Source organism: Paraliomyxa miuraensis (assembly GCF_026337845.1).
Lineage (GTDB): Bacteria > Myxococcota_A > Polyangia > Nannocystales > Nannocystaceae > Paraliomyxa > Paraliomyxa miuraensis.
The window spans coordinates 346,030-461,372 of sequence record NZ_JAOVZF010000159.1; the positions used below are offsets into that span (position 1 = coordinate 346,030).

89 protein-coding genes, 1 other RNA gene and 1 riboswitch (2 of these 91 only partly in view) are annotated in these 115,343 nt (G+C 70.5%); of the genes, 40 read left to right on the forward strand and 50 right to left on the reverse strand.

Annotated elements, in window-relative coordinates:
- Both OEB96_RS32630 and OEB96_RS32635 read left to right on the forward strand, forming a co-directional pair.
- Nucleotides 1-568: the 3' end of a HEAT repeat domain-containing protein gene (locus tag OEB96_RS32630; protein WP_266220742.1), read on the forward strand. It extends 1,181 nt beyond the left edge of the window; 568 of the gene's 1,749 nt are visible here — the last part of the coding sequence; its start codon lies off the left edge, out of view; the stop codon is at nucleotides 566-568.
- A 145-nt stretch (nucleotides 569-713) separates the two neighbouring features.
- Nucleotides 714-2,675 carry a hypothetical protein gene (locus OEB96_RS32635; RefSeq protein ID WP_266220743.1) on the forward strand — a complete coding sequence of 654 codons (1,962 nt, stop codon included), beginning with the start codon at nucleotides 714-716 and terminating at the stop codon, nucleotides 2,673-2,675.
- A 39-nt stretch (nucleotides 2,676-2,714) separates the two neighbouring features.
- Here the strand turns inward: OEB96_RS32635 and OEB96_RS32640 are convergent, their stop codons facing one another.
- On the reverse strand, nucleotides 2,715-3,410 hold the full coding sequence (locus tag OEB96_RS32640; RefSeq protein WP_266220744.1) for a hypothetical protein: 696 nt from the start codon (nucleotides 3,408-3,410) through the stop codon (nucleotides 2,715-2,717).
- Nucleotides 3,411-3,456: 46 nt separating this feature from the next.
- On the opposite strand from OEB96_RS32640, the gene OEB96_RS32645 reads away from it, so the two are divergent.
- Nucleotides 3,457-4,683 (forward strand): MFS transporter, encoded by a 1,227-nt coding sequence (locus tag OEB96_RS32645; RefSeq protein WP_266220745.1) that lies wholly within the window; start codon nucleotides 3,457-3,459, stop codon nucleotides 4,681-4,683.
- Between the two features lie 44 nt (nucleotides 4,684-4,727).
- A complete protein-coding gene (locus OEB96_RS32650) occupies nucleotides 4,728-7,346 on the forward strand; it encodes a hybrid sensor histidine kinase/response regulator (protein ID WP_266220746.1) in 2,619 nt (872 codons plus the stop codon).
- On the opposite strand, the gene OEB96_RS32655 is transcribed toward OEB96_RS32650, so the two are convergent.
- Entirely contained in the window at nucleotides 7,332-8,264 is a 933-nt protein-coding gene (locus OEB96_RS32655) for an AraC family transcriptional regulator (protein ID WP_266220747.1), read from the reverse strand. The two genes, OEB96_RS32650 and OEB96_RS32655, sit on opposite strands and share 15 nt — an antisense overlap.
- Nucleotides 8,265-8,387: 123 nt before the next feature.
- On the opposite strand from OEB96_RS32655, the gene OEB96_RS32660 reads away from it, so the two are divergent.
- Nucleotides 8,388-9,569: a C45 family autoproteolytic acyltransferase/hydolase gene (locus OEB96_RS32660; protein WP_266220748.1), complete on the forward strand. Its 1,182-nt coding sequence runs from the start codon at nucleotides 8,388-8,390 to the stop codon at nucleotides 9,567-9,569.
- Nucleotides 9,570-9,622: 53 nt separating this feature from the next.
- The gene (locus OEB96_RS32665; protein WP_266220749.1) at nucleotides 9,623-11,011 is read left to right on the forward strand and encodes an APC family permease; all 1,389 of its coding nucleotides are present in this window, start codon (nucleotides 9,623-9,625) and stop codon (nucleotides 11,009-11,011) included.
- A 3-nt stretch (nucleotides 11,012-11,014) separates the two neighbouring features.
- On the opposite strand, the gene OEB96_RS32670 is transcribed toward OEB96_RS32665, so the two are convergent.
- Nucleotides 11,015-12,595, reverse strand: coding sequence for an AMP-binding protein (locus OEB96_RS32670; RefSeq protein ID WP_266220750.1), 1,581 nt, complete (start codon nucleotides 12,593-12,595; stop codon nucleotides 11,015-11,017).
- Nucleotides 12,595-13,509 (reverse strand): undecaprenyl-diphosphate phosphatase, encoded by a 915-nt coding sequence (locus tag OEB96_RS32675; RefSeq protein ID WP_266220751.1) that lies wholly within the window; start codon nucleotides 13,507-13,509, stop codon nucleotides 12,595-12,597. The genes OEB96_RS32670 and OEB96_RS32675 overlap by 1 nt, the downstream gene beginning before the upstream one ends.
- A gap of 97 nt (nucleotides 13,510-13,606) precedes the next feature.
- Between OEB96_RS32675 and OEB96_RS32680 the strand changes: the two genes are divergently transcribed.
- The 4 genes from OEB96_RS32680 (at nucleotide 13,607) to OEB96_RS32695 (ending at nucleotide 18,128) form a co-directional block, all read left to right on the forward strand.
- Entirely contained in the window at nucleotides 13,607-13,936 is a 330-nt protein-coding gene (locus tag OEB96_RS32680; RefSeq protein ID WP_266220752.1) for a DUF2489 domain-containing protein, read from the forward strand.
- A 286-nt stretch (nucleotides 13,937-14,222) separates the two neighbouring features.
- Nucleotides 14,223-15,632, forward strand: coding sequence for a GTPase HflX (hflX, locus tag OEB96_RS32685; protein WP_266220753.1), 1,410 nt, complete (start codon nucleotides 14,223-14,225; stop codon nucleotides 15,630-15,632).
- Complete coding sequence (locus tag OEB96_RS32690; RefSeq protein WP_266220754.1) at nucleotides 15,632-17,266, forward strand: ATP-binding cassette domain-containing protein; 1,635 nt, start codon at nucleotides 15,632-15,634, stop codon at nucleotides 17,264-17,266. The genes hflX (OEB96_RS32685) and OEB96_RS32690 overlap by 1 nt, the downstream gene beginning before the upstream one ends.
- 13 nt (nucleotides 17,267-17,279) lie before the next feature.
- Entirely contained in the window at nucleotides 17,280-18,128 is an 849-nt protein-coding gene (locus OEB96_RS32695) for a helix-turn-helix domain-containing protein (protein WP_266220755.1), read from the forward strand.
- Nucleotides 18,129-18,166: 38 nt separating this feature from the next.
- On the opposite strand, the gene OEB96_RS32700 is transcribed toward OEB96_RS32695, so the two are convergent.
- The 5 genes from OEB96_RS32700 to OEB96_RS32720 form a co-directional block, all read right to left on the reverse strand.
- A complete protein-coding gene (locus OEB96_RS32700) occupies nucleotides 18,167-26,743 on the reverse strand; it encodes a sacsin N-terminal ATP-binding-like domain-containing protein (protein ID WP_266220756.1) in 8,577 nt (2,858 codons plus the stop codon).
- A 109-nt stretch (nucleotides 26,744-26,852) separates the two neighbouring features.
- On the reverse strand, nucleotides 26,853-28,808 hold the full coding sequence (hflX, locus tag OEB96_RS32705) for a GTPase HflX (RefSeq protein ID WP_266220757.1): 1,956 nt from the start codon (nucleotides 28,806-28,808) through the stop codon (nucleotides 26,853-26,855).
- The gene (locus OEB96_RS32710) at nucleotides 28,805-30,535 is read right to left on the reverse strand and encodes a response regulator (RefSeq protein ID WP_266220758.1); all 1,731 of its coding nucleotides are present in this window, start codon (nucleotides 30,533-30,535) and stop codon (nucleotides 28,805-28,807) included. The genes hflX (OEB96_RS32705) and OEB96_RS32710 overlap by 4 nt, the downstream gene beginning before the upstream one ends.
- 66 nt (nucleotides 30,536-30,601) lie before the next feature.
- The gene (locus OEB96_RS32715; protein WP_266220759.1) at nucleotides 30,602-31,531 is read right to left on the reverse strand and encodes an anti-sigma factor family protein; all 930 of its coding nucleotides are present in this window, start codon (nucleotides 31,529-31,531) and stop codon (nucleotides 30,602-30,604) included.
- The gene (locus OEB96_RS32720) at nucleotides 31,528-32,220 is read right to left on the reverse strand and encodes a sigma-70 family RNA polymerase sigma factor (RefSeq protein WP_266220760.1); all 693 of its coding nucleotides are present in this window, start codon (nucleotides 32,218-32,220) and stop codon (nucleotides 31,528-31,530) included. Before OEB96_RS32720 ends, OEB96_RS32715 begins: the two co-directional genes overlap by 4 nt.
- Nucleotides 32,221-32,470: 250 nt before the next feature.
- On the opposite strand from OEB96_RS32720, the gene purB reads away from it, so the two are divergent.
- Nucleotides 32,471-33,898, forward strand: a complete 1,428-nt coding sequence (gene purB, locus OEB96_RS32725) for an adenylosuccinate lyase (protein WP_266220761.1) — start codon at nucleotides 32,471-32,473, stop codon at nucleotides 33,896-33,898.
- Nucleotides 33,899-34,010: 112 nt separating this feature from the next.
- Nucleotides 34,011-35,114 carry a hypothetical protein gene (locus tag OEB96_RS32730; protein WP_266220762.1) on the forward strand — a complete coding sequence of 368 codons (1,104 nt, stop codon included), beginning with the start codon at nucleotides 34,011-34,013 and terminating at the stop codon, nucleotides 35,112-35,114.
- 52 nt (nucleotides 35,115-35,166) lie between these two features.
- On the opposite strand, the gene OEB96_RS32735 is transcribed toward OEB96_RS32730, so the two are convergent.
- Genes OEB96_RS32735 through OEB96_RS32760 form a run of 6 tightly spaced genes read right to left on the reverse strand, consistent with a single transcriptional unit; the run spans nucleotide 35,167 to nucleotide 41,908 of the window.
- Nucleotides 35,167-35,940: an ABC transporter ATP-binding protein gene (locus OEB96_RS32735; protein WP_323137458.1), complete on the reverse strand. Its 774-nt coding sequence runs from the start codon at nucleotides 35,938-35,940 to the stop codon at nucleotides 35,167-35,169.
- Nucleotides 35,937-36,938: a FecCD family ABC transporter permease gene (locus tag OEB96_RS32740; protein ID WP_266220763.1), complete on the reverse strand. Its 1,002-nt coding sequence runs from the start codon at nucleotides 36,936-36,938 to the stop codon at nucleotides 35,937-35,939. Before OEB96_RS32740 ends, OEB96_RS32735 begins: the two co-directional genes overlap by 4 nt.
- Nucleotides 36,935-37,822: an ABC transporter substrate-binding protein gene (locus OEB96_RS32745; RefSeq protein WP_266220764.1), complete on the reverse strand. Its 888-nt coding sequence runs from the start codon at nucleotides 37,820-37,822 to the stop codon at nucleotides 36,935-36,937. Before OEB96_RS32745 ends, OEB96_RS32740 begins: the two co-directional genes overlap by 4 nt.
- Nucleotides 37,819-38,532, reverse strand: coding sequence for a cell surface protein (locus OEB96_RS32750; protein WP_266220765.1), 714 nt, complete (start codon nucleotides 38,530-38,532; stop codon nucleotides 37,819-37,821). The genes OEB96_RS32745 and OEB96_RS32750 overlap by 4 nt, the downstream gene beginning before the upstream one ends.
- Nucleotides 38,529-39,764 (reverse strand): YncE family protein, encoded by a 1,236-nt coding sequence (locus OEB96_RS32755; protein WP_266220766.1) that lies wholly within the window; start codon nucleotides 39,762-39,764, stop codon nucleotides 38,529-38,531. The genes OEB96_RS32750 and OEB96_RS32755 overlap by 4 nt, the downstream gene beginning before the upstream one ends.
- The gene (locus OEB96_RS32760; protein WP_266220767.1) at nucleotides 39,761-41,908 is read right to left on the reverse strand and encodes a TonB-dependent receptor plug domain-containing protein; all 2,148 of its coding nucleotides are present in this window, start codon (nucleotides 41,906-41,908) and stop codon (nucleotides 39,761-39,763) included. The genes OEB96_RS32755 and OEB96_RS32760 overlap by 4 nt, the downstream gene beginning before the upstream one ends.
- A gap of 47 nt (nucleotides 41,909-41,955) precedes the next feature.
- A riboswitch (cobalamin riboswitch) is annotated at nucleotides 41,956-42,078 on the reverse strand.
- A gap of 256 nt (nucleotides 42,079-42,334) precedes the next feature.
- Here OEB96_RS32760 and OEB96_RS32765 point away from each other — a divergent pair.
- The 13 genes from OEB96_RS32765 to OEB96_RS32825 all read left to right on the forward strand — a co-directional run bounded on the left by OEB96_RS32765 (nucleotide 42,335) and on the right by OEB96_RS32825 (nucleotide 55,614).
- Entirely contained in the window at nucleotides 42,335-42,766 is a 432-nt protein-coding gene (locus tag OEB96_RS32765) for a tellurite resistance TerB family protein (protein WP_266220768.1), read from the forward strand.
- A gap of 46 nt (nucleotides 42,767-42,812) precedes the next feature.
- The gene (locus tag OEB96_RS32770; protein WP_266220769.1) at nucleotides 42,813-44,165 is read left to right on the forward strand and encodes a leucine-rich repeat domain-containing protein; all 1,353 of its coding nucleotides are present in this window, start codon (nucleotides 42,813-42,815) and stop codon (nucleotides 44,163-44,165) included.
- Between the two features lie 142 nt (nucleotides 44,166-44,307).
- On the forward strand, nucleotides 44,308-44,883 hold the full coding sequence (rpoZ, locus tag OEB96_RS46470; RefSeq protein ID WP_323137459.1) for a DNA-directed RNA polymerase subunit omega: 576 nt from the start codon (nucleotides 44,308-44,310) through the stop codon (nucleotides 44,881-44,883).
- Nucleotides 44,884-44,888: 5 nt separating this feature from the next.
- The gene (locus OEB96_RS32780; RefSeq protein WP_266220770.1) at nucleotides 44,889-45,191 is read left to right on the forward strand and encodes a hypothetical protein; all 303 of its coding nucleotides are present in this window, start codon (nucleotides 44,889-44,891) and stop codon (nucleotides 45,189-45,191) included.
- Complete coding sequence (locus OEB96_RS32785) at nucleotides 45,188-46,711, forward strand: acetyl-CoA carboxylase biotin carboxylase subunit (protein WP_266220771.1); 1,524 nt, start codon at nucleotides 45,188-45,190, stop codon at nucleotides 46,709-46,711. The genes OEB96_RS32780 and OEB96_RS32785 overlap by 4 nt, the downstream gene beginning before the upstream one ends.
- 110 nt (nucleotides 46,712-46,821) lie before the next feature.
- Nucleotides 46,822-48,450, forward strand: coding sequence for a CTP synthase (locus OEB96_RS32790; RefSeq protein ID WP_266220772.1), 1,629 nt, complete (start codon nucleotides 46,822-46,824; stop codon nucleotides 48,448-48,450).
- 216 nt (nucleotides 48,451-48,666) lie between these two features.
- A complete protein-coding gene (gene rpoN, locus OEB96_RS32795) occupies nucleotides 48,667-50,151 on the forward strand; it encodes an RNA polymerase factor sigma-54 (protein WP_266220773.1) in 1,485 nt (494 codons plus the stop codon).
- Between the two features lie 98 nt (nucleotides 50,152-50,249).
- The gene (hprK, locus tag OEB96_RS32800) at nucleotides 50,250-51,287 is read left to right on the forward strand and encodes an HPr(Ser) kinase/phosphatase (protein WP_266220774.1); all 1,038 of its coding nucleotides are present in this window, start codon (nucleotides 50,250-50,252) and stop codon (nucleotides 51,285-51,287) included.
- Nucleotides 51,287-52,135, forward strand: coding sequence for an RNase adapter RapZ (gene rapZ / locus OEB96_RS32805; RefSeq protein ID WP_266220775.1), 849 nt, complete (start codon nucleotides 51,287-51,289; stop codon nucleotides 52,133-52,135). The genes hprK and rapZ overlap by 1 nt, the downstream gene beginning before the upstream one ends.
- Nucleotides 52,132-52,650 (forward strand): PTS sugar transporter subunit IIA, encoded by a 519-nt coding sequence (locus OEB96_RS32810; RefSeq protein ID WP_266220776.1) that lies wholly within the window; start codon nucleotides 52,132-52,134, stop codon nucleotides 52,648-52,650. The genes rapZ and OEB96_RS32810 overlap by 4 nt, the downstream gene beginning before the upstream one ends.
- Entirely contained in the window at nucleotides 52,647-52,922 is a 276-nt protein-coding gene (locus tag OEB96_RS32815; RefSeq protein WP_266220777.1) for an HPr family phosphocarrier protein, read from the forward strand. The genes OEB96_RS32810 and OEB96_RS32815 overlap by 4 nt, the downstream gene beginning before the upstream one ends.
- On the forward strand, nucleotides 52,919-54,742 hold the full coding sequence (gene ptsP, locus OEB96_RS32820; RefSeq protein WP_266220778.1) for a phosphoenolpyruvate--protein phosphotransferase: 1,824 nt from the start codon (nucleotides 52,919-52,921) through the stop codon (nucleotides 54,740-54,742). The genes OEB96_RS32815 and ptsP overlap by 4 nt, the downstream gene beginning before the upstream one ends.
- Nucleotides 54,739-55,614, forward strand: a complete 876-nt coding sequence (locus OEB96_RS32825; protein ID WP_266220779.1) for an alpha/beta fold hydrolase — start codon at nucleotides 54,739-54,741, stop codon at nucleotides 55,612-55,614. The genes ptsP and OEB96_RS32825 overlap by 4 nt, the downstream gene beginning before the upstream one ends.
- Nucleotides 55,615-55,620: 6 nt before the next feature.
- Here the strand turns inward: OEB96_RS32825 and OEB96_RS32830 are convergent, their stop codons facing one another.
- Nucleotides 55,621-57,441: a CRTAC1 family protein gene (locus OEB96_RS32830; protein ID WP_266220780.1), complete on the reverse strand. Its 1,821-nt coding sequence runs from the start codon at nucleotides 57,439-57,441 to the stop codon at nucleotides 55,621-55,623.
- 21 nt (nucleotides 57,442-57,462) lie between these two features.
- A complete protein-coding gene (locus OEB96_RS32835) occupies nucleotides 57,463-59,202 on the reverse strand; it encodes a hypothetical protein (RefSeq protein ID WP_266220781.1) in 1,740 nt (579 codons plus the stop codon).
- Nucleotides 59,203-59,395: 193 nt separating this feature from the next.
- Here OEB96_RS32835 and OEB96_RS32840 point away from each other — a divergent pair, with 193 nt between their 5' ends.
- The 4 genes from OEB96_RS32840 (at nucleotide 59,396) to OEB96_RS32855 (ending at nucleotide 65,264) form a co-directional block, all read left to right on the forward strand.
- On the forward strand, nucleotides 59,396-62,473 hold the full coding sequence (locus tag OEB96_RS32840) for a hypothetical protein (RefSeq protein WP_266220782.1): 3,078 nt from the start codon (nucleotides 59,396-59,398) through the stop codon (nucleotides 62,471-62,473).
- A 155-nt stretch (nucleotides 62,474-62,628) separates the two neighbouring features.
- A complete protein-coding gene (locus OEB96_RS32845; protein ID WP_266220783.1) occupies nucleotides 62,629-63,336 on the forward strand; it encodes a hypothetical protein in 708 nt (235 codons plus the stop codon).
- Nucleotides 63,333-63,944 (forward strand): CDP-diacylglycerol--glycerol-3-phosphate 3-phosphatidyltransferase, encoded by a 612-nt coding sequence (gene pgsA / locus OEB96_RS32850; protein ID WP_266220784.1) that lies wholly within the window; start codon nucleotides 63,333-63,335, stop codon nucleotides 63,942-63,944. The genes OEB96_RS32845 and pgsA overlap by 4 nt, the downstream gene beginning before the upstream one ends.
- Nucleotides 63,945-63,971: 27 nt before the next feature.
- Nucleotides 63,972-65,264 (forward strand): chorismate-binding protein, encoded by a 1,293-nt coding sequence (locus OEB96_RS32855; protein WP_266220785.1) that lies wholly within the window; start codon nucleotides 63,972-63,974, stop codon nucleotides 65,262-65,264.
- Here OEB96_RS32855 and OEB96_RS32860 read toward each other — a convergent pair.
- From OEB96_RS32860 to OEB96_RS32895, 8 genes are all read right to left on the reverse strand, one after another.
- Nucleotides 65,261-65,968: a crotonase/enoyl-CoA hydratase family protein gene (locus OEB96_RS32860; protein WP_266220786.1), complete on the reverse strand. Its 708-nt coding sequence runs from the start codon at nucleotides 65,966-65,968 to the stop codon at nucleotides 65,261-65,263. The genes OEB96_RS32855 and OEB96_RS32860 overlap by 4 nt on opposite strands.
- A gap of 24 nt (nucleotides 65,969-65,992) precedes the next feature.
- Nucleotides 65,993-66,706: a signal peptidase II gene (gene lspA, locus OEB96_RS32865; protein WP_266220787.1), complete on the reverse strand. Its 714-nt coding sequence runs from the start codon at nucleotides 66,704-66,706 to the stop codon at nucleotides 65,993-65,995.
- Nucleotides 66,707-66,779: 73 nt separating this feature from the next.
- Entirely contained in the window at nucleotides 66,780-67,670 is an 891-nt protein-coding gene (locus OEB96_RS32870; protein ID WP_266220788.1) for a prolipoprotein diacylglyceryl transferase, read from the reverse strand.
- A gap of 68 nt (nucleotides 67,671-67,738) precedes the next feature.
- Nucleotides 67,739-68,689 (reverse strand): hypothetical protein, encoded by a 951-nt coding sequence (locus OEB96_RS32875; RefSeq protein ID WP_266220789.1) that lies wholly within the window; start codon nucleotides 68,687-68,689, stop codon nucleotides 67,739-67,741.
- Between the two features lie 146 nt (nucleotides 68,690-68,835).
- Nucleotides 68,836-69,720: an NAD-dependent epimerase/dehydratase family protein gene (locus OEB96_RS32880; RefSeq protein ID WP_266220885.1), complete on the reverse strand. Its 885-nt coding sequence runs from the start codon at nucleotides 69,718-69,720 to the stop codon at nucleotides 68,836-68,838.
- 5 nt (nucleotides 69,721-69,725) lie between these two features.
- Nucleotides 69,726-70,082: a hypothetical protein gene (locus OEB96_RS32885; protein ID WP_266220790.1), complete on the reverse strand. Its 357-nt coding sequence runs from the start codon at nucleotides 70,080-70,082 to the stop codon at nucleotides 69,726-69,728.
- Nucleotides 70,083-70,318: 236 nt separating this feature from the next.
- Nucleotides 70,319-70,618, reverse strand: a complete 300-nt coding sequence (locus OEB96_RS32890) for a Rho termination factor N-terminal domain-containing protein (RefSeq protein WP_266220791.1) — start codon at nucleotides 70,616-70,618, stop codon at nucleotides 70,319-70,321.
- A 44-nt stretch (nucleotides 70,619-70,662) separates the two neighbouring features.
- The gene (locus tag OEB96_RS32895) at nucleotides 70,663-71,289 is read right to left on the reverse strand and encodes a DUF4142 domain-containing protein (RefSeq protein ID WP_266220792.1); all 627 of its coding nucleotides are present in this window, start codon (nucleotides 71,287-71,289) and stop codon (nucleotides 70,663-70,665) included.
- Between the two features lie 200 nt (nucleotides 71,290-71,489).
- Here OEB96_RS32895 and OEB96_RS32900 point away from each other — a divergent pair, with 200 nt between their 5' ends.
- Nucleotides 71,490-71,675, forward strand: a complete 186-nt coding sequence (locus OEB96_RS32900) for a hypothetical protein (RefSeq protein ID WP_266220793.1) — start codon at nucleotides 71,490-71,492, stop codon at nucleotides 71,673-71,675.
- An 86-nt stretch (nucleotides 71,676-71,761) separates the two neighbouring features.
- Nucleotides 71,762-72,727 carry a hypothetical protein gene (locus OEB96_RS32905; protein ID WP_266220794.1) on the forward strand — a complete coding sequence of 322 codons (966 nt, stop codon included), beginning with the start codon at nucleotides 71,762-71,764 and terminating at the stop codon, nucleotides 72,725-72,727.
- 23 nt (nucleotides 72,728-72,750) lie between these two features.
- Here OEB96_RS32905 and OEB96_RS32910 read toward each other — a convergent pair whose 3' ends face one another.
- A complete protein-coding gene (locus OEB96_RS32910; RefSeq protein ID WP_266220795.1) occupies nucleotides 72,751-74,958 on the reverse strand; it encodes an amylo-alpha-1,6-glucosidase in 2,208 nt (735 codons plus the stop codon).
- Nucleotides 74,955-76,172, reverse strand: coding sequence for a glycosyltransferase family 4 protein (locus OEB96_RS32915; RefSeq protein WP_266220796.1), 1,218 nt, complete (start codon nucleotides 76,170-76,172; stop codon nucleotides 74,955-74,957). Before OEB96_RS32915 ends, OEB96_RS32910 begins: the two co-directional genes overlap by 4 nt.
- 313 nt (nucleotides 76,173-76,485) lie before the next feature.
- On the opposite strand from OEB96_RS32915, the gene OEB96_RS32920 reads away from it, so the two are divergent.
- Nucleotides 76,486-77,058: a DUF1003 domain-containing protein gene (locus OEB96_RS32920; protein WP_266220797.1), complete on the forward strand. Its 573-nt coding sequence runs from the start codon at nucleotides 76,486-76,488 to the stop codon at nucleotides 77,056-77,058.
- A gap of 63 nt (nucleotides 77,059-77,121) precedes the next feature.
- Here the strand turns inward: OEB96_RS32920 and OEB96_RS32925 are convergent, their stop codons facing one another.
- Nucleotides 77,122-80,619, reverse strand: a complete 3,498-nt coding sequence (locus OEB96_RS32925; RefSeq protein ID WP_266220798.1) for a nitric oxide synthase oxygenase — start codon at nucleotides 80,617-80,619, stop codon at nucleotides 77,122-77,124.
- A 427-nt stretch (nucleotides 80,620-81,046) separates the two neighbouring features.
- On the opposite strand from OEB96_RS32925, the gene OEB96_RS32930 reads away from it, so the two are divergent.
- From OEB96_RS32930 to dusA, 3 genes are read left to right on the forward strand one after another with little or no spacing between them, the layout of a single operon-like run.
- Complete coding sequence (locus tag OEB96_RS32930) at nucleotides 81,047-81,529, forward strand: globin domain-containing protein (protein WP_266220799.1); 483 nt, start codon at nucleotides 81,047-81,049, stop codon at nucleotides 81,527-81,529.
- 21 nt (nucleotides 81,530-81,550) lie between these two features.
- Entirely contained in the window at nucleotides 81,551-84,343 is a 2,793-nt protein-coding gene (locus tag OEB96_RS32935; RefSeq protein ID WP_266220800.1) for a hypothetical protein, read from the forward strand.
- The gene (gene dusA / locus OEB96_RS32940) at nucleotides 84,340-85,383 is read left to right on the forward strand and encodes a tRNA dihydrouridine(20/20a) synthase DusA (RefSeq protein ID WP_266220801.1); all 1,044 of its coding nucleotides are present in this window, start codon (nucleotides 84,340-84,342) and stop codon (nucleotides 85,381-85,383) included. The genes OEB96_RS32935 and dusA overlap by 4 nt, the downstream gene beginning before the upstream one ends.
- A 312-nt stretch (nucleotides 85,384-85,695) precedes the next feature.
- Here dusA and tyrS read toward each other — a convergent pair whose 3' ends face one another.
- From tyrS to prfA, 3 genes are read right to left on the reverse strand one after another with little or no spacing between them, the layout of a single operon-like run.
- On the reverse strand, nucleotides 85,696-86,982 hold the full coding sequence (gene tyrS / locus OEB96_RS32945; protein WP_266220802.1) for a tyrosine--tRNA ligase: 1,287 nt from the start codon (nucleotides 86,980-86,982) through the stop codon (nucleotides 85,696-85,698).
- Between the two features lie 47 nt (nucleotides 86,983-87,029).
- The gene (locus OEB96_RS32950) at nucleotides 87,030-87,374 is read right to left on the reverse strand and encodes a cell division protein ZapA (RefSeq protein ID WP_266220803.1); all 345 of its coding nucleotides are present in this window, start codon (nucleotides 87,372-87,374) and stop codon (nucleotides 87,030-87,032) included.
- Nucleotides 87,371-88,435, reverse strand: coding sequence for a peptide chain release factor 1 (gene prfA / locus OEB96_RS32955; protein WP_266220804.1), 1,065 nt, complete (start codon nucleotides 88,433-88,435; stop codon nucleotides 87,371-87,373). Before prfA ends, OEB96_RS32950 begins: the two co-directional genes overlap by 4 nt.
- Nucleotides 88,436-88,746: 311 nt before the next feature.
- On the opposite strand from prfA, the gene OEB96_RS32960 reads away from it, so the two are divergent.
- Nucleotides 88,747-90,186 (forward strand): hypothetical protein, encoded by a 1,440-nt coding sequence (locus OEB96_RS32960; RefSeq protein WP_266220805.1) that lies wholly within the window; start codon nucleotides 88,747-88,749, stop codon nucleotides 90,184-90,186.
- A 70-nt stretch (nucleotides 90,187-90,256) separates the two neighbouring features.
- On the opposite strand, the gene OEB96_RS32965 is transcribed toward OEB96_RS32960, so the two are convergent.
- Both OEB96_RS32965 and nth read right to left on the reverse strand, forming a co-directional pair.
- Nucleotides 90,257-90,943: a uracil-DNA glycosylase gene (locus OEB96_RS32965; RefSeq protein WP_266220806.1), complete on the reverse strand. Its 687-nt coding sequence runs from the start codon at nucleotides 90,941-90,943 to the stop codon at nucleotides 90,257-90,259.
- A gap of 13 nt (nucleotides 90,944-90,956) precedes the next feature.
- Nucleotides 90,957-91,586, reverse strand: coding sequence for an endonuclease III (gene nth / locus OEB96_RS32970; RefSeq protein WP_266220807.1), 630 nt, complete (start codon nucleotides 91,584-91,586; stop codon nucleotides 90,957-90,959).
- Between the two features lie 293 nt (nucleotides 91,587-91,879).
- Here nth and OEB96_RS32975 point away from each other — a divergent pair, with 293 nt between their 5' ends.
- The gene (locus OEB96_RS32975; RefSeq protein ID WP_266220808.1) at nucleotides 91,880-92,533 is read left to right on the forward strand and encodes a UPF0158 family protein; all 654 of its coding nucleotides are present in this window, start codon (nucleotides 91,880-91,882) and stop codon (nucleotides 92,531-92,533) included.
- The gene (locus OEB96_RS32980; RefSeq protein WP_266220809.1) at nucleotides 92,530-93,492 is read left to right on the forward strand and encodes a DUF429 domain-containing protein; all 963 of its coding nucleotides are present in this window, start codon (nucleotides 92,530-92,532) and stop codon (nucleotides 93,490-93,492) included. The genes OEB96_RS32975 and OEB96_RS32980 overlap by 4 nt, the downstream gene beginning before the upstream one ends.
- 25 nt (nucleotides 93,493-93,517) lie before the next feature.
- On the opposite strand, the gene OEB96_RS32985 is transcribed toward OEB96_RS32980, so the two are convergent.
- Nucleotides 93,518-94,456, reverse strand: a complete 939-nt coding sequence (locus tag OEB96_RS32985; protein WP_266220810.1) for a PEGA domain-containing protein — start codon at nucleotides 94,454-94,456, stop codon at nucleotides 93,518-93,520.
- Nucleotides 94,457-94,700: 244 nt separating this feature from the next.
- Between OEB96_RS32985 and OEB96_RS32990 the strand changes: the two genes are divergently transcribed.
- Nucleotides 94,701-97,595, forward strand: a complete 2,895-nt coding sequence (locus OEB96_RS32990) for a protein kinase family protein (RefSeq protein WP_266220811.1) — start codon at nucleotides 94,701-94,703, stop codon at nucleotides 97,593-97,595.
- Nucleotides 97,596-97,608: 13 nt separating this feature from the next.
- Here the strand turns inward: OEB96_RS32990 and thpR are convergent, their stop codons facing one another.
- Complete coding sequence (gene thpR / locus OEB96_RS32995; protein ID WP_266220812.1) at nucleotides 97,609-98,157, reverse strand: RNA 2',3'-cyclic phosphodiesterase; 549 nt, start codon at nucleotides 98,155-98,157, stop codon at nucleotides 97,609-97,611.
- 77 nt (nucleotides 98,158-98,234) lie between these two features.
- Nucleotides 98,235-100,454, reverse strand: coding sequence for a prolyl oligopeptidase family serine peptidase (locus OEB96_RS33000; RefSeq protein ID WP_266220813.1), 2,220 nt, complete (start codon nucleotides 100,452-100,454; stop codon nucleotides 98,235-98,237).
- A 164-nt stretch (nucleotides 100,455-100,618) separates the two neighbouring features.
- Here OEB96_RS33000 and OEB96_RS33005 point away from each other — a divergent pair, with 164 nt between their 5' ends.
- Nucleotides 100,619-102,139 carry an RCC1 domain-containing protein gene (locus tag OEB96_RS33005; RefSeq protein ID WP_266220814.1) on the forward strand — a complete coding sequence of 507 codons (1,521 nt, stop codon included), beginning with the start codon at nucleotides 100,619-100,621 and terminating at the stop codon, nucleotides 102,137-102,139.
- 10 nt (nucleotides 102,140-102,149) lie between these two features.
- Here the strand turns inward: OEB96_RS33005 and OEB96_RS33010 are convergent, their stop codons facing one another.
- The 14 genes from OEB96_RS33010 to nadB all read right to left on the reverse strand — a co-directional run.
- Nucleotides 102,150-102,698 (reverse strand): response regulator transcription factor, encoded by a 549-nt coding sequence (locus OEB96_RS33010; protein WP_266220815.1) that lies wholly within the window; start codon nucleotides 102,696-102,698, stop codon nucleotides 102,150-102,152.
- An 8-nt stretch (nucleotides 102,699-102,706) separates the two neighbouring features.
- Nucleotides 102,707-104,026 carry a HAMP domain-containing histidine kinase gene (locus tag OEB96_RS33015; protein WP_266220816.1) on the reverse strand — a complete coding sequence of 440 codons (1,320 nt, stop codon included), beginning with the start codon at nucleotides 104,024-104,026 and terminating at the stop codon, nucleotides 102,707-102,709.
- A 66-nt stretch (nucleotides 104,027-104,092) separates the two neighbouring features.
- Nucleotides 104,093-104,270, reverse strand: a non-coding RNA gene (gene ssrS, locus OEB96_RS33020) — 6S RNA.
- 111 nt (nucleotides 104,271-104,381) lie between these two features.
- Nucleotides 104,382-104,969 carry a NuoI/complex I 23 kDa subunit family protein gene (locus tag OEB96_RS33025; protein ID WP_266220817.1) on the reverse strand — a complete coding sequence of 196 codons (588 nt, stop codon included), beginning with the start codon at nucleotides 104,967-104,969 and terminating at the stop codon, nucleotides 104,382-104,384.
- A gap of 41 nt (nucleotides 104,970-105,010) precedes the next feature.
- Nucleotides 105,011-106,855 (reverse strand): complex I subunit 1/NuoH family protein, encoded by a 1,845-nt coding sequence (locus tag OEB96_RS33030; RefSeq protein ID WP_323137460.1) that lies wholly within the window; start codon nucleotides 106,853-106,855, stop codon nucleotides 105,011-105,013.
- Between the two features lie 38 nt (nucleotides 106,856-106,893).
- The gene (locus OEB96_RS33035) at nucleotides 106,894-108,660 is read right to left on the reverse strand and encodes a 2Fe-2S iron-sulfur cluster-binding protein (protein ID WP_266220818.1); all 1,767 of its coding nucleotides are present in this window, start codon (nucleotides 108,658-108,660) and stop codon (nucleotides 106,894-106,896) included.
- Between the two features lie 2 nt (nucleotides 108,661-108,662).
- Complete coding sequence (locus OEB96_RS33040; RefSeq protein ID WP_266220819.1) at nucleotides 108,663-109,985, reverse strand: NADH-quinone oxidoreductase subunit D; 1,323 nt, start codon at nucleotides 109,983-109,985, stop codon at nucleotides 108,663-108,665.
- Nucleotides 109,986-110,000: 15 nt separating this feature from the next.
- Complete coding sequence (locus OEB96_RS33045; protein WP_266220820.1) at nucleotides 110,001-110,549, reverse strand: NADH-quinone oxidoreductase subunit C; 549 nt, start codon at nucleotides 110,547-110,549, stop codon at nucleotides 110,001-110,003.
- Between the two features lie 74 nt (nucleotides 110,550-110,623).
- Nucleotides 110,624-111,214 (reverse strand): NADH-quinone oxidoreductase subunit B, encoded by a 591-nt coding sequence (locus tag OEB96_RS33050; RefSeq protein ID WP_266220821.1) that lies wholly within the window; start codon nucleotides 111,212-111,214, stop codon nucleotides 110,624-110,626.
- Nucleotides 111,215-111,271: 57 nt separating this feature from the next.
- Complete coding sequence (locus tag OEB96_RS33055; RefSeq protein ID WP_266220822.1) at nucleotides 111,272-111,676, reverse strand: NADH-quinone oxidoreductase subunit A; 405 nt, start codon at nucleotides 111,674-111,676, stop codon at nucleotides 111,272-111,274.
- A 114-nt stretch (nucleotides 111,677-111,790) separates the two neighbouring features.
- Nucleotides 111,791-112,315, reverse strand: a complete 525-nt coding sequence (locus OEB96_RS33060; RefSeq protein ID WP_266220823.1) for a macro domain-containing protein — start codon at nucleotides 112,313-112,315, stop codon at nucleotides 111,791-111,793.
- A gap of 101 nt (nucleotides 112,316-112,416) precedes the next feature.
- Nucleotides 112,417-112,914 carry a CarD family transcriptional regulator gene (locus OEB96_RS33065; RefSeq protein ID WP_266220824.1) on the reverse strand — a complete coding sequence of 166 codons (498 nt, stop codon included), beginning with the start codon at nucleotides 112,912-112,914 and terminating at the stop codon, nucleotides 112,417-112,419.
- Nucleotides 112,915-113,144: 230 nt separating this feature from the next.
- Nucleotides 113,145-113,807: a hypothetical protein gene (locus tag OEB96_RS33070; protein ID WP_266220825.1), complete on the reverse strand. Its 663-nt coding sequence runs from the start codon at nucleotides 113,805-113,807 to the stop codon at nucleotides 113,145-113,147.
- Nucleotides 113,804-115,343: the 3' portion of an L-aspartate oxidase gene (gene nadB, locus OEB96_RS33075; protein ID WP_266220826.1), read on the reverse strand. 71 nt of this gene lie beyond the right edge of the window; the window shows 1,540 of its 1,611 coding nt (coding positions 72-1,611); its start codon lies beyond the right edge, outside the window; it ends in the stop codon at nucleotides 113,804-113,806. Before nadB ends, OEB96_RS33070 begins: the two co-directional genes overlap by 4 nt.

A 115,343-nucleotide genomic window follows, 5' to 3' on the forward strand; every position in this document is an offset into this window, starting at 1 on the left:
CAAGAACGGGGTCTACGCCCAGGATGCGGTCGACAACTCCGACTTCGTCTACGAGGTCCGCTGGGAGTCGGCGCGCTTCGGCGTCCAGGCGGCCGGGGCCGAGGGCGTCGGCGCGATCAAGGCGGCGATCGCCGAGGCGTCCAAGGACGCCAACGTGGCCAAGAACACCAAGAGCTGGGAGACCGGGATCGCGACGCTCGAGAAGTGTGCCACCGACGCTGCCTGCTACCAGAGCGTGCTCGACGATCCCAACGGCGACTGGTTCGCCCGCGAGATCGCGGCGCTCAACCTTGCGCGCATGTCCATGGGCGACGAGAAGGTGGCCGAGTCGATCTCCAAGGCGTTCAAGGTTCGCAACCCCGATGCTCGCGCCACCATGGCGTGGCTGGCCGGGCACGTGATGCAGGGCAAGCCGTGCGCCAAGTGTGCCGACGAGTTCGAGCGGATCCTCGACGACGAGAAGGACTCGCGGCCGCCCAAGGAGTACCAGCTCTCGGTGCTGATGGCTCGCTACGCGATGGGCAAGCTGCGGCCCACCACCGCCAAGGGCGGGGGTGGGGGCGGCTGAGCCCGCTACGCTCGATCGACGCTCCTCGATCCGCGCCCTGGCGCTTCCCCTGTGAAGCATGCCAGGGCGCGTGTTCGTGTGCGGCGCGATATCGCCACCGATTGGTTTGAGTCCCGGCGAGCCCACGGGCTACGCTCGCCGGGTCATGCATCGCATCGATGGGCTTGCTCGCATCGCTTCACTGTTGGTCGGCGTCGCTGCGCTGCTCGGGTGCCCCGGCAGTCCGATCGTTCCTTCCGACACCGAGTCGGGCACCACCGACGAGCCCACCAGCACCGGCCCCGGCGAGGTGTGCACGCCGGGGCAGGACCAGCCGTGTGCGTGTCCCGACGGTACCGACGGCACCATGACCTGCCGGCTCGATGGCTCGGGCTTCGACGCGTGCGAGTGCGAGGGGGGGACGATCGACGAGGGAACCACCACCTCGGACACCACCACCTCGGAGGACACCACCGGGACCACCGGGCCGGACGTGGAGTGCATGACCGACGAGGACTGCGCGGGCCTCTCCGTGCAGGAGTGCGAGGTGCCGGAGTGCGACGAGCGAGGCGTGTGCGTGCCCGCGCCGGCCCCCTTCGATACTCCGTGCGGGGACCCCACCGAGAACGCCTGCACTGCGCCCGACAGCTGCAACAACAGCGGCACCTGCCTGGACAACCACGTCGAGGAGGGGCTGGCCTGCGAGTGCCCCACGGGCTCGTGCACCTGCTCGGCCGGCGTGTGCGGCGAGTGCAACGTGCGGGCGGCCACCAACAACTTCACCACCATCCGCTCCATCGAGGGCTGGGAGCTGACCGGCAGCTGGGGGCTGCACCGCCAGGCCCCGCAGAGCGAGCTTCAGCCGGCCATGGAGTTCCCCGGCCAGGTGCTCGGCAGCAACGGCAACCGGGTCGCTCCCTTCCCGGGCAACGAGGTGGAGACCTCCTACGCTCGCACCGCGCCCACCGAGCTGCCCGCGGAGATCATCTTCCTCTCGTGGCACGTCGACCAGGGCGGCGGGGCGGCCGACAACAAGACGGTGCGGGTCTCGGTCGACGGCGGGGCCACCTGGGACACCCTGGCCGACTGCGCCGTCGATCCCGGCGTCCCGTTCTGCAGCTTCTCGATGGACCAGGACATCGGGGCGTTCTATCTCGTGCAGCTTCCGGTTCCTCCCGCGCTCCAGGGCCAGATGGGCATCGTGGAGTTCGGCTACGACACGGTCGACGCCTGCTGCGAGTTCGAGCGGGGCTGGTACATCGACTCGCTCAACGTCGCCACCGAGTGCCTGTGCGTGGCCGACTCCGACTGCGCCGCCTATGGCACCGCGTGCGGCACGGGCGTGTGTGCGATCTCGGGCGAGTGCGGGCTGACCGGCATGCCCGAGGGCACCGCCTGTGGGGATCCGTTCGAGAACGACTGCAACGGCGCCGATGGCTGCGACGGCGTGGGCTACTGCCGCGACAATCTGCAGGCCACCGGTCTGTCCTACTGCGGCGACTGCCCCGGCGGCCTGGGGTGCTCGTTCTGCGAGGACGGCCAGTGCCTCGACTGCCTGGCGTACACCGACTTCAGCGACTTCAGCGATCCGCTCGGCGTGGCCGGATGGAACGTGATCAGCCTGGTGGGCACCGCCGACTGGGGCCTCTACGACGGGGCCGGCCAGAGCTCCAGCAATGCCGCCGTGGCATTCCCCAACGCTCCGGTCTACGGGACCGACGGCAACCTCCAGATGCCCTATCCCGGGGATGAGACCGAGGACTCCCAGGTGATCACCTCCGTGGGTCTGGTCGGTCCCACGCTCACGTTCCTGTCGTGGAACGTCGACGAGGGGGCGTTCGTGGATGGCAAGCGGATCGAGCTGTCGGTCGACGGCGGCGCCACCTGGAACATGCTGGTCGATTGCCAGGGCGCGGGGGGGCAGCCGTTCTGCAACTTCGTGCCCGGGCCGCGGGCGGGCACCGACTGGGACATGATCAGCATCGACACGTCGACGTGGCAGGGCATGGCCGGTCAGCTGCGCTTCACCTACGAGACCCTGGACTCGTGCTGTGGGTTCGAGCAGGGCTGGTACATCGATGATCTGAGCTTTGCCGCGTTCTGTGCCGACGAGCCGTTCGGTCCGTGACGCGCGTGGGCGCGTTCCCCAGCGCTCGTGAGGCCATGCCTACAGCGAGCGCGATCGCGGAGCGTCCGTTGGCTCGGCGGGCGCTTGCTCGTCCTTGGCCGGTGGCTCGGGCTCGTCGGGCTCGTCGGGCGCTCGCGTGGCGGGCACCAGGCCCAGCATGCGCTCGGCTGCGCGCAGGTGGGCCGGGTCCACGCCCGCACGGCGAGCTTGCTCGATCCAACGCACGGCGTCTTGCTGGCTCTTTCGGGCGGCCTCGACCTTGGCGTCCACGATCGATCGCAGCATGGCCCGACGCGCGGCCACGGTCTGTTCGTCGGCATCCTCGGGCAGCTCGGCGAGGGCATCGAGGGTGGCCGGCTCGAGCGGCTCGGCGGTCGGGTGGTGAGCCATGGCCTCGCCCATGCGAGTGCGTGCGATCTCGTGGTAGCGGGTCCGAAGCGTGGCGAGGTCGGGGAACTCTTCGTCCTCGCACACCGCCATCGGCACGGGCAGGGGAGGGAGGCTCGGGTCGTCGAGGGGCTCGTCGCCCACGGGCATCAGGCTGCCGCGATGGGCGACGAGCACTCCATCGTCGCAGTGCAGGCTCACCCGGCTGGTGTTGGCCACGGAGCTGACCACGAGCGCGAGCAGCAGCGCCCCCGCAGCGATCACCAACAGGCGCCCGCGGCGCTCGACCATCAGGGCCGGCGCAGGGCCGTCGGACTCGAAGCGAGGGGCGGGGGGGCGATCGCTCACCTTGGGTGCACGATAGCAGAGGCCAGCGCGCTATCGTGCCGCTCGCGTGGTGGGCCGAACCCTCCCTCTACTGTTCGCCCTGTACTTCTGTCAGGGCCTGCCCGGCGGATTCCTGGCCAAGGCGCTGCCGGCGATCCTCCGGCAGGAGGGCCTGTCGCTCACCGCGGTGGGGTTTGCCGGGCTGCTCTCGCTGCCCTGGACGCTCAAGGTGGTGTGGGCTCCCCTGGTGGATCGTTTTGGCCATGCGGGCTTTGGGCGGCGCAAGAGCTGGCTGGTGCCCGCCCAGCTGGGCATGCTCGCGATCACGCTGGTGCTGGCCGGGGTCGATCCTCGCCAGAGCCTGACCACGGTGGCGCTGCTGTTCCTGGTGCTCAACGTGTTCGCGGCCACCCAGGACGTGGCGGTCGACGGCCTGGCCGTGGATCTGTTGCAGGATCAGCAGCTCGCGCCGGGCAACGCGGCGCAGGTCTCGGGCTTCAAGCTCGGCAACCTCGTGGGCGGCGGCGTGCTGCTGTCGGTGACGCTGTGGCTCGGCTGGTCGGGAGCGTTCGGGATCATGGCGGCGCTGCTGCTCGCATCGCTGGTGATGGTGCTGGGGTTCTCCGAGCCCCCGCGGCCGGTGGTGCCCACGTCGCTGCGGCAGGTGCTGCGCACGCTGTGGAGCGCCCTGCGGCGACGCGGCGCCTGGCCGTGGCTGTTCCTGGTGTTCGCCAAGTTCGGCGAGACGTTCGGCGGCGCCATGACCACCTCGATGCTCGTCGACAAGGGATTCTCGCTGCCGCTCATCGGAGTGGTCGACGGCACGGTGGGGAGCCTGGCCACCATCGCAGGCGCGGCGCTCGGAGGTGCGGTGGCGTGGCGTCGCGGGTGGGCGAGCCTGCTCGCGCTCGCGGCCACGGGGCAGGGCCTCGCGCTCGTGGCCCTCGGTCTCTACTCGATGTTCCCGGTCACGCCCGTGGGCTACGCGATCGTGGGTGGCCTCGAGAACGCATCGGGAGGCGCGGTGGCGGTGGCGGTGTTCCACCTCGCGATGTCGTGGCGCGAGGACGGGGCTGCGGCCGCGCAGTTCACCGTGGCGCAGGTGGTGTACATGAGCGGCTCGTTGCTGGCCTCGCCGCTGGCCGGGATCACGGCCGAGCGCGTGGGGTACTTGCCGGTGATGGTGGCGGGAGGGGTGATGACGCTGGCCCTGGCCGTGCTGGCGCGAGGCCCCGCGCGGAGGCTCGGAGCCGACCACGGTGGCCGGCCACTACCCAAGGTGCCGTCGACGTGAGAAGTAACGAGCGGCTCCGTCCCCGAGTCGGGCTCTTGCGGACGATGGACGCGTCATCCCCCAAGCCGTCGGCCCTGGGCCGGCTGCTCCTCCTGCCCCCCTGCCGCACCGAGGAGGAGCGCGTGCTCGCGATCACGCTGCGGACGCTCCTGTGGGCGTGCGTGGCGTGCTCGGTCGCGTCGATCCTCGCGTCCATGGTCCTGCCGCTGGGCATCGTTCGCGAGCGGGCGATGTGGGCCTGTCTCGGAGCGGAGACCATCGCGCTGGTGCTCCTCCATGCCGGGCGCGTGCGGGCCGCGGCGTGGACGTTCCTCGCCATGGTCATCACGACGGTGATCGTGCTGGTGCTCTCGTCGGGCGATGGCCATCGCAGCACGGCCTTCGATGGGCTGTTGCTGGCGGCGGTGCTCGGCGGGCTGCTGCTCGGCTGGCGCACCGGGGTCGTCCTGGGGGTGGTCCACGTGCTGGTGTTGACCCTGATGCTGATGGTCGAGCCGGGCGCGTGGGCGACGGAGGGCATCGGGGCCGAGTCGGACGAGGTCTCCTGGTTCGTTCGCTTGATCATGGACGTGCTGATCCTGGTGGCGCTGGGCCTGGGCCTGCGGCGCCTGCAGCACTCCCGCGACACGCTCGAGCGGCGCGTGAGCGAGCGGACCGCCGAGCTCGAGCGCGCGCGTGACGAGGCGCTGCGCGCAAGCCGAGCCAAGAGCGAGTTCCTGGCCAACATGAGCCACGAGATCCGCACCCCGATGAACGCGGTGATCGGCATGACGGGCCTGCTGCTCGACACCGAGCTCGACGCGCGTCAGCGCGGGTTCACCGAGGTCGTGCGCGGCAGCGGCGAGGCGATGCTCGAGCTCATCAACGACATCCTCGACTTCTCCAAGATCGAGGCCGGCGAGCTGCAGCTCGAGCATGCCCCGGTGCGGATCCGCGAGTGCGTGGCCAATGCGCTGGAGGTGCTGGCGCTGTCGGCCGCGAGCAAGGGGGTGGAGCTCTTGGCCCACGTCGACCCCGACGTGCCCGTGGCGATCTACGGCGACTCGATGCGCGTGCAGCAGACGCTGGCCAACCTCGTGGGCAATGCGGTCAAGTTCACCGAGCAGGGCGAGGTCGAGGTCCGGGTCCGGATGGCGGACGAGGGGGTCGAGATCGCCGTGCGGGACACGGGGATCGGAATCCCGGCCGAGGCCATTCCGCGGCTGTTCGGCGCGTTCACCCAGGCCGACGCCTCCACCACCCGGCGCTTCGGCGGAACCGGGCTGGGCCTGGCCATCTGCAAGCGGCTGGTCGAAGCCATGAACGGACGCATGTGGGTGGAGAGCACGGTGGGGGCGGGCTCCACGTTCCACGTGGTGCTCCCGGCCGAGCCCGCGCCCGCGGAGCGCCCGGCGTACCTCGAGCCCGGGCCGCGCTCGATGGCGGGGGTACGGGTGCTCGTGGTCGACGACAACGCGACCAGCCGCGAGGTCCTGCGCTTGCAGCTGCAATCGTGGGGGATGGTCGCCGTCCTCGCCGGGAGCGGCGAGGAGGCGCTGGCCTTGCTTCGCGATGGGGCCAGTGTCGGCTGTGTGGTGCTCGACATGCAGATGCCGGGCATGGATGGCTCGACGCTGACCGAGCGGATCCGGGAGCTCCCGGGCGGCCGTAGGCTCCCGCTGGTGATGCTCACCTCGCTCGGGCAGCTCGACCCAAGCGGCCGGATGCGCGAGATCAAGGCGTTCCTGACCAAGCCGGTCCGTCCCTCGCGCCTGTTCGACGTGCTGCTCTCGTTGGTCAAGGGCGCCGCCCCCCGGCGGTTCACCACGGGATCGATGCCGGCCGTGATCGATCCCAAGCGGCTCGACATCAGGATCCTCGTGGCCGAGGACAACGTCACCAACCAGCGGGTCGCTCGGCTCACGCTCGAGCGCCTGGGGTATCGCCCCGAGCTGGTCTCCAACGGCGAGGAGGCGATCGCGGCGCTCGGGCGGGTGGCCTACGACGTCGTGCTCATGGACGTGCACATGCCCGTGCTCGATGGTCTGCAGGCCACCCAGCGCATCCGGGCTCGGGGCGAGCTGAGGCAGCCGTACATCGCGGCGGTGACCGCCAACGCCACGGTGCGGGATCGCGAGACATGCCTGGCGGCGGGCATGGACGACTACGTGAGCAAGCCGTTTCGGCCCCGCGACCTGCGGCAGGTGCTCGAGCGCTACGCCGCGTCCGCTCGCCGGACGGCGGCGCACTCGGAGGCCGGCCCAGACCCCGCTCGTCCGGCCGAGGAGCCCGCGGCCGAGTCCGACGACGGCTTCGATCGCTCCGCGATCGATCGAATGCGATCGGAGATCCTGGGCACCGAGGATCTCGAGGAGCTCTCGGCCTTCCTCGACGATTGCATGCGCGACGTGGACGGAATGGTGACCAAGGCCGAGGGCGCCGACCGCGAAGGCGACCTGGTCGTGCTCGAGCGGATGGCCCACACGATCAAGTCCAACGCGGTGCTCGTGGGAGCCCGGCGCCTGTTCGCGCTGGCCAAGGCGCTCGAGCCCAGGGTCCAGCGCATGGCGGAGGACGAGCGCCACGCGGCCGTGGCCAAGCTACGCGCCGCGTTCGATGCCCACCGGCGCGTGGTGGATCGCGAGCGGGCGTCGTGGCGCCGGTGGCCGCTACAGCGTCCGTAGCGCGCGGTACTGGCTGGGGGTCAGGCCCATGTGCCGGGCAAAGGCCCGGCTGAAGCTCGGGTGATCGGCAAAGCCCACCGCAACGGCGATGTCGACGATGGGATCGGGGCGACTTCGTAGCATGCGCGCCGCGTGGCACAGCCGCAGCGTGCGGAGATAGGCGCCCGGGGTCATCCCCACCACGCGCTGGAATTGCCGCACGAAGTGGTACTTGGACAGCTCGGCGTGTGCGGCGAGGCGATCGAGCGCGGTCGGCTTGCCCGTGGAATCGTCACCGGAGTCGTCGGCATCCTCGGCGGACGCATCGGGTGGAAGCTCGCGGAGGTAGTCGAGCACCTGCGCGATCTTGCGGTGCCCGACCCGTGCGGTGGAGCGAAGCCGCGGCGCGCGGAGGTTGGAGAAGCCCTCGAACGCGGTGGCCAGGACCTCGCCGAGCGCGGCGTCGAGCTCGAGCGCCGTCGGTAGGTCGTCTCGAGAGGGCGCACCCCGTCGTCGTGCCCGGGCCTCCGCCGCACTGCGCATGAGGGCGAGCAGGTCGCTCATCGCCCGCCACAGCTCGCGTCGGCCCGGGGCGCGCAGGCTGGTGAACTCGGGCAAGGGATTGGGGGCGCCGCGCTCGCGGGCGAAGCGCTGAACCAGCTCGCGATCGACGTAGAGGCTGACGTACTCGATGTCGTCGCCGGAGGCATTGCCCGTGTGCACCTGCTGGGGGTTGAGCAGCACCACGTCGCCCTCGCGGAAGCGCTGGAGCTTGCCCGCCACGTGGCACTGCTCGTCACCCCGTAGCTGCGCCGACAGCAGGTACTCGTCGTGGAAGTGTGGACCGAGGGACGCACGACCCTCCGGGCCGTGGGCGTGGTAGAGCGAGAAGCCCTGGCCCGCGTAGAAGTCGCTGCCTCGCCGTCGAGGTCCCACCACCGGTGCACTCTAGCAGGTTGGCTCGAACGCGCGATGCCGGGTGCACTCACACGAGCGTCGCCGGGCTCGACCGTGATGCGGTTGGACGCGCTCGGCGTGCTGCTCGTGGCTATGATGGGGGCGGTGAGTGTCGCCGAGCCCAGCGAGCCAAGCGATCCCAACGATCCCAACGGTCGGGGGGGGCACCCCCTCGAACCCCTGCTCTTGTCCCAAGACCAGCCGCGTGCGCGTGGGCGGGCGCATGGCGAGCACTGGAGGCAGGCGATCCAGGAGCTGGCGGAGCTGCGCTGGGCCCTCATCGGGCGCGCTGGCCGTCTTGGTGGGCAGCACGAGGGACTTGCAGCCCGGCCGCACCTCGACGCGCTGCGGCAGCAGCTCCCCGCGCTGGCCGACGAGCTCGAGGGCATCGCCGAGGGCGCCGCTCTGGCTCCCGAGCGGGTGATGGCGCTGAACCAGCACGGCGACCCGGGCACCATCGTGCGTGCCTCCCCGGGTACCCCCGACGCGGGCGCGGCGACCTACGGGGATCCCGGCGGGGGTACGGTGATCTACTTCCATGGCGTGAGGGGACCGCTGCTCGGGCAGACCTGGGACCTGCACGCCGACGCCGAGCCCTACGTCCGCGTGCTCCGGATCGCGCCCGCCGGGGGCGACCGCGAGATCCTGTGCCCCACCGTCGCCGGTTGCCTGGGACTGGGTGGGATCTCCAGCCTGGGGGTCGCGGTGGCCATGACACCGCTCTACTGCCCCGACCGACGGGTGGGGGTGGTATGGCCGGCGATCGTGCGGGCCATGCTCGAGCAGCCCGACGCCCGGGCGGCCTACGAGCAGCTGCGGGCGCTGCCGCGCTCCGGGGCGCGCTACTGCGTGATGGCGGATGGCCACGACTACTACGGGGTCGAGGCCAGCGTGCAGCAGCCGGTGCTCACCCAGCTCGGACCTCGGGCCGCGCACCTGCACACCAACCACTGCTTCGATCCGGTGCTGCGCAAGCGCGAGTCGGTGCCGCGCAGCAGCTCGAGCTTCCATCGGCTCAACCTCGCGACCACGCTCTACGCCCAGCAGCGGCCGCGGGATGCCGAGGGCCTGTGGTCGCTGCTGCACACGCGCGACGGATCACCGGGCAGCCTGTGCATCGACCCGCCGGGGCCCGGGGCGGCGGCATCCTCCACGGCCACCTGCGCCGTGGTCATGATGCGGCTGCACGACGGCTGGGTTCGCATGGTGTCCGGCAGCGCGCATCGATCACCGCCGCTCGAGCTCGGGGTGGAGCGCTTCGTGGGGCAGCCCGGGCCCGTTCGCTGAGGCATCGGGCGCCGGGCCGGAGCCGTTCGCGGCTTTCTCGTATGCTGCGGCTGGTGTCGACCACGCCCGAGCCCGCGCCCGATCGATGGGGCGAGCGACTGCCCCGCAAGCTCGGGTTCTGGAGCGCCGCGGCGGTGCTCGTGGGGTCGACGATCGGCAGCGGGATCTTTCGGACGCCCGCCGTCGTGGCCGACCGGCTCGACGTGGTGTGGCTGTTCCTGCTGGCCTGGATCCTGGGAGGGCTGGTGTCGGTGGCCGGCGCGCTGGCCTACGCCGAGCTGGCGACCATGATGCCGCGCAGCGGGGGCATGTACGTGTACCTGCGGCAGGCATTCGGCAAGCCGTGGGCGTTCCTGTTCGGGTGGACGCAGCTGCTGGTGCTGCGCCCGGCCTCCTACGGCGCGATCTCCATCACCTGCAGCGAGTACCTGCTCCGCGTGCTCTCGGTCGACGGGTCCGTGGCGATCGTGGGGAGCATCAGCCGGGCCCAGGTGCTGGCCGGCGCGTTGCTGGTCATGGTCGGCGCGGTCAACTACCGCGGCATGGAGCGCGGCGCCTGGGTGCAGAACGTGAGCACGGTGCTCAAGGTGGGCGCGCTGCTCGTGCTGGTGGCGCTGGGCCTGTCGACGATCGGCACGCCGAGCGCCGCGGTGGAGGCCGCACCGGCGTCGGCCCCCTCGCTCTCCGTCGTCTCCGCGTTCGGGCTGGCCATGGTGCCGATCCTGTGGTCCTACGATGGCTGGGCCGACGTCGGGTTCGTCAGCGGCGAGGTCAAGGATCCGCAGCGCACGCTCCCGCGCGCGTTCCTCTCGGGGGCCACGATGGTCGCGGTGCTCTACCTGGCGGTCACGGTCGCCTACCTGCTCGTGATCCCGCTTGGGGCCATGCCGGGCAGCAAGCTCATCGCGGCCGACGTGGCCTCGGCCGTGGTGGGCCCGGTGGGCGTGGTGCTGGTGTCGGGGGCGGTGGCGCTGTCGACCTTCGGCACCCTCAACGGCACGATGATGACCGGCCCTCGGATCTTCTACGCGATGGCCGAGGACCGCCTGTTCTTTCGCCGCCTCGCCCGCGTGCAGCCGCGCTATGGCACCCCCGGGGGGGCGATCGTGCTGTCGGTGGTGCTCGGGGTGGTGTTCGTCTCGATCCGCAGCTTTGCGCAGCTGGTCGATCAGTTCGTGATCGGCATCTGGCCGTTCCACGTGCTGGGAGTGGCCGCCGTGTTCGTGCTGCGACGGCGCGAGCCGGAGGCGGACCGCCCCTACCGCGCGTGGGGGTATCCGTGGGTGCCCGCGCTGTTCCTGCTCGCCGCGGTGTTCCTGCTGGGGAACTATCTGCTGTCCGAGCCGCTGACGGTGCTGGCCAATGCGGCGGTGATGCTGGCGGGGGTACCGGTGTACTACGCGTGGACCCGGCGCACCGCGGCCGCTGCTGCACGAGGGTAGCGGCTACCCTGCGGCTGCATCCGGATCGTCCGGTCGGCGCAGCACCTGCACGAGGCGAGGCTTTTGGACCTTGCCCAGGGCGTTGCGCGGCAGCTCGTCCACCATCACCAGCTGGCGCGGCTTCTTGTAGTCGGCGAGGTGCTCGGCCACCCAGGCAACGAGCACCTCGGGCTCGGGTGGCGCCGGCAGCTCGGGCACGGGGACCACGGCCGCGGCGATGCGCTCGCCCCAGCGATGATCGGGCACCCCCACCACCGCGACCTCGCGCACGGCCGGGTGCTGGAGCAGCACCTCTTCGATCTCGGGCGCTGCGATCTTGAACCCGCCGCTCTTGATGATGTCGGTCGAGCGACGTCCCACGATCCGGAGGTAGCCATCGGGATCGGAGACCACCACGTCGCCGGTGCGGAACCATCCATCGGTGAACGCGGCCTCGGTGTCCCGCGGGCGCTTCCAGTAGCCCTGCATGAGGAACGGACCGCGGACCCACAGCTCGCCGAGCTCACCTCGGGCCACGTCGCGTCCGGCTTCGTCGACCACTCGCGCCTCGCAGCCGGGCACCGGCCTTCCCACCGAGCCCGGGCGGCGCTCGCCCTCGTAGGGGTTGCTCAGCGTGATGAGCGTCTCGGTCATGCCATAGCGCTCGAGGATCCGGTGGCCGGTGAGCGCCTCCCAGCGCTCGAGCATCGCGGGGCGCAGCGCGGCGCTCCCGGCCGTGTAGAGTCGCGCACGCGCCAGCACGGCCGCCGCTTCGGGGTGGCGCTCGACGTGCTCGAGCAGGCGGTCGTACATCGTGGGCACCCCCATGAACACGGTGGCGCCACGCTCCACGTCGGTCACGACCGTCGAGGGCTCGAAGCGGCGGTGCAGGAGCACCGTCATCCCGTGCAGGAGCGCGCCGTAGATCCCGATGCACAGGCCATGCACGTGGAACAGCGGCAGCGACAGCGACAGCACGTCGGCGCTCGACCAGCGCCACTGCGTGGTGAGGGCCCCGATGTTGCCGACCACCGCGCCGAGCGACAGGCGCACGCCCTTGCTGCGTCCGGTGGTACCGCTGGTGTAGACCAGCAGCGCCGTCTCGTCGTCGGCGAGCCCGGCGTTGGGCGGTGGTGCAGCGCTCGACGAGGGCAGCCGAGGCAAGGGAGCACCATCGGGCCCGTCGGGCTCGTCGGGCTCGGGGGGAGCGTCGGGATCCTCGGGGAGCAAGCGTCGAGCGCAGGAGGCGGGAAGCACGTCGAGGCGCTCGTCGGCCAGCGTGCGGTCGCACAGCAGCAGCGCGGCTCCGCTGTCGTCGATCACGTGCCGCAGCTCGGCCTCGCGATAGCGGGGATTGATGGGCACGCACACCAGGCCGGCACGGTGCAGCCCGAGCATCAGCGCCACCACCTCGGGGTGCCCCTCGGCCAGCACGGCCACGCGAGCACCTCGTGGCAGGCCATGGGCGTGCAGGGCCATGGCCCAGCGCTCCGCGTGCCGCAGCAGGTGCCGATGGTCGAGAGCGAGCGTCTCACCCACGACCGCGGCACGATCCGCGGGTCGGCCCTTGGTGGCCAGCAGCTGCTGCAGGGCGGGCGTGCCCATCACGCGCCCCACACGATCGCCGCGGTGCCCACGATCGCCAGGTAGATCACGAAGCCGTCGATGCGACCGCGGCGCACGAGCAGGAGCAACAGCCGCAGGCACGCCAGGCCGACCCCGAAGCTGACCACGAACCCCGCGGCGTAGGGCCACGGGTCGACGGGGCCGGTCTCCTGGCCGAGCTTGCGCAGCTCGAGCACGGTGGCCCCGAGGATCGCAGGGATGCTGATGAGGAACGAGAAGCGGGCCGCCGCCGAGCGCGACAGCCCCAGGCCCAGGCCGGCCGCGATCGTCGAGCCGCTGCGAGACACGCCCGGGAGCACCGCCACGAGCTGGGCCAGGCCCACCAGCAGGGCTTGGCGCGGCGAGGGTGGTGGAGGGGCGAGCTCCTCGCCAGCCTCGCTTCCGCGCCGAAAGGCGACGAACAGGATCGCGGCGGTCAGCAGCAGGCACCCGCCCACCAGCCGGGTGCTGCTCTCGACCACGAGGATCGCGTCCTCCACCCCGGGCACCAGCACCAGCGAGAGCGGCAGCGTGGCCAGCACCATCATCACCAGCGTCTGGCGGGCGGGCGATGGGGTCAGGGGCCGGAAGGGAACCGCCGCGAGCTCGAGCACGTCGCGGCGGTACATCCACAGCACCGCCAGCAGCGTGCCTCCATGGGCCACGATGCTGAAGCGGTGGCCGCCTGCCTCCGGGTCCACCTCGAAGAACGCCTGGCCGAGCGCGAGGTGACCCGAGGAGCTGACGGGGAGGAACTCGGTGGCGCCTTGCAGTGCGCCCAGGGCCACGGCCACCGGCAACGTGATGCCCGAGGCGGCCGCGGCGGGCTCGGAGGCCCACGCCGCGCCGGCCATGGCGATCGTGGTGAGCACGACGACGGCGAGCGCGGCGACGACGAGCGTCCGGTTCGGCATCGTCCGGCATCGTCGCCCAGTGAAGGGGGAGTGAGAAGGGGGCGCGCGTGCGTCGGCTCTCCCCGCCGTGCCTCCTCGGGAGTATGATCGGGAGCCGATGTCGGAGGTCTCGCCGTCCATCCGCATGCAGCTGTGCCTCGAGGACGTGCTGCGTGGTCGCGTGCCGCTGTTCGACGGCATCGAGGCGCTCCTGCGGCTCGCGCTGGAGCTACCCGCGCTGGCTGGCGACCGCGATCTCGCGCGGCTGACCGAGATGCTGGCCGAGGCCGAGCACCTGCCCGTCGGAGCCGAGCGAGCGCACTGGCAGGCCCAGGCCCTGCATCGCGTCGATCGAGAGCTGATGGCGCTCGAGCGTCGGCACCAGGACTCCGCGTTCTACTGCTGCCGACGACTGATGCAGACCCTGCAAGCGATGCCCCAGGGGTAGGAGCCTCGATCGTGATCTGGCAATTGATCCTTGCGACCCTCGTGATCGCGTGCCAAGCTCCGCGAAACTTCCTCCAGCCGGAGGACGCGTCATGGATCCCACGCAGTTCCGCTAGTCCCCCGACGTCGAGGTCACCCCTCGCATCGTCGATCACGCATCGGCCGCAGCATCGACGCGCATGAGCGTGTCGTGGCTTCGGCCCGGGCAAGGACTACTCGCGCCTGGTCGGGCCTGTCGAGTTCGCGCTTCGCGATCGGCAGCTCGGACCAGTGCCATCCGGAGCTGTATGAAATTCCAATCGACACCCATCGAAGAGCATCGAGAAGCACCCCTCGCCGACGAGGGGAGACTGGAAGCACTGGTCGCCCACTGGGCCCGGCGGCATGCGGGACCGACCGAGCCCGGCCGCGATGGCGAACCCGGCCAGAACCCCGGCCAGAACCCCGGCCAGAACCACGGCTACGTGGTCAGCGTGGGCGACTGGGTGGACGACACCCAACGCGATGCCCAGCTCGCCGAGATCCTCGCGCTGGTTCGCACCCAGGGCGATCGCGTGGTCGGGCACGAGACCCTGCGGCGCGCTCGACCGGATCCGCGGACATACCTCGGAACGGGTGCATCGCTCGAGATCGCCGCTCGAGCGGCCGAGCACGGGGCCGACCTCCTGGTGGTCGATGCCGAGCTGAGCCCCTCGCAGGCGCGCAATCTCGAGGACGCTACGGGTCTTGCGGTGATCGACCGCGAGGGGGTCATCCTCAACGTGTTCCTGCGCCACGCCAGGACGCGCAAGGCGAGGATCCAGGTCGAGATCGCCCACCTCGAGTACCTACGCCCACGGATCCGCGGCCTCGGGCTCGACATGGACCAGCAAGCGGGCGGCATGATGAAGGCTCGCGGTCCGGGTGAGACCGCCTCGGAGCTGCTGGCGCGGCAGCTCGACGACCGCCTCGTCGAGCTGCGCAAGCAGTTCGCTCGGCTCGCTCGGGCGGGAGAGGTCCAGCGCAAGCGACGGGAGGCCTGCGCCCGCATCGTGCTGGTGGGCTACACCAACGCCGGCAAGACCTCGCTGATGAATGCGCTCACCTCGGCCGACCTGTCCGCGCGTGACGTGCCGTTCGAAACGCTGGACACCACCTCTCGCTGCCTCACCCGCCATGGCGGCGACGTGATCGTGAGCGACACGGTGGGCTTCATTCGCCGGCTTCCCGAGCGCTTGCTCGCGAGCTTCGAGACCACGCTGGCGGAGCTCCGTGAGGCCTCGCTGGTGGTCGTGGTGGTCGACGTCTCGGATCCCGAGCACGAGCTGCACCTGCGCACGACCGAGGCCCAGATCGAGCGGCTCGGAGTGGGCGCGGTGCCCCGCTTCTACGTGCTCAACAAGATCGACCGCATCGATGCTGCGCCGGCCGAGGCGCACATGAGGCGCCTGAGCCACGGCCACGAGCACATGGCGGTGAGCAGCCATGATCGCGTGGCGATGCAAGGGCTGCGGGCGGCACTGATCGCCGCGGCTCGACGCGAGCACCACCGCGTGCGGCTGTTCCTGCCGTATGCGGCGAGCGAGGCGATGGCCCGGGCGTATGCCGAGTGCCGGGTGCTCGAGGCCGATGCGGTCGAGCGCGGCCTGGTGATGACGATCGAGGGCGAGCCCCACGTGATCGAGCAGGTTCGGCGTGCGGCGAAGGAGGTGCAGTGATGGGTGCTCCGCTGCTGGAAGCCCGGGGCCTGTGCGTGGACACCTGGGAGGGACGGCCGCTGTTTCGCGAGCTGAGCATGAGCTTCGGTCGCGATCGGGCGGCACTGGTGGGCCGCAACGGGGTGGGCAAGTCCACCCTGCTGCGGCTGCTGGCCGGCGAAGACGTGCCCGAGCGGGGCTCGTTGGTGCGCCGCGTGCAGCCGCTGCTGGTGCGGCAGCAGCTCGACGCCGAGGAGGTCGAGCGGGCGGCGGCGCGGCTGCGCGAGCGAGCGCTCGACGACGCCGTGGTGGCACGGGCCATCGCCCGGGACGCCGCCGAGGCCGGGCTGCCCGCGGGGCTGCCGGCCGTGCTCGAGCCCCGCCGTGGCGGACGGAGCGGCGGGGAGGCGCGCAAGCTGCTGCTCTTGTGGGCCAGGCACTCGGGGGCCGAGCTGCTGCTGCTCGACGAGCCCACCGAGGACCTCGACGAGGAGGGGATCGCATGGCTGTGTCGCTGGCTTCGAACCTGGCCGCACGGGGTGATCGTGGTCTCACACCACCGGGATCTGCTGCGGTGCTTCGAGGACTTCCTCGTGGTGGCCGAGTCCGGCTGCCGGCACGTCCGTGCCGAGTTCGATGCGCTCGTGCGCACGCTGCAGGACGAGGAGCAAGCCGCCCAGCAGCAGTACGCCCGCAACCTCGAGGTCCTCGCGCAGCAGGAGCGACGCGACGAGCGGATCCGTCGTCGTCGCGAGCGCAAGAAGAACGTGGGGCGCCTGCACGAGCTGCGCCGCTGTACGTCGCGGTGTCGGCTCAACGAAAAGCGCAGCTACGCGCAGGAGAGCCAGGCGCGCGTGGCCAAGATCCGGGACGCACGGATCGGGGCGGCGCGTGCATGGGCCAAGGCCACGCGACGGGCGCTGGCGGTCACCCTGCCGCTCGACCTCGCCTCGCCCGCGCTGCCCGAGCCCGACGGTCGGGCGATCGTGTCGCTCGAAGGCGTGAGCATGGCGATCGGTGGCGTGCGGCTGTGGTCGGGGCTCGATCTTGCGGTGGCACGCCAGCGGATCGCCGTCGTGGGTCCCAACGGCGCGGGCAAGACGACCCTGCTGCAGGTGATGCAGGGACGCACGTCGCCGACCGAGGGCGCGGCGAGGAGCCGACCGGAGCGGATCGGGGCGATCTCGCAGGGCGCCACCGAGTGGATCTCCGACCAGACCTTGCTGTCCCGGCTGCAGGAGGACGCCTCCGCATCGTCGTTGCACGCGCTGGCCGAGGTGGTGGTGGCCCATCGCTTCCCCCTCGCGCTGGCCGAGCGCCCGCTTTGGACCCTGAGCCCGGGCGAGCGGGTACGCGCGGCGCTGATCTGTCTGTTTCAGCGAGCGCCTCGGATCGAGCTGTTGGTGCTCGACGAGCCCACGTTCGGCCTCGACTTCGTCGGCATCGCGGCGCTGCAGCGGGCCCTCGCGGCATGGCCGGGCGGGCTGGTGGTCGCCAGCCATGATCGCGAGCTGCTCGAGGGGATCGGGGTCGAGCAGTGGCTTGCGCTCGATGGTCGAGGAGGGCTGTCGATGGTCGGCCCCGAGCGTGGCGTGAAAACGTCGTGCGGGGGCCAGGGCGAAGTTGGCCCCCCGGAGGCACTCGTGGACTGCTAGGATGGTCGTCGTCATGATCGGCAGTCAGGCCGAGCTGGGGCAGCTTGTGAAGCTGTGCCGTGAGCACCGTGGGCTCACGCAAGATCAGCTCGCCAGGGCGCTCGAGCTCAGCCGTACGGCCGTGGCCCACCTCGAGCAGGGACTGCGCCTGCCCGAGCCCACGGCGCTGCGAAGGCTGTGCGAGCACCTGGGACTGCCGAGGGTGCTCTGGGAGGGCTTCATCCCGCACGACAGCCTCTACGCGATGGCGGTGCACGTTCGCTGCCGCACCTACTTCACCGAGGGCAGCGAGCTGTCGGACGAAGAGGAGCGGCGGGTTCGTCTGGTCCACGCGATCCGCAGCGGAGAGCCGTGGCGAGACGGCAAGCACGTGGTCGAGGATCCACATGCGGCGTGTGCCAAGCGGCAGCGCAAGGCGTTTCCCGGGTTGTTCCTCAACCGCACCTTCGTGCCGGTGCCGCCCCCCGAGGGCGACGACGACCAGGGCGACGCCGAGTGGCCGAGCCTGCGGCTGTCGCGGGCCTATGCGGCCGAGGGCACCGCGTGCCGGGTCGTCACGCAGTTCCGGCGCAGCCGCAAGCTCCGCAAGACCAAGGGCCGCCCCGGCGTGGCCGATCAGCTCGCGACGCTAGTGCTGACCGATGCCCAGGTGTTCCCGGGCGTGGTGCTGGTCGACGACGTGGTCGATCGCGGATCGACCCTGCTCGCATGCGCCACGCGGCTGACCAAGCTGGGGTGGCGGGGCCAGGTCGACGCGCTGGTGGTCGCCTACACGCGCACGCGCAGCGAGGAGGCGCGCGACGGAAGTGCGATGATGCTCGGATGGGACGGCACCTGGGAGCACCCCGTGCGCTCCGGGTGAGGCGGATCGGGTCGCCCGGTCGCGGCTCGATCCTTCGCTCACCCGTCCCGCCCGTCGGCGGGCTTGACCCGATAGCCGGGGAGGCTCTCCACCAGCGCCAGTCCGTCGCGGATCAACGCCTGGATCCCCTCGGGGACCTCGTCGGTCAGCTCGTACTCTCCGCGGATCACCGCCAGCATCGGCTCGAGTCGGGTGGGATCGCCCAGCGCTCGCATGGCGCGTCGGCGCAGCTCGGTCAGCTCCTCGTGGGCCGGCAAGTGCGAAGGGCCTCGACCGTACGCCGCGTCGGCGATCCGCACGATCCTCCGCAGCGCCTCGCGCTCGCGATCGAGCTCGCTCCGCAGCGTGCGGTGCAGCGCATGCACGTGCTCGTCCACCGCGACCTCGCGCTCGGGGCCGGGCAGCACCGGAGTGCCCCAGCCGCCTCCGCTGGTCGGCACGGGGGGCCGCGCCACCGGCTGCAGCTCCACCGTGGGCGGGGCTGCCCCCTGCAGCGGTCTGACCGGCCCGCGAGGCCCCGTCGAGGCATCGAGCGGCAGCAAGCACGGCCCGCTGGCGGAGGGCACCACGGCCAGCGCAAACAGGTGGTCGGGCCGATCGGCGAAGCCCTCGTCGAGCATCCAGCCCGTGGCCACCATCGCGGGCACGCCCAGGTGCCGCAGCAGCTCCACCACGAGGATGTTGAGCTCGTAGCACACGCCGTAGCCCAGGGCGTGCTGGTCGGCGCTGGCGTGGAGCAGCGCGAGGTGGTGGTTGCCCGCTCCCGCCCGCAATTCCCGGGTCGCCCGCTCCACCGCGGGGCGCTCGCGGAATTCGAGGTCGTAGGCATAGTGCCGCTGCACGAATGCCTCGACGCGCCGTGCCTGCTCCCACGCGCCGCGCTCGGAGGACGCGTTGCGGGCCAGCCACTCCCGGACCGGCGCCGGCAGGCGCTCGCGCGGCACGGTGGGACCGGGCATGGGCAGCGAGGGGGCCCGATCCTCGGTGAGCACGGGCGGTCGCCGCAGGCCGACCTCGTAGCGGATCTTCACCGGCCCGCTCGCGTCCACGTCGACGACGGCACTGCCGGCGTAGAGCCGCCCGAGCGGGCGGACCACCGACGGGCTCGCCCCGACCACCTCGAGCCGAGTCACATCGCCGAACAGCGGGACGGGCAGCACGCTGCGCCCGGGCATCAAGGTGCCCGCAAACGCCACGGTGGCGCCGAGCGACTCGCCCTCGAACAGCGCGGGCATGGGGGGCAGCGGCTGCGGATGCCACTGCTGGGTGCTCGGCTCGAACGCCACCCCGAGCGTGTGCACCACGTAGCGGTGCGGTGACGGCAGCACGGGAGGCTGGTGCAGCATGCCCATGGGGACGCGACGGCCTGCCATCTCCCGCAGCGCTCGCCCGCGTACCCAGAGCTGGGGCCCGATGAAGCGAGCGGGGCTGAGCACGTTGGCCCCCGGAGTTGCCCATGCGGGGCGGGACTCGTCGATCGGCGCGTCGTCGGACAGTCCCAGGCGCCGGGCCAGGCGCTGCCAGAACCCGCTGCGCTCGTCGTCGCCCTCGGCCGACGTGGGCTCGCGCTCGGTGTCGTCGTCGTCGGCGAGGTCGAGCCACGACTCCACGGTGGGCCGCGGGCCGGGGAGCGGATCGATGGGACGATCCGCGGCCCGCGGTCGCTCGCTCGGCGTGGGGATCACGAACCGGTGCGATGAGGATGCTTCCGCATCGGGCTCGTGCTGGCTGCGGGCGGTGAGCTCGGCCAGCCTTGCTTCGAGCTCCTCGAGCGACGGCACGTCCTGCTCACCCGGCAACGGCGCAGGAGAGCGCGGGCCGCCCTCGGAGGGGGCCGGCTCCACCACCGCGAGCGGAGCCAAGAGTCCCGCCGGCACGTCGCTGAGCGACGTCGCCGACAAGAGCAGCGCCAGCGCCTCCGTCAACGCCTGGCTCGGCTCGCTCACGTCCACCGCGGCCAGCATGCGAGCCACCAGCGTACGCACCGCATGCTCCTCTTCTTCGGGCAAGCTCGCGAACATGCCCGGATCCCGCCAGCGGTCGAGCGAGCGGTCGCGCAGCTCGGGAAATCGCGCGCAGAGCCGGCGCTCGAGACCGTAGTCGAACAGCTCGCCCACACGCGCGGCCAGCCGCCCCTCGTACCCTCGCTCGGGCTCGGCCGCGATCGGAAAGTGCCGCTGATCGAGATAGTCGTCCATGCGCGCGCGGGTGCGCAGGCGCAGCAGGATCTCCACGATGTCGACCAGCTGCTCCTCTCCGGGCCCGTCGTAGAGGCAGGGCAGCAGGCCCTGGGCGAGCCCCGTGACCACGGCGTCGGGGTCGGTGAGCACCCGCGTGTCCACCAGCAGCGTCGAGGTTCCTGGATCGAACACCGCCACCGCGCGCCGCCGGGCCCGGCCGACGCCGGGGAGCACGTAGTCGACCTGCAGGCCGTCGCGGGCCCGAATCGGCCCCGAGCGCGCCAGCGTGGACAGCCTCGGCTCGTACACCCAGGCGTCGTCGGCCAGGTGCGTGCGCTGCAGCCGAACCCGAGGCAGCACCGCCAACAGGCCCCGCAGGCACGCTCGCAGCTCGCCCAGGCCCTCACCGTGCGCGGCGGTCTGGTCGAGGCCGGTCTCGGCCGCACGCACCTCGTAGCTCTCGCGCAGGCGTCGGATGCCGCAGCGTTCGAAGTATGCGTCGATCGAACTCCGCTCCTCCAGCGGTCCCAGGGTGGCGACGAAGAACGTCCCGACCTCCGCGAACATGGCCTCGAGGGTGGGCGCGTCGCTGCGCAGCACCAGCGGATCCTCGGGCGGTCGCAACCGCAGCGAGCCGTCGTCGTCGCCGCCGTGCTGACGGCACAGCACCACCCGGGCCGGCGGAGCGTCCGGCCGCTGGCCCAGCGCAGCGTAGGCCCGCTGCAGCATGCGAGGGAGCCCGGGCTCGCTCCCGAGCAGGGCTCGATCACCGTGCGCCTCGGCCTCCACGGCGAGCTCCTCGAGGAACGCCATCAGCACCGCAGGCGTGAGCCGATCGGTGATGCCGAACGAGCGGCACAGCGTGGGGCACTCTCGCCAACCGCGCTCCCAGTAGCCGCGGCGGGCCCCAAAGTGCTCGAGCGCGCGCAGCCCCAGCACCCGCTCGTGCGGGTGATACTCCCCGTCGTCGCTGCACACCCACGCGGTGTCGGTCAGCCGTCGGCGCAGCTCGGCGCCGTCGATCCAGCCCTCGGAGAGGCCTCGCTCGAGCCATGCGTACACGCGAAATGGCACCGGGATCCGGGCCTGGCTGCTGCGCTCGATGTGCGCGGTCACCTCGGGCAGCCTCACGTCGGCCGCGGTGCGGAATCCCAGCGCGGCGCACAGATCGTCGCCCAGGGCGCGGGCGATCGCGGGGGCCGGGTAGAGCTCGGGCGCCTCGCCCACGAGCGCTTGCACGTCCGTGGTCCAGCCGAACAGCTCGCTCGGCCGACGCGCCACGTCGTTGCCGTCGAGCACCCAGGCCACCTCGCGCAGCGGAAGCTCGGCCACGGTCTGTGCGGGGTGGGCCCGGTAGAGGTGGGCCACCAGCACCGCGAGCCCGGTGGCGGCCGCCACCGAGGCCACGCCGCCACGCATGACATCAGCCACCCAGGTGCGAGGAGGCGTCCGCGCCACGCCGAGCGCGATCAGCAGGCTCTCCGTGCTCGGCCCCAGGCGCGGGTGGGGCCGGGGATGGGTGGTGCCGAACACCGCCGCGGTTGCGGCGTCGAGCTCCCCCGGCGGCATCAGCAGCGTCGACGCCGGCACGAAGCGACCGTGGGACCCCTCCACCATCACCGCGCCCTCCCCCGACAGCAGCGCGTGGGCCCTGTGCGGCGCCAGCGGGGCCAGGGCGCGCGCGAGGTACTCCAGCAGGCGAGCCGCGCCCGGGCCATCGCCCACGGCGGCGGCCCGGCGATACGCGGGGGCGAGGTGATCGACCACCAGGTCGTCGACCGGTGGTCGGCCCACGCCGAGGTGACGCACCAGCAGGCCGAGGGTCGACTCGGGGAGCTCGGGATGCGGCGTCCAGTCGACGGGCAGCTGCGGAAGCTCGGGATCGATCACCAGCTGATCGGCGGGTCGCAAGGTCCCTCGATCGGTCGGGAACAGCGGCATCATGCGCAGCCGGGTGCGGGCATCGGCGTCGACGAACACCAGGGCCTCTCGATCCTGCAGCCAGGCGTAGAAGCGCCGCCGTCGCTCGTCGTCGTGGAGCACGGGATGGCGAGACAGCGGCGTGGGCTCGACCACCCCGGCCGCCAGCGCATCGAGCACGGCGGCCGGCTCGATCGCCGACAGGCTCGTCAGGTCGAGGAGCGCCTCGGCCATGGCGGGGTGGAGCAGTCGCTCGGCCAGCGGCGTGCCCATCACCAGCGCCACCGTGTCCGCGCCGGCCACCGCCAGCGGATGCACGCGCAGGTGCTCGGTGGCATCCACCCAGGGGCGCGGGGCGTGCTGTGGCCCGATGAACGCAGCCACGCGAGCCGCCGCGGCCGGCTCGCGCAGCCACGACGGCTGACGGGCCAGGGGCTCGCCCGGACGAGCCTCGGCCTCGACGAGCGTGGCCGCGAACGCCGGGGCCGACGCCGGAAGCAACAGCGGCGCCAGCCGCTGCAGCGAAGCCGACGCTCCCGGCTCGAGGGTCACGGCATCGAGCCGGGCTCGTGCGGTGGTGCCCGCAGGCAGCAGCTCGCCCAGCGAGGGGCTGAGGATCGCGTGCTCGGCCCGGATCACCCCGTTGGCCACGGTGGGCCAGATCGCGAGCCGCCCGAGCGCGGGGCTGCTGGGCGCGGCGCCCTCGCGTGGCAGCGGCGGGAAGCGATGGGCCAGCACCGAGGCCTGCTCGACGAGCACGGCGTGGATCCGGGCGAGCACCTCGGGTGTCTGCACGGCGGGTCGCTGCCCCCCGGAGGGGATCTCCGGCGCCCGTGCGAGGTGGTCGACCAGCGAGATCACCGACAGTCGCTCGCGACCGGTTGCCTCGATGATCGACTCGACCAGCGGCTGGGCCCAGTCGGCGAGCACCCGCACCCCGGCCGCGGCGAAGATCGGACGCACCGCATCGTCGCACGCAAACACCTCGGCACCCCGAGCGCCGCCGTGGGCATCGCCCAGCCGACCCAGGCGATCGTCTCGATCGGGGAACACCGCCGTGCCCGCCAGTCGCTGCACGAGCGTGCGGGAGAGCGTGGGGGCTCGCTGCGCGCAGTAGTGCAGCAGCCGCCCGAGCGCATCGGCGCCCCCGACCAACGCCAGCGCCTCGACAAGGTACGCCTGGCCCTCGAGCCGAGCCGAGAGTGCCTCCAGGTCCTCGACCAGCGTCGCGGCGTCGGCTCGTGCGAGGCGAGCATCGAGCTCGAGCTCGGCAACGGCCGCTCGGGTGATCGACTGCGGATCGACGAAGCGACGCCCGGGCCAGCCCACGTACAGGGCCCGCAGCGCGGGATCCTCGGCCAGCACCAGCGCATCGAGACGAGCGGGTCGGCCCTCGTCGTCCAGGAACAGCGGCACCTCGGCCAGCCGAGCCCGCAGCCGGGGAGCAATCGCATCCCGCTCGGCGCGCAGCACCTGCAGCACCGCGGACACCGAGGCCTCCGTGGGCTCGATGCGCAGCGGGGCCTCGGCCTCCGGAGCGAGCGCGTCCACCAGCGCGTCCAGCCCAACCTCTTCGCCGCCCATGCTACGCGCGTGCCGCCGGGCGAGCACCGAGGGGTGGAGCCACGGCACCCCGGCGAGCAGTGCGGCCACGGCGGGCGACGAGGGGATCCGTACGGCTCCCTCGCCCTGCAGCGGGCGCGGCGTGCCGGCGAGATCGGGCCAGATCGGGAGCTCGGCCAGCTCTCGCTGCATGCGCTCGGGGAGCTCGTCGCGCACGTGCTCGAGCAACCCGTGGAGCTGCTGGAGCTGCTCGGCCGTGAGCGAGGCGGCTCGTACCTTCAGGTCCGCGACCAGGGCCGCCAGTGAGAGCGTCGGCGTTCGAGCGCTCCGCAGCAGCGCCAGGGCGGGCTCGTCCTCCTCGAGCACGCAGATCGGCCGCGAGTGACCGTAGTAGTCGAGCAGCGCCTCGGCGACGCGGCTGGGCTCGAACCGCAGCACGCCCTTGCGGTCGCCGGGCTTCGCGGCGGCCCGGTGGTAGCGGCCATCCTGCGCCAGGAACACGGGGAGCCGCGCCGCCCGGCGCTGCATCGGGGCGGGCGCGTCCGCGAGCAAGCCGAGCGCCGCGCGAAGCCGCCCTGGGGTGCCGGGAAAGTCGGTCGCGCCGAGGTCCAGCAGCGGACCTTCGTGGCCGCCGAGGCGCGCCTCGAGCTCGAGCACCAGCTCGCGCACGGTCAGGCAACCAACCCCCAGGCGCTCGAGGAAGGCGGTGGCGGTGGCGCGGGCCGGATCCTCCGGATCGACGGCCGCGTCGTGCTCGGGGTGCACGAAGGCGCGCAGCCCCGCGTAGATCTCCCGCAGCGCGGGCTCGGCTCGCACGATCCCCGATCCCGGCCGATGAAGGGTCTGCTGCTCGGAGAGCACCAGCGGCAGGCTCCGGGCTCGCTGCAGCAGGCCCAGATCGACCAGTCGTCGTGGACCGGCGCCCGTGCGCCGCATCAACGCGCCCTCGAGGACCTCGTAGAGCGCCGCCAGGCGAGCCGGCGTCGGCTGCCGTACGAACGGCGGCGCCGTGGGATCCTCGTGGTGGGTGCCGTCGGGGTGCGAGCCCAGCACCTGCTCGAGGCCGGCCACCACGTCGGTCACGCTCAGGCTCCGGGTGCCGAGCACCATCGCCACGTCGACCGCTCGCCGGGGGAGCTCGCGATGGACGAGGTGACGCGGGCCGTCGGCAACGCGGGCCAGCTCGCCCTCGAACAACGCGGCCAGCTCGTCATCGGCCCGCAGCGCGGCGCCCGGAGGTTGGAGCGTGCCATCGTCGCAGGGCACGATCGCCAGCCCCGCGAACGCCTGGCGCAGGCCCGTCTCCAGGCGGCGAAAGATCGGCGAGCCGAGCTCGTCGGGCAGAGGAAGGACCTCGAGCAGCCCGGCGGCCACCCGCAGCTGCATCGCCTCCTCGAGCCCCTCGGTCAGCCGTGTCGCCAGGGCCGCCAGGCCTTCGGGGACCTTGCTGAGGATCCACTCGTTCCAGCGCGAGTCCTGGGTGATCCGCTCGCGATCGACCGGAACGTCGAAGTGCCCCTGCACGAAGAAGCGCAGCCCCGAGCGCTCTTCGGTGGGCAGGTAGCTATAGATGGTCGGCGTGTCCTCTTCGAGCGTTCGCGGGACTCCTTCGTCGTCGATGCGCAGCCCGACCATCACCCGCGTGCGGTCGGCCCGCCCGGGCGCTCGCGTGCCGCCCGAGTACACGTGCTCGGCATCGTGCACCGCATAGCCACGCACCCACCCCTCGGGCTCCTGGCGGATCCGCGAGATGCCGCGTGCGTCCGGCGGGAGCTCGTGGACCGCGTGGCGGGTCACCGCACCGGCTTCGTCGACCAGCTCGAGCTCGATCACATCGATGCGGCGCAGCGTGAACAGCACGATCGCATCGAGATCGCGGGCCTTGCCGAACAGCACCGCCGGAGAGCGCTGCGGATCGGCCGGGTTGCGCAGCGGCAGCACCAGCACGGTGCCGTCGGGCGGCACGTCCGCCGGGCGGGCCGACAGCGGCTTGGGGATCGACACGTCGGCGATCTCGAAGCGGTAGACGTCGGAGTAGATCCGAGGACGATCGGTGACCTCGTACACCGACTTGAAGCCCACCCCGAAGAATCCGATCTGCTGCTTGCGCTTGGTGGTCTGTCCGATCGACGTCACGCCGACCACGTCGCGCGTGTCGAACGGCTGGCCGTCGTGCCACAGCACGATGCGCCGAGGTTCGAAGCGCAGGCGAAAGCAGCGGGCCCCGGAGTCCTCCGCGTTCTGCAGCAGCTCCACCAAGAAGTGCCCAGGATCGGTATAGACCCGCTTGGAAAGCAGCTCCTCGGCGTTGGCCTGCGACACCGCCTTGGGGGCGCGTCCCAGCACCTCGAGCGTGCGCAAGGCCAGGTCCTCCAGCGTGGCCTCCAGCGCCGCCGCCGTCGGAGGCCCGTGCGCCGCCGCCTGCCGTCGCAGCGCGGCGATGCCAGGGGCCGACACCTGGGCGAGCTCGTCCACCGTGACCTCGTGCCCCCGACCCTCGCGCAGCGCCTCGGCGCAGCGCTCGGTCAGCGCCTGCACATGGGCATCACGAGCCTCCACGAAGTTGTGCTTGAGCGCGCGATCGACCAGGCACATCACCGACACCTGGGCGAGCGTGACGCGCTCGAGCACCGCGAGCAGCATGGCCTGGAGGTGCTTGCCTTGCACGGCGGAGAAGCGCCCCTCGCCGACGAGCGCCCGCAGCACGCGATCGACGGCCGTGTCCGGTTGCTCGAGCAGCATCTGCGCCACCCAGCCCTGCTCGGACGGCTGCGCCAGGAACCCGCGCTCGAGCAGCGCCCTGGCCAACCACGAGAGCGGCGCATGATCGCGGACGGCCGCGCAGGTCCGCAGCAGCACGCGTGGGTCCTCGCCGCGCTCGAGCGCCTGCCCGAGCCAGCGCAGCTGCTCGTCGAGCGGGAGAGAAGCGAACTGCGGCGTGGAGTCGGACATTCGGAGGTCCGACGATGGTACGACGTTCGCTTGGCCGGCCGGCCGCGCATCGGAAGGCGAGCCCCCTCGACCCCGACGCACGGGATGCTGCCAGGAGCCCGCGCTCGCGCTACGATCGCGGGCGGTGAGCCTCTTGCTCGTGTTCGCGTCGCTCGTCGCCCTCGTTCAAGGCGTGGCCTGGCTCGGGCCCCGTCGTGGCACGCCCCGCTCCGCGGCCGGGGCTGCGTTGAGCGTGCTGGGCGTGCTCGGCTTGGCCCTCGGTCTGCTGCTCGCGCTCGTCCCCGGGTTCTTCGGCTGACGCGGTGGCCGGAGCGAGCGCCTCGGTCGACGCCCCCGTTGCTGCTTCCAGGTAGGTCGCATGCTCGGGGCGCTCCACGCGCCCGCGCTCCCACAGGTGCGACTCGATCGCCTCCATCAGCTCCCGCGTGGTGCGCTTGTCCAGCGCGCTGACGAAGAATGCCCGATCGCCCCCCGTGAGGCTGGCGAAGTCCTCCACGGTCGGAGGGGTCGCGAGCGCATCGCACTTGTTGAGCACCACGAAGCGAGGGACTCGCCCCGCGCCGAGCTCGGCGAGCACGGCATCCACGGTCGCGACCTGCTGCTCGCGATCGGGATCGTTGGCATCGACCACGTGGAGCAGCAGATCGGCGTCGGCGATCTCCTCGAGCGTGGCCGAGAACGCCTGACGCAGCGCGGGCGGCAGCTCGCGAATGAAGCCCACCGTGTCGAGCAGCACGATCTCGCGGTCCATGGGGAAGCGGATCCTTCGCACGGTGGGGTCGAGCGTGGCGAACAGCTTGTTCTGCGCATCCACGGCGCTCCCCGTGACCGTGTTGAGCAGGGTGCTCTTGCCCGCGTTGGTGTAGCCCACGATCGCCACCACCGGCACTCGTGAGCGGCGACGCTGCGCGCGCTGTTGATCGCGTTGCTTGCGGAGCTGCACGAGCCGACGCTCGAGGTCGGCGATGCGATCCTTGGCGCGCCGCCGATCGATCTCGAGCTTGGTCTCACCGGGCCCGCGCCCCCCCACGCCGCCCATCAGACGCGACATCATGGTGCCCTTGCCGACCATCTTGGGCAGCAAGTAGCGCAGCTGGGCCAGCTCCACCTGCAGCTTGCCGTCGGAGCTGCGCGCGTGGTTGGCGAAGATGTCGAGGATCAACATCGTGCGATCGATGACCTTGAGATCCGTCTGTTCGGTGATGGTGCGCGCTTGCGATGCACTCAGCTCCGGATCGCACACGAGCAGCTCCACGTCTTGCTCGAGGGCTCGTACCAGTACCTGCCGCAGCTTGCCCGCTCCGAAGAAGCTGCGTGGATCGGGCTGGGGCCGCCGTTGTTCCACCAGCTCCACCAGCCCCAGGCCCGCGGTACGGCACAGCTCGCGCAGCTCCGCCTTGCGTGCGGTCGTGTGCTGCCCTCCGTCGTGGACCATCAGCACCATCGCGCGGGTGCCCTGGACCTCGGCTCGGGCCCGCGCGGTCGCGGCCTCGAGCTCCGACTCCAGCTCTCGTACGAACGGGAGGAGCGGAACCGGCAGGGTCGCCGCGTCGGCGTCGGAGGGCTGTTCCTCGTCGGCCCGAGCGAGGATGGCCAGCGGCGTGCGCGTCCACGTCCGCGTGCGAAAGGCGTCGCGGACGTCGGGAGGAGGCGGAGCCAGGCTGGCCAGATCCACCGCGATGCCGGCGGGACCGCGATGGATGGCGGCGACCAGGTCGAGGCGAAGCTTGGCGAGGTCGGCGAGCTCCTCACGGTCGAGGGGCTCGGGCACCAGGTGCGTGACCACCAGCCGAATGCCACGCAAGCGGCCGGCCACGCCGCGCACGCGCGAGAACTCGGGGAGCTCCAGGCTGTGCGCATCGCCCAGGATCACACGCGACACCCGGCCGCGGCGATCGATGAACAGCCCCACGCGACGACCGATCTCGTGGGCGAGGTCGAGCAAGTCACGGGCGAGCGCCGGGCTCACGACTTGATCGGCAGCGGTCGAGCGATCACCCAGCTTCTGGAGCTGGCGGACGTGGCTCGCCTTGAGGTTGGCGGTGTCGCCGTGGACTCGGTTCACGGGGTGGGCTGCCCGTCGAGCACGCGCAGGGCGACCGCAATGGCCTGCTGGGCGCGGAGCTCGTTGCTGCGACGAGACTCGAGCTCGGCTTGGGCCTGCTCGAGCTGCTGGCGGAGCTCGTCGCGCTCGGTGGACGCCGTACGCAATTGCTCGTGCGTGCGGGCGAGATCATCCTCGAGCGAGTCGATCTGAGCCTCGGACGTGGTGCGCATGCTCTCGGCCTCTCCGCGTGCGTTGGCGAGCTGACCGTTGAGCTGCCCGAGCTCGGCCCGCAGCGAGGCTTCGACCTCGGATGCTTCCGTCTGGATGCGCTCGCGCTCTGCGCGATGTTGTTCCTCTTCGAACTCGAGCTCGGCTTGGTGCTCGCGTGTGAGCGAGGCCAGTGCCTCGGCCTTGTCGGCAGCGACGGCCTGCTTGGTCTCCTCGAGCGTGCGTTCGGCCTCTTGCTTGACGCGCTCGATCTCGTCCCGAAGGCTCTGCGAGTCCGCGTGCAGGTCGGCGGCCTCCTGGGTCAGGAGCTCGGACTTGGTGTTCAGCTGCTCGAGCAGCTGCTTGGTCTCGTCGAGCTCCTGCCGAGTGGTGGCGAGGTCGGTCTCGGCGGACTCGAGCTCGCGGTGCAGCGCTGCGATCTTCCTTTGGCCGTTCTCCTCGGACTCCGCGAGCTGCGTCTCGAGCTCCTTGACCCGGCTCTGGATGCCTTCGAGCCGGGTCTTGAGGCCCTCCTCGCGCTTGAGCGCCGTCGAGCGGTCACGGTTGGCAACCTCGGATTGCTCGGCCGAGGTGATGACCTTCTCCTCGGCCGCGAGGAGCTGCGACTCGAGCTCGCCGATCTGGACCTGCAGCTCGCGGTTCTTGTGCTTGGCATCGAGCACCGAGCGCTCGGCGTTCTCGACCTCGTCCTTGAGGGCGAGGATCTCGCGCTTCTTGGCGTTGAGCTGGCTCTTGAGCTGGATGACCTCGCGTTGGATCTTGAATTCGCTGCTGCTCCCGCCGCTGTCGGTCGAGTCGGACTCGGGCTCTGGTGCGGCCTCGACCGCCGCCGAGCGTGGTCGCGGCGCAGGGGCGGGAGCAGGGGTGGACTTGGTCCGGCTCGGGATCGTCGGGATCGGCGACGAGCGGCGCGTGGGTTCGGGAGCGGGCTTGACGGGGGCCGGCTCGGGGGCGGGATCGTCGAGTATCCCGTCGAAGGAGAGCTCGACCTCGTCGGTCGCAGGCGCGGGAGGCTCCGCCTTCTCCTCCATGTCGGCGAATTCCTGCTCGAGGTCCGCCATCTCGAGCCGGTCGCTCGTGGGAGGCACGTCCTCTTCGAGTGCGATCTCGAGGTCGTCCGCGAGGGAGGAGGTGCCTCCCGCTTCGGTCAGCTCCATCAGACCACCGACCGCCGTGATCAGCTCGGCCTCGGTGAAGGGCAGCTTGAGATAGTCGTCGGCGTGCGTCTTGAGGTTGCGGTGCTGATCGAAGACGTCGGTGGAGACGTCCGAGGCATACATCACCAGGTGGATGGTGCGAGTCTCCTCGTTGCGACGCAGCTTGTTGCAGACGGAGAAGCCCGAGACATTGGGTAGCTCGACCCGCAGGAATATGATGTCGGGGGAGGCCGTCTTGGCCAGGTTCATCGCCTCCGAGGCGTCCTGGGTCGCGGTGAACTCGAACCCGAGAGGCGCCAGGGCGGTGCGAATGCTGGCGTTGGCGGCCTCGTCGGCATCGATGATCAGCGCGGATGGCACGGGGGCGAGACTATCGTTTCACTCCTGCCGAAACCAGCCCCGCGAGCGAGCGGAGAGCCGTTGGCTTCAGCCACCATCCAGGCGGGCTGCAAACCTGAGCAGCGGGGCGTAGTCTGGCTCATCCGGGTCGGCAGCGTGGGGTGCGTGGGGAAGGGTCGCCCCTCCTTCCAGGACCAAGCTGTGGGCAACCCCTCCCAGCTCGAATGACAGCACGGGGCGGCCCACGGCGTCACGATGCAGGTCGTACGATCGGCCGGAGTAGGCCAGGGCGGTTCCTCCTGCCACCCGAAAGGACGCCGTCGCGGGACGTTGGCGGTCGATCACGAGCTGACCGTCGGGGAGTCGATAGCGCAGGTGGGCGGCGGGGGGTTGATCGTCACCCGCGTGGTGCAGGCGTGCCCCGACCAGCTGCAGCTCGTGGGAAGCCTTCTGCGGCACCTGCACGCGAATGCCGACCTGGGGCTCGAGCTCGGCGATCGCGCGCATCACATCGTCGTCATCGTCATCGACCGAACCATGGCTGGCCTCGGCTCCGGGCACGATGGCTCCCGCCACACCAACGCCAGGACTCGCGGTCATCTCGGTGCCATCCGGAGTCACGATGCCTTCGCGCGCCATGAAGAACAGCGCGATGGCGACCGCTCCGGCGGGCACCATGATGAGACCCCCGCGACCCAGCTCCCGCATGCGAGCCCACAGACGGGCTCCCAAGCCCGGTGGAGCGCTCGCCGCGGCTTCGGCCGCGCGCTCGCGATCCACTTCGTCGAGACCGAGCAGGATCTTGGCGCGCAAGGCATGCGGCGCTGGATCGCGCTGGACGGCCTGCAAGGTCGCGCGTACCCAGGCCTGCTCGGACACTGCGGTGCGACAGCCCGCGCAGTCCTCGAGGTGGGCGGCGACCTGTTCCTGTTCTTGGTCGTTGAGCTCGCCGTCCACATAGGGCTGCAGGAGCCCTGCGACGTCCGAGCACTCGGAGCGGATGTCCTTCAGGCTCATGCGGTGCCTCGCTTGTTGCGATAGCTCTCGAGGTCGAGCGGGGCGCCCTCGTTCACGGAAGAGGATGGGTCGCGGCCCTTGGCCGGCGACTGGTTGTGGTTGCTGCGGGGAAGCGCCTCGTCGGGATCGAGCAGGCCGAGCTCGACGGCGTGATCTTGGAGGAGCTTGGCGAGGAGGCGGCGGCCGCGATAGATGCGGCTCATCACGGTGCCGATGGGGCAATCCATCACCTCGGCGATCTCCTTGTAGGCGAGACCCTCGAGATCGGCCAGCATCACCGCGGTGCGGTAGTCCTCGGGCACGGACTCGAGCGCAGCATGGATGCGCTCGCGGGTGACTCGTTGTCCGATTGCGGCCTCGGGGCCAGCGCCATGGGTGCCGGCCCTGGCGACGGCGGCCTCGGTACCGAGCGCGTTGAGCTGCGCCTCGAGGTCGTGTCGCGTGCTGCGGCGCCGGTTGTTGCGGTGGTAGCGGTTGATGAAGGTGTTGCGCAGGATCGTGAACAGCCAGGCCTTGATGCTGGTGCCCACCTTGAAGGTGTGCCAGAAGCGGTACGCCCGGACGAAGGTGTCCTGTACGAGATCCTCGGCCTCGGCCGGATTGCGGGTCAAGCGGAGCGCTGCCCCGTAGATCGAGTCGAGCTGAGGGAGGGCAATCTGTTCGAACTCCTGCCGTGCGGCTACGTTCATCGTCGTCGGAGCGCGGCTACCTGGGCGCTTGGGGCATTATTCCGCGCGTGACGATGGCGTGCTGTCGTTGTTCATCAAGTTCAATGATTTCCGTGGGTTGCTCCATTGCCGCAGGCTCGGCGGTGGTGAGGGTGGCGCCCGCTCGGGTGCGGCTATGCTGCGGCCCGCGGCGCGTCGCGGCGCCGCCGGAGCCGGTCCGTCGACGCGGATCATGCCCGACCCGCCGGTGATGAAGGAGCGAGGACCGACCATGGCCATCTATCAAAGCCCCCTGGCCACCCGATACGCCACTGCCGCGATGGTTGCCAACTTCGGCGACGAGCGGCGCGTGCTGCTCTGGCGAGACTTGTGGATCGCGCTGGCTCGAGCGGAGCAAGCCCTCGGCTTGCCGATCTCCGATGCACAGGTGCAGGCCCTGGTCGCCCATCGCGACGAGGTCGACCTCGCCCGTGTGGCGGAGCTCGAGGCCGAGCTTCGCCACGACGTGATGGCGCACGTGCGTCACTACGGAGAGCGGGTGGGCGCGGAGGCCGAGAAGATCATCCACCTCGGAGCGACGAGCTGCTTCGTGGCCGACAACGCCGAGCTGGTGATGATGCGCGATGGCCTGGAGCTGCTGATGGATCGCTTGTTCACGGTGCTCGAGCAGCTCGCTGCGTTCGCGCGGGTGCATCGTGACCTTCCCACGCTGGCGTACACCCACTTCCAGCCGGCGCAGCTGACCACGGTGGGCAAGCGCGCGTGTTTGTGGGCCCAGGACTTGGCGATGGACCTCGAGACGCTGCACGGTCTGTGCGGGCGCCTGCCGTTTCGTGGTGCCAAGGGCACGACGGGCACACAGGCGTCGTTCCTGGCGCTGTTCGATGGCGATCACGACAAGGTGCGCGCGCTCGACCGCATGATCTCGGAGGCGTTCGGCTTTCCGCGCTCGATTCCGGTGAGCGGTCAGACGTACCCGCGCAAGCTCGATACGTGGGTGATCTCGGCGCTGGCGGACGTGTGTGGATCGGCCGCGAAGCTGGCCAGCGACGTGCGATTGCTGGCGCACGAGCGTGAGGTGGAGGAGCCGTTCGGCTCGCAGCAGGTGGGCTCGTCGGCGATGGCGTACAAGCGCAATCCGATGCGCTGCGAGCGGATCTGCAGCCTGGCGCGCTTCGTCCACTCGCTGGCCACGAGCCCGCGCGAGACGCACGCCAACCAGTGGCTCGAGCGCACGCTCGACGACAGCGCCAACCGGCGCCTGGTCATCACCGAGGCGTTCCTGGCGACCGACGCGGTCGTCAACCTCCTGGCCGATGTGACGGCGGGTCTGGTGGTGAGTCCCGCGGTGGTTCGGGCCAACCTCGAGCGCGAGCTTCCGTTCATGGCCACCGAGAACGTGATCATGGCCGGCGTTCGGGCGGGACACAGTCGGCAAGATCTCCACGAGCGGGTGCGGGTGCACAGCCACGAGGCAGCCCGGCGCATGAAGGAGGAGGGGGCGGACAACGATCTGCTCGAGCGCATGCGCGGCGACGAGGCACTCGGACCGTTCGTGAGCGCCGAGATCCTCGAGCCCGCGGCCTACGTGGGGCGGTCGCCTCGGCAGGTGGACGAATTCCTGGCGGAGGTGATCGACCCGCTGCTCTCGCAGCACGCGGCACGCCGTGGGAGGTTCCGACCTCGCGTGAAGGTCTGAGCCAGGCGGCCAGCGATGCCCTCGTGCGGCGGAAGCTTCGTTTCCGTCGCACGGGCTTCGAATGCCCGCCCGGGTCCCCTATGTTTCGAACGAGGGGAGGGACGAGATGGTGATGGCCAAGGTCGGGACGGGACGAGCACTCGTGGTGGGCATGATGTTCGCGGGGGTTGGGTGCAACGTGGGCGGCGAGAGCGAGACCACGAGCTTCGACCCCACGGTGGCTTCGGCCACCATGGCCACGAGCGAGACGGAGACGGGCGGGACCGGCACGAGCGCCGGCACGAGCACCATGGGGGGTGTCACCGACGGGCTCGACTCGAGCTCGACGGCGGGGTTCGTGTTCGACGTGGGCACGGGCGTCGACGTGCCGGGTACCTGCAGCGCCGACGAAGGCTGCTTCTGCAATGCGGTCGATCTCCTGTTCGTGGTGGACAACTCGGGGTCGATGCAGATCCACCACGATCCGATCGTGGCTGCCTTCCCGCTGTTCGTCGATCAGATGATCAATGCGCTGCCACCCGGTACCGACTTGCACGTCGGGCTGACGCGCGCGACCGGGTTCTTCGATCCCGGCAATGCCGGAGGATGGGGTGGGCCGGCGTGCGAGGCGGCGATCACCGATGGTGTGTTCTTCCCGCCGACCGATGGTGACAACGGCATCAACGGTCAACAAGGGCGCCTCTTCGAGCACGACGGCATGCGCTACTTCGAGATCGATACGGATCAGGATCCCACGGCCCTGAGCACGTGGTTCGACGGGGCGCTCCAGGGAGCGATCGATGGCTCGGCGCCGCACTCCAACACGGAGACGGTGGTCGCGGGCGCAGCCTATCCGTTCCACCCCGCGAATTCGGGGCCCAACGCGGGGTTCTTGCGCACCAATGCCGTGCTGGTGCTGTTCTTGCTCTCGGACTCGCCCGATCTGACCCCGCCGGCGATTCCCACCGACGACTTCGTGCAGATGGTGCGAGACGCCAAGGCCGAGTGCGGCGGTGACGTGTGCGTGGTGACCTCGGGAGCGATCGCGGGGGCGTGCTACGACCAGCCGGGCAACACCAACACGAGGCTCTACGAGTTCATGAACGGGTTCGGCAAGCCTCCCGCGTCGTGGATCAGCCTCGAGTTCGGCATGACACCGATGTTCGGGAACGTGCTCGGCGATGCGCTGGCGGATGCGATTGCGACCACGTGTGACGAGATCGTCCCCGAGGGGTGATGGCGGCCGCAACGGCGGGCCGTGATGGTCCTGGGCGGCCGTGCAAGGAGGTTCATCGGCGTGGATGGAACGAGAGCCCGCCGGGGTGCTCGCGCACGTCCACGTCGAACACGGATCCGAGGATGTGTGCAGTGAGGACGTCGCGGGCGGGGCCATGGTGGTGGGCTCCGTCGGCGCCCACGCCCAGGCACACGGCATGGTCGGCATGGCGACGGGCGAGCTCGAGCTCGTGCAGGGCCAGCACGATCGCGGCCCCCTCGGCGGCGAGCTCGCGGCACAACGCGAGCAGGCGCAGCGCGTGGCCGACGTCGAGCGCGGTGGTGGGCTCGTCGAGCAGGAGGATCTGGGCGCCGGTGGCGAGCAAGCGCGCGAGCATGACGCGTTGGCGCTCTCCGCCGCTGAGGGTGGAGATGCGGCGCGTGGCGAGCTCGGTGGCCTGTACGCGGGCGAGTGCTTCGTCCACCCGATGCTGGTCGTGGCGATCGGGGCCGCGCCAGCGCGACAGGTGAGGGGCTCGACCGAGCATCACCAGCTGTCGCACGCGTAGATCGTGATAGAGCGAGGTGAGCTGCGGGAGATAGGCGAGCTGCTTGGCGCGATCGCGTGCGGGGAGCTCGTGCAAGGGGCGGGCATGGAGGCGGGTCTCGCCGTCGTCGGGCGCCCGCAGGCCCGCCAGGCAGCGCAGCAGGGTGCTCTTGCCGCTGCCGTTGGGTCCCACGAGGACCCAGACCTGGCCGCGGGCGATGGTCAGGTCGAGCTCGCGAAACAGCCAGCGGGCGGGGGGTCCGGGCACGCGGGCGCCGAGGCGATGGGCATGGAGGCTCATGGGTTGGCGTCGGTGCGGCGAAGCAGCCACAGGAAGAACGGTGCGCCGGCGAGGCTGGTGAGCGCACCGGGGGGGAGCACGACGTCGTGGATCGAGCGGTCGAGCACGTCGACCACGAGCAGCACGAGCGCACCGCCGAGCGCCGATGCCGGCAGCAGGCGGGCGTGCTCGGGTCCGCCGAGGCGCCGCGCCACGTGGGGGACCACCAGGCCCAAGAAGCCGATCACGCCGGCGAGGGCGGTGGCGGCTCCGGTGAGCAAGGCGACGCTCAGCAGGGCGAGCCGTTGCGTGCGAACGAGATCGACGCCGAGCGAGGCGGCGGTGTCGCGACCGAGCTGTAGCGCGTCGAGGTCGACGCGTAGCCACAGGCCCAACGCGAGCCCGGCGCCGAGCGGGAGCAAGGCGCCCTGCAAGTGCACCCAGCTGCGCCCCTCGAGGCTGCCCATCAGCCAGCGCACGACCTTGATCCCGAGGTCCCAGCGCTCGGTGTCGAGGGCCAAGAGCAAGGTGGTGAGGGCACCGGCCATTGCGCCCAAGGCGATGCCGGACAGCAGCAAGGTGGTGGCGTCGCTGCGATCGCGGGTGAGGCCCAGGAGCACCACGAGCACGCCGCCTGCGCCCACGGCCGCGAGGGTGGGGACGGCAAAGGTGCTGTGGACGTCGAGGCCGAGGGAGAAGCCCACCACGGCCAGCGCGGCCGCGCCTGCGCTGACGCCCAGCACTCCGGGCTCGGCCATGGGGTTGCGGAACAGCCCCTGCGTGACGGCTCCAGCGAAGCCGAGCGCGGCTCCGAGGAGCGCGGCGAGGAGCGAGCGGGGGAGCCGAAGGTCCCAGACCAGGGCGTCGAGGGTGGGAGGGGGCGGGGTCGGGGGGGAAGGCAGACCCAGGTGAATAGCGACGACCTCGAGGGCTTCGAGCGCACCGACGTGGCCGGGGCCGACGATCAGTGCGAGCCACACGAGGAGCACGAGCGCGAGCAGGAAGCCGGCCGCTCTCACGACGCGGCCTCGGGGTGCGCGGCGCGAAGGCGTGCGAGCGTGTCGAGCATGCCGGCGCCGGTGCTGTAGAGGTCACGAGAGGGGACGCCGATCACCATGCCGTCGCGAGCGGCTCGGGTGGCGCGCAGGCCCGGGCGAGCGGCGATCTCGGCCGTGGTCTCGGGGCAGCGCTCGGCGTCGCAGGGCACGACGAGCACGTCGGGATCCCAGGCGACGAGCTGCTCGACGCTGATCTGCAGGTGGCCGTGGCGTCCTTGTTCGGCCGGGAGGTTGCGATAGCCGGCCGCGGTGGCCACGTCGTCGAAGGTGGTGCCGGCGGCGGGCACGGAGCCCTCGTTCCAGCTCACCACGCGGGGGCGCTCGGTGGGGTGGAGGCGGAGCGTTGCCAGGCGCTCGTCGAACGCAGCGATCACGTGCTCTGCGGCCGCGGGGGTCTCGACGGCGGCGGCGATGGCCCGCACGTTGGCGCGGTAGTCGTCGAAGCCGTCGAAGCGCTCGAGCACCAGGGTGCGCAGGCCTGCGTGCTCGAGCAAGGTCCGGGTCTCGGCGGCGGTGAAGCTGGCGAGGATCACCAGGGTGGGCGCGAGGGCCAGCAGCGCGTCGCTGGTGCCGGCGGCTCGGGGGATCGGAGCGGGCCAGCGATCGACCACGCGGCTGTAGCGGGGGTCGTCGGCCATGGGGCTCACCGCGACGACATGCGCTCGAACCGATGGGCCGAGGTCCCAGAGCACCTCGTCGGCGAGCACGGTCTGGGAGGCGATGCGCAGCGAGCCGTCGTGGGCGCTGGCGGGCGAGGCCCGGCGCTCGCACGCCAGCAACGGGAGCACGCCGGTGGCGGCGAGCATGCGCCGTCGGGACCAGCGCGGCGGGGATGGAGGGCTCACGGGGCGACCCCCAGCACCGCGACGGCGTCGAGGTCGAAGCCTCCGGTGGGGCCCAGGCACCAGGTGTCCGAGTCGTAGTGCTCGGCGGTGCGATCGACCAGGCGTAGGTAGCGGATCTCGCTCAGGCCGAGCTCGGCGAGATCGAAGGCGTCGCCGCCCGCGGCAGTGGGGTCGAGCGCCGGCTCGGGGGTGGTGGCGAGCACGGGTCGAAGGCCCGCGCAGCCGTCGGGCGGGGTGGGGCCGCCGTCGGGCTCGCAGGGGAACGCGTGCCAGTCGTGCCCGTCCTCGCTCACGAGGACCTGCGCGGGCTCGATGAAGGTGATGGAGCCCGCCTCGAACGCGTTCTCGAACACGAGCAGGTCGGGGCCCGGGCCGTCGGTGGGCCAGGGGTCGTCGAACCACAGGGTGATCGAGCCGCCGCAGCCGAGCGAGGCGACGTCGGTGCTGCCCATGTCGATGCCGCCGCCGACGGGTGCACCGAGCACGATCTGGGGCATGGCATCGTGGCCGAACGAGACCTCCGGGGCGGGATCGAACGACTCCACGCAATCGGCGAAGGGATCGGCAGGCCCGGACTCCGGGCCACAGATGCCCTCGACGGGGGCCCGGTGGTCGTCGTGGAGGTCGGGATCGGTACAGGCGATGGTGATGAGCAGAGGGGACAGGCCGAGCCCTCCACCGCGAGCAACGAGGTGCCATCGTCGTTTCATGGGAGCGCCACCATGCTGTAGGGAGGAAGGCCGGTGGGAAGCGGACCGGCGATGACGCGGGGCGCGTCGCGGACGTCGAAGCGCCACAGCCCGGGAGCGTCGTGGCGGGTGCTGCCGTACCAGAGCTCGGAGCCCACGAGCTCGAGGGTGCGCTCGACGGAGTCGAAGCCGGCGGCGAAGGGCTCGGGGACGCGGGGCTCGTTGCCGTGCAGGTTCACGCGATGGAGGCGCACCTGCGAGAAGTCGGCGTCGTAGGCCGCGAGGTAGGCGAGCGTGCCGTCGTCGTCGACGTCGAAGGCCTGGGGCTGGAGGCGACCGGCGATGTCGGCTTCGGCCATGTCCTCGGGGGAGACGGCCCACTGGCGTCGGCCGGTCCGGAGGTCGATGCGCTCGATGCCGGTGCTCAGGGCGAGGATGGTGAGCCCGTCGGGGTCGGTGGGATCCCGGCGAAATTGTCGAACCCAGCCGCCGAGCAGCGGCAGGGCCTCGTACGGAGCGGTGCCGGGATCGAGATCCATGGCGCTCGGCTCGGAGGGATCGACGACGACCAGCACGTCGGGGCCGAGCGGATGGAAGCCGGGGTCGAGGCGCTGGGCGGTCACAAACAGGAGATCGCCGCAGCGCACGATGAGGCTGGCCTCGGGGTTGCCATCGTCGTCGGCGAAGCCGGAGAGGTCGACCTGGGCTCGGTCGGCACTGGTGGGGGGGGCGCCGAGCTCGAGCGCGCGCAAGGTGGGCTCGCCAAAGGTGGTGACCCACGCCCAGCCCCGCTCGTCGAACGCGACGGCGTGGGGATTGGCGCTGGGTACGGAGGAGGCGAGGGCATGCTGCGAGACGAGCGACCACGTGCTGGCGTCGAGGACGTCGAGGCGGTCGAGCTGATAGCGATGCACCAGCACCACGCGGTCGTCGTGGGCGAACGGGATCGCATCGGCGGAGCCCTCGGCGACGTCGGGCCGTACGGTGCCGTCGACGAGCTCGACCACCGTGAGCGCGCCCGTGACGAAGTCGGTGGTCGTGAGCAGTAGGCGCGTGGGCGAGGGCGGATCGAGCTCGCAAGGACCCGAGGGGGCGCGCCAGCCCGGAGGGACGTCGTCGCCGTCGACCTCCCACGAAGGCTCGAGGCCCGGGCCCGGAGCGGGGGCCTCGCAGGCCGCGAGCACGAGGTTTGCGACGAGCAGTGGTGGCCGCAGCAACCAGGGGGGCCGGCTCGACGGGCGCACCGGGCTCACGAGACCCGACCTCCCAGCTCGATGCGCACCGAGGCCCAGACGCTGCGGCCCGGGAGCGGATATCCGATGAAGTCCGCGATCGGCAGCAGGTGCGGACGGGCTCCCGCCACGGGCAGCGTGACGGTGGCGGTGCGCACGTCGAGCAGGTTGCGGACCTCCACGAGCAAGTGCACGCGGTCGTGGAGGTGCAGCTCGGCGCCGGCCCCTTGCAGTGCCCGCGGTGGGAGCTCGAGTCGCCCGGCGGTGTCGAGCACGGTGCCTGCGATCACGTCGACGGTATAGAGGACGCGGGGCTCGACGCGCAGGCCTCGGATCCGAAGGGAGCGCCCGGCGGTGACGCGCGCGAACAGCTCGTGTCGCGGTCGACCGGGGAGCGGCTGCCCGTGCTGCGCCGGATCGTCGGATCCATTGCGCGAGTCGAGCCAGGTGTAGTTGGCGTGGAGGGTGAGCCAGCGGTGGCGAGGGACCAGGGCGACCGCGCTCTCGAGCCCGCGGACCCTGGCGCTGGCCACGTTGACCGGGCGGGCGACCGCGCCCGCGCTGACCCACGAGATGAGATCCTCGCTCCACGTGGCGAACCCGGCCAGCTGAGCGTAGACGTCGAGCGCGGGGCGCTGGCGGTCGACGATCAGGCCGCCGTCGACGGCGTGGCCTCGCTCGGGGCGCAGGCCCTCGTTGCCCACCACGTACCCGCGGTCGCCGAACAGCTCGGCGAGGGTGGGGGGGCGAAAGTAGCGACCTCCGCTGGCACGCAGCTCGATGCCGGGCCACAGCCGCAGCCGGGTGCCGAGCCGCGGGGCCACGCCGAGCGCGAGCGCATCGGTGCCCTGGTCGTCCTGCTCGCCCCCGCCGGGCGGAGCGGCGAAGCGGCTGCTCAGACCGTCCACGCGGAGCACGGGCACGAGCAGCCAGCGATCGTGCAGCAGGAATTGCTCGAGCTGGATCCCGGCGCCCACCCCCAGTCGCGAGCGTCGGGCGTCACCGCTGGGTCCCACGGTGGGAGCGCGCTCGTCGACGGCGACGAACTCCGCGCGCTGGTCGGCGACGAGCCCCAGCCAGGCGTCCTTCCATAGCGGGAGCCGCAGCCGTGGCGAGACGTAGACGTCGAGCCCGTGCAGGCGCTGGTCGTCGATGGCCAGGCCGACCTCTCCCTCGGGGTCGAGGTAGCGCTGTCGCTGCAGGCCGAGCCCGGCGAGCCACTCGAGGCGCCCGCCGGGGCCACCGACCTCGAAGCGGCGCACGGAGGCCACGGTGCGCGCCTGCACGGTCGACAGGCGTACGTGGTGCGCCTGCGCGGCGGCGGGCCCGGGCACGCCCTGGTCGCGGTAGGACAGCAGCGGCTGCACGGCGATCCTCCACGGGCCGGCTCGATGATCGAGGCGCGCGTGCATGGCCACCCGGTCGTAGTCGTTGCCGGTGCGACGCAGGGTTTGGTCGTCGCCGGAGAGATCGGGGGTGCCGCCGTCGTCGGCGAACGGGAAGTCACCGGTGGCGCCGGCGTAGCCGACCGTGATGGCGCCGGCGCTGCGGCCCGATCGGGAGAGAGGGCCGCGGGCGGTCACCGTCGATTCCCGCGCCCCGAACGATCCACCGCCGGTCTGCAGCACCAGCCCGCGTCGCTGCCAGGCGGGCGCGCCCACGAGATCGATGGCACCACCGATCGCGGCGCTTCCGAACGCCACGGGGACGTGCCCGCGGTAGATCTCGACCCGGGCGAGGCCGTCGAGGGGGATCTGGCCGAGGTCGACCAGACCCGCGAGGCTGCTGCCGATCGGCACGCCATCGAGGAACACGGCGACCTGCTGGGGGCTGCTGCCGCGCAAGGAGACGGCGCCGAACTGTCCCAGGCCGCCGATCGAGCGCACGGTGGCGCCGGGAGTACGCGCGATCACTTCGGGGAGCCCATCGGTGGGACGGGTGCCGGGCTCGTGCTCGAGGTCGACGGCGGTGGCGAAGCCGGGGCTCGAGGCGTCGAGGCGTCGCTGGGCCTCGATGGGATCGTCGGACTCCGGGGCCTGCACGACCGTGCGATGGAGCGCGCGCTCGGGCTCCTCCGCAGAGGGCGGGGCGAGGAGCGCGGGCGGGACCGCGGGGCGGACGAAGGCGGATGTGGCGATCGCCGCAGCTTGGGCTGGCGTGAGCAAGAGGCGAGAGACTCCCGTCTCACCATCTGCCGAAAGCGCGCCGGCGTAGGTTTCCTGGCTCTCGGATCATCCTCGGGTGCGCCTTCCCATGAGTCGTCATGGTGGCGTGTTGCACCGTCGTCCCCGAATACAGTGGCGGGAGCCGCGTCGGCCTCGAACCGAGCTTCCCTCACACCCGCGGTGATCCCCTGGCCCATCGGGCCGGGAGGGTCGGGCGTTTGCCACCGGACGCGTCCTCGTTGTCAGAGAGCAGACGTCGTTGTCCCTCTCGGAGCTTCCGGGTGTCAAGGCATGATCTCCGGACAGGGCCAGCCGCGAGCGAGCCCGCGAGCCGAGCCCGCGAGCCGAGCCCGCGAGCACCGCGTCGCGCGGTCGGTGGCCGGGCCGACCGGAGTTGGGGTACCATCGCGCGGACCGGAGCCCTACATGCTCGATTTTCCCATCGGAGAGCTCATCACCCCCGAAGAGCAGGTCGCCGTGGCCCGCGCCGTAGCGATCATGGCGTCCCGCGACGATCAGGTCTCCGACAGCGAGCGGCACTTCGTCGAGGAGCTGATGGGGCAGATGATGCTGCTTCCGGAGGAGCGTGACGAGGTCCGCAAGGAGTTCTCGCAGCCGGGCGATCTCATGGAGGTGGCGCGGCAGGTCAAGCATCGCGAGGCCCGGATCTTCCTCTACTACCAAGCGGTCTGCGCGGCGATGGCGGACAACAAGCTGGTGGAGGGAGAACTCGACGCGTTGCTGCAGCTGGCCGAGGTGTTCCAGTTCCACCCGGAGACGTCCAAGCGCTTCATCCGGTGGGTGCAGGACAGCCTCGAGCTCCGCGAGCGGGGCCAGCAGATCCTGGTCGACATGTAGGGGCTCTCGAGGAGACGAGCCTGCCGGGAAGGGCCGCCGTTCGCACATGTCCGCCGGCTGGATCGAGACGCTGCGCCTGCTCGACGAGCGATCGGTGGAGTTTGCCACCATCGTCGCTCGCTTCCTCGCCCCGACCGACGTCTTCTTCGACGGCTTTGGGCAGGAGGTGCTCTACTTCGTGCACGATGGAGACCTCGAGCTCGAGGAGGGGCGCGAGGTCTGGACGACGCTCGTCGCCCGCTGCCACGGCATCGATCCGAGCCGTGTCCCGGCCCTGATCGTCCTCGGGTCGCTTCGCACCACGCGCTCGCTGGACTTCGGAGATCACATCCTGGGCATCGCCACGACTGGCGACCTCGAGTGTCGGGACTTCGTCTCCGACTTCGTGGCGCTCGCCGTGGCGGGCGACTTGCTCGTCGAGCGCTACTTCTGCTCTCGGGAGGGGCACGCAATCGTCAACGTCGCCGGCGCGACGAAGGCCCAGTACATCTTCGAGCCGGCTCATGGGGCCTATGTGCTCAACGCCGATCCATCGGCGATACTGCTCGACTCCGATCGGATCGATCCCGCGTGCTTGGACGCAGGCATGCTCCCCGGCCAGCGGTTCTTCGAGGCGCTGGAAGCCGGGAGGGATCCGTTCCTGATCGCCCCACCTGCCCCGCCGCACGACGTCGAACGAGCCGCCGCACTGTTGAAGGCGGCCCGATTTCGTTCCTACCGCTGTCTCGGGAGCGCCGAGGAGGCGCCCGACGAGCTCTGGTCGATGCCTCTGGTCGAGCTCGAGTTTCCCGAGGGCGGCGCTCCCTCACCCGAGATTGGCGGGCTCTCGTCGCTCCGGGTCCTGCGCGGCGGGCCCGGGTTCGTCGTACCCGAAGCGATCGGCTCGCTCACCGCGCTGGAGACGCTGCTCGTACCGCGGTCCACGGTGCCGCGTAGCATCGGAGCGTTGCCGTCGCTCCAGGTGCTCCACTGCGTGCTCGACGACGCTGGCGCGGACGCGGTGTCCGAGCTCGTCTCGCTCCGGGAGCTGGTCGTGGCGTGTGCATCCGACCTCCAGCGCTTGCCCCTGCTCACGCCGCTCGAGCACCTGCAGCGTCTGACGATTCGCGGAGCGCCGGGGCAGGCGCACGTACTCTCGGGCATGGGCCGGACGTCGGCGCAAGAGGTCGCCTTGCATGGCTTCGAGTTTGCGCACGGGGCCGAGCTGGAGGGCTTGTTCGCCGGGCTGGCCGAGGCGGAGCAGCTCCTCGTCGACGTTCGTGTTCGGGACGGCACGCTGCCACGGAGCCTGTTTGCGCTCGGCGACTCGATCCGTACGCTGACGATCGAAGTCGAGGCGTTCGCTCCGCCGACGATTCGGCGGCTCAAGTCCACGTTCGGCCGCAGCCTCCGCGGGTAGGCCGATCCTCGGCTCGCGCGGCCAAGTGGACGGCAGCCCAACGATCAAAATGGTCGTGAGTGGCAGGAATTGCGGGGCTGCGTGATGCGCGCGGCTCGCGGGCTTGCGCCGACGGGCGGGGGTGACCATACTCCGCGGCTTCATGGCACGCGTCACGGTCGAAGACTGCCTCGCTCGGGTCCCCAATCGGTTTGCCCTGACCATCTTGGCCTCGCGCCGGGCTCGCTCGCTGTCCGAGGGTCGCGGTCGCGCCATGGTCGAGTGCGACAACAAGGAAGGCGTGACGGCGCTGCGCGAGATCAGCTCGGACCGCGTGCGCTACAAGGAAGACGTAGCCAACACCATGGTCGACTTCATCGAGGAGCAGCGGCGCCAGCTCCGGGTGACGACCGGTGAGCACACCTTCCTCGAGGCCGCTTCGCTGCGTGCGCTCGAAGACGACGACATCGACGGCGACGACGGTGACGACGAGGACGACGACATCGAGGAGCTGCAGGCCGATCCCGAGGCCCTCAACAAGCAGGCCAAGAAGGTCACCGAGGACGACGAGGTCGAGGACGAGGACGAGGAGGAGGAAGGCGAGGAGGAGGAAGGCGAGAGCTCGGACGACGAGGACGCCGACTTCGGAGGAGACGAGGACGCCGACTTCGTGCCCGACGACGACGACCTGTCCGACGACTCCGAGGAGTCCGAGGAGTCCGAGGACGAGGAGGACTGAGCCGGGTGCGAGGGACCCGTGGGCCGTCGCGCTGCGCGGGGGCCACGTTCGGCCTCGTCGCATGGCTCGCGTCGCTGGGAGCGTGCGCGGATCGAGCCCCTCCCGCGGCATGGCCGCTGCCCGAGCCGCCCTCGCTGGCGCACCCGCTGCCCGCCAAGTCGGGGTCGCCCGTCGCGGTCGAGGACGATGCATCGGTCGGCTCGACGTCGTCGAGCGATGCATCGGCCCCCGAGGGCGCGCCCGTCGACGGCGCGGCCGAGCCATCGCAGCCCTCGGCGCATGGTTCTGGTAAACCTGCGCCCGGATGAGCGCGCCACCGTTTCGCAAGGTCCTCGTCGCCAATCGCGGGGAGATTGCCCGCCGCGTGTTCCGGACCTGCCGCGCGCACGGCATCGCCACCGTCGCGGTGTGGAGCGAGGCCGATCGCGGGGCGCCCCACGTGCTCGATGCCGACGAGGCCTACTGCATCGGAGCCCCGCCCGCGCGCGACAGCTACCTGGTGGGCGAGCGCATCATCGAGGTGGCGCTGCGCTCGGGGGCCGAGGCGATCCATCCGGGCTATGGCTTCCTCAGCGAGCGCGCCTCGTTTGCGGCCGCGTGCGAGGCCGCGGGGGTGGTGTTCGTGGGTCCCCCCGGGGCGGCGATGGACGTGATGGGCGACAAGGTCGCGGCTCGGCGCGCCATGATCGAGGCCAAGGTCCCCGTGGTGCCCGGGGTCGAGGACGTGCAGGACGTGGCGGCAGCCCGGTCGGCCGCGGCGGAGATCGGCTACCCCGTGATGGTCAAGGCCTCGGCCGGCGGCGGCGGCAAGGGCATGCGAGTGGTGCACGACCCCGCCAAGCTCGAGCGCGCGTTCGAGGCGGCGGCGCGCGAGGCAATGGCGTCGTTCGGCGACGACCGGATCTTCATCGAGCGCGCGGTGATGCGGGCGCGCCACGTGGAGATCCAGCTCATGGCCGACGCCCATGGCAACGTGGTGTACCTGGGCGAGCGCGACTGCTCGGTGCAGCGTCGCCACCAGAAGGTCATCGAGGAGTCCCCCTCGCCCAGCGCCCAGATGTCGGCGCGGGTCCGTGCGGCCATGGGCGAGGTTGCGGTGCGGGCGGCCCGGGCGGTGGGCTATCGCAGCGCCGGTACGGTCGAGTTCCTGTTCGAGGAGACCGACGATGGACCGCGCTTCTACTTCCTGGAGATGAACACCCGCCTGCAGGTCGAGCACCCGGTCACCGAGGCGATCACGGGACGCGACCTGGTCCTCGACCAGCTGCGCGTGGCGGCCGGGGAGCCCCTGGGGTACGCGCAGGAGGACGTGGAGCTGCGGGGCCACGCGATCGAGTGCCGGATCTACGCCGAGGATCCGTCCACGTTCCTGCCGCGGCCGGGCCCCGTGCACCGCGTGCGCTGGCCGCAGGGGGCGGGGGTCCGGATCGACGCGGCGGTCGACGATCGCAGCGAGGTCTCGAGCTACTACGATCCGATGATCGCCAAGCTCACCACGTGGGGCCCCGACCGTCCGGCCGCACTGGCCCGCATGCGGGCGGCGCTGCGCGACACGGTGCTCCTGGGCATCCCCACCAACATTCCGTTGCACCTGCGGATCCTCGGCGAGCCCGATTTCGTCGATGGGCGCTCGGTGAGCACCCGCTACCTCGACCTGCACCCCGAGCTGATGGAGCCTCGGGTGATGCCCGACGACGATCCTCGCCGACTCGCAGTGGCCGCGGCGGCGGCGGTGCGCGCTGCGACGAATTCGCGTCCAGCGGCGGCCGAGGCAGGGACCGTCGACGAGGGACGCGCGTGGCGGGAATCCGCGCGATGGCGCGGATAGGCGTGAACGTGGTAGCGTGCCCTCCCGGGTGCCAAGCCGCGGTCGGCGGAATTTGGCGGTGACGATCGCGATGCCCTCCCCACGGATGGCGCGACGAACGAAAGACGACAATGACATCCGGGAACAAGCGCACCAAGTTCATCTTCGTCACGGGGGGCGTGACGTCTTCGCTCGGCAAGGGCCTGTGTGCGGCCTCGATGGGGGCCCTGCTCGAGAATCGCGGGCTCAACATCGGTCTGCAGAAGCTCGACCCCTATCTCAACGTGGACCCGGGGACGATGAACCCCACCCAGCACGGTGAGGTGTTCGTGACCGACGATGGGGCCGAGACCGATCTCGATCTGGGTCACTACGAGCGGTTCGTGTCGCATCGCATGTCGCGGCACAGCAACTACACGTCGGGTCAGATCTACGAGTCGGTGATCCGCAAGGAGCGTCGAGGGGAGTACCTCGGCCAGACCGTGCAGGTGATCCCCCACGTCACCAACGAGATCAAGAGCTGCATCCTCGAGGCAGCCGAGGGGCTCGACCTGCTCATCGTGGAGATCGGGGGGACGGTCGGCGACATCGAGAGCCTGCCGTTCCTCGAGGCGATCCGACAGCTTCGCTTGCAGGTGGGCCGCGAGAACGCGGTGTTCGTGCACCTGACGCTCTTGCCCTACATTGCGACGGCGGGCGAGGTGAAGACCAAGCCCACGCAGCACTCGGTGATGAAGATGCGGGAGATCGGCATCCAGCCCGACATCCTGGTGTGTCGGGCCGATCGGCCGGTGACCCGCGCGGTGCGGGAGAAGATCGCGCTGTTCACCAACGTGGATCTCGACGCGGTGGTGCCGCTGCAGGATCTCGACACGATCTATCAGGTGCCGCTGTCGCTGCACGAGGCGGGCATGGACGACAAGCTCTGTGCGCTGCTCAACATCTGGACCCGCGAGCCCAAGCTCGGAGAGTGGCAGCGCATCGTCGAGACGCTGCGCTCGCCTCAGCAGCGGGTGCGCATCGCGATGGTCGGCAAGTACGTCGATCTGGCCGAGTCGTACAAGAGCCTGTCGGAGGCGCTCGTCCACGGCGGCATCGCCCACGGAGCGGCGGTCGACATCGCCTACGTCGATGCCGAGGAGATCGATCGCCGCGGGGCCGACAAGCTGCTGGCGGGCTTCTCGGGCATCCTGGTCCCGGGAGGCTTCGGACAGCGCGGCAGCGAGGGCAAGATCGAGGCGATCCGCTGGGCGCGCGAGGGTGGGGTGCCGTTCCTGGGCATCTGCCTGGGCATGCAGATGGCGGTGGTCGAGTACGCGCGCAACGTGGCGGGCCTTCCGGGAGCCGCCAGCGGCGAGTTCTCGCCCGACGCCGCCGTCAAGGTCATCGATCTGATGGACGAGCAGCAGGGAGTGAAGGACAAGGGCGGCACCATGCGGCTGGGTGCGTACCCCTGTGACCTGGTGCCCAAGTCGCTGGCGGCGCGGGTCTACGGGCGGACGAGCATCTCCGAGCGCCACCGACATCGCTACGAGTTCAACAACGCGTATCGCGAGCCGCTCGAGGCGGCGGGGCTGCGGCTCTCGGGGCTCTCGCCCGACGGCAGCCTGGTGGAGATGGTGGAGCTGCCGGGCGACGTGCACCCGTTCTTCATCGGCTGCCAGTTCCACCCCGAGTTCCGCAGCCGCCCCACCGCGCCGCACCCGTTGTTCGCGGCCTACATCTCGGCGGCGCTCGACCGCCTGCGCGAGCACGCCTGACGCTCCATTCCACGCCACGATCGCTCGGGTCGTGTGGGGGAGACTCGGGTCCGGGCGACCGCCGCGGACGCCGACGGGGTCGGCCGGGGCCGCTCGGCGGCCGTGCCGGTGGCCTCTGGCGTGACCCGATTGGCGCCCAATGGCCTTTGGCCAGCCCCTTGCAGGGGTGGTATCGTGAGTCGTACCCCCACTGCTTCGCGGGAGCCGATCGACGTCATGGCATTGAACATGCGGCAAGAGCTGCGAATGAGTCAGCAGCTCGTCATGACGCCTCAGCTCCAGCAGGCGATCAAGCTGCTGCAGCTGTCGCGGATGGAGCTCCAGGATCTCGTCCGGGGGGAGCTGCTCGAGAACCCCTTGCTCGACGACTCGATGGAGCTCGGCGGCGGCAGCGACGAGCCGGTGTCGTCGGTCGAGATGCAGGACAGCCTCGAGATGAACCGGGGGAGCGAGGTCGGCTCCGAGCAGAGCGACCATCAAGCCCAGGCCGAGCTCAAGGTCGATGACGGTCCCAAGGACAATTTCGACTGGGAGGCCTACCTCGAGAACAACAGCTATGCGCCCACTACGGGGCCCGGGGTGCGCCTCGACAACGAGGACATGCCGTCGCTCGAGGCCACCGCCTCGCGACCCGAGACCCTCGCCGAGCACCTCGAGTGGCAGGTGCGGCTGACCAACTTCTCGCTGGTCGAGGAAGAGATCGCCGAGTACATCATCCAGAGCCTCTCGAGCGCGGGCTACCTGCGCGACGTGACGGTGCCCCAGATCGCGCGGCGGGCCGGCTACTCGGTGCTGCGCGTGGAGGAGGTGCTGCGCAGGATCCAGAACCTCGATCCGGTCTCGGTGGCGGCGCGCAACCTCGCCGAGGCGCTGTGGATCCAGACCAACCATCCCGACGCGCCGATCGAGGACCCGCTGGTGCGGGGGATCATCTGCAAGCACCTCGACAAGCTCGAGCGCAACGCGTATCCGGCGATCTCCCGCGACATGGACGAGTCGCTCGAGGAGGTCTACGAGGCGGCCAAGGTGATCATGAGCCTCGAGCCGCGGCCGGCTCGCGCCTATGCCTCCGAGGAGCCGCAGTACATCGTCCCCGACGTCTACATCCAGAAGGTCAGCGACGAGTACGTGGTGACGCTCAACGACGACGGGCTGCCCAAGCTCAAGATCAGCGGGTTCTACCGCGGGGCGATGGGGCAGAACCGCGAGGCCAAGGAGTACATCACCGAGCGCCTGCGCTCGGCGCAGTGGCTGATCCGTTCGATCCAGCAGCGTCAGCGCACGATCCTCAAGGTCGCGCACAGCATCCTCAAGTTCCAGCGCGAGTTCTTCGACAAGGGCGTGGAGTACCTGCGGCCGCTCATCCTCAAGGACGTGGCCGAGGACATCCAGATGCACGAGTCCACGGTCAGCCGGGTGACGACCAACAAGTACGTGCACACGCCGCAGGGCATCTTCGAGCTCAAGTACTTCTTCAACGCGGGCATCAGCCGCAGCAACGGTGAGGAGCTCGCGTCCGAGGCGGTCAAGACCAAGATCAAGCAGCTCATCGACAACGAGGAGCCACGCCGTCCCTACAGCGACCAGAAGCTGGTCGAGATCCTCAAGGCCGACGGCATCGACATCGCGCGGCGCACGGTGGCCAAGTACCGCGAGCAGCTGGGGATCCTGTCCAGCAGCAAGCGAAGGCGTCTTTTCTAATCATGCCCCCCCACGACCAGCGTCAGCAGACGCGCACCCAGGTGCCCCCCAGGGGGGGCTTGGCCTTCGCGGGATGACGGTTGCGCGGAGAGAAGATCATGCGCAGGGAACTCTCGGTCGACGTTGGCAAGCTGCTCGAGGACAGTGAGGCCGCGGGCTTGCAGCTCACGCTCCTGTCCAACTGGGGCGGGCTCGATCGCTCGATCCTGCGGCCGCGGATCCAAAAGCCGGGGCTGGCGCTGTCCGGGTTCGTCAAGCACGTCTACGCCGACCGCCTGCAGGTGCTGGGGTTGACCGAGATCGACTACCTGCTGTCGACGCCGCCCGAGCAGGCCCGGCAGGGGCTGACCGCCTACATGGCCCGGGACGTGTGCGGCATGGTGATCACGCGAGGACTCGAGCCGCCCGAGGTGCTGGTCGACGTGGCGCGTGAGCAGGGGGTGCCGCTCCTGTGCTCGTCGCTGCTGACGGGAACGTTCATCTCGCGGGTCACGCGGAGGCTCGAGGACCTGCTGTCGCCCACCGCCAACATCCACGGGGTGCTGGTCGACGTGCTCGGGGTGGGGCTCTTGCTCATCGGCCGCAGCGGAGTGGGCAAGAGCGAGGCCGCGCTCGACCTGGTGCTCAAGGGGCACCGCCTGGTGGCCGACGACCTGGTCGAGGTCACGGTGCGGCCGCCCGACACCGTGTGGGGGGCGGCGACCGAGCTGCACCAGCACCACATGGAGATCCGCGGGATGGGGATCCTCAACATCACCCACCTGTTCGGAGTGGCGGCCGTCCGCGACAACAAGAAGATCGAGGTGGTGGTCGAGCTGTCGGACGTGGAAGAGGGGGACTACGACCGGCTGGGGACCGAGGCGCAGGTGTGGCCGATCCTCTCGGTCGACGTGCCGCTGGTGCGGATCCCGCTGCGGCCGGGGCGCAACATCGCATCGCTCATCGAGGTGGTGGCGCGCAACCAGCTGCTCAAGTACCGCGGTCACGATTCCGCGCGGGAGTTCCAGGAGAAGGTCAACGCGCGCATCAAGGCCCAGCTGGGGGCCAGCCTGGGCGATGCGCTGGGCGGGGGCCCCGTCCCCGAGGCGGTGGCGGCGGCCACCAGCCAGGCGATTCCCATTACGGAGGTCGAGTGATGGACCTGTTGGTGATCTCGGGCCTCAGCGGCGGGGGCAAGTCCACCGCCCTGCATGCGCTCGAAGACGTGGGGATGTACTGCACCGACAACGTCCCCGTGCCCCTGGTGCCCGAGCTGGTGCGGATGGTCCGCGGCACGGATGCCACGCGGACGGTGGCGGTGGGGATCGACGCCCGCGACGGCCAATTCCTCGAGCGCTTCGGACAGGTCCATCGCGAGCTGCAGCAGGCGGGGCTGTCGGTCGAGGTGGTGTTCATCGAGGCCAGCGACGCGACGCTGGTGCGCCGCTACTCGACCACGCGCCGGCTGCACCCCATGGGCCAGCTGCCCGAGGGGATCGGACGCGAGCGCGAGCTGCTGGGGCCGATCCGCGAGGTGGCGTCGCTGACCATCGACACCACCGACCTCAACGCGCGTCAGCTCCGGCAGCTGGTGCGCGATCGCTACGGCGGCGGCGGTGGCTTGCGGGTCGCGCTGGTGTCGTTCGGGTTTCGCAGCGGGGTTCCGGCCGACGCCGACGTGGTGCTCGACACCCGGTTCCTGGCCAACCCGTTCGAGGTGGACAAGCTCCGGCCGCTGTCGGGGCTGCACGAGCCGGTGGCGCGCTACGTGCTCGAGCAGCCCGACGCCGAGGAGCTGCTGCAGCGGGCCGAGTCGCTGGTGCGGTTCCTGGTGCCGCGGGTGAGCGCGGAGGGGCGCTCGTATCTAACGGTTGCGCTCGGCTGCACGGGCGGCCAACATCGCTCCGTGGCGCTGGTCGAGCAGCTCAAGGAGCGCCTCTGCGGCGAGCCCAAGCTCTCCGCTCGGCTCCTGGTGCGTCATCGCGACGTGGGGCATGGGCCATGAGCACGAGTGAGGACGACGAACCCTCGATGGGGCCGGCGGTGGGGGTGGTCCTGGTCGGCCACGGACGCAGCGCCAGCGAGCTGCTGGCTGCCGCCGAGGGCATCGTGGGGACCCGGGCGCTCGCCGACGTGCGGGCGGTCGATGCCGGACGCGGCGAGACGCCCCGGCTCGGCCAGGAGCTCTGCGACGTGATCGACGAGGCCGATCGAGGCGCCGGGGTGCTGGTGCTGGTGGATCTGTGGGGCGCGAGCCCGTGCAGCTGCGCCCAGCGAGAGGTCCGGTCCCACCGCGCCGTGATCCTGGCCGGGCTCAACCTGGCCATGCTGCTCAAGCTCGCTGCCCTCGATCGCCGAGCGCTCGACCCCGAGGCGCTCGGCCACGCATGCGCCGATTCCGGCCGTCGGGCGGTGGCGGTGCACGTTCCCCAGGGGCCCACGCAGGAGCCGGACGCAGCGTCCACGCCGGACCATGGCCAGACGGTGGGAGAGACCCACACCGAGGAGACTCGAGCATGAGTGAATCGACCAAGGGAGATCTCGAGATCGTCAATGATCTCGGCTTGCACGCACGGGCCGCGGCCAAGCTGGTGCGAGTGGCCAACGACTTCGATGCCGACGTGTTCGTGGGGCACGCCGGGCGCGAGGTCAATGGCAAGAGCATCCTGGGGGTCTTGATGCTGGCCTGCGCCAAGGGCAGCACCATCAGCGTTCGCTGCGAGGGCAAGCAGGCCATGGCGGCGTACAGGGCCATCGGTGACCTGGTTCGCGACGGCTTCGGGGAGCGGTGAGCAAGGAGGGCGACGAGCGCGAGCCCGAGGGCTCGGAGCGCCGCCGGCGGTTCGAGGGCATCGCCGCGAGCCCAGGGGTGGCGATCGGGCCGGCGTACGTCGTCGATCGCCACAAGATCCCGGTGCCGCGTCGCAGCATCGATCGCACCGAGGCCGACGCGGAGGTCCATCGCTTTCGCAAGGGCCTGCGCGACACCCAGGCCCAGCTCGAGCAGATCAAGGCCCGTCTCCCGCACGGTGAGCACCGCCAGATCCTCAAGGCCCAGCAGCTGATGCTGCGCGACCCCGACATGGCGACGCACGTGGAGCAGCTCATCCGTGAGGAGCACCTGTGCGCGGAGTGGGCGTTGTCGCGGGTGGCCGACGAGATCCGCGACACGCTGCAGAAGGCCGACGACCAGTACTTTCGCGAGCGCAGCAGCGACATGACGTTCCTGGCCGAGCGCGTGCTGCTGGCCCTGCGCGGCGAGGATCCGGCCGAGATCGATCCGCCCGCGGGGGCGGTGGTGGTGGCCCACGATCTACCGCCGGCCGACACGGCCGGGTTTGCTCGCACCGAGGTGGTGGGCATGGTCACCGCGATCGGCGGGCAGACCTCCCACAGCGCCATCGTGGCGCGCTCGCTCGAGATCCCCGCGGTGGTGGGGGTCGACGACATCGACCAGGAGGTCGAGGACGGCGACACCTTGATCGTGGATGCGATCCACGGCGTGGTGGTGGTGAGGCCGAGCACCGAAGAACTCGAGCAGTGGGAGGAGATCCGCGATCGCTACGAGCGCTTCGAGGATCGAGTGCAGCGCGAGCACGGCCTGCCCGCCTCGGGCCGCGACGGCACCCACGTCACCCTGCGAGCCAACGTGGCGCTGGAGGCCGAGCTGGGCTCGGCGTTGTTCCACGGCGCCGAGGGGGTGGGCCTCTATCGCACGGAGTTCATGTTCATGGACCGCGAGGTCCCTCCGTCCGAGGAGGAGCACTATCGCCTGGCCAAGAACGTGCTGCGGCGGGTCGCACCCTATCCGGTGGTGTTTCGCACCTTCGACCTGGGGTCGGACAAGCCCACGCGCCTGATGAGCTGGACCGAGCGCGAGCGCAACCCGGCCATGGGGCTGCGCTCGCTGCGGCTGGCGCTGCGCGAGCGCGAGATGTTCCTGGCGCAGCTACGGGGCCTGCTGCGGGCGGCGGTGCACGGTCCGCTGCGGATCATGCTCCCCCTGGTCAGCGGGCTCGGCGAGCTGCGGGCCGCCTACGATGCGGTGGCCGAGGCGCGGCGCCAGCTGGCCGATGCTCGCATTGCCCATGCCCAGGTGGTCCCGGTGGGGATCATGATCGAGATGCCGTCGGCGGCGATCATGGCCGACTTGCTCGCGCCCCACGTGGATTTCATGAGCATCGGCACCAACGATCTCATCCAGTACACGCTGGCGATCGATCGCGACAACGACGACGTGGGGTACCTCTATCGGCCGCTGCATCCCTCGATCTTGCGGCTGATCAAGGGCGTGGCGCAGGCGGGACGCGAGCACGGGATCTCGGTGAGCCTGTGCGGCGAGATGGCGGCGGACCCTCGCTACACCTGGGTGCTGGCGGGCCTGGGGGTCCGCGAGCTGAGCATGCACCCGTCTGCGATCCCGGTGATCAAGAACATCATCCGCGGCTCCGATCTCGCCGAGATGGAGGCGCTGGCGCAGCAGGTGCTCGAGGCGCCCGACGTCGACGAGGCCGAGCGCCTGCTGCTGGCGGTGATGCGGGAGCGGTTCCCCGAGCATCTGCAGCACGGCGGCGGTCAGCCGCTGCACGGCGAGCGGGAGGCTCCGCCGTGACCGCGCCCCGGCGTCCCGCGGATCGCTCGCGGCTCCTGGCCACGTCGGCCGGGCGGGTCTATGCGGTGGATCGCGGTCCGCTCGAGGGCCCGGTGCCGCCGCTGGTGCTGCTGCACGGGCTGTTGGTCACGCATCATGCGTTTCGAGCGATCCTCGAGCCGCTGGCCACGGGTACGCCGCAGCACCCCGGCCGCCGCGTCATTGCGCTCGATCTACCCGGTGGGGGCGAGAGCGATCGGCCCGAGCCGAGCGAGGCCGACGGGTACTCGCTGTCGTGGCTCGCCGAGCGCGTCGACGAGGCGCTCGGTGCCCTGGGCGTGGGGCACTGCGATCTGCTGGGGCACAGCTTTGGCGGCGCGGTGGCGCTGCAGCTGGCGAGCACCGTGCCTGCGCGGGTCCGGCGGCTGGTGCTGGTGGATCCGGTGGCCTTCACCATGGAGCTGCCGCTCGAGGGGAAGATGGCCCTGGTGCCCCGGCTGGGGCCGCTCTTGTTCACGCAGCTCTATCGGCGGGCGGATCTGCGGCGGTATCTCGTGCGTGCCTTCTCGACTCCCGAGCTGCTCGACGAGCGGGCGGTCGACGTCTACTGGGATCGGCTGGGGCGTGACGGCGGACGTGAGGCCGGCTACGCGATGCTGCTTCAGATGACGCGGATGGACGCGCTGCGCGAGCGGCTGCCCAAGGTGAACGCGCCCGCGCTGGTGGTGTGGGGCGATCGCGATGGGCTGGTGCCGGTGGAGAACGGCGAGCGCCTGGTGGAGCTGCTGCCCCATGCGGAGCTGGCGGTGGTGGAGGGCTGCGGGCATGCGGTGGCCGAGGAGCGGCCCGATGCCCTGCTCGAGCTGGTGCGCGGGCACCTCGGTCCGGGCTGAAGTCGGCTACTCGTAGACCACCAGCCACTGATCGCGCTCCACCCCCTCGAGCACGACCTGCCGCCCCGAGGCGGGCCAGGTGACCTCCACGCGGTGAAGCGGCGCGCCGTCGTCACCGAGCCCGAAGTGTGCCACGGGCTCCTGCTGCCCGAAGAAGTGGCTGCCCACCCCGAGCTCCCGCACCTGCACCGGTCCGCCCTCGCTCGTCCACACCCGCACCTTGGCGCCCAGGCTGCGGGTGTTGGGGGCCTGGCCGATCGCTTCCACCACCAGCCAGTGGCCGGTCGCCAGATCGTTGCGGTAGAGCGCGGGCACCTCGGTGTTGGACATCACGAACAGGTCGAGGTCGCCGTCGCGATCGTAGTCGAACGGCAGCAGCCCTCGCCCCTGGCGAGCGAAGGTCACCCCCCACTGGACCGCGCGATCGGGCCACGGAGCCTCCGCCCCGTCGTTGCGCCACAGCTTGACCATGTCGGCGTGGTACGGCGTGGAAGGCCATCCGGCCGCGAGCGCCAGATCGAGATCGCCGTCGTGCTCGAGGTCGGCGAAGGCTGCGCCCCATGCCCAGCCGCCGTCGCGCAGCCCCAGCACGTCGGTGACGTCGGTGAACTGACGCGCGCCCTCGTTGCGATACATGCGATTGCCCAGCCACGGGAACCGCCGTGTCTCGATTGCCGACACGAACCAGTCGAGATCGCCGTCGCCGTCGTAGTCGCCGAACGTGGAGCCCATGCCGTTGCGCTCGGTTCCCAGGCCCGATTCGAACGTGGTGTCGGTCAGCGCGAGCCCTGCCTCGTTCCACCACAGCCGGCTGGTGCCGAAGTCGGCCGCGAGCGAGAGCTCGGGCCAGCCGTCGTCGTCGAGGTCGACGAACGCGGGCGCGAACCCATACGAGCCCGCCTTGGCGTCCACGATCGGAGCCAGCGCGCGCAGGTCGATCCCCATCGCCACCGTCACGTCCTCGAACGAGCCGGGCGCGGCCGCCCCGATCCCGTGCAGCAGACGGTTGTGGTCGATCGGATTGCCCAGCGGATCGTCGGGGTGCCAGTCGGCCACGAACAGATCGAGCCAGCCATCGAGGTCGTAGTCGCCGACCCCGATGCCCATGCCCAGGTGGACCGTGCCCGTGTCCACCGCCACGCCGCGTTCGATGCCCTGCTCGGTGAACCCGCCGCGGCCATCGTTGACGTAGAGGTAGTTGCGGGTAGCCCCGAGCACCGTGAGCACCAGATCGAGATCGCCGTCGCCGTCCACGTCGGCCCACGCCACGCCTCCGGTGGCCCGCGGCTCTGCGAGCCCCGCGGCCGCGGTGACCTCCTCGAAGGTCCCGTCGCCACGGTTGCGCATCAGGTGGTCGGGACCCTCCAGCGTGGTGAGGTAGAGGTCGGCAAACCCATCCTCGTCGTAGTCGGCCGCGGCGGCGGCTCCGAGGAAGCGCTCGGGGATGCAGAAGTCGCCGAGCTCGCTGGCGTCCTCCACGTCGTCGATCACGCAAAACGGCGGGATGTGGAACGGACCGGGGTCGAAGTCCAGGCCGGCCGCGGCGGTGACCACGGTGAAGCCGGGGAGATCGACCGGCGGTCGATCGGAGCCGAGATCGGGCGGCGGCTCGCCGGTGTCGCTGGTGTCATCGGCAGGGGGAGGCTCGGTGGTGGCGTGCCCGGTCGTGTCGCCGGTATCGCTGCTGCCCGTGGTGACCGGGAGCTCGCCCGTGCCCGAGGTCGTGGGATCGGCGGGCTCCATGACGACGCTCGGCTCGCGACACGCGAGGGCCGCCCCAAGGACTGGGGCGAGCCACACGAGCCGAGCGGTGGGCGAAGGGCCCATGGACGCGCCAATGCCTCGCGTCTACGGGTAGTCGCGGGTGTCGGCCACCACGCCCGCGCAGCCGTTGGCCCCCGCGGGCGCCATCAGGCCCACGCCGTCGGCCCGGATTCCACCGGTGCCGCCCGTGCCGGCCGTGCCCGCGGCACCGCCGTTGAAGCTCACGTTGCCCACGGCCACCTCGGCGCCGCTGACGGTCACGATGCCGACCGACGAGCCGCCGCAGCCGCCCGCGCCACCGCCTCCGCCACCACCACCGCCACCGTTGCCACCCGCGGCGCCGTTGCCCGGCTCGCCGCCGTTGTCGGTGCCATTGGCTCCGTTGCCGTGGAGGCCGGCGATGCCACCGTTGCCTCCGTTGCCTCCGTTGCCTCCGTTGCCTCCGAGGCCGAGGAAGAGGTCGGTGTTGGTGACCTCGATGCTCGAGTTGACCGCCACCAGGCAGAACGAGCCGCCGCCGGGAAGACCCGTGCCGCCACGCTCACCGCCGCAGCCACCGGCCCCGCCCCCGCCTCCGCCCCCGCCGATTCCGTTGCCGGAGTCGAACACGCAGAACACGCCCGAGTCCACGTCGAACCCGCCCGCGCCGCCGCCACCACCGCCTCCGCCATGATTGCCGCGCGTGGACAGTGAGCCGGTCGGCGGCACCCACAAGCCATCGCCGCCGAAGTCGCCATCGGGATCCATCGAGGTGGTTCCGCCCCCGCCGTTGACCCCGATCTGACCGGCATTGCCGACCACGCCGTTGGTGCCGTTGTCGTCGCAGTCCGAGCCGCACTGGCTGGCCCCCGCGGCTCCACCGGTGCCGACCACGGTGGGATCACCACCGGCCGATCCGCTGGTCCCCGCGGTGGAGGGACAACCACCGCCTGCACCACCCACGCCACCGGTGGCCCCGCAGCCCGAGACCCCGGCGGCGCCGCCCGTGCCGTTGGAGGAACCGTTGGCTCCGTTGCCTCCATCCTCGCCCGAGAGCCCGTTGGCCCCGGTGTCCCCGGCACCCGCGTTGCCGGCTTCGATGATGCAGTAGTCGATGGTGAGCAGCCCCTCGGGCGTGTCACGGACCCACACCGCATAGGTGGACTGGCTCATGCCGGGGTAGTCCCGGCCCCGGATGGTGAAGCCATCGACCTCGGTCTGCTCGCTGAGGTTGATGGCCACCAGCGCGCGATGCTCCTGGCCGTTGATCACCGTCTCGTTGAGGAAGACGTCGCGGTCCCAGGTCTGGTCGTCGTAGCCACCATAGAGGCTGACGCCGGTGTCGAGGTTGACCGTCTCGTTGTAGGTGCCCTCGGCCACCAGCACGGGGCGCGGGGGGTTGAACGTGGCCGCGATCTCGATGCCGCGCGCGATGGTGGCGACGGGATCGTCCTGCATCAGGCCGTCGTTGAGGTCGCTGCCCACCGCGGCGTTGACGAACACCGAGCAGCCCGCCAGGCCATCGAGGCCGTCGTCGTTCTCGTCGAGGCCGTTGATGTCGGGATCGTCGACCTGCTCGCAGGCCTCCGTGACCGTGCCCGAGCTCGAGGACTCGTCGTCGCCCGTGGTGGTCGAGCTGCCGCCGTCGGGATCGACGCTGGTGCTGCCCGAGGAGGCCGAGGTCGCGTCTGCGACCGTTGCGCTCGCGTCGTCGGGGCCGAGGCTGGTGGTGTCGTCTCCCGGGTCGCCGGTGGTCTCCGGCGGCGGCCCGCTCAGGCTCGAGTTGGTGGTGGAGGGCGGGGCATCGTCCGCGCACCCAGCGGTGGCGAGGAGGGGACAAGCCAAGGCAACGACGGTGAGTAGCGTACGAGACCGCATCGTAGCTTCCTGCAATACGCCAGCCCGTCCGCTGGCACAAGCCCCATCGCAAGCCGGGCCTCGACGTTTTTCGCGACGGGTGCACGGCCCGAGGCATGGGGACTGGCCCCCGCGGTCTCACTACGCCGGCTTCGGCCGGCCTACGATACACTCCCCCGCGATGCCGCCGGCCATGATCCGGGGGGCACGGGGAGCCCTGGCCCTGGCCCTGTTGCTGTGGGTCTGGCTGTGGACCCCGCCATGGGCCGGGACGGCGCGGGCCGGTGACCCGGACCAGCGCTGGCGGACCATCGAGACCGAGCACTTCTACGTGCACTACCTAGTGGGCGAGGAAGACGCCGCCGAGCGCGTGGCGGCGGTGGCGGAGCGAGCCTACGACCGACTCACGGTGGCGTGGGGCCACGAGATCTTCCTCAAGACCCACATCTCGCTCTACGACAACCAAGACACCGCCAACGGCCGCGCGACGGCGGTACCGTTTCCGCAGATCATCGCCTACACCACCGCGCCCGAGTCGCTGTCGGTGCTCGAGTCCTACGACGACTGGATCGACATCCTCATCACCCACGAGCTGGTGCACGTGGTCCACCTCGACACGGTGCACGGGATCCCGCGGCTGGTGAACGCGATCTTCGGGTTCGGGGTGCTCGGCAAGGTGACCGCGCCCAACATCCTGCAGCCGCGCTGGATGGTCGAGGGCATCGCCACCATGAACGAGTCGGACTACTCGGCGTTCGGGCGCCGTCGCTCGGCCCAGTTCGACGCGTTCATCCGCATGGCCGTGCTCGAGGGGGCGTTCCAGTCGCTCGACCAGGTCAGCAGCGGGACCCGCATGTGGCCGCACGGCACCTCGGTCTACCTCTATGGCGTGCACTTCATGTACTACATCGAGGCGCGCTACGGCCCCGACAAGCTGCGCGAGCTGAACCACGTGTATGCCACTCAGCTGGTCCCGTTCGGGATCAATCGTGCGGTCCAGGACGTGCTGGGGGTCGACTTCCAGCAGCTGTGGAAGGAGTTCCAGGAGGACACCACGCGGCGGTTCCAGGCCCAGGCTCGTCGCATTCGCGGCCGAGGCCTGCGGCAGGGGCGGCGGGTGACGTTCGCCGGCGAGAGCGCCCGTTACCCGTTTTGGTCGCCCGACGACCAGTACGTGTACTTCTACAAGGGCGACGGCCACCGCGAGGAGGGCATCAAGCGCATCGCGGCCACCGGCGGCCGCGTGCGCGAGGGCAAGGGCATCGGCCGCCAGGGCGCAGACGTGGACGTGGAGCACGTGCTCGACGTGGAGGACAGCGCCTCCGCCGGCTTCGTGGGGGCGACCGGCGACATGGTGTTCGACTGGACCAACACCTACGACTTTCGCTACCGCTGGAGCGACCTGTTTCGCTGGAATGGTGGTGATCCCGAGGAGGCCGAGCAGCTCACGTTCGGGCTGCGGGCGTCCGAGCCCGACGTGTCCCCCGATGGGCGGCGCGTGGCGTTTCGGCGCAACGACGTCGCGCAGTCGCGGCTGGCGATCCTCGAGCTGGCCACGGGCGACGTGACCGAGGTCCCGCCCATGGGACGCATCGATCAGGTCTACACCCCGCGCTGGTCGCCCGACGGCAAGACGATCGCGTTCTCGGGGTGGCGCGAGGGTGGCTACCGCGACATCTACCTCTACGACGTGGCCGCGGGGACCACCGAGCGGATCACCGCCGATCGCCACGTGGACATCGGCCCCGCGTGGACGCCCGACGGGCGCTACCTGCTGTTCTCGAGCGATCGCGACGACGTGTTCAACCTCTACGCGTTCGACCGGCACGAGCGCAGCTTCCACCAGGTCTCCAACGTGCTCGGCGGGGCGTTCGAGCCGCGGGTCAGCCACGACGGCACCCGCGTGGCCTACGTGGGCTACTCCAAGAACGGCTACGACGTGTGGGTGATGGCGCTCGACCCGGACCAGTGGCTCACCCCCATGCCCACCGTGTCGGATCTGCCCGAGGTCGACGACAACAAGCCGCCGGTCGAGCCCGGGCAGCGCCGCCCCCTGACCACCCACAGCCGCCGCTATCAGCCGTGGCGCACCATGTTCCCGCGCTCGGTGTTCCCCACCACGGTCGACGCGGCCACCTCCCAGTTCGGCTCGGCGCTGGGGCTCTCGACCGGGGTCGCCGACATGCTCGGGTTCCACTCGGCCGCGGTCGGGTTCCTCTATCTGCTCCAGCAGAAGCAATTCGTGGGCTCGGCCAGCTACGTCTACGACCGCCTGCTGCCGACCCTGCGCATCGACGCCAACCGCGGCTACACCGAGCGCGATGGCTTCAACCACTACGAGTACGATCGCGAGCCCGGCGATCCCGAGACCTACCTGCAGTCGGGCTACCGCGAGCGCAACAGCTGGCTCCAGGCCGGGGTGGGCGTGCCCGTGGTCCGGATTGCGCGGCACAGCGCCGACGCCAGCGTGTCCTACCGCTTCACGCGGCTGACCAACCTCGATGCCGGCGACGCGCCGATCGATCCGGGCGCGCCCACGACCCAGCTCCCCGAGGTTGGCGACATCGGCCAGGTCAACCTGCGCGTGGCCTACTCGGGGCTCGGTGACGGCAGCAACCGCTTCTCGCTGGGCAACGAGCGGGGTCGCAGCGCCGCGGTGGCCGTGTCGGTGCTCGACGAGCGACTCGGGGGAGACTTTGGCGACCTGCAGGCCTCGGCGAGCTACACGGAAGCGATTCCCATGCCATGGCGTGGACATCAATCGCTCCAGGTGTCGCTGCGCGGCGGAACCTCGGCCGGGGGATTGCGACGGCGCGGAGCGTTCTGCGTGGGCGACTTCGGCAGCGGGCCGGGCTCGCTCGGCGGGGTCGACGTGGTGCTCGCCACGCTGCAGCGCACCGGGTTCGGAGCCAACGGCTGCGCGCTCCTTCGCGGCTACGGTCCGCGCGCCGCGGACGGGCAGCACTTCGCGATCTTCTCGGCCGAGTATCGCATCCCCATCGTCGACGTCGATCGCGGCCTGGGGACCGCGCCGTTCTTCTTCCAGCGCGTGGCGATGGTGCCGTTCGTCGACTGGGGCAGCGCGTGGACCGAGGCCATTGCGCCCAAGGACGCACTGCTCGGGGCCGGCGCCACGCTCTCGTTCACCTTCCGGCTGGGCTACGTCGAGTCGGCCTCGGTGCTGCTCCAGATGGCCCATGGCTTCGATCGCGAAGAGGGGCTCGATACCTTCCGGGTGCTGGTGGGCAGCGCCTTCTAGCCCGTGCTCGCAGCAGGCCCCGCGGCCTCGAAGTCCGAGGTCGTCCCGAAAGCGGCCGCCTCTCCCGCCCGCGCAAACCCTTGCACGGGTCCGCTCGTGGCTCCCCGGGGGTGTTTGTCGGGGCCGGATCCGCCCTGCTAAGCTCCGCGGACGACGTGACCGCGCCTGTCTCGATTCCCGGCGTCACCGAGTTCGCCTTCGGGCGCCTGCTCAACCCCGACGACGAAGCCGCTGCGCCGCTGTCGCTGACCGCCGAGGGGCACCTGATGGTGCGCGTGCGGGGGGAGATGATGAGCCGGACCGATGCGCTGCTGGTGTGCAGCGAGAACCTCGAGACGCGCCCGCTCAATCGTCGCATGCAGGGGCGCGCGGTCCCCGACGTCTTCCGGCGCCTGGTCTCGCTCGAGGGCGAGGGCCACATGGTGCTCTCGCGGGAGGACGAGCGCTTCTTTCCCCTGCACCTGCACCGCGACCTGTGCTTCTTCATCGAGCACTACTTGTGGGCGCTCGAGGCCACTCTCATGTGGGACGTGGGGCAGCTGCCTGGCTCGCGGGGGGTGCGAGAGATGGCGCTGGTGCGAGCGGCGGGCGAGGGGCTGCTGGCCCTGCGCGTCCCCGGTGAGCTGGTGGCCATCAAGATCGCGGGCGATCGCCCCTACCGCGTGCACGTGGCGGGCTTCATCGGCTGGGTCGGCAACGTGGTGCCTCGGATGGAGCGCGATGTGCCCTACTTGCACTGCGAGGGAGAGGGCGCGGTGTTCGTGAGCCTGCCCAGCTCTCCGGGGGTTTCATCGGGGCCCGCGACGGGCGGCGCCCCGGTGGCCGCGCCGGCGCCGGCTTCGGCGGGGGGGCGGCGGTCTTGAGCCGCTACGACGCGCTCAAGCGGGAGATCCTCAATCTCCCGAACCTCATCACCATTGGGCGGTTGTTCCTCATCCCGCCGGTGTTGGTGCTCATCGATCCCACCGATCCCATCAACAACTTCATCGCCACCATGCTGTTCGCTTCGGCGGCCGGCCTCGACATCCTCGATGGCTGGCTCGCGCGGCGCCAGAACCTGGTGACGGTGTTCGGCAAGTTCATGGATCCGCTGGCCGACAAGCTCATGGCCATGTCGGTCATGATCTACCTGGTCCACGTGGACCTCCTGCCTCCGTGGCTCGTGGTCCTGATGATGGGGCGCGACTTCTACATCTCGGGCTTGCGCTCGGTGGCCGCCACCATGGGGGTGGTGATCGCCGCGGGGGAGGGCGGCAAGCTCAAGACGGTGTTCCAGCTCGTCGGCATCTGCTGCGTGATGGCGCGCTACACCTACCGCTGGCCGCTGTTCGACGAGATGGTCGACTTCAAGGTCATCGGCACCTTGTTCCTCTACTTCTCGCTCCTGCTGTCGATCGGAAGCGCCATCCAGTACACGGTGGACTTTCGCTCCACCCTGCGTCAGCAACGAGAGGGCTCCGAGGCCAGCTGAGATCGGGCCACGAGGAGCGCGCGCGTCATGGCAGGCGAATCTTCCATCACCTCCGAGCCGATGCTGGCCAACGCCGTGCTCCGGGGCCTGTCCCAGGGCTGGCTGCCGGGCCTGGCCTGGCTCGATGGCTCGGGGCAGGGGCGGAGCTTCGTGGGGGCCGAGCCCGATCTCGTGATCGAGGGCGACGACATGGCCCAGCTCGATGCCGTCGACGTGCGCTGGCGTGCCGACCCGTCGCGGGTGTGGGTGGGATGGTTGACCTACGAGCTCGGGATCGACTTCATGCTGAGCCGCCGCGCGGGGCGAGGCCCGCGTCCTGGTCTGTGCCTGCGACGCTATCCCGCGGTGCTCGAGCGCCATGCCGACGGGCACGAGCTCGTCCATGGCGACCCCGATGCTGCGCGCCAGCTCGCAGGGGTGCTGGAGCGCGCCGCTTCGGCTCCGATGGGCGAGCCCCCCTGGCCCCTCGAGCCGCTGCGACCCCGGCTGGTGCCCGAGGAGTATCGCGAGCGGGTGGGGCGGGCGCAGCAGGCCATCGCCGCCGGCCGTGCCTCGCACGTCCACCTGTCGCAGCAGCTCGGCGCGCGCTGGAAGGCCTCGGCCCCGCCCGGTACGCCGGTGCGAGTGGCCAGCGCCTACGCCAGCTTGCGTCGCCGCCGTCCCGTCACGATGGGCGCGCTGCTCGAGGCCGACGCCGACACCTGGTTCCTCTCCAATTCGGCCGAGACCCTGCTCGGCGTGCGCCACGGCCAGGGCCTGGAGGGGGCCGATCTGGTGCGGGTGTGGCCGACCGAGGGCGTGCGTCCCCGCGATCCCGATCCGGCCCGCGACGCGGCCATCGGCGATGCTCTGCTCCACGACCCGCGCGAGCGGGCGCGTCACCAGTCCATCGTCGACCAGGCCTGCGAGGACCTTGGGCGGATCGCCGTACCCGGGACCCTCTACGCCGAGCCGCAGCCGCAGCGGCGAGTCCTGCCGCTGTCTCATCAGCTCATCACGCAGGTCTCCGCCAGCCTTCCCCGCGGGCTGTCGCTGCGCGCCCTGGTCGAGGCCATGTTCCCGGCCGCGGGCGTCATCGGGTCACCTCGCCAGGGGGCCGCCCAGGTCATCGACGAGCTCGAGGAGCACGCGCGAGGGATCCACGGCGGCGCCATCGTGGTGCTCGAGCCGAACGGGCTGTCGATGAGCATCCCCGTGCGCACGGCCTCGGTCGATCGCTACGGCGCGACCCTGTGCGTGGGCGGCTCGATCGGGGGCGAGGGTGATCCCGAAGCCGAGCGCCTGCGGACCCTCGCCGAGGCCCAGGCGTTCGCCGACTAGGTCCGACCCGCCAGCAGGATCCGGGTCAGGTCGTCCTCGAGCGCGGACTCGATGTGCGCGATGGAAGCCCCGCGCACGTTCTTCTTGCTCGTGGAGAATGCGTGGACGGGAAGCCGGGCCAGCTCGCGAGCGCGCTCGTGGGCCCGGGCGAGCAGCTCTGCCGGGGGGACCACCTCGTCGAGATAGCCGGCCCCGAGCGCCCCGGCGGGCTCGTAGACCTTGGCCAGCAGCGTGGCCTCCACCCGGTGCCGCACGTCGAGGCGGTCCTCGGCGAGGCGTCGGACCAGCTCCGGCAGCGGGATCCCGATCGCGACCTCGTTCAGGCCCACCTTGAACTCGCCGAGGGCTCCGACCCGCGCGTCGCTGACCAGGAGCAGCAGGGCCCCTCCCGCGAGGGCGTGGCCCGTGCACGCCGCGATCACGGGCACGGCGAAGCCGTAGATGCGCATGAACAATCCGGCACCCGCCCGGACCAGGGGCTCGGCCGCCGCACGCCCGGAGGTCAGCACGCGCAGATCGAACCCCGCGCAGAAGCGACCGGGCCGCCCCGCGAGCACCACGGCGCGCACCTGGTCCTCCTCGGCACGGTCGAGCCCCGCGTTGACGGCGGCGATCATGTCGGGCCCGAGCGCGTTGGCCTTGCCGTCGTCCATGGTGATGGTGGCGACGGTCTCGTCTCGTTCGTAGCGGGCGAAGTCGGTCATGGGGGCGAGGCGCGGTGCGAGGGGTCAGGTGGGGGCGGCCTTGGCCTGCTTGGCGCGCTCGGCCTGCTCGTCGAGCACGTCGCCGTGGCGCAGCAAGAACAGCAGCAGCAGCGCCACGCCGGCCACCAGCGCCACGTCGGCGACGTTGAAGGTGGGCCACGGCTTGCCCCGCCAGTAGTAGACCTTGATGAAGTCGACCACGCCGTAGCGCTCCACGCCGTCGATGATCATCGTGCGGACGAAGCGGTCGTGCAGGTTGCCCAGCGCGCCCGAGGCGACCATGCCGATGGCCACGTACGCGCTGGTGAAGCGCGTGGGCAGGGTCCGGGCGAGGTGGCCCATGTAGAACAGCGCGAGGAAGGTGATGCCGATGAACAGCAGGCGGCTCCACGAGGCATCGCGCAGCAGGCTGAACGCCGAGCCGGTGTTGAAGCCGAACTCGAAGTAGACCCAGCCATCCATCACGATGCGGATCGCCCCCTCGCGGAGGTTGTCCCATGCCCACTGCTTGGTGACGAGGTCGAGGGCCAGCAGCACCACGAGCACGGCGCCCGAGAGCAACAGTCGACGCGAGCGGGGCGGATCGACGGACGCATCGGGGGCGGGCGTGGGAGCGGCGGACACCGAGGCTTCGGCGCGGCCTTCCTCGGTGGCACGGTCGTCGTCGTGGCTGGCCTCGCCCGACGAGGCGGGGGTGGAGTCGAGCTCGGGCTCGTCGGGATCTCGTTCGGACGCCATCGGGGTCGCCGGAGCATAGCAAGGCCGCCGCAGGCCGCAGGCCCCGAATGAAGCCCAAGCCCCTGCGGACCGCTCAGCCCGAAGACGCGGAGGTCCCGCGGGCGCTGCTGGCGTCCCGGGTGCGGCGAAGGCCCCACAGGCCCAGGGCCAACAAGCCCAGCGCGATCGCCTGCGAGAACGACAGCAGCAGCGGCTGGTCGGGCGGCAAGCCCAGCCACTGCGCCAGGGTGGATGCACGCAGCTCGACCAGCAACGTGCGGGATGGATCTCCGCGGAAGATCTCGAGGATCGTGCGCAGCACCCCATAGCCCACCGCGTAGCGGCTGGCCTGACGCCAGGGGGCCTCGATGCCGCGACGCCGTCGAATGACCAGGAGCACCGCGAACAGCGTCAGCAGGCCGATCGCCTCGTAGAGCTGGGTCGGGTGCAGGGCCACCGTCTGCGCGCCCTGGTGGGGGACTTCGCCCGCGAGGTAGGCCACCGACTCGGGGCCGAAGCGGATCGCCCACGGGACATCGGTCGGGGCGCCCCAGCAGCACCCGGCCATCGCACAGCCCATGCGCCCCAGCGCGTGGCCCAGCGGCATCCAGGTCGCGCCCGCATCGCAGATCTGCGCGTACGTGGTCTCGTAGCGGCGGGCCAGCCAGTAGAAGCCGCCCAGCGTGGCGAGCAGCGAGCCGAAGAACACGAAGCCGGTGCCGTCGAGGGCCCACAGGCGGGACGGGTGCTCGAAGTAGTCGCCGGGGGTGGTGAGCACGTGCACGACTCGGCCGCCGACCGCCACGGAGAAGATCAGGATCAGGTAGAGGTCGAGCAGCATGGTGCCCGGCCGCCCCCGCCCCAGACCCCGCGTGCGCAGCTCCCAGTAGAGACCGGGCATGGCCAGCAGGCCCCCCAGCAGGATGAGGGTGCCGTAGGCGTTGAGCGGGCCCCACCCGGGCAGCTCGAGCAGGACCGGACGCATGACGAGGCGAGGCTAGCAGGAACGTACGGCGGCTGCGCTGGCCTGCGACGATCTGGAAGCGGCGTGTGCTATCCGGCGGGGCGCAGCAGATCGAAGAGCGCGGCCTGGCGGCGTCGTGGCCAGTGGTCGGGTGAGCGGGTGAGCGCGCGACGACCCCGGGAGACCCTCTGATCCATGGCCTGGCGTGACATGCCCTGGAGCGCGAGGGGGTGGGCTTGCTGCAGCTCGGGCAGCTCGAGCCGTGGCTCGTCGAGCAGCGTGGACAGGGCGTTCTCCAGCAGCACCGACTCGGGCAGTCGAAGCTCGCGCAGCGCCGCTCGCAGCCGGGCGCGCATGTGGAGGCGCTCGCGAACCTCCTCGCCCGAGCGCCGCAGGGCCTGCGCGCGCTCGGCCGACTCGCGCGCCATCGAGACCTGGGCCGCCGCCATCATGAGCACGCCCGGACGCACCCGCGTGTCGCACAGCGCCGGATCATCGAGCAGCAGCGCGACCTCCTCCCACGCGATCGCATCGACATCGGACTCCTCTCCGCCGAAGCGCTCGAAGTCCTCGGACTGCCACACCACCAGCAACAGGCGCAGTCGCAGGGCCTCGAACACCAGCAGCTCGGCGAGGGCCCGCTGGAGCCGCGCCTGAGGATCGTGGCCCGCCGAGCGAGCATCGGCTCCACGGGTTCCCGCCTCACGCGCCAGATGAGCCAGCGCATCGACGAAGCCCAGTGCGCCGTCGGATGCGGCGGGCTCGGCGTTGGCCACGCCTCGCTCGATCCAGCCGGCCAGCTCGCGGGGCAGCTCCACGAAGAGGGCATCGCGGAGATCCTGGTGGAAGCGCACGAGGGCATCGAAGCGCGGGTCGGCGACGGCTGCGCTGAGGGGGATGCCCTCGTCGAGCGCGGCCCGTGCTTGCTCGGCCACGTGCTCGAGCTCGGCCCGCAGCTCGCCGAGATCGAGGTCGGCGAGCTCGCGGTCGACGGGGACGGGGAGGGCGTTCGCGACCGCTTCGGTGACCAGGCCTTGCATGAGCGTTGGCTGGGTTTAAGCATGTCGCTCGCCGGCGCAAGGGGGGCCGGGCAATGAGCGGCCCCACGGCGCTCGAGGGCTGCCCTCGGCCCCGACCTCGACCGCGAGAGCGTCGAGCAACGCCGTCGGCGCGGGAAGGGACCGTCTCAGGGTAGCTGGTGCAGTGGAAACCGTAGCTGGACCCCGAGCTGCTGCTTGAGCCGACGATTGGACACCCGCTTGCCTCGGGGAGCCGCGCCCGGCGGCACGGGATCGGCCCACTCCACGGGGGGCAGGCCCAGCCGCTCGGCGAGTCGCTGGTACATCCATCGACGCGGCGTGTGCTCGTCGTCGACCACGTGCACCACGCCATGTCGATCGGCGGGCGCCGCCAACGCAGCGAGCACGGCCGCCACGGCGTCGTCGCGGTGGACGAGGTTGGTCGGGGCCATGCCGTCGCCGGGCAATTCATCGGCCTGGGAATCGCTCTGGCCATGGGTCCCGCGCCGTCGGTAGATCCGATCGAGCCCGCGCCCCGGACCGTAGAGGCCTCCCAGGCGCAGCACGAACCATGGGATCCCGTGCTGCTGGGCGTGCTCGATCACCACCGCCTCGGCGTCGCGTTGGACTCGTCCACGCTCGTGGTCGGGGCGCTCGTCGCAGTCCTCGTCGAGCCATGCGTCGCGGTCGGGCAGGGCGGAGGTCGAGCCGATCCACACCACGCGTCGCAGCGAGACTCGCTGCTGCATGAGCGCGGCCAGCAAGCGACGGGTGCCGTCCACGTAGAAGCGGCGTCGATCCACCGTGGGATCGCGGCCCGGCGCATAGCACAGCACGGCCGCCTGGGCCTCGAGCAGCCCCGCGACGTCGGGGGTGGGGGCGAGCACGTCGAGCCCGTGCATCCGAACCCCGGTCGGTGGGGAACCATCGCCGTGCCACTGGCCCGATCGCGTCGTGGCGATCGTCGGGGGCGGCAGCGCGGTGGCCACGGCCGCGCCGAGGTAGCCGGCCCCGACCACCGCCACGGGTCCGGGGATCGCAGGAAGGAGCACGGCGCTCAAGCGGCCTGCAGGCTCCGGCGCAGCAGGCCCAGGGCCGAGCACGCCGCTCCGCTCAGGCGCTTCCACGCGGTGGTCGTCACGAACTGATCGATGGGCGGCAACCCCTGGATCATGGTGTCGCGAACCACGGCGAAGACCTGGTGGAACATCCGCAGGGTGGCGGCTTCCTCGGGGTCGAACGCCCCCTGGAAGTCCTCGGTGTCGGGCCGATACCAGTCTTCCCACTGCAAGAAGAGCTCGGTGGAGACGTCCACGCACGGGACCTCGGCCTGGTAGCGAAGCTGGGCCTCGCGATCCGCGATGAGCCCCAGCGTGTCCTCGATCTTCGTGCGCACGACGATGCAGCCTGACATGATCGGTTCCTCGTGCTCGGGCCCTTCGGACACCGCGCGTCCTTGGTTCTACGAGCCCGACCGCTGCCGACCAAATTCTCCGCGGAGGCGAAGGCTCGGCGCCAATTGCACCGAGCCGGCGTCCTCCAGGCGGCTCGATCGTCCTGGTGCCCGGGCGCTCCTCGGTGCGGGCGGGGGGCCCGGGCTCGGTCCCAGTCCATGGGTCCTGGAGGTCGTCGAGCACGACTTCGACGGGCTCAGGTCGCTGCACGAATGGCGTCGACCAGCTCGGCCTTGCGCATGGCGCTGCGGCCTTCGATGCCGAGCTCGCGGGCCTGGTTGTAGAGCTCGTCCCGAGTGTGCTCTTCGAGGGGCTCGTTGGGATTTCCCGTGCCCTGGGTGCGCTTCGACGGCGTGCGGCCTTCCTGACGGCGGCGCTTGTTCACCGTGCGCGCCGCGATCTCCTTGGCGCGACGGTCGGAGCGCCCGCGGTCCTTGGCGCTCTCCTTGATGTGCTCGTACTGTCGCTCGTCCTTGTTGCTCCACGTCTTGGGCATGTCGGTGTGGCTCTCGATCTGCGGCGGCGTCGGTCGCTCGCGAGTCAGTCCAGCAGGCTCTGCTCGGGGTCCACGTTCTGTTCCTTGATGCGCTTGGCCTGCTCGAGGTCGTCGTGCAGGGCCGGCAGGCGAGTGGATGCCCAGTGCTGAAGCTGGGGCGCTTCGTCGCGCTTGCTCTGCTGATCGTACTCGTCGATGGCCTTCTGATAGCGGTCGATGACCGCGCTCATGTACTCCTCGTCGAAGTCGTTGGCCTCCTCCTCCATGAGCTCCTTCTTCGTGTCCTGCCCGTCGTCGGTGAGCCCCGTGGGGAACGAGACGTTCTGGTGCTCCACGAGCGTGCGGAGCTCCTCGTTGGCCTTGCGGTGCGCCTCGACCAGCTTGCCGGCGAACTCCTTCACCGCCGGGATCTGGGCGTGCTGCTGGGCGACCTGGCCCAGCTCGATCTGGAAGATGCCGTGACGGGCGGCCGCCATCACGAATTCCTGGCTCTGGTGGGAGAGCTGGTGGGCCACCGGCTCGCCGGGTGGTACGGACTTGGGCTCGGTTCCTTCGGCGACGGGCTTGGCGGCTTCACCGTCGCTTGCTTCATCGTTCTTGCGCTCGCAGCCGAGCGCGAGCATGGAGGCGAGCGCACATGCGCAGATGGTGTTCGTCTTGGCGGGACGCATATCGTGTTCTCCTGCGCGGGGTTCTGCGCCAAGCAAGGCGGGGAGCAACCCGAGCCGTGCTGATGGACGAGAAAAGCGCGCATGCCGGCCGCGCATGCCGGCCGGCATGCGTAGAGGGGGCACCCCGGCCGCGGTGCAGGTGCTTCCCTTGAACGACGAATCCCGTTTGCTGCCGCTTTGCAGCGATGCAGTAAAGGAGCATGAACTCCACCAAGAAATCAGAGCACGAGAAGCACGAGAAGAAGGACCCCAAGGGCAAGGAGGGCAAGAGCCCCTCGGGCCAGCCCGGGGGCAGCAAGCAAGCCGGTGCCGGCAAGCCGGGCAACGCAGGCGACGAGCCCGGCGGAAAGAAGAGCCCGCGCCCGGAGCGTCCACCCGCGGAGTGATGCTCGACGCGCCACGGCCATCGGGCTTCGACATCATCGCATCGGCTTCACCTCTTCGGGCTTCATCGGACTTCATGATGATGATCATGGACGTGTGCCACCGGCTCGTGCTCTCGGGCGTCGGGCTCGCGCTGGTGGCCACGACGGCGTGTGCCACCACGAGCAACGGCAAGCCCGTCAGCGAGCAGGTGGGCGAGCATGCGGCCGAGGGGACGCTGGAGAGCACCCTCGACGTGCTTGCTCGGCCCCGGAGTCAGGCGATCCTCGGCGACCTCCTGGGCTCTCCCGCCATCCAGGACGCCCTGCGTCAGTCCTCGGCGAGCGTGGTCGCCGGTGCCTTCGATGGCATGGGCATGACGAGCGGCGGAGGAGGTGCGGCCCCACGAACGGGCGTGCAGCCGGGGCCGGAGGTCGGTGGTGTCGAGGAGCGGCTGCCGCTCGAGCACGGGCGGAGCCGCGAGTCGAAGCTGGCGCCGAGCTTCGATCGCTCCTGGTCCGACGACGAGGACGACGCGTGGGCCGAGCCGCGCAGCCGACCGGCGAGGCTCGCGGCCAGCGTCGGTGAGACGGTGGCCGCGGGGATGGGCAGCGCGATCGAGGACGAGCTCGGACCCTCGATGGCGATCGTGATCGAGCAGCAGCTGGGACCCGCGCTGGCCAGGGTGCTCGAGCACGACGTGCTGCCAGCGGTCGGCCGAGGCCTGCAGAGCGAGGACGTGCAGCAGGCGATCGTACGGTCGATGGCGAGCATGGGGGTGGGGGTGGCCCGCGGGGCCGAGCGGGGCCTCGACGAGTCCGGCGTGGCGGACGAGGACGGAGCCGGGGAAGCTCTGGGCAGGGCGCTGGCCATCGGCGCAACGGTGGCGATCGTGGCCGCGGCGTTGTTGGCAGCCGCGCTGGTGGTGCTCATCGTCATGCTCGTCAGGACCAGCCGCCATCAGCGGCGGATGTTCGACACGACGCGCCGGCGCGAGGAGCTGCTGGTTGAGCTGCTTGCGCAGCGGGCCGAGTCTTCGGTGGAGCAGCACCCGATCATCACGCCTCCGGCGTGAGCGGCGGGTGCGACGAGCCTCGGCTACTTCACCACCACCACCTCCACGTCTCCCGTTGCGTCCGTGACCAGGATGCCCACGTCCTCCGGATGCCGATGCAGCCGCAGCGACACGCGCTCCCGGCCCACGCGTAGGTCCACGATTCGTAGGGTCTCGACGTATGGCGGAAGCCGCGGCTTGTTGAACGTGATGCGCCGGGCCATCCCGTCGACGTGCAGCCCCAGCACCGCTTGGAGCGCCATGAAGATCGAGCCCGAGGCCCACGCCTGGGGTGAGCACGCCACCGGGTACTGGATCGGTGCTCGTCCGGCGTGGCGGGCAAAGCCGCAGATCAGCTCGGGCAGCCGCAGCAGCTCCGACGCGCTCGCGACCTCGAACAGTGCATTCAGCAGGCGCTCGGCCTCGCTCACGAACCCCGCGTTGGCGAGCCCCCGCGCCACGATCCCGGTGTCGTGCGGCCACACCGATCCATTGTGGTACGAGATCGGGTTGTAGCGGCGCTCGTCGCTGGCGAGGGTGCGGATCCCGAACCCGGAGAACATCGACTCGTGCATCAGCGTACGCGCGAGCGCGGCGCGGCGCCTTGGCAGGGCGATGTCCGTGAACAAGCAGTGGCCCGCATTCGAGGTTCGTACCCGGCACGGATGCTTGTCGCCGTCGAGTGCCAGCGCATAGGTGCCGAGCTCCTCGCACCAGAACGCCTGGTCGAAGCGCTCGCGCAGCGCCCGGGCCTCGCGCTCCCAGCGGGCGGCGAGCGGCTCGTGCCCCAGCGCCTTCGCCACCATCGACATCCCGAGCCTGGCGTCGTACACGTAGCCCTGTACCTCGCACAGCGCGATCGTGCCGGTCGCGAGCGACCCGTCGCGGTGGAACACCGAGTCGTTGCTGTCCTTCCAGCCCTGCTGAGCCAGACCATCGGTCGACTTGCGTCCGTACTCCACGAAGCCGTCGCCGTCCTGGTCGCCGTAGGTCTCGATCCAGTGCATTGCGTGGCGGAGGTGCGGCCACAGCTGCTGCATCAGCGCTCGGTCGTTGGTCGCCTCGAGGTGACGCCACGCCAACATCAGGTAGAGCGACGTCGAGTCGATGCTGCCGTAGTAGCATCCAAACGGGACCTCGCGCAGCGCGGCCATCTCGCCATCCCGCATCTCGTGCACGATCTTGCCGGGCTCGGCATCCGCCTGGGGGTCCTCTCCGGTGGCCTGGTGCGCCGACAGGAACTCGAGCGCACCCGCGCCGATCTCCGGGACCAGCCACAGCATCTGCATCGCCGTCCACAGGCCATCGCGGCCGAACGGAGTCGAGTACCAGGGGATCCCGGCGTACGGATAGGGCCCCTGCGGGGTCTGGGTCTGCAGCATCGCCAAGTCCGCGCGTGCGCGCTCCAGCACGTGGTTGAAGCGCTCGTGCGAGGTCCAGATCCGGCACTGCCGATTGCGCGCCTCCTCGATGGCCTGCCGTCGCTGCCGCAGCACGTCGTCGAACCGCTTCGCGACCGCAGCGCTCGATCGGTCGAGCTCGGCGCCGTGCTCGGCCACCACGCGCAGCATCACCGTGAAGTCGCCGTGCGGCGGCAGGTGCATTCGATAGGAGGCTTCGCTCGCATGTAGCCCCGTGGGGGGAGGCTCGAGCTCGAACCGCGTACGCCGGAGCACTCCATCGCGCCCGCAATAGCCCAGCTGCACCGTCGTGGGACCCACATCGGGGGGAAGCCGTCGGCCCCGCTGCTCGCGAGGGGTCCCCCGTACCTCGAACACGTCGGCGAAATCGGCCTGCAGCTCGAGCGAGAGGACCACCTCGAGCGCCTCGAGCCCGTAGTTCGAGACCACGATGCGCTCGAGATAGACGCCGTCGAGCGGCACCGACCAGCGACTCACGTGGAGCGTGCCAAAGGGGATCTCGAGGTGGCCGTCGCGTGCCGAGCCCGAGTCGCACACGAGGATGTCGGGGTTGGTGAGGTCGCAGGTGAGCAGTAGATCGTCCTCGTGCACATTGGACCCGAGCAGCAGCGGTAGGTGCCCGGCCAGCCGCAGCACGAGCCGCGAGACGTGCCGGGTGCCCCGGTAGTACAGGCCCTGCTCGCCGCGCCCCCCCGAGCGGATGTTGCCCGTGCGGCTGACGACCACGAACAGCTCACCGTGCTTGAGCACGCGCCGCAGCTCGAGTCCGTTGACGAATGCGGAGATGTGGTAGCGGTCGTCGACCACCTCCTCCACCGCGGGGGCCGTCATGCCGAGGCACCTCCCGTGACCGCTCGCGGCAGCAACTGGGGGGCTCGCGGCGGCGGCAGCGGCCCGTCATCGAGCGGTCGAGATGCGACCACTCGCTCGTAGAGCGCAACGTAGTCCTCGGCCATGCGCATCGACGAGAACCGGCGCTCGAACGTGGCCCGGACCCGCTGCCGATCGAGCCGGCTGGCGCGGCGGGCCGCCACGATCGCCGACGGCAGGTCGTCGACGATGAAGCCGGTCTCGCCCTCGTCGATGACCTCGCGGACCGAGCCGTGGTCGAATGCCACCACTGGCGTGCCACAGGCCATCGCCTCGATCATCGCCAGCCCGAACGGCTCGGGCCAGTCGATCGGGAACAGCAGCGCGGTCGCATCGCCGAGGAACTTCGACTTCTGTGCATCGGAGATCTCTCCCACGTGGGTCACCAGCGGGTGCTCGAGCAGCGGGGCGATGTTCTGGCGATGGTAGACCTCGTCGACTGGGTCTACCTTGGCGGCGATCCGCAGTGGCACCCCCAGCGCGACCGCGATCTCGATCGCTCGATCCACGCGCTTCTCGGGCGAAATCCGGCCCAGGAACGCGAAGTACTCGCCCGCCCCCTCGCCCGGCTGGAGCATGTCCAGCGGCAGGCCGTGTGGCACCGAGCCCACCCAGCGCGCGCGCGGTAGCGGCCGGCGCTGCGCCATCGAGATCGACACGACCGGCATGTCGGGGAAACGATCGTACAGCGGGACGAGCTCGGGCAGATCGAGTCGCCCGTGCAGCGTGGTCAGCTGCGGAAGCTGGAGCTGCCGCGAGAGCAGGAAGTGCAGGTAGTCCACGTGAAAGTGGATCACATCGTAGGAATGGTGGTCCTGCGCCAGCATGTCGAGCAGCACCCAGTGATGGACGAGTCGATCGCGGCAGCCGTCGTCGAGTCTCAGCGCGCGCGGACACGCCGGCACCAGCCGCGCCGGGGTGCAGGAGTCCCCCGAGGCGTAGAGCGTGACGTCGTGCCCCATCGCCACGAGTGCCTCGGTGAGGTAGGCGACGATGCGTTCCGTGCCGCCGTAGCCGGCCGGAGGCACACTCTCGTAGAGGGGAGCGACCTGGGCGATGCGCATGAGCGCCGCGCCACGAGTGCAACCCGCGTGCCACGGTGGGGGCGCCCCGTAGGGGGTCCCCACGCGGTGCTCGAGCTCGTTCCTGCGGCAAGCCGTGTCCTCGTCGCGCACGGGGCCGAGCGCGGGGCACGGCTCCCGATGTGCCGTGGAGCCCACGTCGCACCGCGAACGCGCACACCCGACCGCGGATTGCCGCTTCGGTTCGCGTGACTAGGCTCGGGCTCGCAACGAAATCGAGATCGAAGAGGAGCACGACGATGACCGCAGCCAGAGCAACGATCGATCACGAGACGATCCGCAGGTGGGTGGAGACCCGAGGTGGCCGCCCCGCTCGAGTCGTCGGAACCGGCAGAGCCGAGGGTGACCCGGCGGAGCTCGAGGACGAGGACGTCGAGCCTCGTAGGCGATCCGATACCCGGCGGTGATGTCCCAAGCCACGAGTCGGCCGCCGCCGACCTCCGAGCCGCCCGCGGGGCCGCAGACCAGCTCGATGGCCCGCGTGGTCGAGCGCAACATCCGTGCGCTGCTCGAGCATCGCAGGGAGGTCGAGCGGCGCGCCGGCTGGCCCGAGCGGCTGGCCCACGCGATCACCCGCTTCGCGGGGAGCATGACGTTCGTTCTGCTCCACGTCGTGTTCTACGGGTCGTGGATCACGATCAACCTCGGCGCGATCCCGGGCGTGCCACCGTTCGATCCCTCGTTCGTGGGCCTGGCCATGGAGGCGTCGGTGGAGGCGCTCTTCCTGTCCGCCTTCATCCTCATCACCCAAAATCGCATGATGGCGGCGGCGGCGGAGCGGGCGGACCTCGACCTGCAGATCAGCCTGCTCGCCGAGCACGAGATCACTCGCGTCATCACGCTGGTGCAGGAGATGGCCAAGAAGATGAACGTCGCGGCTGCGCACGATCCCGAGCTCCGCGAGCTGGCGGAGGACGTGCACCCCGAGCGCGTCCTCCAGACCATGGCGGCGCACGAGCAGGTCGCCGAGGCGGACTGAAGCCTTCGGATCCACCCCGGGACCAGCGGGCGCTCGCGCCAGCGCGCGGCTCGAGAGGGGGCCCTAGTGACCGCCCGTCTTGCCCTGCCGCTGATGGAACGGGCAGGGTGGCACGGGCCCTTCGTGCTCGGGCGCGGGCACATCGCCCAGCCACGGCTTGTGCTGGTAGCCGTACATCGGCTTGAGCACCATGTTCTTGAGGTCGTCGCGGAAGAACAGCGGCGACTGCGAGCCCGACATCGGCGGCACCAGCCACGACCAGTCGCCGTAGACATCGCGACCCTTGGCCTTCTCCGCGGCCTCGAACTCGAAGAAGTACTTGCTCATCGAGTGGTGGTCCTGCATGCGGATGCCGGCCTTGCGATACGAGTAGAGCACCGCGATGTTGAGCTCCACCAGCGCCCGGTCGCGCCACAGCGTGTACTCGGCGCTGCGATCGAGCCCCAGCTTGTCCGCGATCACGGGCAGCATGTCGTAGCGGTTCTCGTCGCTGAAGTTGCGCGCCCCGATCTCGGTGCCCATGTAGAAGCCGTTGAACGGGATGCAGCGGTAGTGCACGCCGCCGAGGTCGAGGGCCATCTCGCACACCGCCGGCAGCGCGTACCAGCGCAGCCCCAGCTCGCGAAACCATGGGTACTCGGGGTGCTCGATCTCCACCTCGAGGCAGATCTCGGGCGTCCGCGGCAGCGAGAACCACTTGGGCGGGTCGTTGCCGATCTGGAGGATGATGGGCAGGATGTCGAACGGCGTGCCCTCGCCGCGCCACCCGAGCTCCATGGCCTTCCGGGTGACCTCGGCGTTGGAGGGATCGCCGATGACGCTGCCGTCGGCCTGCTCGTAGCCCGCATAGCGGATGAGCTGGCTGTTGTAGGTTCGAATGGTGGGCTCGCCGGGCCGGAAGATCGTGATCACCGACAGCAGGTCGCCGCCGTTGGTCGCGTACTTCATGTGCTCGATGATCGACTCGAACATCTCCTCTTCGGTCCGAAGGTGGCGCATGTCGCGGACCTGCAGACCCTCCCAGAAGAACCGGCCGATGCACCGCGAGGAGTTGCGCCACGCCAGCCGGGCCCCATAGGTCAGCTCGTCGGTGGTGTGGCGATAGGTGCCGGTCGACAGGATTTCCTGCCTCACCTGCTCGAGCCGGGGCTTGAGCGCGTCGCCCATGCCACGCTCCTCGTAGAGCTGCGTGAGCACCAGCTCGGCCTCGCGCAGGATCGGCCAGCGACCGGTTTGATCGAGGAAGAACGAGCTGTGCTGCACGTGGGTGCTGGCCCCGGAGGTCACCAGCGTCTTGGCGGCGCGCCTGGGCTCGATGACCTCGCCGTCGTCGGTGACGTTGGAGCTGAACACCTCGACCCGCACCGCCGCGTCGGGCCAGCCCGCGGCGCGCAGGTAGCTCTGCACCGTCTCGAGGAAGAGGTCCGGCCCGCACAGGAACGCCACGGCTCCGTCCCGGTAGGGGTAGTTGCGCTTGACGTGGTCGGCGGTCAGGCGGCCGTCCTCGGAGGTGCAGCGGCGCGTCCAGCTGATGTGCTCGTGGATGCTCGAGAGCTCCCCGAGCTCCTCCTCGAACACGAAGTCCTCCTTGTGGCGTGCCGACCAGTCGATGTGCAGACGGCGACGCTCGGGGTCGTGGGCGAGCGTGCGCGCCAGCGCGATGCCGGGGGTGATGCCGATGCCACCCGCGAGCATGTAGACGGGTCCCTTGTCCTCGTCGCGCAGGTAGTACTCGCCCGAGGGCTCGGACACCCGCAGCAGCGACTCGCGGTTGGCGGTGCCCGACAGCCACCCGGAGAACAGGCCCAGGTCCTCGCGCTTGACCATCACCTCGTAGGGCGCGACGCGACCCGCCTCGCTGATGAGGGTGTAGGCGCGCGTGACCCAGCGCCCCTCGATGCGCCCCTGCAGCACCACGTGCTGGCCGGGCTTGGAGGGCACGGGCGGAATCTCGACCGGCACGACCTTGAGGCGCACGAATCCATCGCCCGGCTTGTCGAGCTTGAGGACCTCGGCCACGTGGAGCTTGGGCGAGCCGAGCATCTCCTCGACGACCGGGGTGCAGCCGCCGCAGATGGCGGTGGCGCCGGTGCGGTCGACGATCTGCGCGAGCGTCCGGCAGCCCTTCTCGATGACCTCGAGCAGGGTGCTGCGGCGCACGCCGGCGCAGCTGCACACGACCTCGTCGGGCTCGCCCTCGCCGGCGTGATCGAGCTGCAGCGTGCCCAGCTCGCGGAACAGCGCGCGCTCCCAGGCCTTGAGCGTGCGCTGGCGGAACAGGTCGCCCATCGCACCGCGCAGGCCGTCCCACGAGCCGCGGCTGGCCAGGCCGATGAGACGACCCTCGCAAAGCTCGAGCGCTCGCGACTCGTCGTTCTTGTTGAACGGGATCATCTCGGTCTCGCCGATGAGGGCCCAGCGGGCCTCCACCGCGCTCCCGTCCTGGCTGCGGCGCGTGTGCAGCTCGCCGCCCTCGATGGTCTGCAGGCGGCTGACCGTGCACGGCTTGGCCAGCAGCTCGTCGTTGGGGCTCCATCGCAGCGTCTGGTACTCGGGGTCGCCGAAGTACGTCTCGTGCATGGTCAGCAGACCACGACCGGGCAGGATGAAGAGATTGACGAACGACAGCGCGTGGTCCCGCAGCACGTCGAGCACGTCGGCATCGCCGTGCCACGTGGGCTTGCGGCCCACCGACTCGGTCTGCATCAAGTGCTCGGACTCGGCGGCGGCCCGGCGGTAGGGCACCCCCGCCTGGGCCCACTGCTGGCGGATCATGGCCGGCGGCAGGGCGGAGTACACGACCGAGCGAGGCACCCCGGCGAGCGTGTCCTCGAGCAGCTCGTCGAGACCGGCGGTGAAGTCCTCTGCGCTAATAGCGCCATCGCCGTCCTTGTCGGCGTCGGCCACCAGGCGCTCGGCCTCCTCGAGGGGGGTGCCCATGGTGGTCAGGAAGCGGACGACCTTCTCGACCTCGATGAAGCCCTTGCCCTCCTCATCCATCTCCCGCATGCGCAGGCGGGCAAAGACCTGGGGATCGAGCGTTTCGACCAGGAGCCGCGTGAGGTCGGTGGCCAGCCGAGGCCCATCGCATCGACGGGGGCCGTGCACGACGATTTCGTGCGGACCGCCCTCGTTGAGCCATGTGAGCGTTGCCTTGGCGACATCCGCCCAGGCGACGAACGGGACCTCTCCCGGCAGCGCCAGATTCAGCGTTCCATTGGTACGAACGCCATTGCGGGCGCGGAGCAGCAGCTCGGCTGGCGGCGCGTGCCGAAGGGTGGCGGTGGCGCCGAGCCGCAACGCCGCACGCGCACAGGTCTCGGCGTAGGACGTCCCCTTGCCATAGTCGGGGTGGACCAGGAGGACCTCGGCCCCGGGGGGCAGCTCCATGGTGACCAGGCGAGCCTCGGCCGAGCCGACGTCGTCGTAGCCCAGCAGGACGACGACGCGATCGCCGGCTCGCACATCGGGTGGTCCATAGAAGGTTCCGGATGCATCGACGGCGGCGGCGATGGTCTCGAAGGCGGCGTGGGACCGATTGGCGATGAGGGCGGTACTCATGGGCGCGAGGGGCGTTTGAGTGGGACCCTCACTCTAGTCCTAAATGGGGGGCTATCCCATCGGGCCGGAGCCCGGGCGCATGCGTTCGCGGGCGTGCGCGGTCGTGAGGCGAACCCTGAACGCTCGTCGCCCGGACTCGAGAGTGGAGGGTCGCCGCGGACGCTGGAAATCCGAGCGTCGAGACTGCGCTTGGACCGCAGCCAACGGCCGCAGCATCCATATATAAACGGGTTGTCAGGTGTGCTGGGGTCGGGCCAAGCCCAACCTCGACCGACATTGTGCGACCGTCCGAGGCGATCCCGAGCCCGTCACGTGCATTTTTTCGCATCCGACCCCCTCGTGGGTACCATCTGAGGCCGCACGGCGACCACCAACCGGGTTATCCTGCTCGCGCCATCTTCCTCTGGCCCGGCGCCGAATCTCCGACATGCTCACCGACGACGACAAGAAGCTCATCGTGAACAGCTGGCGCCTCGTGGTGCCCATTGCTCCGACTGCGGCGGACCTGTTCTACCGCCGTTTGTTCGAGCTCAAGCCGGAGTACCGCTCGCTGTTCCCGGAGCAGATGGACAAACAGAAGCAAAAGCTCATCCGCATGTTCCAGTTCATCGTCAAGTCGATGGATTGGATGAGCGAGCAGTGGCGCGACGAGGTGGCGCCCGAAGACGACCTTTGCCTGGTCGTTCTCGCGATGGGCCGCCGTCACGACCAGCTCTACAAGATTCCGGAGGAATCCTACGCTCCCGTCGGCGATGCGTTGTTCTGGACCCTCGACCAGGGTCTGGGCGATGCGTTCACCGATGAAGTTCGCGACGCGTGGGTGCGCCTCTACAACGTCGTCGCCACGACGATGAAGATGGGTGCCCGTGCGGGCAAGGTATCCATGGAGCTGAAGCGACACGGCTCCTGAGCGCTAGACTGAGGACCGACAGTGGCGCAACCGACTCTGCTCCTCAAAGGGACGTTCGATTCGTTCTCGATCGACGACGTGCTCGACGTCGTCGGCTTGAGCCGTCAGACCATGCGCGTCGTCCTCGACGACAGCGGTCGGGGCGGCGAATTCCTGGTCAAGGCGGGACGCGTCATTCGGGCGGCGGCACCGCCGGCCGAAGGGCGGCGCGCCTTCGTCAACATCTACCGCCAGCCCGGGCAGGGCTTCGCGGTGTGGCAGCACGTCGAGGCGACGGGCGAGCCCATCGGCCTGCTCGCCGACCTCATCGAGGAAGCCAAGGCGCTCGAGAAGGAGCCCGCGCGGCCGAGCCGTACGCCGATCTTGGCGGGCAGCTTCACCGATCATCGCCTCGACGAGGTGCTCGACGTCTTGAACATGACCAGGCAGCTGGTCGAGTTCAAGGTCATGCGCGAGGACGAGTCTCGCGTGACGATGATCCTCAAGGCGGGCCAGGTGCTCGCATGCGAGGACGACCGCGCCAACACCTCGGGCCTCAGCGCGTTCCGGACCCTGTTCAAGGATCCGGGCACGCACTTCGAGGTCGTGCGCCTCACCAGCCCGCCCGACGATCTGCCCCATCCGATCGGCCGCTTGCCCGCGCTGGTCCAGCAGGCGCTCAAGGACGACGACCAGGCCAACAAGAAGCGGGCCGGCGTGCTGTTCCAGGGCGCGTTCGCCAACTTCCCGCTCTCCGACGTGCTCGAGGCGCTGTCGGTCACGCGCTTGACCGTGGAGATGGTGTTCCACGACGGCGATGGCACGCGCGGCACGTTCGTGCTCAAGGCGGGTCAGGTGCTCGCGGCTCAGGCGCTTCGAACCGGGTCATCGGGTCGCGAGGCCTTCCTCGAGCTGATGAACGATCCGGGCGAGAGCTTCGTGGTGGTGCGCCGTCCGGGAACGCCATCGAGCGAGCCCATCGGCCAGCTTCGCGAGATGCTCGCCGAGGCGCGCACCCGCAAGCGGACCACGGGGTCGGTCACGCCTCCTCCCGGGGCCCGCGGTTCTGCTGGTGCTTCGACGGGCCCTTCCACCGGGCTTCGCACCGCGCCCACGCCTCCGCCTGCGCCGCCGTCGACCCGTCCCACCGTGGTCGCGGCGCCGCCGGTGCAGGTGACGGGCAAGGGACGCGGTCCGGTCACGCGGGCTCGGACGCCCGTCAAGAGCGTGCCGCCTCCGGTGCCGGCGGCCGTGGTGCCCAACGCCACGCCCAAGCCGGTGCCCAAGGCCAACCCCGTGCCCTCGATCGCCGCGGCCAAGGCCGCGGCCTCGACCGCCAAGAACACCCCGCCGAGCATCGAGGTCGTCCTCGACGGCACGTTCGACACCTTCGCGATCGACGACGTGCTGCAGGTGCTGAGCATCTCTCGGCAGTACGTGGCGCTCGGCACCCTGCGCAACGGCGTCCCGCTGGCGCGCTTGGTGGTCAAGTCGAGTCGGCTGCTGATGGCGTCGTACGGCTCGGTCAAGGATCCCGTGCAGGCCATGGCCATGCTGCTCGAGGATCCGGGCACCGAGTTCCGCGTGCGTCGCCTGCCGCGATACGCCGACAGCGACCTCGGCTCGTTGGCCGAGATCGTCAAGCAGGCGCGGGCGTCCAAGCCACCGGCCACGGTCATCAACCTGCCGCGGCCGGCTCCTCCACCGGAGCCCGAGCCCGAGATCGAGGATCTCAACATCGACGAGCTCTTCGAAGAAGAGCTCCTGCCGCCGCCGACACCCAAGCCCGAGCCCAAGCCCGAGCCGCTCGTGGAGGCGCGAGCCAAGGCCCGCGCCAAGGCCAAGACCAAGGCCAGGCTCGAGGCCGATCAGCCCGACACCCCAGTGGTGCCTCCGCCGCCGTCGACCGGCGCCGACCTCGATGATCTGTTCGACGAGCTCAAGCCGGATCCGAAGCCGGATCCGAAGCCGGAGCCGAAGCCCGAGCCGAAGCCGGAGCCGAAGGTCGCAGCGCGACCGGAGTCGAAGGTCACGGCGCGACCGGAGTCGCGGGTCACGGCGCGACCGGAGTCGCGGGTCAGGACGAGGCAGGATTCGAAGATCACCTCGAAGCCCGAGTCGAGGCTCACTCGGAAGCCGGAGTCGAAGGTCACGGCCAGGCCGGAGTCGAAGGTCACGGCCAAGCCGGAGCCGAGGGTCACGCCCAAGCCGGAGCCGAAGGTCGCGCCCCAGCCGGAACTCGACCTGGACCTGAGCGATCTGGATCCGGAGCCGGAGCCCGCGGCAAAGCTGGAAGCGATGCCGGAGCCCAAGGCCAAGCCCGAGCCCGAGTCGAAGCCGGTGCTCGAAGCGACGCCGCCGGAGCCGGAGCCCGAGGCGAAGGTGGACGCCGAGCCAGCGCCCGAGGCGAAGGTGGACGCCGAGCCGGAGCCCGAGGCGAAGGTGGACGCCGAGCCGGAGCCCGAGGCGAAGGTGGACGCCAAGCCGGAGCCCGAGGCGAAGGTGGAAGCCAAGCCGGAGCCCGAGGCGAAGCCGGAGCCCGTGGTCGCGCCAGCTGCCGCCACGATCGACCCGGCATCCGATGCCATCGTGCGCAGCTTGGCTCTCATCGAGGAGCGCTTGCGGAATCAGCCCGAGGCTGCCAGCGCCAGTGAGACCGCCGACGTCTTCAAGGGTCTCACCGCGCAGCTCGAGGAGATGAACAAGCGCATGGCGCAGATGACCAAGGAGAATGCCGACCTGGCCAAGAAGACGAGAGGGACCGCGTTCCTCTCCTACGTCGTCGCCGGGCTCGTCATCTTCTTCGTGCTGTTCATGCTCTTTGGTCCGAAGTGAGCCGAGGTCCGGCTCGCCCGCTGTCGGTCGCTCCGATGGTCGACCGCACCGATCGCCACTTTCGCGTGGTGATGCGGGCGGTCACTCGCAGCACGCTGCTCTACACCGAGATGACCTCGGTGGCGGCGGCGCTCGGACCAGACCGCGAGCACGTGCTGGCCTTCGATCCGCTGGAGAAGCCCCTGGCGCTGCAGCTCGGGGGCGACGACCCCGAGCGCCTGGCCGAGGCCGCGGCGCTGGCGACCTCGCTCGGCTACGACGAGCTCGATCTCAACTGTGGCTGCCCGTCGCCGCGGGTGCAGCACGGAGCCTTCGGCGTGGTGCTGATGAAGGACCCCGAGCGCGTGGCGGCCTGCGTGGAGGCGATGCGGGCGTCGAGCTCGCTGCCGGTGACGGTCAAGCATCGCCTGGGGGTCGACGAGTTCGATCGCTACGAGGACGTCGACCGCTTCGTGCGCTGCGTGGCCACGGCCGGAGCCGACCGCGTGATCGTGCATGCGCGCAAGGCCTGGCTACGCGGGCTCTCCCCCAAGCAAAACCGCACCGTGCCTCCCCTGCGCCACGCGTGGGTTCATCGACTCAAGGCCGAGCACCCTTCCCTGCGCATCGAGATCAACGGAGGCATCACCACGCTGCAGCAGGCCCACGAGCACCTGGCCGCGGGGATCGATGGGGTGATGATCGGCCGTGCCGCCTATGACGACCCGATGATGCTCGCCGCGGCCGACGACTGGCTTGCCTGCGAGCCCCACGCTCGGTCTCCATCGCGGTCGCCTCGTCACGAGCGTACCGAGCGCTTGGCGGTGCTCGGGGCGCTGCTGCCCTACGTGCGTCGCAGCGTCGAGCGTGGGGTTCGCCTACATGCGATCACCCGGCACCTCCACGGGCTCGTGCATGGACTGCATGGTGCGCGGCGCTTTCGGCAGATGCTTGCGGAGGGATCGCTTCGTCCCGGGGCCGGGGTCGAAGTGCTCGAGCGTGCCCTCGATGCACTGCGTGTCGGGGACTGCGCCGAGTCCGCGGCGCTCCTGCGCCACTGATGGCGTCTCGCGCTCGCATCGGGCCCCGACGTGGTTCTTGCGGCGAGGGAGCGAAAATCTCGGCCGGAGATTCGTCATTCCGCCTCCTAGGGGGTACCCTGAGATTCGGTTTCGTCGGCGCGAGTCGACGAGTCTTCGGGCCCTCTCCCCCAAGGGGCACGAGTTTTGGGTGGGCGCTTCGTGGCCAAGGCCGGCACCGCTCCACCAGGTCGGGACACTACGGGGAATGAGCCTGCCTCCCATCCCGCGATCGGGGGACCGCCGATGGGAGGTGGGCTCGCCTATTTGGTTCCTGGCTGGGCGATTGCGCGGTCACGAGACCGGATCGCCACCGAGCACGCGAAAGCGACAGCGCTTGCCGGCCTGCAGCCGTAGGCCCTCGGCGGGAAAGCTCGAGGGAAGCAGCTCCTCGTTGGGATCGGAGCGCACGTCGCCATCGATGCGGACCGCTCCCGACTCGATGCGCTGGCGTGCCTGGCGTTTGGAGGGGAACGCCTTGACGGCATCGTGGGTGACGAGATCGACGAGCTTGATGGCCTCGACGCCGACATGGGCGGCCGGCACCGCGCTCCAGTCGTCGCCGCCACCGAACGCCTGCTGGGCCGCACGCTGGGCTCGTTCGGCGGCGTCGCGCCCGTGCGCGATGCAGGTGGCCTCGAAGGCCAGCCGCTGCTTGACCTCGCGCAGCTCGGCTCCTTCGGCCTGGCACAGCGCATCGATCTCTTCCACGGGGAGGTCGGTGAAGGTGAGCAGCAGCTTGCGGACGTCGGAGTCGTCGCACGACACCCAGTACTGGAAGTAGTCGAAGGGGCTGGTCTGCTCGGGGTCGAGCCATACCGCGCCGCGCTCGGTCTTGCCCATCTTGCGGCCGTCGGCCGTGGTCAGCAGCGGGAACGTGAGGCAGTGCGCGGGCCCGTGCTCGCCGCCGCCGATCCGGCGGATGAGCTCGACGCCGGCCACGATGTTGCCCCACTGATCGCTCCCGCCGAGCTGCAGCCGGCAGCCGTGCTCGCGGTAGAGGTGCAGGAAGTCGTAGGCCTGGAACAGCTGGTAGTTGAACTCCAAGAACGACAGCGGCAGCTCGTTGTCGATGCGCTCGCGGTAGGTCTTGGTGGCGATCATGCGGTTGACGGTGAAGTGCACGCCGATGTCGCGAAGGAACTCGATGTAGCGCAGCGGTGCGAGCCAGTCCTGGTTGTCGACCACGAGCGCGTCGTTGGGGGCCCCGCCGTCGAAGTGGAGGAAGCGACCGAACTGCCGGCCGATCGCCGCCACGTGGGTCTCGAGGGTGGCGTCGTCGAGCAGCTTGCGGGTCTCGCTGCGCCCCGAGGGGTCGCCCACCCGCGCGGTGCCTCCGCCGATGAGGACCAGCGGGCGGTGGCCGTGCTGCTGCAGCAGGCGCATGGCCATGATGCACACCAGGTTGCCCACGTGGAGCGAGGTCGCGGTGGGATCGAAGCCGATGTAGAAGGTGACCATGCCCTCCGCGAGGGCCTGATCGATGGCCGTGGCATCGGAGACCTGCTCCACGAAGCCCCGCTGCAGCAGCGCAGCGAGGGCGGTGGAGCGGGGGTGCTCGAGCGCTTTGGCGTCGTCCATGGGCGCGCGAGCATACTACCCGCGTGCAACGGACGGCGAGAGGGCGATCAACCCTCGGACGTGGACGCGTCGGGGTCGGCCTCGGCGGGGGCGTCCATGCCTCGCAAGAGCGTCTCGTGGGCGTCGAGCGCCTGCCGCAGCGCGGCGAGCTTGTCGGAGACCCTCGCTCGAAAGCGGCGGTGGAGGTCGCGCTCGCGGAACAGCTCGTCGGCGAGCTGGATGGCGACCAGCAGCGCGACTCGCTGCACGCTGGGCGTGGCGCGGCGCCCCTGGGTGAGCTGGCGGAGCTGCGCGTCGACGTAGTCGGCGAGCTGCTGGACGTACTGTGGCCCCTCGTCGCTGCGGATCGACAGCCGCTGGCCGGCGATCTCCACCTGGAACGAGCGCTTCACGGCCTGAGACGCTCGGCCTCGTCGTACGCCCTCAGGGCGGTGATGAGGTCGCCCACGTCGCCGTCCATGAAGGCGCCGAGGTTGTGCCGAGTGAGGTTGATGCGGTGATCGGTGATCCGATCCTGCGGGTAGTTGTAGGTGCGGACCTTCTCGGAGCGATCTCCCGAGCCGACCTGCGACTTGCGCTGGGCCGCGCGCTCGGCCTCGTACTTCTGGATCTCGAGGTCGAGCAGGCGGCTGCGCAGCAGCACCATGGCGATCTCTCGGTTCTTGGTCTGCGACTTCTCCTGCTGGCACTCGACCGCGATCCCGGTGGGGATGTGAGTGAGCCGCACCTTGGAGTCGGTGGTGTTGACGTGCTGGCCGCCGGCCCCCGAGGCTCGCATCACGTCGAGGCGAATGTCGGACTCGCTGACGTGGACGTCGACCTCCTCGGCCTCGGGCATGATGGCGACGGTGGCGGCCGAGGTGTGGATGCGGCCCTGCGACTCGGTGGCGGGCACGCGCTGCACTCGGTGGACCCCGCTCTCGAACTTGAGGTTGGCGTAGACGTTCTTGCCGCGGATCATGCCGGTGACCTCGCGCAGGCCGCCTGCGCTGGCCTCGCTGGCGCTCATCAGGTCCATCGACCAGCCCATGCGCTCGGCGTAGCGCGAGTACATGCGCCACAGGTCGGCGGCGAACAGCGCGGCCTCCTCGCCCCCGGTGCCCGCGCGGATCTCGAGCACGACGTTCTTGCTGTCGTTGGGGTCCTTGGGCAGCAGCAGGCGCTGGAGCTCGGACTCGAGCCCGGTCAGCTCGTCCTGCAGCCGCGTCACGTCGTCTTCGGCCAGCTCGCGCATGTCGGGATCGGCGAGCAGCTCGCGCGCCTCGGCGAGGCCGGCTTCGGCCTGCATGAAGCGGGTGAAGGCCTCGGCCACCGGTCGCAGCTCGGCGTGCTCGCGAGAGGCGGCCAGGAAGCGGGCCGTGTTCTCCACCACCTCGGGGGCGCACAGCATCTCGCCCAGCTCCTCGTGGCGCTCGGAGATGTCTTGCAGCTTGTTGCGGAGCTTGTCGTCCATGGCGTGGGCCCCCTCTCGCGAGGTGGGGGCAGCGGGCAGAGGAGAGTGAGGGGCAGCGGCCCGAGCCGTGGGCCGCACCGGTGGGCCGGGCACGGGGCCGATCGCGCGGCAGTCTAGCAGCGTGGCTCTGCGCGCGGCACGGGGGGCCCTGGCCCGTGTGACCGTGGCGCAACGCACGGAAGCGCGCAAGGGGAGCTCGGCGCTCGCTCGTCGCAGAGCAGCGCCTGGCCCTCGATGGCGGTCATGGTGGGGGCCTGCGATGGTCGGGCGTTGCGGGGGCAGGCGGGCCCGGGCTAAGACTGCCCTCGACCATGACCGACGATCTGCGGTGGGCGGTTCGCTATGCGTTCCTCGAAGATCTGTGGCGCGACCGGCCGCGCGTGGTGGTGGATGCAGGCCTCGAGGCGGCGCTGCGCGAGCGCCCGCGTGCCCGGCGGGACGAGGACGATCCGCTCGATGCCCTGGTCGACGCCTTGGTTCCGCGCTCACCTCGGGCGCGGACCTGGATGGCGGTGACCGACGAGGCGGTCGCTCGCGAGCTGGCGCAGACCCGACCGGGCACGGGCTTCTTGCCGCGTAGCTCCTTTGGTGACGTGGTGGCGCATCGCGACTGGGCGGTGGCGCTGGTCGAGCTCGCGGCGCTCCATCCCGATGCGACGGGCGGACCGCGCCTGAGGGAACAGCTGATCGAGCGGGCGGCCGAGGGGCGGACGGTCGCGGTGAGCGCTCGCTCGGTGCCGGGCGAGGAAGACGATGACGCCGGATTCGCGGCGTTGTCGGAGCTGCTCGACGAGATCGGCGGCGGGCGGATCTTCGGCGTGTACCGGCCGGTCATGGGGGCGGTCATCGACTTCGGCGAGGGCGAGGGCGAGGACGACGAGGGCGAGGCCGGTGAGGACGACGAGGGCGAGGCCGGTGAGGACGACGAGGGCGAGGGCGACGCCGCGGACGAGGTTCCGCTAACGTTCGACAACACCCTCGGCTCACAGACGCCCGCGTTCGTGGAGTACGTGGCGGTGTTCGGGGATGTCGACGTGCTCCCCGATGGCATGACGCTGGTCGAGCTGCCGGCGCATGCGCCGACGGCCGAGCAGAGCAGCGACGTGGCCCTGCGTGCGCAGCTCTTGCAGGCGCAGCGGCAGGCAGAGCTGGCGGCCATCGATCGCCAGGCGCTGCTCGAGAAGGTCGACATGCTGGAGTCGGCTCAGGCGCGGCTCGAGCAGCAGGCCGCCGAGCTTCGCGATCACCTCGCACGCGCGGTGACCGAGATCCCGGCCGAGGCGAGCGAGGCCGCCGAGCGCCTGCAGGCGTCGCTGGCCGACAACCAGGCCTTGCGCTGGAAGGTCCAGCAGCTCGAGCGAGAGCTCGCCGCCGCCAAGGCTCGTCCGGTCGAGGTGCTGGAGGCCGAGGTCGCGGCGCTGCGGGCCGAGCTGCGGGCCCGAGAGCTCGTCGTCGAGCCGACGCCGGACGAGGGCGGGGGCGCTGACGACGGATCCGCGCTCCCGGTGGAGGTCGGAGCCACGCTCGCCCGCGCCAGCGAGGCGCTCGACTGGGGCGATGACGAGGACGACGAGCCGCTGGCTGGCGACATCGTCGTGCTCACCTCCGAAGCCGAGGAAGCGGCGCTGCGGATTCGTCGCGGCGCGGCGCTGGCCGAGCTCGATCGCTTGATCGAGCGCGTCGAGCGAGGCGGGATCGGGACGCTGCCCCTGCGGCAAGCGCTGATCTCCCTCCGCCAGCGGCTTCGCTGATCGGGGCGAGAAAGAACGCCGGCAGGGCCGGTGGGGACGGGGGGAGGCCGGCGGACGACGGCCGCCTCGCTCATCGAACCGGTGGGACCTGCCAGTCGATCTCGCCGCGTCCGAACGCACGCAGCTTGTCGTTGACCTGGGAGAACGGTCGGCTGCCCATGAACTTCTTGACCGAGAGCGGGGAGGGGTGGGCCCCCTCGATGAGGCCGTGGCGCTTGGTGTCCACGAGCTTGGCCTTCTTGCGGGCGTAGCCTCCCCACAGCACGAACACCACCGGCTCCGGCTTGGCAACGACCGCCTTGATGATCGCGTCGGTGAGCTTCTCCCAGCCCTTGTCCTTGTGCGAGTTGGGCTCGTGGGCGCGCACCGTGAGCACCGCGTTGACCAGCAGCACCCCCTGCTTGGCCCAGGCCTCGAGGTTGCCATGGTCGGGGATCGAGCAGCCGAGGTCGTCGGCGAGCTCCTTGTAGATGTTGCGCAGCGAGGGCGGTACCTTGACGCCCGGGCGCACCGAGAAGCACAGGCCGTGGGCCTGACCATCGTCGTGGTAGGGGTCCTGGCCGAGGATCAACACCCGCACCGACTCGTAGGGCGTCAGCGAGAGCGCACTGAACACGTCCTCCTCGGGGGGAAACACCTGGTGCTTGGCCCGCTCGCCGTCGACGAACGTGCAAAGGGGCTTCCAGTAGGGCTTGCTCCGCTCGGCCGCGAGCACGTCGTGCCACTGTCCGGGGAATCGGAATTGGGGGTCGGTCATCTTCATGGGTTGCTCACACGGGGCGCTTGGGGCAGATGTCGTCCATGGGGCACTCGGCACACTGGGGCGCTCGGGCCTTGCAGACGTAGCGACCGAGCAGCACCATCGCGGGTCCAAAGTGCGTCCAGTCGTCCTTGGGGAGCGCTCGCATCAGGTCCTCCTCGATGCGCTCGGCCTTGTCGTGGCGGGTCAGGCCCATGCGCTGGCCGACCCGCGCCACGTGGGTGTCGACGATGATCCCCGAGGGGATCCCGAACGCCATGTTGAGCACGACGTTGGCCGTCTTCCGCGCCACCCCGGGCAGGGTGGTCATCTCGGCCATCGTCTGGGGGACCTGCCCGCCGAAGCGGACGAGCAGCTCGCGGGCGGCGCCCTGAATGGCCTTGGCCTTGGTCTTGTAGGAACCCGTGGGGCGGACGTCCTCCTCGAGGTCCTCGAGCTGCGCGTCGGCCATCGACTGGGGGTCGGGATACTTGGCGAACAGGGTCTTGGTGACCTTGTTGACCCGCTCGTCGGTGCAGCGCGCCGCGAGGATGGTGGCCACCAGCAGGTGGAAGGGAGTCTCGAAGTCCAGCTCGTAGCGGGCGTCGGGGTGGAGGACTCGCAGGCGTTGCTCGACCTCTTGGATGGGGGCGCGGTCCATGGGGCCGGGCGAGCATAGCGCCCCGAAGCGTCGCCCGGACACCCGAGGGCCCTCGGAGCATCGCCCGGCCACGCCCGAGGGACCCGCAGCGGTAAAGGCGCCCTCGGTCGTGTGACGATGGCGCAAGCCGACGAGCTTGCCGCGCCCGTGACCCGGGGTCTATCCTCCTGAGCGGACAGCCCCCTGCGCCAAGGCGGAAGGGGCTTCCTGCACCGACCACCCCGACACCCGGCGTTCCGGCTGACCACCGGAGACTGCCGCCGGGAATCGTACGCGCATGGAGTGACCTACCGATGAAAGTCAGCGTCGACGCCCCCAAACCAGATTGGTCTGCCCTCGAGACCGCTTTCGAGCACAACGCACCCGAGACCCATAGCTACCTCGACCTGCGCACCGGCCAGGTCTTGACCATCGTCGACAGCCGACCCGAGGACGAGGAGAAGCGCCAGCTCATCCGTCGCTCCGAGGGCCGCTTCGTCCACCTCGATCCCGCGTCGTCGCGGGAGCAGTATCGCTGGATGGAGCGCTTCGTGTCCTCGGTGGAGGACGAGGCACTTCGCGAGCGCCTGGTGCTGGCGATCGACGGCAAGGGAGCGTTCCGCCGCTTCAAGGACGTGCTGCTGTCGTATCCCGTCGAGCGCGATCGATGGTTCACGTACCGGGCCAACCTCCTGCACATCTACATCAATGGCTGGCTCAACGCGCAGGACATCGCGCTCGGCGAGTTCCCTCCGTGGGGCGATCCCGAGCAGCCGCCCGAGCCCGACGTGCCGCTCGAGAAGCCGATCGGCGTGCGCGGTGAAGGCCCGACCGAGACCCTGCGCAGGCAAGCCCGCGAGCTCATCGACGCCCTCCCGGCGCTCGAGCTGCCTTCGGTGATCGCCTACCTGCGGTTCCTTCGCGAGAAGGCTCCGTCGGTGGTCGAGCCGGGCGCCACGCCCGAATGAGTACGGCTCGGCAGGCTGCACGCCAGGGTTTTCGCCGCTTCATCGGTGTGGACCTCGGCGGTGGTCGCGGCAAGAACACCGCGGTCGCTCGACTCGAGCTGTCGATCGGTCCCTCGGGGCGCCCGCGTCTGGGCGTGGCGGAGGCCAAGGTCCGCCACGGCCAGCGGGGCACCGGGTTGGTCGTCGACGAGCCTGGCGGCGATGCTCTGTTTCGCGACGAGGTCCTCGTGGCCTACCTCGAGCGCTGGGTCGACGACCACACCGTCGTGGCCATCGATGCGCCCCTGACGCTGCCGCCGTGCATCCGCTGCTCGTTGCCGTGCCCCACCGTGGCGCGGTGCACGGTGCCGGTGGTGGCGTGGATGCGCCGCTGGGCGCCGCGCCTGCAGCCCCGCGGGCGCAGCGATCCGGGCAAGCCGGCCGTCACGCCCTACACCCAGCGTGCGGCCGAGATCCTACAGCAGGCGGTGGGCATCCATCCGCGCGAGACGCTGGGGCAGGGAACGGGGCCACTGGCGGCGCGCGCGGCCTACCTCCGCCGCGTGCTGTCGCCTCGGCTGCGGCTGCACGAGAACCTGATCGAGGTGCACCCACGCGCCACGATCGAGCAGGTGTTCGGCGCCGCAGTGGCCCGGCGCGCACGCCACGGCGACGACGATCGCGTATGGGCGACCCGCAAGCGCGTGCTCGCCGGGCTGGTGGAGGGGATCGCGTTCGACTACGTGTGGCCCGAGCTGGTGGTTCGCAACACGCACATGTTCCACGCCGTGCTGGCGGCCTTCACCGCGTTCCTGTGGGCGCGGGAGGGGCTGCGGGGGCCGACCGATCTGCTCGGGGCCGTCGGGCGAGCCACGGTGCCCGAGGCCTTGCCGCTGGCGATCGAGGAGCTCGGCGCGCAGTGGCTCGAGGATGGATGGGTGTTCGTGCCGCCGTCGCGGCTGCGGGTGCGCTCGGAGTGAGCCCGCCGTCATGCCGGCCCGAGGTCTAGAAGCGGACCCGCAGGCCTCCCGGAACCAGTGCCACGTCGCCGGGCCCTCGTTGCTGCTGCTGCTTGCGCGAGTAGAGCAGCAGGCCCACGCCTGTGCCTGCGCTGGCGACCCCGGCCACGGTCAGGCCGATGCCCCCGCCCAGCGTGTCGTAGCGAAACTCGCAGTCGCCGTCGGCGTCCACGTGCACGCCGTCGCAGTTGGAGCGCACGGGATTCTCGTCGAGCACGAGCAGCGCAATGCCGCCCACGAGGGCGGCCGCGCCCACGCCGATGGCGGCCCAGCCGATGGTGGCCGTGGTCTTGGGCGACATGCCGGCCGCCGTACGATCGAGCGCCAGCTCGACGGTCTGGGTGGCGCCCCCGGCGAGCTCGACGCTCCGCCATGCGGTCTGGTGTCCGTCGAGCGACAGCTCGACCTTGTGCGGGCCTGCGTCGACCGAGCCCTCGTAGGGCGTGACACCGACCTCCGCGCCGTCGATGCGCACGGTGGCCCCCGCGGGTACGCTGGTGACGACGAGCGTACCCGCGACCGTGGGCGGTGGCCCCAGGTCAGCGGCCGCCTGGGCCACCAACTCGCGCAGGGCCACCCCGGCCTCCTCGTAGGTGCAGATCTCGCAGCTTCCCTCCTTGCGGCCCAGGGATTGGCCGTCGGAGGCGAGGATGTCGACGACGAGGGTGTAGTCGCTGCCCACGATGCGGACGTCGGTGGTCACGTAGGCTCGTGCCTTGCCGTCGGCCACGGCCTGGGCCATGCATCCGGAGTCGGTGCAGCCCTCGGGAGGGACAGCCGCGGTGACCCCGGCGTCGCTCAAGCCGCCCTGGATGCTCTGGGTGAGCGCCTCCACGATGTGCTCGGGCGCCTGGCCCTCGATGGTGGGGGGGGATATCAGCACGCCAGGGCCTTCTGCGGCCGCGGGGAGGCTTCCCACGCTCATGCATACGATCGCGATCGCCGGGATCGCCCGGTGCCCGAGGCTCACGCGCATAGGGCAGGAATGGTAACCCGCGGCGCACCGACGGTGCCAGGGAACGGCGTGAACGGGGGACACGCGCTCGGGGAAGGGTTCCACTGCTCGCACCTGTTCATCAGTCGCCTTTCCCGTGGGGGCGCTCCTGTGACATCGTCGCAGCGTGGGTTCCACGGTCGGATCGAAGCCGAGTGCGGGCGTACGGGCGCTGGTGCCCGATTCGCTCGATACGAAGTCGCTGCTGCCGTTGTGGGAGCATCCACTGGGCGAGGTCGTTGCGCTCGACACGGAGGATGGGCGCGCGCTGCAGCTGACGGTGCTGCGCCCGGCCATCGTCGGCGGCGAGCTGGCGCTGAACCAGTGCATCGATACCAATGCCTTGCTCACCGAGATGCAGGCCCCTGGGGCGGTCGCGCTCGAGGAGGCCAAGCGGCTCGAAGACGGCCGCACGGTGTTGGTGTACGAGCGAGTGCAGGGCACCACGCTCGCCGACCTGGTGCGCGAGGGGCCCGTGGAGGCCGGCCGGGTCATCGGGATCCTGCGGCAGCTGTGCCGGTCCCTCCATGTGGCGCACGGGATCGGGATCCGGCACGGGGCCCTGTCGGTGTCGAGCGTGAGGCTCGTCGAGCACGACGGGCGCAAGGACGCGGTGCGGGTGTTCGACTTCGGGATCGAGGACGAGCTGACGGCCGATGCGATGGGCGACCACGTCGTCGAGCTGCAGCCGCTGTCGCCCGAGAAGGTCGAGGGGCGCATTCCCGATCAGCGCGAGGACGTGTACCTGCTGGGCGCGATCGGCTACGCCCTGCTGGCGGGTCGTCCCTTGTTCAAGGGCGATGGCAAGGCCGTGCGCGAGGGGCACGAGAGTCGCTCGCCCGACGGCCTCGACTGCGACGCGGTGCTGGCCGCGGTGATCTCGAGGTGCCTGAACAAGGACGCGCCCAAGCGCTACCCGGACATGGCCGCGGTCGATGATGCGTTGGTCGGCGCGCAGGAGATCGCGGGGCTCTCGAGCGACTGGGACGACCTACGCCCGATGTCCGGCTCGAGCAAGCGCACCTCGTCCGTTCGGACGCGCAAGACCACCGGCTTGGGCCTGGGCGGTCTGGGCAAGATCCCCACCCTGGGGAGCATTCCGCCGCTGAAGTCGAAGTCCGACGCAGAAGAGAAGGCGAAGGCAGAAGAGAAGGCCAAGGCAGAAGAGAAGGCCAAGGCAGAAGAGAAGGCCGAGGCAGAAGAGAAGGCCAAGGTCAAGGCTCCGTCGGCGAGCGCGACCTTCGATGCCACCGACATCATCGAGGACATTCGACCTCCGGCGCTGCCCCAGTCGAAGAAGGCTCCGTCGGCGAGCGCGACCTTCGATGCCACCGAGCTCATCGAGGACGTCAAGAGCATTCGCAATTCCGAGTCGTCACAGCCTCCGCTGCTGCCGTCGACGAGCAAGGGCAAGAAGGAGACCTCCGGACGGCATGGGGTCGTGCCTCCTCCGCCCAGCCTCTCGTCGAAGAGCGGGCCGGTTCCCGCCCCGCCGGTCACCGGCCCCAAGGCGGGCTCGTCGGGCTCGAGCTTCGATCGCTCGAACATCTCGGGGTCCAGCTTCGATCGAGCCTCGACGCTGGGGCTCAGCCTCGGCCGATCATCCGACCGCACCAAGCGTGCGCCATCGGGAAAATTCGGCGTCATTCCCCCGGTGGTGGCGCCGAAGAGCAAGGCGGACAGCAAGTCGTCTCCCGCGGCCAAGGTAAAGGAGCCCACCGAGCCCGAGGCCACCGAGAACCAGGCCAACGGGACCGGTGCTGCGGCCGCCGCCGTTGCGGTGGCTTCGGCTGCGACCACCGCCAAGGACGAGCCGAGCCCTGCGGCGAGCGAGGCGGTCGACGCGGCCGCGCAGGCCAAGCCGGTGGCTGCCACGAGCGATGCGGTCGACACGGCCGCGCAGGCCAAGCCGGTGGCTGCGGCGAGCGAGGCGGTCGACACGGCCGCGCAGGCCAAGCCGGTGGCTGCGGCGAGCGAGGCGGTCGACACGGCCGCACCGCAGGCCAAGTCGTGGGCTGCGGCGAGGGAGGCGGCCGACACGGCCGCGCCGCAGGCCAGGCCGGTCGCTGCGGCGAGCGGGGGGACCGACGCGGCGGCTCGGGTCGGGCCGCAGGAGGCGGTCAACGAGGCAGGCGCGACGAGGGGTGACACCAGGCCCAAGATCCCGGCCGACGAGGATGCCGAGACCGCGGCTCGGCCGACGCTCGATCGGGCCGCGGTCGAGGAGGAGGCCGCAGCCCTGGCGGCCCTGCCCGCCGCCAATGAGGCCTCCTCGGGGGGAGTGCCCAAGTGGTTGATCGCGGCGGGCCTGGTCCTGCTGATCGGCTTGCCCGCCGCATGGCTCGCCACGCGTGGTGGTGATGCGCCGATCGAAGGCACGAAGTCCCCGCCCAAGGTGGCGGCGGCCGACACCAAGACGCCGTCCGCGTCGCCACCGGTGGCCGATGCATCGGCGGGTGGTGCCGTGGCGGCGGGTGGTGCGGACGCAGGTGCTGGTGTCGCGGATGGAGCTGCTGCGGACGACGGTGAAGCTGCGGACGATGGTGCCGCGGCGGACGACGGTGCAGCGGCGGACGACGGTGAAGCTGCGGACGACGGTGCCGCGGCGGACGACGGTGCCGCGGACGACGGTGCAGCGGCGGACGACGGCGCTGCTGCTGCGTCCGCGCCCAAGAAGAGCAGCGGCTCGACCAAGTCCGGGCCGTCTCCCAAGGACAAGGCGCGCGAGCTGATCCGTGCCGGCGACAAGGCCTACTCCAGCGGCCAGATCGCCAAGGCGGAGAGCAAGTACAAGGAAGCGCTCGACGTCTACTCTCGCGCCCACGCGGCGGCGGCGGGCCTGGGCAAGATCGCGTTCAACAAGGCGTCCTACGCCAATGCGGCCAGCTACTACGGCAAGGCGGTCAAGGCCTCGGGGAGCAACGCCGGCTACCGCATCCTCTACGGCGATGCGCTGTTCAAGCTCGGCAAGTATGGCGACGCCAAGACGCAGTACTCCAAGGCCAAGAGCCTGGGCAACGCCCAGGCCGATGGTCGCCTCAAGAAGGTCCAGAGCAAGCTCGGCGGCTGAAGCGACCGCGTCCTCACGCCCCAGGCAGACCCTCGAGCGGGTAGTGGTGCTCGATGCGGTACTTCGACCCGCCGGGCGACAGCACGCTCGAGTACAGCTGGAACGCCTCGACCTCCACCTCGCTCGTGCGCAGCAGCGCCTGGTGCTGCAAGAATTCGATCACCTTGTGACGCGGAGGATCGCGCAGGCGGGCGAGCGTGATGTGCGGGGTGTACTTGCGTCCTTCGGGGGCAAGCCCCGCGTGGACCAGCGCCCGCTCGACTCGCTCGTGGAGCTCGCGCAGGGGCGCCACGGGCTCGACCCCGGCCCACAGGATCCGCGGCTTGCCGCCGGGGGGAAAGAAGCCCACGCCGGTCGCCGCGAGGGAGAACGGCGCACACCGAACGGCCTGAAGCGCGTCCTCGATGCGCCGCTTGGTGCCGCCGTCGACCTCGCCGATGAAGCGCACGGTCACGTGGAGCTTGCTGCGATCCTCCCACCGCGCACGCGGGATCCCACCACCCACGAGGGCGAGGTGATCGGTGATCACGGGAGGCAGCTCGATGCCGACGAACAGTCGCACGAGCCGCAGCCTATCAGCCCGCTCGCGGACAGCGTGCCCGCTCGTGCGAACGGCGTCGGCTCGTCACGGGGACTGGCTCAGCCCGTCCCCTCGAGCTCGGACAGCAGGAACGCGAACATGTCGACCTGCTGCGCCACCCCCTTCTTGCGGGTGCCGGCGCCGCCGTGGCCGGCCTTGTGTTCGATGCGCATGATCGCAGGCTCGCCGCTGCCGCTCGCGGCCTGGATCGCGGCGGTGAACTTGCGCGCGTGCAGGGGATCGACGCGGTCGTCGCTGTCGGCCGAGAGCATCAGCAGGGCCGGATAGGCCGCTCCGTCCTGGACGTGGTGGTAGGGCGAGTACGCGTGGATGAACGAGAACTGCGCGGGGTCGTCGGGGTTGCCGTACTCGGGGATCCAGGTCTTGCCGCTGCCGAACCGATGGAAGCGGATCATGTCGAGCAACGGCACCGCGCACACCACCGCGCCGAACAGCTCGGGGCGCTGGGTCATCGCCGCGCCGACCAGGAGCCCCCCGTTGCTGCCGCCGTAGATCCCGAGACGCTCGGGCTTGGTGTATCCCTCGGCCACCAGGTACTCGGCGGCCGCCACGAAGTCGTCGAATACGTTCTGCTTCCTGCCTTGCATGCCGGCCTCGTGCCAGGCCTCGCCGTACTCGCCGCCTCCCCGCAGGTTCGGCACGGCCCACACGCCGCCGCGCTCGACCCACAGGGCCGCCGAGGGAGAGAAGCCGGGGGTCAGCGACACGTTGAAGCCGCCGTAGCCGGTCAGCACGGCGGGGTGGCTCCCGTCGAGCTCCATGCCCCTTGGGTGCACCACGAACATCGAGACCTTGGTGCCGTCCCTCGACGTGTACCAGACCTGCCGATCCTCGAGCTTGGTGGTGTCGATGGGATAGTCGACGGTGTCCCACAGCCTGGTCTTGCCGGTGGCGATCGAGGTCTCGTAGATCATCGGCGGCTGCACGAATGAGGTGTAGTAGAAGTACGCCTCGTCCTCGTCGGGGCGACCGAGGAGGCCCGAGGTGGTACCGACGCCAGGCAGCTCGACCTCGCGCACGAGCGCACCCTCGAGGTCGCGCACCTGCAGCTTGCTGTGGGCATCGAGCATCAGCCCGGTGACCAGGTGCCCGCCCACCACGTAGGCGGCCTCGAGCACGGCGACCTCGGGCTCCGGGACGAGCTCGCGCCAGTGCTCGCGCTGGGGCCGGCTGGGGTCGACCTTGAACACGCGGCCGCGCGGGGCCCCCTCGTTGGTGGTCACGTAGAGCTGGTCGCCGAATGCATCGACCGAGTAGCTGGCGACCAGGCCCGTGGTCAGGGACTGGAAGCCCTTGGCGCGGCTCCTTGGGGTGCGCAGATCCTTGAAGGAGATGTTGGTGCTCTGACCTCGCGTCTCATAGATGAACAGGAAGTGTCCGTCGTCGCTCACGGCGGCGCCGACGAACTTGGTCGGATCGTTCAGCGCGGGGAACACCAGCTCGTCCCGCTCGGGCTTGGTGCCCAGGCGGTGGTAGCGAACCTCGGCGTGCCCCGGGAGCTCGGACACGGAAACCGCGGGATCGGTGGGCAGCCGCACGTAGTAGAAGCCCTTGTCGTCGGGCGTCCACGACGGCCATGCGTACTTGGCTCCCTCGATCACGTCGATCGGAGAGTCCTTGCCGGTCTTCAGATCCTTGACGTGGATGGTCGCCGCATCGGCGTTGTTCTCGCTGAGCTTGTAGGCCACGTAGCGCCCGCTGTGGCTGGGCGACAGGCCATGGACCGCGACGCTGCCGTCGTCCGACAGGGTGTTGGGATCGAGCAGCACGTGCTCCTGGGCGGGCTTGCCTCGTCCATCGGGCTTGCCTCGATCGGGCTTGCCCTCCTTGAAATAGTAGACCGCCTTCTCCTTGTCGGCGTGCGAGCGCGAGTAGAACCACCGGTTGCCGCGGTGCGAAGGCGGGGACGTCGCGTCGATGTACGTGAGCTGGATGAGCCGCTGCTCCAGCGCGGCACGCTCGGGCAGCTCCGCGAGGTACTCGCGCGCCACCATGTCCTGCGCCTGCATCCACGCCTGCACCTCGGGCATCGAGGGGTCCTCGAGCCAGCGGTAGGGGTCGGCGACCTCGATCCCGTGCACCACGTCGACCACGTCGTCGCGACGGGTCGGCGGGTAGGCCACCGGCGGCTCGATCCGTTCGGAAGGGCCGGTCGGCGGAGCAGCGGTCGGGGGAGCAGGGGGAGCAGAGCCGTCCTTCATGGTCGGGCCGGGGCAGCCGACGAGGAGCAGGGAGGCGAGCGCAGCGGATCGTTGCATCGTGAGTCCTCGGTCGGAGGCGAGACGAAGGGTACGACACGTGCCGATTCCGCACGGTTTCCCCTCGCGGGCGCCCTTGGAGCCCGCAGAACGTGATTCGTGTGCGTCGGCGAGCGCCCACGGTGCCCTTCGCCGCTCTGGTATCATCGAGGGACGTGGGAGTGATGGGGCGATGCACGTGGGGCGGAGGGCCGGGCCTCGTCCTCGGCGGCGGCCTGAGCCTCGTTCTCGGTTGGGGTGGGTGCGGTGCATCGGCATTCGAATGCGAGCAGAGCTCGCAGTGCCTTGGCGATGGGGCCGAGGGGGTCTGCCAGCAAAGCGGGTACTGCAGCTTTCCCGACGAGGGGTGCCCCTCCGGACAGCGCTACGGCGACCATGCGGGCAACGGCCTGGCCGGCGAGTGCGTGCCGGTCTCCGAGGGCAGCAGCGGCGGCACCACCGAGGTCGCCGGCTCCACGGGCGGGGTCACGACCCACGACCCCATCGACGGCACCACCCTCGCCATCGAGGGGAGCTCGAGCGAGACCGTGGGCCCCGCGGACTCCTCGACCGGCGTCCCGAGCTGCGGCGCGGCCACAGAGGCCTGCTGCGATGGCGTGGGGTGCGACGAGGGCACGTGCATCGACGGCGTGTGCCAGCCCTGCACGGCGTGGGTGGAGGCCGAAGAGGAGTTCTCCTGCGCCGCGCACAGCGACGGCCAGCTTTCGTGCTGGGGATCCGATGACGACGGGCAGGTGGGAGACGGGCCGCCCAATGTGTTCGGCGGGGTGCCCACCCCGGTGGCGGTCCTGAACGGCATCACCGAGTTCGACCTCGGGGCGTTCCACGCCTGTGCGATCGCCAGTACGCCGTGGTGCTGGGGCCGCAACGACTACGGGCAGCTCGGCCTGGGCATGACGAGCGGGTCGGAGTCCGTGCCCGTCGCGCTCGATCCACCCGAGCCGTTCGACATCGTCGCCGCCGGGGGCTTTCACGTGTGTGCACGCGGGACGTCGGGACAGGTCTACTGCTGGGGTCGCAACAACGACGGGCAGGTCCAGGGGTTCGGCATCGTCATCACGTCTCCCGAGCCCGTGCCCAACGTCCCCACGGCGGTCGCGGTCGACACCGGAGGGTTCCATTCCTGCGCCATCGACGGCGGTGGCGAGGTCACGTGCTGGGGCCGCAGCGGCGATGGACAGCTCGGCCACCCTGGATCCTGGCCCGGGCTCGTCCAGGGGCTGCCCGAAGTCGAGCAGCTCGCGCTCGGCGACTACCACTCCTGCGCGCTCGACCTCGAGGGCCAGCCCTGGTGCTGGGGACGCAATGGAGAGGGGCAGCTCGCGGCCCCGGGGTTCGTCGACGAGTCCATTGCGCCGCTCCTCGTTCAAGGGGTGCCGCCGCTGGTCGATCTCGACTCGGGCGACGATCACGTCTGCGGCGTCACGGACAGCGGCGAGGTCTGGTGCTGGGGCAGCAATCAAGACGGTCAGCTCGGGGGCGGTCCGGGCAACGACCAGCGCGTGCCGATCCTGGTGCCGTTTCCTCCCGCGGTGCACGTGACCGGCGGCCGCTCGCACACCTGCGTGACCGCCACCGACGGGCGCGTGTGGTGTGTGGGGCGCAACGATCGCGGGCAGCTCGGCGACGGGACCAACCTCGAGGCGGACGATCCGGTCGAGGTGACCGGGCTCTGCCCGGGGTAGCATGGGCGAGCTACTCCCGCCCGCGCTCGTCCTCACCGGGGCGTCCGCGCGCCAGCTTGCGCTGCAGGCTGCGGCGATGCATCCCCAGCCGGCGGGCGGCCTCGGAGATGTTGCCCCCCGCATCGGTCAGCACCTTTTGCAGGTGCTCCCACTCCACCTCCTCGAGCCGGGGGGGCACCGAGGCCGCCGCTGCCTCCACGTTGGGCTCGGTGCGATCGAACGCGGCGAGGATCTCGTCGGCATCGGCCGGCTTGGTCAGGTAGTGCACCGCACCCGCCTTGATCGCCTCCACGGCCGTCGCGATGCTGCCGTAGCCGGTCAACACCACCATGCGCAGCTCGGGCAGCGCTTGGCGCAGCGTCTGCACCACCTCGAGCCCGTTGCGCCCCGGCATGCGCAGGTCGATGACGGCTCGGTCCGGTCGCCACGCATTGGCCTCCGCGATTGCATCGTCGTAGTCGTGGGCCAGCATCACCGCGTAGCCGCGTCGGCGCAGCGCGCCCGCCAGCGCGGCACAAAAGGTCTTGTCGTCGTCGACCAGCAGGATGGTGTCGGGCATGGTCGGAGCTACAGCGAGATCCTACCGCTGAGCGCGGGATCGGGGTGGAGCGGGAGGGTGATGCGCATGGTCGTACCGCGATCGGGCAGCGAGCGCAGCTCCAAGGTGCCGCCCAGCTGACGCAGCTGCGCCCGCGCGAGATAGAGCCCCAGCCCCATGCCCTCGCCCTCGGCCTTGGTCGAGTAGAACGGGTTGAACGCGTTGGCGGCGACCTCGGCCGCCATGCCCACGCCGCGATCGCGGACCTCCACGATCGCGTCGTCGCCCTCGGTGCCGAGCCACAGGACGATGCCGGCGCCGTCGCCTCGACGTCGGCACGCATCGACGGCGTTGGCCACCAGCTCGCGGACGATCTGCTCGAGCGGCTCGCGAGGTCGTCGCAGCTCCACGCCGGCCGGGGAGGGGCCGCGGATCCGAAGGGGCACCCCGCCTTCCTCCGCCACCCGGGTCGCTTGCTCGCCCAGCGCTCGCAGCGGCCACGACGGTCCGCCATCGGCCGCCACGGCCTGCGCGCTCAGCTGCGGGCTCGCCATGCGGTGCACGATGCCCTTGCAGCGAGACAGCTCGCGCTTGACCGTGGCCAGCGCCTCTTCGCGCTCCTCCTGCCCCATGTGCGGCAGCTCGCCCACCAACAGCTGGATCGAGCCCAGCGGCGTGCCCAGCTCGTGGGCGGCGCCCGCGGCCAGGGTGCCCAGCGCGGCCAGGTGGCGGTCTTGCATGGTCTGCTCGCGAAGGCGCGCGAGCTCCTTGCGCTGCCGCGCGAGCGACAGCGCAATGCGGTGCACGAAGGTGGTGATGAGCAGGCCCGAGACCCCGAACGCGACCCACATCCCTCGCAGGTGCCCAGCGAAGTGGGCCTCGTGTCCCGGCGGACCCTGGGGCAGCGGCTGCATCACGAACAGCGCCGCGAACCCGACCAGGCAGTACCCGGCCAGGGCCCACGTCCAGCGCGGCGAGACCTGGGTGGCGAGGGTGATGGGCAGGAAGTAGACGGTGGTGAACGGGTTGGTCGCCCCCCCGGAGATCCCGAGCAGCACCGTCAGCATGGTGGCGTCGACCAGCAGGTGCAGCCCGGCGATCGTTCGCGTGGCGCGGCCACGCGCCAGCACCAGCCGGTCGGTGAGCACGTTGACGAGGAGCCAGGTCAGCCACACCGCCACGAACCCCACCGGCTCGGGAGACTGGGGAAACCACGCCAGCAGCGGAGCGACCACCGCCGGCATCAGCAGCACGGCGGTGCCGGAGACCGCCAGCAGGCCCAACAGCACCCACCGTGCGGTGACCAGTGCGCGCAGGGTGATCTGGGCCGAGCGGTCGACGGGTGCCATGGGTGAGCGGACGGCGGCCTCAAGGCTCGTGCCAGTGTGGTGCCCCTTCGCACGCTCGAGAAAAAGCGCCAGGCCGCTGCCCCGCCATGACCGAAGCTCAACCCCTACCCCTGGCAGGTGGGCATCACTTGATTATCCGTGTCGGGCTTCCCGCCGGACGGGCCTGCGCACCTACGGACAGAGGCGATTCCCTGGTTGAACGGTCAGTAGGAAGAGCTTGGAAGGCTGAGGGCAGCGGCCAAGCAACATCACCATAGCATTCGCGGACGGCTCCGCGACGCGAAAAGTGGTCGTGCACCGCTACGCAACAACGCTCTTGACAGCGGCGTTCGCCACCGTCCCTGGCCGCCGGCCATCAGCGCGGATCGTGGGTGAAGCGGGGGTCGGCCTTGGGCGCCTGCTCGCGGTAGCTCGCTCCGAGCCCGCCTTGAACGGCCACGCTCTGCTCGCCGCGGCTCATCAGCTCGACCTTGCCGAGCACCGCCTCCGCGCGCGTCTCGGTGGGGATCCAGTGCTCGCGGGTGTCCATGCGGATGGCATCGCAGGGGCACGCCTCCACGCAGAAGCCACACACCACGCACTTGAGCTCGTCGATCACGAAGCTGCGGGGCGCCTTCTCGGCGTCGTCGCGTCGATCCTCGGCCTCGATGTAGATGCACCGGGCCGGGCACACGGTGGAGCAGCACATGCAGGCCACGCAGCGCACCGAGCCGTCCTCGCGGTGCATCAGTCGGTGCACCCCGCGGAAGCGCTCGGGGTAGTAGTCCTTGACGTCCACCCCGGGCTCTCCGTAGCGGATCGTCTCCACGTCGCCGTGCCCCGGCGTGAACGTGTTCTTGAAGAAGTGACGCGCCGTGGTGAGCAGGCCCTCGAGGATCGCGGGCAGGAAGATCTGATCGCGAGTGGTCCGCTGCAGGGAGACCTTCTTGACGCTGATGGTCATGGTGGCTTGGTCCTTGGTGAAGGCGGTGGGACGACGGCGGGCTACGACGCCGGGTTGGCGCCCGGCATCAGCAGGTACACCAGGATCGCGGTGAGCACGATGTTGGCGATCGACAGCGGAAGCAGACCCTTCCACCCCAGGCTCATGAGCTGGTCGTAGCGGAAGCGCGGCAGTGTCCAGCGGATGAGCAGCTGCACGCCGCACAGCAGGAACACCTTGCCGCCCCAGATGATCATGCCCAGGCCGACCACCAGGATGTGCGGGATCTCGGTGCCCCAGCCCGTGAACAACGACCACACGCCGATGAACAGGTGGATGATGCCCACCAGGGCCACGGTGGCCCCGAACAGCTCGCCCGCCTTGCCGGTCCGCCACGCGGCGACGCCCATCACGGTCAGGCCCGCGCCGGCCCCGAAGAGGAACAGTTGTGCCATCAAGGGGCTGCTGAACCCGGCGGGCCCGAGCATCCCGAACGGCAGGCCCCAGCCGCCCAGGAACAGGGTGGCGAGCATTGCCGACATGAAGATCACCTCGATGAACTCACCGAGGAAGAACAGGCCAAAGCGCATGCCCGAGTACTCGATGAAGTACCCGATGATCTCCGACTCGCCCTCGGGCAGGTCGAAGGGGGCGCGCTTGGTCTCCGCCATGGCGGCGGTGAAGAACAGGACGAACGCCAGCGGCTGCAGCGCGATGCCCCAGTAGGAGCTCTCCTGGGCCTTGACCAGCGCGTGGGGCTCGAGGGTGCCGTAGACGAGCAGCGCGCCCACGATGGTCAGGCCGATGGCGACCTCGTAGGAGATCATCTGCGCGCTCGCTCGCAGCGCGCCCAAGATCGCCCACTTGTTGTAGCTGGACCAGCCGGCCAGCGCGGTGCCGTAGGTGGCCAGCGAAGCGACCGCAAAGTAGTAGAGCAGGCCCACGTCGATCTGGGCGATCTGCAGCGGGGTGCCGCCGCGCCCGTCGGCGCACTGGGCCACGTCGGCGGCCGACAGCGGCTCGAGCATGCGGTCGTAGCACAGCGCATCGCCGAACGGCACGATGGCGAACACCACCAGGGCCGGGATGAAGGCGAACAGCGGGGCCGCCGAGTAGAGCGCGCGGTGGGCCTTGCGCGGGATGAAGTCCTCCTTGAACAGCATCTTCACGCCGTCGGCGATGAAGTGCGGGATGCCCCAGAGGCGCAAATTGGCCCCGCCGATCTTGAGGGCCGCCATGTTGGGGCCCAGGCGGTCCTGCATCATGGCGCTCTGCTTGCGCTCCATCCACGTCAGCAGCGAGGCCAGCGGCATGATGAAGCCCATGACCAGCAGCAGGATCTTGACCAGCGCCGGTCCGAGGTACTGCCCCACCCACGAGGGATCCTCGAAGCGAATGGGCATGCCGCCGTGGTCCTGCCCATCGACGGTGAAGGCCAGGCGGGCCTTGCCCTCGCGGTACTCGTCGTCGGCCACGAGCTGCTCGCCCTCGGCCTCGACCACCGGGCGCACGTCGCCCGAGCCCAGGAAGTAGCCGGAGTCCACGCCCACGTGGAAGGTCATGCGCTCGCCCGGGGCGAGCCGGCCGGGCTTGGCGTCGTCGCCCACCGCAAAGCCGACCCAGTCGGGGGTGCTCTCGTCCACGCGCACCCGGCCGATCACGACCGGCTTCTCGGAGATGTTGACCAGCGACACGGCCACCGGGCGCGTGTCGGGGTGGAAGACGAGCTCGCCGGGCTCGGTGCGCACGGCCACCGGATCCTCGGTGGCCGTCGGCGGCTCGCCGCATGCGGTGGACAGCACGCCCAGGAGCACGGCCAGGGTCAGCACGGAGGCCGACCGGAGCACGCCCGCGTGCCGTCGCAGGGATTCGGCCAGGGAGGAGAGGATCGAGGTCACTTGGGTCATCTCGGTCTCGCTCTAGAGTGGTTCGATCGATCGCGCCTCTACCCGCGCATGTTGGCCCAGCGCAGCAGGGTGGGGCGCATGGCCTTGGGGTCGGTGACGAGCGCCTGCAGCTCGGCGTGCTCGTGCTCGTCGGCCAGCAGGCGCGTGCGCTCCTTGGCCGTCGCAACGTTGCGCAGGCCCATGGCCAGCATCAGATCCCGCAGCAGGTCGGCGCGGTGCTTGCGGTCGTGCTCGGGTCGCCACGCGGGCTGGACCACGCGCAGCAGGCCCTGACGGTTGGTGTAGGTGCCGAGGATCTCCGCCCAGCTCGCCGCGGGCAGCACGATCGAGCAGGCGCTGGACAGCGGGGTGCGGCGCGAGGCCAGGCACACCGAGGTGATGTTCGCCAGGCCCGCGAGCGCGACCTCGGACAGCTCGCCGCTGTCGTCGAGGAACAGCACCGCGTCGTAGGCCCGGCCGGCCAGCTCGAGCGCGAGCTCGGCCTCGTGCTTGTCCACGTCGCCCGCGGACCCGGCCGCGGCATCGTGGGCGCCGTTGGTGTTGGGGTTCTTGTCGGCGTCGCGGAGGATCGCGTCGCCCTCGCCCCGCGGGTGGCCCAGCACGTAGCGCGTGGCCGTGATGCCCTCGCGACCCTTGACCGACGTGGCCAGCACCTCGGCCAGCTCGCGCAGGGCATCGTTGGCCTCGTTGGTGGCGCTCGACGAGAACACCACCGCGAGCTTGCGGGCCTTGGTGAGGCGGGTGGCCACCGTGGCGATCGCGTCGGCCAAGGGCACGGTGGCCCCGTCGACCTCGGCCCGGTGCACGCGCGCCTGGGGGTCGAGCTCCTTGTAGGTGTAGCGGCCCTCGTCGCACATCCAGTGGCCGTTGACCGCGGGATCGAAGCGAGGCACCACGCGGTAGGCCTGCTCGTGCTTGGTGTGCAGCTCCACCGCGCAGCCGGTGGCGCAGCCGTTGCACGTGGTGGGCGTGGCGTGCAGCTCCCAGGCCCGGATCGCAAAGCGGAAGTCCTTGGCCGTCAGGGCGCCCACCGGGCAGATGTCGACCGTGTTGATCGAGTAGGCGTTGTCGAGCCGATGACCGTCGGCGATGTCGATCTGCTCGTGGTCGCCGCGCCAGCTCATGGTGAGCTCGGCGGTCCCGGGGATCTCCTCACAGAACCGCACGCAGCGGCTGCACAGGATGCAGCGCTCGGCGTCGAGCACGATCTCGCGGCCGATGTCCTTGTGCTTGGGCTTTCTGATCTTGGGCACGTCCACCCGCGTGAGCTGGTGGTCGTGCGCCATGTAGTGCCGCTGCAGCGTGCACTCGCCGGCCTTGTCGCAGATCGGGCAGTCGATGGGGTGGTTCTTGAGCGTGAACTCGAGCATCTCCCGGCGGGCCTTGAGGACCGTGGGGCTGCTCGTGTGCACCACCATGCCCTCGGCCACCGGCACCTGGCACGACGGCTGGAGCTTGCCCATCTTCTCGATCTCCACCAGGCACTGCCGGCAGCTGGCCGCGATCGACAGCCCCTGGTGGTAGCAGAAGTGACAGACCTCCTCGCCGAGCAGGCCCGAGGCCTCGAGCACGTTGGTGCCCTTGGCCACGGTGACCTCCTTGCCGTCGATGGTGAGGGTCACCGTCTCTTGACCCTCGGTCGGCTCGGCGGGTCGGTTGGGCGCGACCGGCGGGGCCCAGCCCTCGGGCGCGTGCGGGCGCGGGTCCATGCCCACGCGCGGGGCCGGAGCCACGCTCGGGGGCGGCAGCGTGCCGGGCGTGGGCGGGATGGTCGAGCTGGTGGAGCGGCTGTCGTGGTTGGACATTGTTACCTATCGCACTCGCCGCCGATCATGTTGATCGAGCCGAAGATGGGGACGACGTCCGCGATGTTGGCTCCGACGATCATCTGGCGGAGCGCGGACGTGATGTAGAAGCAAGGGGGGCGGCAGCGGCACTTGTAGGGGCGCCCGGTGCCGTCGCTGACGACGTAGAAGCCGAGCTCCCCGTTGCCGCCCTCGGTGTAGCTGTAGGCCTCGCCCGGCGGCACCTTGATGCCGTCCATGATGAGCTTGAAGTGGGCGATCATGCCCTCGATGGAGTTGTAGACCTCGCGCTTGGCGGGCAGGGCGATGATGGGGTCGTCGATGATCACGGGGCCGGGCGGGATCTGCACCAGCGCCTGCTCGACGATCCGCATGCTCTGCTCCATCTCCTCGATGCGCACGAGGTAGCGGGCGAGGTTGTCGCCCCCGTCGGCGACGGGCACGACCCAGTCGAAGTGGTCGTAGACCGAGTAGGGGTGATCCTTGCGGACGTCGTAGTCGACCCCGCAACCCCGCAGCGTGGGGCCGGTGATGCCGTACGAGATCGCATCGGCGGCCGAGATGAAGCCCACGTTCTCCATGCGGTCGAGGAAGATGCGGTTGCGCTCGACCAGCTTGCGGATGTCGGTGATGTAGCCGCGGATCTTGACCAGCTTGGCGCGGACCTTGTCCTCGAACCCGTCGGTCAGGTCCCAGGCCACGCCGCCGATGCGGGCGTAGCTGTGGGTCAGCCGCGCGCCGGACAGCTCCTCGAGCAGGTCCCACACGTGCTCGCGAGCGCGGTTGCCATAGAAGAACGTGGTCAGGCCCCCGAGCTCGGCCAGCGAGGCGGTGATGCAGGTGAGGTGGTCGCTGACGCGAGCGAGCTCGCCCGCGATCACGCGGATGTACTCGGCGCGCTCGGGGATCTCGGCCGTGATGCCCAGGAGCTTCTCGACCGCCATCGCAAAGCCCACGTTGTTGAGCATGGGCGAGACGTAGTTGAGGCGATCGACGTAGGGGAAGATCTGCGACCAGGTCGAGCCCTCGCACTCCTTCTCGAACCCGCGGTGCAGGTAGCCCACCTGCACGTCGGCGTCCTTGATGAGCTCGCCGTCGATGCGCAGCACGATGCGAACCGTGCCGTGCATGGCGGGGTGGCTGGGGCCCATGTTGACGATGACCTCCTCGGTCGGCAGCCGCTCGGCCTCGTCGGCGAACTGCTGCAGCGAGGGGGACAGCCGCAGCTCGCCGGCCTGACGTCCTGAGGTGTCGTAGGTCTGCGCGAGGTTCTCGGCGACCGTGGGAGGGGCTTGGGGAGTGGTGATCGACTTGGCAGCGGTCACGGTGGTGCTCCGTTCCTACTCCACGCGGCGATCGTGGCTGTTGGCCAGGAGGCGGGTGGTCTGGTCGTCGGTGGCAGGAGCGTCGGGCCGCCGGATGAGCGGCTGCCGGGCGTTCTGCGGGTAGTCCTTGCGCAGCGGGTGGCCGACGAACTCCTCGTACATCAGGATGCGGCGCAGGTCGGGGTGGTCCTTGAAGCGGACTCCGTAGAGGTCCCACGCCTCGCGCTCGGCCCAGGCCGCCGCGTGCCAGAGGCCCGTGGCGGAGGGGACCCAGCACTCGCTCTCCTCTTGGTCCACGCCCACCTTGATCCGGATGCGGTGCTTGTGACGCAGGCTGTAGAGGTGATAGACGACCTCGAAGCGCGGTGCCTGGCCGAGCCAGTCGACCACGGTGAGGTCGCTGAGCATGGCGAAGTCGAGCTCCGGGTCGTCGCGCAGGAGCGCGAGGACCTCGAGCAGGTGGTCGCGGGAGATCAGCGCCATCTCGTCACCCACGTAGGTGCCCGACTCGAGCACGGCGTGGGGGAGTCGTTCGGTGAGGAGGTCGAGGACGCGTTGGGCCATGATCTGGCTGGGTTTCGGCTGGTACCGGCGAGTGGGCTGGTGACGCGGGGAGGGCGGAAGGGGCGAGCCGGGCCCTAGCGGACGCGGCCGTCCTTGGGCATGCGCTCTTCGGGAGGCAGGGTCATGCTGGTGCCGTCGCTGAGCACGGGGAGGTGGCGACGGTCGCGGTAGCCGATGGCGGCGGTGTTGCCCAGCTCGGCCTGCACGTGCCCGCGGTGCTCCTGGATCCGGCGCTGCAGCGCCATCAGTCCGTCGAGCACCTGCTCGGGTCGGGGCGGGCAGCCGGGCACGTAGACGTCGACGGGGATGACCTGATCGGCGCCGGGCATGACCGTGTAGTTCTGGTAGAAGCCGCCGGTCGAGGCACACACGCCAAACGCCATCACCCACTTGGGGTCGGGCATCTGGTCGTAGATGCGCCGCAGCACCGGAGCCTGACGCTCGGTGATCGTGCCGATGACGATCAGCAGATCGGCCTGTCGCGGCGAGAAGCGCGGGAATTCGGCGCCGAAGCGGGCGATGTCGTAGCGCGCCCCCATCGTCGACATGAACTCCATCGCACAGCAGGCGGTGGCGAACGGGTAGGTGAACAGGCTGTACTTCTGCGCCCAGTTCACGGCGTCCTGGAGGACGGTGGGGACGAAGGTGGGGTTTTGGTGGCTCATCGAATCACCTCGCGTCGACAAGGGTCGTCATGCCCGAACTCATGCCCAAGCTAATGCCTATGCCCAATCGAGGGCCTTCTTGCGCCAGATGTAGGCCAAGCCGACGACGAGGATGGCCAGGAAGATCAGCATCTCGACCAGGCCGAACAGCGAGGCCTCGCCGGTGCACACGCCGGCCGCATCGAGCGGCACCGAGCAGCTGAGCTCGCGAAACAGCGATGCCCACGGGTAGAGGAACGCGACCTCGATGTCGAACACGAGGAAGAGGATCGCGACCTGGTAGAACTTGACGCTGAACTTGACGCGGGGGCTGCCGATCGGCTCGCTGCCGCACTCGAAGGGCTCGTCCTTGATCGCGGTGGCCCGCTTGGGGCCCAAGATCATGGTGAGCCCGAGCATCACGGCCGCGAAGCCCAGGGCGAAGACCACGAACATCAATGCGGGGAGGTACGATTCGGCCATGGGGCAGGGGTCCGGTGCGCGGCCTCTACTAACACAGGGCGAAGCGCTCCGCGACCCCGCCGAAGGCTCCTCGCAAGGCCCGTGCGGCGCCCCTGGCCGCCCACCAGACCCGCGCTAGCCGGTCCCCTCGATCGCCATCTCGAACACCTCCACCTCGTCGGCGTCCTTGGCCATCAAGAGCACCTGGAGGGGGCGATCGCCGCGGTACGATCGGAACTCGCTGTGGATCGCGCGGGCGGCCTCCTCGGCGGGAATTCCCTGGTCGAAGGCCCCCATCAGCGGGATGGCGATGCTCGTGAAGCCCTTGACCTGGCACGCGACCAGGACTGCGGCCGTTGCGCGAAGGATGTCCTCGACCTGGACCTTGCCCCCCGGCTCGTCGGTGTTGGCCACGTGGATCAGGTTTCGGGCTCGCATGGAGCCCGCGCCGGTGACGAACGCCGCCCCCACGGCCAGCGGGGTGTGGGCCAGGACCTGCGACTCGATCGCGGTGCCCGCGAGATCTCGCAGCTTGCTGGCCGGATAGCTCGACATCAGGCCCAGGGAGTTGGTCGGGCAGACGAACGCGTCCACGTCGACCTGCTCCCAGGGATCGGTACAGATCTGGATGGTGACCTGCTCGGTATTGTCGACCGCCACGGGACGCGTTGTAGCCGCTACGGTCGGCTGGGCAAAGGGGCTCGGATCGTGAGCCATGCGGTCCGGGCCGCCGCGCCCTCGAGTCCGCGAGCCCCGTGGGCCTAGTGCTGGGGCCGGAACGGAGCCTCGAGCGCGTCGATGATCTCGGCCTCTTGCGCTGATTGCGCGGCCATCAGCTCGCGAACCAGCAGCTCCCGCGCGGTGCGGAGCATCTGCCGCTCGCCGTGGGAGAGGGTCTTGCGGGACTTGAGCAGCGACAGATCGCGATAGACCTCGGCCACCTCGAAGAGCGAGCCGGTCCGGATCTTCTCCATGAAGCCCCGATAGCGGCGGTTCCAGGTCTGGCGGTCGTTGGGGATCTCGTGGTCGCGGAGGAGCTCGAACATCTCGTCGATCTCCTCGATCGTGGCCACCGAGCGCATCCCGTTCTCCTCGGCCTTGTGAACCGGAACGATGATCTTGAGGCCCGTGCCGACCACCCGCAGGTGGTAGAAGGCGATCTCGTCGCTGCCGATCTTCTTGTTCTCGAGGCCGATCACGTCCGCCACGCCGTGGGCGGGGTACACGGACTTGTCGCCGATGGTGAAGGACGGTTGCATACGGATTGGGTCACCGTTTGACGCCTCGGTGGTCCGCTGGCAAGGCGCGTGGACCGCAGGGGCAGGTCCATCTTGGGCCGCATTGCCGCAATCGCCCCGCAGAGGGCTGCGCGGACCTGCGCCGGCCCCGCGGTCTCGAATGTGCGCATTCTGGCGAGAACGATGATCCGCGGGCTTGCGCAGTAGCCGCTACGAACGCGGTATGCCCGCGCGTGCGGAGTTTTGCGGCATTAGCGCAGCCCCGTGATGCGCCAGCCCGCAGGGGTCTGCTCGAGGGTGAGCACCCGGCTGCCCTCGTAGCGCAGCTCGGCCCGGTGGAGATCGGCGCTCAGCTCGAGGGCCCCGGGCTCCTCGAGCGCCCGCTCGATGGCGTCGACCCGGGTGCTCCAGTCCTCCTCGAGCGCAGCGAGCAGCGGCTCGTGCATCAGGCTGCGCAACTCGGCGAGATCCGCCCGGCGCACCGCGGCGATGAAGGCCCGCACGGCCTGGGCCGGGGTGCTGGTGTCGAGGCGTCCGGGGAGTCCGTCGGTGATCTGCAGCGCGTCGTCGACCTGCGTCCAGTGCAGCACCCGTCCGCCGGGGTGCACGGTGGTGCCTCCGTGGAGCGGGTCCTGGAGGGCGGGGTCGAGCGACTCTGCCGCGGCGATCGCCTGGGCGTGCTCGGCCGAGTCCGACTTCCAGCGGGCCTCGAATTCCTCGAACGACACCGTGGCCTGGACCTCGGGGGCGAGCAGGGCATAGGCCGCAGCGGGATCATCGGCGCGCAGGGCTTGCACATGGGCGTCGCGCAGGCGGGTGGGCGAGCGGGCCTGGCGATGACCGCAGCCGATCCCGAGCGCCACGCCGAACGCCACCGCGAGCCCGAGCCATCGTGAGCCGCGGCGTGCGTTCATGCGTCGGGCCCCTGGCGCTTGTTGAAGACGGTGTCGCACGCGAACTCGGCGTTCTGCTCGGGGTGGTCCAGAGTGTAGTGCAGGCCGCGGCTCTCCTTGCGTCGGCGAGCACACTCGATGATGAGGTGCCCCACCAACGCGATGTTGCGCAGCTCGAGCCCGTCGCGGGTGACCCGGAACCGCCAGTAGTACTCGTGGATCTCCTCGCGCAGCATCTCGATGCGCCGACGGGCGCGCTCGAGTCGCTTGTCGGAGCGCACGATGCCCACGAAGTTCCACATCAGGGCCCGCACCTCCTCCCAGTTGGCGCTGACCATGATGGCCTCGTCGGAATCCACGGCCGCACCCTCGTTCCAGTGGCTCACGCGGGCGGGGGGCTCGCGGAATTGCTCGTCGCAGATCTCGGCCGCGCCCGCGGCCAGGGCCACCGCCTCGAGCAGGCTGTTGGAGGCCAGGCGGCAGGCGCCGTGCATCCCGCTCATGGCCACCTCGCCGATCGCGAACAGGCCGGGCACGTCGGTGCGCCCCTGGGGATCGACCACGACGCCGCCGCACATGTAGTGGGCGGCCGGCACCACCGGGATGGGCTGCGTGGTGATGTCGATGCCGAGCGCCAGGCAGCGATCGTGGATCCCGGGGAAGCGCTCGCGCAGGAATTCGGCCGGGCGATGGGTGACGTCGAGGAACACGCAGGGCTCGCCCGAGCGCTTGAGCTCGGCGTCGATCTCCCGCGCCACCACGTCGCGCGGGGCCAGGCTGCCCATGGGGTGGCGGCCGGCCATCAGGTCGCTGCGGTCGCGTCGTCGCAGGATTCCGCCCTCGCCCCGCACCGCCTCGCTCACCAGGAAGCTCTTGGCCTCGGGGTGATAGAGGCAGGTGGGGTGGAACTGCATGAACTCGAGGTTGGCCACCGTGGCCCCGATTCGATAGGCCATCGCCACGCCGTCGGCGGTGGCCACGTCGGGGTTGCTGGTATAGCGGTAGACCTTGCCCGCACCGCCGGCGGCCAGCACGGTGATCGAGGCCACGTGGGCGCAGACCTGCTGCGTGCGGGTGTCGAGGGCGTAGGCGCCGAAGCAGCCGCGGGTGCCATCGACCTTGGTCCACGACAGCAGGTCCACCACCATCTGGTGCGCGAGCACGGTGATGTTGGGATGGGCCTGCGCGGCGGCGAGCAGCGCTCGCACCAGCTCGGCGCCCGTCATGTCGTGGTGGTGGACCACGCGTCGGTGGCTGTGGCCGCCCTCGCGGCCCAGCGCGAACGGGCCCTCGGTGCCGCCGTGCTCGCGATCGAAGCGGACCCCGTAGGTATCGGCGAGATCGCGCACGAGGCCAGGGGCTCGCTCGACGGTGCGCTCGACCATGTCCTCGTGGCACAGGCCCGCGCCGACCTTCAGGGTGTCGGCCACGTGGGCCTGCAGCGTGTCGTCCACGCTGAACACGGCCGAGATTCCTCCCTGCGCCCACTGGGTGTTCGAACTCTCGGGCAGCGCCTTGGTGAGGACCGTGACCGGACCCCGATCGGCCACCTGAAGC

Coding starts and splice junctions, on each gene's coding strand:
- OEB96_RS32635 (WP_266220743.1), top strand. CDS start 714: ATGCATCGCATCGATGGGCTTGCTCGCATCGCTTCACTGTTGGTCGGC.
- OEB96_RS32650 (WP_266220746.1), top strand. CDS start 4,728: ATGGACGCGTCATCCCCCAAGCCGTCGGCCCTGGGCCGGCTGCTCCTC.
- OEB96_RS32670 (WP_266220750.1), bottom strand. CDS start 12,595: ATGGGCACGCCCGCCCTGCAGCAGCTGCTGGCCACCAAGGGCCGACCC.
- OEB96_RS32675 (WP_266220751.1), bottom strand. CDS start 13,509: ATGCCGAACCGGACGCTCGTCGTCGCCGCGCTCGCCGTCGTCGTGCTC.
- OEB96_RS32680 (WP_266220752.1), top strand. CDS start 13,607: ATGTCGGAGGTCTCGCCGTCCATCCGCATGCAGCTGTGCCTCGAGGAC.
- hflX (WP_266220753.1), top strand. CDS start 14,223: ATGAAATTCCAATCGACACCCATCGAAGAGCATCGAGAAGCACCCCTC.
- OEB96_RS32690 (WP_266220754.1), top strand. CDS start 15,632: ATGGGTGCTCCGCTGCTGGAAGCCCGGGGCCTGTGCGTGGACACCTGG.
- OEB96_RS32695 (WP_266220755.1), top strand. CDS start 17,280: ATGATCGGCAGTCAGGCCGAGCTGGGGCAGCTTGTGAAGCTGTGCCGT.
- OEB96_RS32700 (WP_266220756.1), bottom strand. CDS start 26,743: ATGTCCGACTCCACGCCGCAGTTCGCTTCTCTCCCGCTCGACGAGCAG.
- OEB96_RS32715 (WP_266220759.1), bottom strand. CDS start 31,531: ATGAGCCTGAAGGACATCCGCTCCGAGTGCTCGGACGTCGCAGGGCTC.
- OEB96_RS32720 (WP_266220760.1), bottom strand. CDS start 32,220: ATGAACGTAGCCGCACGGCAGGAGTTCGAACAGATTGCCCTCCCTCAG.
- purB (WP_266220761.1), top strand. CDS start 32,471: ATGGCCATCTATCAAAGCCCCCTGGCCACCCGATACGCCACTGCCGCG.
- OEB96_RS32730 (WP_266220762.1), top strand. CDS start 34,011: ATGGCCAAGGTCGGGACGGGACGAGCACTCGTGGTGGGCATGATGTTC.
- OEB96_RS32735 (WP_323137458.1), bottom strand. CDS start 35,940: ATGAGCCTCCATGCCCATCGCCTCGGCGCCCGCGTGCCCGGACCCCCC.
- OEB96_RS32750 (WP_266220765.1), bottom strand. CDS start 38,532: ATGAAACGACGATGGCACCTCGTTGCTCGCGGTGGAGGGCTCGGCCTG.
- OEB96_RS32765 (WP_266220768.1), top strand. CDS start 42,335: ATGCTCGATTTTCCCATCGGAGAGCTCATCACCCCCGAAGAGCAGGTC.
- OEB96_RS32770 (WP_266220769.1), top strand. CDS start 42,813: ATGTCCGCCGGCTGGATCGAGACGCTGCGCCTGCTCGACGAGCGATCG.
- rpoZ (WP_323137459.1), top strand. CDS start 44,308: ATGGCACGCGTCACGGTCGAAGACTGCCTCGCTCGGGTCCCCAATCGG.
- OEB96_RS32785 (WP_266220771.1), top strand. CDS start 45,188: ATGAGCGCGCCACCGTTTCGCAAGGTCCTCGTCGCCAATCGCGGGGAG.
- OEB96_RS32790 (WP_266220772.1), top strand. CDS start 46,822: ATGACATCCGGGAACAAGCGCACCAAGTTCATCTTCGTCACGGGGGGC.
- rpoN (WP_266220773.1), top strand. CDS start 48,667: ATGGCATTGAACATGCGGCAAGAGCTGCGAATGAGTCAGCAGCTCGTC.
- hprK (WP_266220774.1), top strand. CDS start 50,250: ATGCGCAGGGAACTCTCGGTCGACGTTGGCAAGCTGCTCGAGGACAGT.
- rapZ (WP_266220775.1), top strand. CDS start 51,287: ATGGACCTGTTGGTGATCTCGGGCCTCAGCGGCGGGGGCAAGTCCACC.
- OEB96_RS32810 (WP_266220776.1), top strand. CDS start 52,132: ATGAGCACGAGTGAGGACGACGAACCCTCGATGGGGCCGGCGGTGGGG.
- OEB96_RS32815 (WP_266220777.1), top strand. CDS start 52,647: ATGAGTGAATCGACCAAGGGAGATCTCGAGATCGTCAATGATCTCGGC.
- OEB96_RS32830 (WP_266220780.1), bottom strand. CDS start 57,441: ATGGGCCCTTCGCCCACCGCTCGGCTCGTGTGGCTCGCCCCAGTCCTT.
- OEB96_RS32840 (WP_266220782.1), top strand. CDS start 59,396: ATGCCGCCGGCCATGATCCGGGGGGCACGGGGAGCCCTGGCCCTGGCC.
- OEB96_RS32855 (WP_266220785.1), top strand. CDS start 63,972: ATGGCAGGCGAATCTTCCATCACCTCCGAGCCGATGCTGGCCAACGCC.
- OEB96_RS32860 (WP_266220786.1), bottom strand. CDS start 65,968: ATGACCGACTTCGCCCGCTACGAACGAGACGAGACCGTCGCCACCATC.
- lspA (WP_266220787.1), bottom strand. CDS start 66,706: ATGGCGTCCGAACGAGATCCCGACGAGCCCGAGCTCGACTCCACCCCC.
- OEB96_RS32870 (WP_266220788.1), bottom strand. CDS start 67,670: ATGCGTCCGGTCCTGCTCGAGCTGCCCGGGTGGGGCCCGCTCAACGCC.
- OEB96_RS32875 (WP_266220789.1), bottom strand. CDS start 68,689: ATGCAAGGCCTGGTCACCGAAGCGGTCGCGAACGCCCTCCCCGTCCCC.
- OEB96_RS32885 (WP_266220790.1), bottom strand. CDS start 70,082: ATGTCAGGCTGCATCGTCGTGCGCACGAAGATCGAGGACACGCTGGGG.
- OEB96_RS32890 (WP_266220791.1), bottom strand. CDS start 70,618: ATGCCCAAGACGTGGAGCAACAAGGACGAGCGACAGTACGAGCACATC.
- OEB96_RS32895 (WP_266220792.1), bottom strand. CDS start 71,289: ATGCGTCCCGCCAAGACGAACACCATCTGCGCATGTGCGCTCGCCTCC.
- OEB96_RS32900 (WP_266220793.1), top strand. CDS start 71,490: ATGAACTCCACCAAGAAATCAGAGCACGAGAAGCACGAGAAGAAGGAC.
- OEB96_RS32905 (WP_266220794.1), top strand. CDS start 71,762: ATGGACGTGTGCCACCGGCTCGTGCTCTCGGGCGTCGGGCTCGCGCTG.
- OEB96_RS32910 (WP_266220795.1), bottom strand. CDS start 74,958: ATGACGGCCCCCGCGGTGGAGGAGGTGGTCGACGACCGCTACCACATC.
- OEB96_RS32920 (WP_266220797.1), top strand. CDS start 76,486: ATGTCCCAAGCCACGAGTCGGCCGCCGCCGACCTCCGAGCCGCCCGCG.
- OEB96_RS32925 (WP_266220798.1), bottom strand. CDS start 80,619: ATGAGTACCGCCCTCATCGCCAATCGGTCCCACGCCGCCTTCGAGACC.
- OEB96_RS32930 (WP_266220799.1), top strand. CDS start 81,047: ATGCTCACCGACGACGACAAGAAGCTCATCGTGAACAGCTGGCGCCTC.
- tyrS (WP_266220802.1), bottom strand. CDS start 86,982: ATGGACGACGCCAAAGCGCTCGAGCACCCCCGCTCCACCGCCCTCGCT.
- prfA (WP_266220804.1), bottom strand. CDS start 88,435: ATGGACGACAAGCTCCGCAACAAGCTGCAAGACATCTCCGAGCGCCAC.
- OEB96_RS32960 (WP_266220805.1), top strand. CDS start 88,747: ATGACCGACGATCTGCGGTGGGCGGTTCGCTATGCGTTCCTCGAAGAT.
- OEB96_RS32965 (WP_266220806.1), bottom strand. CDS start 90,943: ATGACCGACCCCCAATTCCGATTCCCCGGACAGTGGCACGACGTGCTC.
- nth (WP_266220807.1), bottom strand. CDS start 91,586: ATGGACCGCGCCCCCATCCAAGAGGTCGAGCAACGCCTGCGAGTCCTC.
- OEB96_RS32975 (WP_266220808.1), top strand. CDS start 91,880: ATGAAAGTCAGCGTCGACGCCCCCAAACCAGATTGGTCTGCCCTCGAG.
- OEB96_RS32980 (WP_266220809.1), top strand. CDS start 92,530: ATGAGTACGGCTCGGCAGGCTGCACGCCAGGGTTTTCGCCGCTTCATC.
- OEB96_RS32985 (WP_266220810.1), bottom strand. CDS start 94,456: ATGAGCGTGGGAAGCCTCCCCGCGGCCGCAGAAGGCCCTGGCGTGCTG.
- OEB96_RS33000 (WP_266220813.1), bottom strand. CDS start 100,454: ATGCAACGATCCGCTGCGCTCGCCTCCCTGCTCCTCGTCGGCTGCCCC.
- OEB96_RS33005 (WP_266220814.1), top strand. CDS start 100,619: ATGGGGCGATGCACGTGGGGCGGAGGGCCGGGCCTCGTCCTCGGCGGC.
- OEB96_RS33010 (WP_266220815.1), bottom strand. CDS start 102,698: ATGCCCGACACCATCCTGCTGGTCGACGACGACAAGACCTTTTGTGCC.
- OEB96_RS33015 (WP_266220816.1), bottom strand. CDS start 104,026: ATGGCACCCGTCGACCGCTCGGCCCAGATCACCCTGCGCGCACTGGTC.
- OEB96_RS33025 (WP_266220817.1), bottom strand. CDS start 104,969: ATGACCATCAGCGTCAAGAAGGTCTCCCTGCAGCGGACCACTCGCGAT.
- OEB96_RS33030 (WP_323137460.1), bottom strand. CDS start 106,855: ATGACCCAAGTGACCTCGATCCTCTCCTCCCTGGCCGAATCCCTGCGA.
- OEB96_RS33035 (WP_266220818.1), bottom strand. CDS start 108,660: ATGTCCAACCACGACAGCCGCTCCACCAGCTCGACCATCCCGCCCACG.
- OEB96_RS33045 (WP_266220820.1), bottom strand. CDS start 110,549: ATGGCCCAACGCGTCCTCGACCTCCTCACCGAACGACTCCCCCACGCC.
- OEB96_RS33050 (WP_266220821.1), bottom strand. CDS start 111,214: ATGAGCCACCAAAACCCCACCTTCGTCCCCACCGTCCTCCAGGACGCC.
- OEB96_RS33055 (WP_266220822.1), bottom strand. CDS start 111,676: ATGGCCGAATCGTACCTCCCCGCATTGATGTTCGTGGTCTTCGCCCTG.
- OEB96_RS33065 (WP_266220824.1), bottom strand. CDS start 112,914: ATGCAACCGTCCTTCACCATCGGCGACAAGTCCGTGTACCCCGCCCAC.
- OEB96_RS33070 (WP_266220825.1), bottom strand. CDS start 113,807: ATGAACGCACGCCGCGGCTCACGATGGCTCGGGCTCGCGGTGGCGTTC.